This window comes from Variovorax sp. J22P240, from assembly GCF_030316855.1.
Taxonomy (GTDB): Bacteria; Pseudomonadota; Gammaproteobacteria; order Burkholderiales; family Burkholderiaceae_C; genus Variovorax.
The window spans coordinates 219,905-332,429 of the sequence record NZ_JASZYR010000005.1 but is presented as its reverse complement, the minus strand read 5'-3'; the positions used below and the strand labels follow the sequence as shown (position 1 = coordinate 332,429).

Genomic DNA, 112,525 nt, shown 5'->3' with positions numbered 1-112,525 from the left:
CGCCGGCATATTGAGGTAGCTCTGCGATGAAGGCGCGGGACCGATGCACACGGCCTCCTCCGCCAGCTTGACGTATTTCGCCTCGCGGTCGGCCTCGGAATAGACCATCACGGCCTTGATGCCGAGCTCACTGCAAGCGCGCTGAATTCTTAAGGCAATCTCACCACGATTGGCGACCAGTATCTTCTTGAACATGGTCACTCGATGATGAACAGCGGCTGTCCGTATTCGACCGCCTGGCCGTTCTCGGCGAGGATCTGTGTGACGGTGCCGGACTTGTCGGCCTCGATTTCGTTGAGGATCTTCATCGCCTCGATGATGCACACGGTGTCGCCTTCCTTGACCTGGCTGCCAATCTCGGCGAATGCAGGGGCCCCAGGGCTGGACGAGCGATAGAAGGTGCCCACCATGGGCGACTTGATGGCATGGCCGGTGGAAGCAGCTTCGGCCGGCGCGGCCGCAGGGGCCCCGGCAGCGGCAGGAGCCGGTGCGATGGCAGGGCCTGTGGCTGGCGTCGCCACCGCCTGGACATACTGGACCGGTGCGGCCACGCCACCCTTGACGATGCGGACCTTGCCTTCGGCTTCAGTGATTTCCAGCTCGGAGATGTTCGATTCAGACACCAAGTCGATCAGTGTCTTGAGCTTGCGTAGATCCATGGGACTCCAGCGTATGCCGGTTATTAGAAGGTAACTCGCCTGAAGATCGGCTTATTTCGGCGTTTCAACGCCAACTGCGCGATTTGTGGGGCTGGATTCTAGCCGTGAACTATGCCCGCCGCCACGACTGCAGGTCGCCGGCGTCAAGCTTGCCCATTTTACGCGCCGCCACGGAACCGCCTCCGTCGATGAACAGCGTGAAGGGCAAGCCGCCTGCAGTATTGCCGAGTTGCTTGACGAGTTCGGTGCCTTGCATGCCTGCCAAGCCGATGGGATAACTCACTGGCGTCTTGGCCAGAAACTTCCGCACCGCACTGGGCTGATCGATGGCCAACCCGACGACTTGCCAACCGTTGGCAGCATTTTCACGGAAGAAGGCGTCGATCATCGGCATCTCTTCCACACAAGGCGGGCACCATGTGGCCCAGAAGTTGATGATCAGCGGCCTGCCACGCAAGGCATTGAACGCGACCTCGCCGCCCTCTGGGCGCTCAAAGCGCTGCGACCAGAACCCCTCGACGAGGCGCCCACCCCCCCCTTGCGGAGCGCGGCTTCGCCAAAAGGCGCCGCCCGCCCCGGCCAGCGCCGCGACTCCGGCGACGCTAGCGTAAAGCCAGGCACGACGCGTTGACCTGATAGTCATCCACTGTCCTTTTCGATCAGCCGCCGGAGTGCGGCCAGATTGCCTCTCGGCACACGACCCTGAGCGTCGTGCTTGAGCGCTCCCCTCAGATCGTCCAGGTCATAGACCAACAGGTGCACGCCGATTTCCTCGCCCAGCGCACGGCTAGTCGCATGCACGCTCAACGCCTCAACCTGCTCGCCGTGAAAACCGGTGACCATGCGCGGCTCATAGTCCACGTGGTGGTCGATGAGCGCGATTTCGGCCGACTTCGAGTCGTCGCAGAAGAGCTGGATATAGATATCTGACAAGCGCGTGGCCGTGCCATGCCACACCGCACCCCCCACATGGGGCCGGAACTGCGCCATCCGCTCCATCCATTCCAGCGCCAGTACGCGCAGTGCGTGCAGTTCCTTGGGCTGGGTATCGGCGCAATAAAGCTGGACGTAGTCGCGGACCTCAGCCTCGACCTCGTCGTTGTTCGGCAGTGCGGTACGCACGGGCAGGCCCAGGTCGCGCAGCGCTCGGCGCTTCGCGGGCCCGTACTCCAGGCCTTCCTCGACGACGAGGCGGGCCGCAGCGGCGGCGATTTCCTGCTTGGACATGTCCATCGGTTCATTTTGCCCGCAGTACGCCCCTCGCAAAAGGCCGGATCACTTGCGTCCCTAGAATCGCCGGATGCACATTCACATTCTCGGCATCTGCGGGACTTTCATGGGCGGCGTCGCGGCACTGGCGCGCGAAGCCGGCCACCGGGTCACTGGCTGCGACGCCGGCGTCTACCCGCCGATGAGCGATCAGCTGAGGGCGCTCGGCATCGACCTGATCGAAGGTTTCGACGCCGATCAGTTGGCCTTGAAGCCGGATGTCTTCGTGGTCGGCAACGTGGTGTCACGGGTCCGGCTGGCCGATGGCACGCCCAAGTTTCCGTTGATGGAAGCCATCCTCGATGCGGGCGCAAGCTACACCAGCGGTCCGCAGTGGCTGGCCGAGCACGTACTGCGGGGCCGCCACGTGCTGGCCGTGGCCGGCACGCACGGCAAGACGACCACGACATCCATGCTGGCCTGGATCCTGGAGCGTGCAGGATTGGCGCCCGGATTCCTGGTGGGCGGCGTGCCATTGGATTTCGGCGTCTCGGCCCGTCTGGGGCGCGGCACGAGCGCCCCCTCGGGGGGCAGCGACGACACGATGTGCCGGAGCGTGAGGGCGACATTCGTGATCGAAGCCGACGAATACGACACGGCCTTCTTCGACAAGCGCAGCAAGTTCGTTCATTACGGGCCGCGCACCGCGATCTTGAACAACCTGGAGTTCGACCACGCGGACATCTTCGATGATCTGGCGGCGATCGAGCGGCAATTCCATCACCTCGTGCGTACCGTGCCGGGCACGGGGCGCGTGGTCGTCAATGCCACGGAAGACAGCCTGCAGCGCGTGCTGGCGCAGGGCTGCTGGAGCGAACTCGCCCGTTTCGGTGCCGGTGGCGAGTGGCAGGCACGGGGCTCGCACGACACCTTCGACGTGCTTCGCCACGGCGAGCGCGTCGGCCGGGTCGAATGGGCGCTTTCCGGCTTGCACAACCAGATGAACGCGCTCGCTGCGATCGCGGCGGCCGAGCATGTGGGCGTCGCGCCCGCCGCTGCGGCCGACGCGCTCGGCAGCTTCCGCAACGTGCGCCGTCGCATGGAACTGCGCGGAACGGTGAACCGCGAGCAAGGCGCGATCAGCGTCTATGACGATTTCGCGCACCACCCGACCGCAATCCGCACGACGCTCGACGGCCTGCGGCAGAAGCTCGATGCCGAAGACAGGAAAAGTGAGCGCATCCTTGCGGCCTTCGAGCCGCGCAGCAATACGATGAAGCTGGGCACCATGACGGCGCAGTTGCCCTGGAGCCTGGAGGCGGCCGACCTTTCGTTTTGTCACAGCGGCGGGCTGGACTGGGACGCCTCGGCCGCGCTCGCACCGATGGGCGCGCGCGCTCGAGTCGCAGGCAACATCGAAACGCTGGTCGCCCAGATCATTGCAGCCACGCGGCCCGGAGATCACATCGTCTGCATGAGCAACGGTGGTTTCGGCGGCGTGCACGAAAGGCTCCTTTCCGCGCTGAACGCGACAAAATGAGCCCCATGCGCGCGAAGCAACTCATCGAGACCCTTCAATTGCAGCCCCATCCCGAGGGCGGATGGTTCCGTGAGATGTTTCGCTCTTCCAAGCAGGTGATGCCCGCCGACGGCCGACCGGCGCGCGATGCGCTCACCACCATCTACTTCCTGCTGGAAGCGCACCAGCATTCGCGCTGGCACCGGGTGCAGTCCGACGAGGTGTGGATTCATCTCGAAGGCGCCCCGCTTGCGCTCTGGATCAGCGATGCGGCACTTCGCACCGCGCCGGCCCATGTGCGGCTGGGGCCGGTCGATGTGCACGGCATGCGACCCCAGCACACGGTGCCGGCCGGCCAATGGCAGGCGGCCCGTCCCATCGTTGTGCCACAGGCGCCCGACGACTACACGCTGATGAGCTGCACCGTCGGCCCCGGCTTCGACTTCAACGACTTCTCGTTCATGAGGCCCGACGGCGACGAAGCCGGACTGCTGCGCCACCACTGGCCCGATCTCGCCACGCTGATCTGACCAGCGCCGCGCAGTGGTTCAGCCACGGCGCTGCTTGACGGCCTGCGACAGCACGTCCAGCACCTGTGTCGAATCGTCCCAGCCCAGGCAGGCGTCGGTGATGCTCTTGCCGTATTCGAGGCCGGCGATCGGGTCCTTGCCGGGCGTGAACTTCTGGGCGCCGGCCGTCAGGTGGCTTTCGACCATCAGCCCGAACACGCTGCGGCTGCCGCCCGCGATCTGCGAGGCGATGTCCTTGGCCACATCGATCTGCTTCTGGTGCTGCTTGCTGCTGTTCGCGTGGCTGCAGTCGACCATGAGAGTCTGCGGCAGCTTGGCGGCTTCCAGGTCCTTGCAGGCGGCCGCGACGCTGGCCGCGTCGTAGTTGGGCGCCTTGCCGCCGCGCAGGATCACGTGGCAGTCCTTGTTGCCGTTGGTCTGCACGATCGCGACCTGGCCGTTCTTGTGCACCGAGAGGAAGTGATGCCCGCGCGCGGCCGCCTGGATGGCGTCGGTCGCAATGCGGATGTTGCCGTCCGTGCCGTTCTTGAAGCCGATCGGTGCTGACAGGCCCGAGGCCAGCTCGCGATGCACCTGGCTTTCCGTGGTGCGTGCGCCGATCGCGCCCCAGGAGATCAGATCGCCGATGTATTGCGGCGAGATCACGTCGAGGAACTCGCTGCCTGCCGGAAGGCCCATCCGGTTGATGTCGATGAGCAATTGGCGCGCGATGCGCAGTCCCTCGTCGATGCGGAAGCTCTCGTCGAGGTACGGGTCGTTGATCAGCCCTTTCCAACCCACCGTGGTGCGCGGCTTCTCGAAGTACACGCGCATCACGATTTCCAGCGTGCCGGCGTACTTCTCGCGCTCGGCTTTCAGGCGCCGGGCGTATTCGAGTGCCGCGGCCGGGTCATGGATGGAGCACGGGCCCATCACGACCAGCAGCCGATCGTCCTTGCCATGCATGATGTTGTGGATTGACCGGCGGGTGCCGGTGATCAGCGACTCCACCGGCGTGCCCCGGATCGGGAAGAAGCGAATCAGATGTTCGGGAGGAGGCAACACAGTGATGTCCTTGATGCGTTCGTCGTCGGTTCGGCTGGTCTTTTCGACGTTCGCATACCAGGTGTCGCTGGCCGGGGCGGCTTTCGTGCTCATGTGTCGGTCCTTTTCGGGTGTCTTGATTTCGTGAGGCAATAAAAAAACCGCCGGGGCTTTTGGCACCGGCGGTTTTGGGAGGTTCTGCTGTCTGCTGCTTTTATGCGCGCGCCTCTCGTCCGCCGGAAACCGGGAACCAAAAGTAGGCAAAGTAATAAGCGCGTGCGGCGGACATAAGTCGCGAATGTAGCACAGGAGAGGCTCAGGCAGTGCCACCGACGGTGAGGCCGTCGATTCGCAGAGTTGGCTGGCCGACGCCTACCGGCACGCTCTGGCCTTCCTTGCCGCAGGTGCCGACGCCCGAATCGAGCGCCATGTCGTTGCCGATCATCGTGACGCGCGTGAGCGCATCCGGACCATTTCCCACGAGCGTGGCGCCCTTCACCGGATACTGGATCTTGCCGTTCTCGACCCAATAGGCCTCGCTCGCCGAGAACACGAACTTGCCGCTCGTGATGTCGACCTGGCCGCCGCCGAAGTTGGTGGCGTAGAGGCCCTTCTTGATACTTGCCACGATTTCTTGCGGCACGCGGTCCCCGCCCAGCATGTAGGTGTTGGTCATGCGCGGCATCGGCGCGTGGGCATAGCTTTCGCGCCGGCCGTTGCCGGTCGCCTTGGTCTTCATGAGCCGCGCATTGAGCGAATCCTGTATGTAGCCCTTCAGGATGCCGTCCTCGATGAGCACGTTGCGCTGCGTCGCGTTGCCTTCGTCGTCGACGTTGAGCGAGCCGCGGCGATCCGCGATGGTCCCGTCGTCGAGCACCGTCACGCCCTTGGCAGCCACTCGTTCACCGATGCGGCCCGAGAACGCGCTCGAGCCCTTGCGGTTGAAGTCGCCTTCGAGCCCGTGGCCGATGGCTTCATGCAACAGGATGCCAGGCCAGCCCGGGCCGAGCACGACCGTCATTTCGCCGGCAGGGGCCGGGCGCGAATCCAGGTTGACGAGTGCCGACTTGACAGCCTGGTCCACGTATTCGGCGATGTGCTCGTCGTCGAAGTAGGCGAGCCCGAAGCGCCCGCCGCCACCGCCCGAACCCACCTCGCGGCGACCGTTCTGCTCGGCGATCACGGTGACCGACAAGCGCACCAGCGGCCGCACGTCGGCGGCCAGCGTGCCATCGGCGCGCGCGACCAGCACCACGTCGTATTCGCTCGCGAGGCCGGCCATGACTTGCGCAACCCGCGGATCACGGGAGCGGGCGAGCTTTTCGACCTTTTCGAGAAGTTGGACCTTCGCCGTGCTGTCGAGCGTGGAGATCGGGTCGACTGCGCCGTAGAGCGAGCGGCTGGATGCGATCCGGCGTGCCGGCGCCTTGACCCGCGCCGTGCGTCCCGCGGCAGAAATAGTGCGGACCGTGCGCGCGGCGTCTAGCAGCGAGGCCTCGGAAATGTCGTCCGAGTATGCGAACGCCGTCTTTTCACCGCTGACCGCCCGCACACCAACGCCCTGGTCGATGCTGAAGCTGCCTGTCTTGACGATGCCCTCTTCCAGGCTCCAGCCCTCGCTGCGCGTGTACTGGAAATAGAGGTCGGCGTCGTCCACCTTGTGCGCGGTGATCTCGGCGAGCGCACGCGAGAGGTGCGTTTCGTCAAGACCGAAGGGCGTGAGCAGAAGTTGCTGCGCCGTGGCGAGGCGCTCGATGGTGGGTTCGCGGGAGATCATCGAGGCATTCTAGGAGGGGAATGCCGCAAGCTGTCAGCTCTGCATCAATCGCTTGGCGCGAGATATGGACATCAGAATGCCCAGCCCCAATCCCAGCGTGACCATCGCGGTGCCGCCATAGCTGATGAAGGGCAGCGGCACCCCCACCACCGGCAGGATGCCGCTCACCATGCCCATGTTCACGAAGGCATAGGTGAAGAAGATCATGGTGACCGCCCCGGCCAGCAGGCGCGAGAACAGCGTCGGCGCATCCAGCGCGATCGCGAGGCCGCGGAAGATCAGGAAGATGAAGGCCGCGATCAGGGCCAGATTGCCGGCCAGGCCGAACTCTTCGGAGTAGGCCGCGAAGATGAAGTCGGTGGTGCGCTCGGGAATGAATTCCAGGTGCGTCTGCGTGCCCTGCATGAAGCCCTTGCCGCCGACGCCGCCGGAGCCGATGGCGATCATCCCCTGGATGATGTGGAATCCCTTGCCGAGCGGATCCTTGGTCGGGTCCAGCAGCGTGCAGACACGCTGCTTCTGGTAGTCATGCAGGATCCGCCAGTCGAATCCGTCCGCACACAGCTGGGATTCGAAGCTCACGATGAGCGTCACCGCCACGATGCCGATCAGCACCGGCGGCACGATCAGCTTCCACGACAGTCCTGCAAAGAAAATCACGGAAAGTCCCGTGGCCAGCACGAGCAGCGCGGTGCCTAGGTCGGGCTGCTTCATGATCAGGCCGACGGGCACGGCCAGCAGGACCGTGGCGACCACGAAATCCAGCGCGCGCAGCTGGCCTTCGCGCCGCTGGAACCACCACGCCAGCATCAGCGGCATCGCGATCTTGAGGATTTCGCTGGGCTGAATGACCACGCCCACGTTGATCCAGCGCTGGGCGCCCTTCTTGGTGATGCCGAAGAGCGCCACGGCTACCAGCAGACCCACGCCCACCGTGTAGATCGGGACTGCAAAAAACATCAGGCGCTGCGGCGGCACCTGGGCGACCACGAACATGATGAAGCCGGCCAGGAGCATGTTGCGGCCATGGTCCATGAAACGCGTGCCGTGGTCATAGCCCGACGAATACATCGTCATCATCCCGGCGAACGCCAGGAGCAGGACGGCAAAAGCGAGGAAGCCGTCGTAACCCTGGAACACGGGCAACAGGCGTCGCGCGAGCGAGGGTTGATGAAAAACGGCTGACATAGGGGAGCGAATATTGGGGAGCGAATTATCGCGCCCCGCGCACCCGGGAGAGGCTCCGAGGGCAATTTCGGCCGGAGTGCCCATAATGCGCGCCATGTCGCGAACCACCCACCTGCTCTACCTGCATGGCTTTCGCTCCTCGCCCCGCTCGACCAAGGCGTCGCTCATGGCCCAGCGCGTCGCCCGCGAGCACCCCAACCTGCGATGGTGGTGCCCCCAGCTGCCGCCATCCCCACGGGAGGCCATCGACCTCGTGATGCGGGGCATCGCCGACTGGCCGCGAAGTTCGATGGCCGTCGTCGGATCCTCCCTGGGCGGCTTCTATGCCACTTATGTCACCAGCACGACCCACTGCCGCGCGGTGCTGCTGAACCCCGCGGTCCACCCTGCCCGCGACCTGGTTCGCCAGATCGGCGACCAGACGCTCTGGCACAACCCCGCGGAGCATTTCCATTTCCGGCCCGAATACATCGGGGAGCTGCGCACGCTCGACGTTGGCCCGCTGGCGCGGCCCGACCAGGTCTTCGCCATCATCGCCAAGGGCGACGAAGTGCTCGACTGGCGTGAAATGACCGACCGCTATCCGGGAAGCCGGATCGAGCTGCTCGAAGGCAGCGACCACGCACTGTCGGATTTCGAAGAGCGCCACCTCGACGACGTGCTGGCCTTCATCGACCCCGTCTGAGGGTCTGCGAGCAGCCGGGATGCGCTGCAGCGCATGGGACAATCCGCGCCATGTTTGTATTGTTCGAAGAAGCCGGCAAGTACCTCGGTGGCCGCATCCTGTCGGAGGCCGAGGCCTCGGCGCAGGTCGAGCTCGAGACCGGCAAGCGCGTCAAGGTCAAAGGCGCCAACATCGTCCTGCGCTTCGAGAAGCCGGCCCCGCCCGAACTGCTGGCGGAAGCGCGCGCAATGGCGGCCACGGTCGATCTCGACCTGGCCTGGGAGTTCGCGCCCGAGGGTGAATTCAGCTTCGGCGAACTTGCCACCGAATATTTCCAGGCCCAGCCGAGTCTCGTGCAGCAGGCCGCGGCGCTGCTGGCGCTGTTCGAGGCGCCACATTACTTCCGCCGCGCCGGCAAGGGTCGCTTCAAGAAAGCGCCAGCCGAGATCGTCCAGCAGGCGCTGGCCGCCATCGAGAAGAAGAAGGCCGTGCAGGCGCAGATCGCCGAGTGGTCGACCCAACTGGCCGCCGGCGAGTGCCCGGCGCCGGTGCGCGAGCAGCTTTTCAAGATCCTCTTTCGGCCCGACAAGAACGCGCCGGAATACAAGGCCGTCGTCGAAGCCTCCCGCGCCACGCAGCGTGCGCCGCTCGACCTGCTGAAGCGTGCCGGCGCCATCGACTCGTCCTACCAGTTCCACTGGCGCCGCTTCCTGTTCGAGAACTTCCCGAAGGGCACCGGCTTTCCGACGCTCAGCGCCCCCGTCATCGCTGATGACCTGCCGCTGGCCGACGTGCAGGCCTTTTCCGTCGACGATTCGCAGACCACCGAAATCGACGATGCGTTGTCGGTTCGGGGCATCGGCACCGGGACGGTGGTCGTCGGCATCCACATCGCCGCCCCGGGTCTCGCGCTGGTGCCGGGCAGCCCGATCGACCAGGTGGCGCGTGCGCGCATGTCGACGGTCTACATGCCCGGCCACAAGATCACGATGCTGCCCGACCACGTGGTCGAGGCGTACACCCTGCAGGAAGGTCGCGACTGTCCGGCCGTCTCCATCTACGCGACCTTCGACGAAACCTCGCTCGCCCTGAAGGGCACCGAAACGAAACTCGAACGCGTGCCGATCGTCGCCAACCTGCGGCACGACCAGCTCGACAGCGTCGTCACGCAGGAGTGGCTCGAGGACGCATCGGTCAACGCCGACAGCACGCCGGAGGTCGCCCAGCGCGTGCGCGAACCGCTGTCCTTCCTGTTCCGGCTGGCGAAGCAACTGAAGGCGCAGCGCGAAGTGGTGCGCGGCAAGCCGGAGAGCTTCAACCGCCCCGACTACAACTTCCGACTCGTCGGCAATGATGGCGAGCCCACCGGCAACGAGCAAGTGCGGATCACCACCCGCCAGCGTGGCGCGCCGCTCGACCTGATCGTCTCCGAAGCGATGATCCTGGCGAACAGCAGCTGGGGCGGCTGGCTCGGCGAACTCGGCGTGCCCGGCCTCTACCGCAGCCAGGCCAGCCTCGCGCCGGGCATCAAGGTGCGGATGGGCACACGTGCCTTGCCGCACGCCGGCCTCGGCGTGAAGAGCTACGCGTGGAGCACTTCGCCCCTGCGTCGCTACACCGATCTCGTGAACCAGTGGCAGATCATCGCGGCGGCGCGCCACGGCAAGACCGCTGCGCTGGCGGCGCCGTTCAAGCCGAAGGATGCGGATTTGTTCTCGATCCTCTCGGGCTTCGATGCGGCCTACAGCACCTACAACGCGCACCAGGGCGGCATGGAGCGCTTCTGGACGCTCAAGTATTTGCAGCAGCAGGGCATCACCGAACTCGACGCGACCTTGGTCAAGGACGTGCCGAACGGCGCGCTGGTGCGGGCCGACACACTCCCGCTGGTGTTCCAGGTCACGGGGACACAAGGCCTGCTGCGAGGCGCGCGCGTGCGCGTCAAGCTTGGCGAGATCGACGAGATCGCGCTCGACGTGCACGGCACCGTGATCGAACGCCTCGATGCGGCGCCCACCGAAGCAACGCCAGAGGACGAAGCCGGCGAGGACGAGGAAGAAGTCGCCGGCCCGATCGCCATCGCCGTCGACCTCGCGGACAGCGAGGCTGCACCGGAGAACACACCGGTATGAGCCCTAGGGAGACCGCTCCATGAACCTGCGCGACTTCAGCACGCTGCAGATTGCGCTTGGCCTGTCGGTGGTCGCTCATGCGGCTTTGCTGACGGTGCGCTTCGTCGACCCGGAGTCCTTCAACCGCGTCTTCAAGGAGACGCCGCTGGAGGTCATTCTGGTCAACGCCAAGACCAACGAACGCCCCGACAAGGCGAAAGCCATCGCCCAGGCATCTCTGGCCGGCGGCGGCGATCTCGACAAGGGACGCGCCACCAGTCCGCTGCCGCCCTCCACCTTCACGGCCGTCGGCGACGCGATGGAAGAACAGCAGCGACAGGTCGAGGCGATGCAGCAGCAACAGATGCTGCTGCTGGCCCAGATCAAGCAGGAGCTCGCATCGATGCCGGTGCCCGACCCGCGCAGCCAGGGCAACCCGAGCGATTCCGCCGCGCGCGAGGAGAAGCGCCGCCAGCTCGTCAACCTGCTCGCCGAGATCGAGCGCCGCGTCAACGAAGAAAACGCCCGACCCAAGAAGCGCTACATCAGCCCGGCCACGCGCGAAGCGGCCTATGCGGCGTACGTCGATGCGCTGCGCCGGAAGATCGAGGTGCGCGGCACCGAGAACTTCCCCGAGGCCGCGGGCAAGAAGATGTACGGAGAGCTCACCATGATGGTGACCGTCAACCACGATGGCTCGATCCTCGCCACCGACGTCGTCGAAAGCTCGGGCAACCGATTGCTGGACCGGCGCGCGCAGGCGATCGTGCGCAGCGTCGGCAGCTTCGGCAAGTTCACCGATGCGATGCGCCGGCAGACTGACCAGATCGTGCTGCCCTCGCGCTTCAAGTTCACCCACGACGAGACGCTCGAGACGCAGCTTTCGTCCAGACAATGATCGAGACGCCATGGACCTGTACTGCGTGATGGGCAATCCGGTCGAGCACAGCCGCTCACCCTGGATTCATGCGCGCTTCGCCGAGCTGACCGGTCAGGCGCTGAGCTACGGTCGTCGCCTTGCGCCGATCGGCGGATTCGCCGATGCCGTGGCGGCGTTTCGCGCCGACCCATCGGGCACGGCGCGCGGCTGCAACGTCACTGTGCCCTTCAAGTTCGATGCGGCGGCGCTTGCGCAGCACCTGACGCCGCGCGCCACCCTCGCGCACGCCGTCAACGTGCTGAGCTTTCGCGGGGACGGCATCCACGGCGACAACAGCGACGGCATCGGGCTGGTCAACGACATCGCATTGCACGCGGGCGTGGCGATCAGGGGCAGCGAGCTGCTGCTGCTCGGCGCAGGCGGTGCCGCCGCGGGCGTACTCGGTCCCCTGCTGGAGGCCGGGCCGCGCCGCGTCGTGGTCGCCAACCGCACCCTCGCCAAGGCCATTGCGCTGGTTCAGCGCCACGCCGCACTCGCGCTGCAGCACCACGTCGCACTCGAAGCGCAGGAACTGCGCGCCGTGCCCGGCACCTTCGACGTGGTGGTCAATGCCACGGCGTCGAGCCTGGCTGGCGGCGAGGTGCCGGTCGACGGCAGCGTGCTGAAGCCCGGTGCACTTGCGATCGACATGATGTACGGCCCCGCGGCGGCCGGCTTCATGGCGTGGGCCGGCGCGCACGGCGCCCTGCCGCGCGACGGACTCGGCATGCTGGTCGAGCAAGCGGCCGAAGCCTTCGAGACCTGGCGCGGCGTCCGGCCGCCCACGGCCACGGTGCTGGCCGAGCTGCGCGCCATCGTCGACGCGAAGTGAAGCCCCTTCTTCGCTGGCTGGGCTGCCTGCTGATCGCGGCCTTCGCGCTCGAGCTCTTCTTCATCCTGCGGATCGCCGCGATGGCGGCCATCGATCCCGAATCCACTGCATTCCAGCGCTCCGAGGCATGGCAGGTCGCCGTCCATGGACGCAGCAACGGCGAGCGCGACTGGAAGCAGCAATGGGTCCCGTATGCGCAGATCTCCGACTCGCTCAAGCGCGCCGTGATCGCCAGCGAGGACGGCGAATTCATCTACCACCAGGGCGTGGAATGGGAAGCCATCGAGCGCGCCCGCCAGCGCAACGCCAAGGCCGAGGAAATCGCCGCCCGGCGCGCCGCCCAGATGCGCGCGCGGGGCAAGGAGCCACGCGCGCCCCAGCTGCGCGGCGGCTCGACCATCACCCAGCAACTGGCCAAGAACCTGCTGCTCTCCGGCGAACGCACGCTGCTTCGCAAAGGCCAGGAGCTGGTGCTCACCATGGCGCTCGAAGTGATGCTGAGCAAGCAGCGCATTCTGGAGATCTACCTCAACAATGTGGAATGGGGCGAAGGCATCTTCGGTGCCGAGGCAGCCGCCCAGCACTACTTCAGGAAGCCTGCTTCCCGGCTCACCGTCAGCGAGGCGGCACGGCTCGCCGTGATGCTGCCCAGTCCGAAATCCTTCGAACGCCGACTGGGCTCCAGCTATCTCGCCAGCCGGTCGGCCACGATCGTGGCGCGGATGCCAGCCGCCGAACTGCCTTAGCTCAACCTATCATCAGCTTCATGCTTGCCAAGTTCACGGGGTGGGGATTGCTGGCCTTGATCCGGTTGCTCACCGGCGCCCAGGCGCGGTGGTGGGGCTGCCCGCCCAAGGCCGAACAGCGGATCTACTTCGCCAATCACCAAAGCCATCTGGATCTCGTCATGATCTGGGCAGCCCTGCCCGAGGAACTGCGCGGCATCACGCGCCCGATCGCCGCGCGCGACTACTGGGCCAATACGCCCTTCAAGCGCTGGATCACGACTGAGGTCTTCAACGCGATCTACGTCGAGCGGGGTGGCGGTGCGCCGGTGGTGCCTCCCGCCCCGCCTGCGCAGCCACCTGCCGAGCGCATCGAACCGTCGTTCGACGACGTCCCGCCGCCGGACCCGGCGCCCGTCGAGCCATGGACGTCACAGGGCGAGCTGCCGCTGTCGCAGCCGGCCGCTGAGCCCGTAGCGGCCGCGACGCCCGGCAGCCTCGAAGCACTCGCGCCACTGCAGCCCCTGATCGAGGCCCTGCAAAGCGGCGACTCGATCATCATCTTTCCCGAAGGCACGCGCGGCCACACGGGCATGCCGCAGAAATTCAAGTCGGGCCTCTTCACGCTTGCGCAGATGTTCCCCGAAGCGGTGCTCGTGCCGGCCTGGATCGACAACGTCCAACGCGTCATGCCCAAGGGCGAAGTGGTGCCGGTGCCAATCCTCTGCTCGGTCACCTTCGGCGCGCCGATCCAGCTGGAAGAAGGTGAAGAGCGCCGTCCCTTTCTCGATCGGGCTCGCGAGGCGGTGGTTGCGCTGCGTGAGGTCTAGATGAACCAGTACCTCCGCAATCTTTCATCGACCCATCAGGTCGCCGCGCTCTTCTTCATCGTGTTCGGGCTGCTCTTCGTCGTGAGCACGGCGGTGTTCCTGCTGAGCTTGAGGGAACGTCGCAACCCGGTTCACGACGAGATCTGGCAGCGCGAGCTCCAACATTTCCGCTCGCTGCTGCGCACGACCTGGGTGATGGTGATCGTGTTCTGGGTCGGCTGGGCACTGGGCGAGAAGGTCGCGACGCTGCTCTTTGCGCTCATCTCCTTCTTCGCGCTGCGCGAGTTCATCACCCTGTCGCCGACGCGGCGCGGCGACCACCGCAGCCTGATCCTGGCCTTCTTCGTCGTGCTGCCGATCCAGTTCTGGCTGGTGGCGACCGCGCACTTCGACTTGTTCACTGTGTTCATCCCGGTGTACGTCTTCCTCGCGATTCCGGTCGTGAGTGCGCTGGCCGACGATCCGAGCCACTTCCTCGAGCGCAATGCCAAGCTGCAATGGGGAATCATGGTCTGCGTCTACGGCATGAGCCATGTGCCAGCGCTCCTGCTGCTGTCCTTTCCGGGCTACCAGGGCAAGAACGCGTTCCTTGTCTTTTATCTGGTGTTCGTGGTGCAGACGTGCATGCTGGTGCAGCACCTGGTGTCGCGCCGCAAGACCATGCCGGTGGAAGGCGCTCCGCTGCCGGAGCCGCCGAAAGGCTGGCTGGCCAAGGCTCGGTACCGGCTCTTCATGCAGCCGCCCTTTGCACCGAACGTGAGCCGCAGCTTCAACTGGACCAGCTGGGCGCTGGGCATGGCGATCGCGAGCGTGGTCGGCGCGCTTCTTTCCTTCATCACCCCGTTCAAGTATGGCCAGGCGCTCGCGATGTCACTGATCGCTTGCGCAGCGGGCTCGATGGGCCATCTCGTGATGAAGGCCCTCAAGCGCGACCGCGGCATCCCCAACTGGGGCCGGCGCGGTGTCGGCGTCACGGGCGCCAACGGCTTGCTGGACCGCGTCGATGCGCTCTGCTTCGCCGCGCCGGTCTTCTTCCACGCGGTGCGCTGGTACTTCGACGTGTGAGCCTCTGATGCGCATCCTCGGCATCGACCCCGGACTGCAGACCACCGGCTTCGGCGTGGTCGACATGGACGGCCATGCGCTGCGCTACGTCGCGAGCGGCACCATCAGCACCAAGCACCTGGCACGCGGCGAACTTCCTGCGCGTCTCAAGGTGCTCTTCGACGGCATCGGCGAGATTGCCGAGCGCTACAAGCCCGATGCGGCGGCAGTGGAGATCGTGTTCGTCAACGTCAATCCGCAATCCACGCTGCTGCTGGGCCAGGCGCGCGGTGCCTGCATCACCGCGCTGGTCACCAGCAACCTCACGGTGGCCGAATACACGGCCCTGCAGATGAAGCAGGCCGTCGCGGGCCATGGAGGCGCCGCCAAGGCGCAGGTGCAGGAGATGGTCAAGCGGCTTCTCCAACTCCCCGGCGTGCCCGGCAGCGATGCGGCCGATGCACTGGGCATCGCGATCACGCATGCGCACGTCGGAGCATCGATGGCGCGACTCGGGCAAGCCACGGCGCTTGGGCGGAGCACCAGCGGGATGTATCGACAGGGGCGGACGCGCTAGAACGCCCGCTCGGCAATGAGCACCGCGAAGAAGCCGAAGGCTGCAAGCAAGGTCCACTTGAGCACGATCCAGCCGAAGCGGCGGTACTTGAGCTGACCGGTGCCGGCATAGAACGCGAAAGACATCCCGGCCACGAGCAGCAGCAGCAGGATGGCCCAGCGGAAGATCAGCATCGGATGGAGGGGCCGGGCTACCAGGCGCGGGCGACTTCGGCGAAGCCGACCGGTGCGCGCTTCTCATCGTCGAAGGTCACGATCTCGTGGGCGTCGTCGTGCGCGAGCAGTTCGCGCAGCAGCTTGTTGTTGAGCGCATGGCCCGAGCGGAAGGCGCTATAGGCGGCCAGGAGCGGCTGCCCGATGACGTAGAGGTCGCCCATCGCGTCCAGGATCTTGTGCTTGACGAACTCGTCGTCGTAGCGCAACCCGCCCGCATTGAGCACCTTGGTGTCGTCCATCACGATCGCGTTGTCGAGCCCGCCCCCGAGCGCCAGTCCCCTCGACCGCATGTACTCGACTTCCTTGGTGAAGCCGAAGGTGCGTGCGCGCGCGATGTCGCGGCTGTAGGAGCCGCTGCCGAGGTCGAACTCGACCCGTTGGCCGGTCGAGTTGACGACGCGATGGTCGAAATCGATCTCGAAGCTGAGCTTGAAGCCATGGTACGGGTCGAGCCGTGCCCACTTGGCATCGGCGCCCTCTCCCTCGCGTACCTCGACCGGCCGGGTGACGCGGATGAAGCGGCGAGGCGCGCTCTGGAGTTCGATGCCCGCGCTTTGCAGCAGGAACACGAAGGACGAGGCGGAGCCGTCGAGGATTGGCACCTCGTCGGCCGTGATGTCGATCTGCAGATTGTCGATGCCGAGGCCTGCGCAGGCCGACATCAGATGCTCGACGGTCTGCACCTTGGCGCCGCCCGACGACACGGTCGAGGCGAGCCGGGTGTCGGTGACGGCCTCGGCCGTCATCGGGATCTCGACCGGTTCGGGCAGGTCCACACGGCGGAACACGATGCCGTGGTTCACCGGCGCCGGCCGGAGCGTGAGTTCCACGCGCTGCCCGCTGTGCAGGCCGACGCCTACCGCACGGGTAATGGATTTGAGGGTTCTTTGTGGAAGCACGGGCGAGATTTTAGAAGCGCGAGGCGTCCGGCGCACCGTCCGCCTCGCTATGTCCGCAATAGCCTCCACCGGGAACCCGTCAGTCGGCTTGGCGACGGAGGAAGGCCGGGATCTCGAAATCGTCCATGCCGCCCGACGACAGCGCGTCCACCTTGGCCGCGGCCATGGTGCGATTGGTGCGCCACACGCTGGGCACGGCCATGCCGTCGTAGTTGGGCTGGCTGCTTGCATGCCCATGTCCGCTGCCGAGCGTCGGGACGTTGAAAGGGATGTTGTCGGTGCCGGTGCGGATGACTTCGAGCGTCGGTGCCTGACGGCGTGCATCCTGGCGCGACAGGCCGGTCGCGACCACGGTGACGCGCATCTCGTCGCCGAGGTTGTCGTCGTAGGCGGCGCCGTAGATCACGTGCGCATCAGGCGAGGCGTAGGCCCGGATCGTGTTCATCGCGAGCTTGGATTCGCTCAGCTTGAGCGAGGACTTCGACGCGGTCACGAGCACCAGCACGCCCTTGGCGCCCGATAGGTCGATGCCTTCGAGCAGCGGGCAGGCCACGGCCTGCTCGGCGGCGATGCGCGCGCGGTCCGGGCCGCTGGCGGCGGCCGTGCCCATCATGGCCTTGCCGGGTTCACCCATCACGGTGCGCACGTCTTCGAAGTCGACGTTCACGCCGCCGTACTCGTTGATGATCTCCGAGATGCCGCCCACGGCGTTCTTGAGCACGTCGTTGGCATGCGCGAAGGCTTCGTCCTGAGTGACGTCCTCGCCGAGCACGTCGAGCAGCTTCTCGTTGAGCACGACGATCAGCGAATCGACGTTGGCTTCGAGTTCGGCCAGGCCGGCATCGGCATTGGTCATGCGGCGGCCGCCTTCCCAATCGAAGGGCTTGGTCACCACGCCGACCGTGAGGATGCCCATTTCCTTGGCGACGCGCGCGATCACCGGCGCAGCGCCGGTGCCCGTGCCGCCGCCCATGCCGGCCGTGATGAACAGCATGTGCGCGCCGGCGATCGACTCGCGGATGTCGTCGATCGCCGCCTCTGCGGCGTCGCGGCCCTTCTCGGGCTTGCTGCCGGCGCCCAGCCCGTTGGTGCCGAGCTGGATGGTCTTGTGCGCATTGCTGCGCGACAGGGCCTGCGCATCGGTGTTGGCGCAGACGAACTGCACGCCCTGCACGCCACGCTCCATCATGTGGGCGACCGCGTTCCCGCCACCGCCGCCGACGCCGATCACCTTGATCTGCGTACCTTGGTTGAACTCTTCGATCTCGATCATTTCGATAGCCATTTTTCTGACTCCTTGAATTTGCAGTTGCCGTTTGATTGCGAATGAATTTGTTGTTGGAACCGAGAACGCTTATGGCGGTGGACCTGTTCGTCGCCATCGCTCGTTGAAATGACGCGGCGGCCCGGCACGGGCCAGCCAAAGGGGAAAAGCATTCATCGCAGCGCCCCCATTCCAGAAACGCCATGGATCCGGCTCCGCCGGTCCGCCGGCGTTGCCCCCTGCAAGGGGGTGGGCGGCCACACGCAGTGGGCAAGCCTGGGGGTCATCAAAAGTTCCCCACGATGAAGTCCTTGAAGCGGCCAAAAGCCGTCTTCACGGAACCGTTCTTTTGTGCAACCTTGAAGCCGCGCAGGCGTGCGTAGCGCGCTTCCTCGAGCAGGCCCATCACGGTCGCGGCGCGCGGCTGGGCGACCATGTCCGACAGCGCACTCGAATACTTCGGGATGCCGCGACGCACGGGCTTCAGGAAGATGTCTTCGCCCAACTCGACCATCCCGGGCATCACCGCGCTGCCGCCGGTGAGCACCACGCCCGAAGAGAGCACTTCTTCATAGCCCGACTCGCGGATCACCTGCTGGACGAGCGAGAAGATCTCCTCGATGCGCGGCTCGATCACGCCGGCCAGCGCCTGCTTGCTCAGCATGCGCGGGCCGCGGTCGCCGAGGCCCGGCACTTCGACCTGCGTGTCAGGATCGGCCAGCAGCTGCTTCGCATAGCCGTTCTCGACCTTGATGTCTTCGGCGTCCTTGGTCGGCGTGCGCAGCGCCATTGCGATGTCGCTGGTGATCAGGTCCCCGGCGATCGGGATCACGGCCGTGTGTCGGATCGCGCCGTTGGTGAAGATCGCGACGTCCGTCGTGCCGGCACCGATATCGACCAGCACCACGCCGAGCTCTCGCTCGTCCTCGGTCAGCACGGCCTGGCTGGAAGCCAGCGGATTCAGCATCAGCTGGTCGACCTCGAGCCCGCAGCGGCGCACACACTTGATGATGTTCTCGGCCGCGCTCTGCGCGCCGGTGACGATGTGCACCTTCGCTTCCAGGCGCATGCCGCTCATGCCGATCGGCTCCTTCACGTCCTGGCCGTCGATCACGAATTCCTGCGGCTCGACCAGCAGCAAGCGCTGGTCGCTGGAGATGTTGATCGCGCGCGCCGTCTCGACCACGCGGGCTACATCGGCTGGCGTGACTTCCCTGTCCTTGACCGCGACCATGCCGCTCGAATTGATGCCACGGATGTGGCTGCCGGTGATACCGGTGTAGACACGGCTGATCTTGCAGTCGGCCATCAGCTCGGCTTCCTTGAGCGCCTGCTGGATGCTCTGCACCGTGGCGTCGATGTTCACCACCACGCCGCGCTTGAGCCCGTTGCTCGGGGCGATGCCGAGACCGGCCAGTTTGAGCTCGCCGTTGGACTGCACCTCGGCTACCACCGCCATCACCTTGGCGGTGCCGATGTCGAGGCCGACAACGAGATCTTTGTACTCTTTGGACATGAATCTTCCTCTAATCGCTATTTCTTCTTGGGGTCGGGAACGACCGTGGTGACGCCGCGCAGCCGCAGCGCGTAACCCTCGTTGTGCCGCAAGTCGGCACCCTCGACCGCCGCAACCGTGCGCCCGTACTGGCTCGCCACCGGCGTCACGGTCCGCAGAAAACGCTGCGTGCGGGCGGCGACCTCGTCGCCCTGCCCGCGCCCCAGTTCGATGACGGCCCCCGAATCGAGCACCGCCCGCCAACTGCCGCGGCTCGACAGGCTCAACTCTTCGATCGACAGGTCGTAGGGCTGGAACAGCGGCGCGAGCACCCGGTACATGCCCAGCACCTGGCCCGCCTGTTCGGTCGGTCCGTCGAGGTGAGGGAGACGGTCGTCCACCTCCGCCACATTGGCCTCGAAGACTTCGCCGAAGCCGTTGATGAGCTTCGAGCCGGCTTCGTCGCCCCAATGCGCGACAGGCACATGCTCGGTCAGCGTGGCACGCAACTTGTTCGGGAACTCGCGGCGCACGACCGCCTTGCGCACCCAGGGCACCGTCTCGAAGGCGGTGCGCGCGCGCGCCAGGTCGACCGTGAAGAAGTTGCCCGCCAGCTGCGGTGCGACATTGGCGCGCAGCGTGACGACGTTGTTGTGCGTGACCTCGCCGTCCACCTTGATGCCGGCAAGCGGGAAGAAAGGCTGGCGCAGCACCCACCATGCACCCGCAGCCAGCAGGGTGAGCGCGAACAGCGCGAACACCAGTGTCGCGGTCACGTTCATCAGCTTGACGTCGAAGGGCACGGGGATGCTGTCGCTCACGGGCTGGCCTCTTTCAGTCCAGAGCCGGAATCCAGCGTCGCGGTGGCGAGCACGCGCAGGCACAGGTCCTCGTAGCCGATGCCTGCCGCGCGCGCCGACATGGGCACCAGCGAGTGCGAGGTCATGCCCGGCGATGTGTTCATCTCCAGCAGGAAAGGCTTGCGGTCGCTGGCGCGGATCATCAGATCGGCGCGCCCCCAGCCGCGGCAACCGAGCTGGTGGTAGGCCGCCAGCGTGATGCGCCTGATCTCATGCTCCTCGTCGGCCGGCAGGCCGCTCGGGCAGTGGTACTTCACGTCGTCGGTGAAGTACTTGTTCTGGTAGTCATAGGCGCCTTCGGGTGCGGCGATGCGCACCACCGGCAGCGCGACGGCGTCCAGGCCGCTGCCCAGCACGGCACAGGTGACTTCCTCGCCCTCGATGAATTCCTCGCAGAGCACATCGGCGTCGTAGCGGATCGCGAGCGAGACGGCGTCCTGCATCTGCGAGTACCCGACCACCTTCGTCACGCCAATGGATGAGCCCTCGCGCGGCGGCTTCACGATCAGCGGCAGGCCCAGCACGTCGGGGACGGCGTTGATCTGCTCGCGGCTTTGCTGGTCGAAGGCCAGCCGCACATAGCGCGGGGTCGGCAAGCCGTCGGCGTGCCAGATGCGCTTGGTCATGACCTTGTCCATCGCCACGCTCGACGCCATCACGCCGGATCCGGTGTACGGAATGCCGAGCAGTTCGAGCGCGCCCTGCACCGTGCCATCTTCGCCATGGCGGCCGTGCAGCACGACGAAGCAGCGCGCGAAGCCCTCGCGCTTGAGTTCGCTCAGCTCACGCTCTGCCGGGTCGAAGGCATGCGCGTCGACGCCGCGCGATCGCAACGCCTCGAGCACGCCCGTGCCGGACATGATGGAGATCTCGCGTTCGGCCGAACTGCCGCCAAAAAGGACGGCGACCTTGCCGAAGCCCTTGGGATCCACAAGGCTCACAGCGCCCTCCCTTCGCCCGTCGGGCGCTCTGATTTCGGAGGCACCGTGGCGCCACCCAGTTCAACCACTTTCGCGGGCACGGCGCCGATCGAACCCGCGCCCATGCAGATCACGACGTCACCCTCGCGCGCGTTGTCCAGGATCGCCTGAGGCATCGCGGCGATTTCGTCGACGAACACGGGCTCGACCTTGCCCGCCACGCGCAGGGCGCGCGCCAGCGAGCGGCCGTCCGCCGCCACGATCGGCGCTTCGCCGGCCGCGTAGACCTCGCCCAGCAGCACCGCATCGGCCTGCCCGATGACCTTCACGAAGTCCTCGAAGCAGTCCCGCGTGCGCGTGAAGCGGTGCGGCTGGAAGGCCAGCATCAGGCGCCGGCCCGGGAAGGCACCGCGCGCGGCGGCGATCGTCGCCGCCATCTCGACTGGATGGTGGCCATAGTCGTCGATCAGCGTGAAGCTGCCCGCGTCGTGCGACGGGACTTCGCCATAGCGCTGGAAGCGCCGGCCCACGCCCTTGAAGTCGGCGAGGCCGTGCTGCACCGCCTCATCGGGCACACCGAGCTCGACCGCCACCGCGATCACCGACAGCGCATTGCGCACGTTGTGCTCGCCGGGCAGGTTCAGCACGATGTCCAGGTCCGGCAACGTCACGCCGTTGCGGCGCTGCGCGGTGAAGTGCATCTGCGAACCCACTGCGCGCACATTGACCGCGCGCACCTGGGCGTCCTCGCCGAAGCCGTAGCTCGTCACCGGGCACGACACTTCCGTGACGATCTCGCGCACGGCAGGATCGTCGGTGCACAGGATCGCGACGCCGTAGAAGGGCATGCGATGCAGGAAGTCGACGAAGGCCTTCTTGAGTTTCGCGAAATCGTGCCCGTAGGTCTCCATGTGGTCGGCGTCGATGTTCGTGACCACCGCCATCACGGGCAGCAGGTTCAGGAACGATGCGTCCGACTCGTCGGCCTCGACCACGATGTAGTCGCCGCTGCCGAGTTGCGCATTGGCGCCCGCGCTGTTGAGCCGGCCGCCGATCACGAAGGTCGGATCGAGCCCGGCGGCCGCGAGCACGCTCGCGACCAGGCTCGTCGTCGTGGTCTTGCCGTGAGTGCCGGCAATGGCGATGCCCTGCTTCAGCCGCATCAGCTCGGCCAGCATCAACGCACGCGGCACCACGGGGATGCGCTTCTCGCGCGCGGCAACCACTTCAGGGTTGTCGGCCTGCACGGCGGTCGAGGTGACGACCGCGTCCGCGCCGGCGATGTTTGTCGCGTCATGGCCTACGCAGGTCGTGATGCCGAGGCCGGCGAGGCGCCGCAGCGTCGCGCTGTCGGAAAGGTCCGAGCCCGAGATCTTGTAGCCAAGGTTGAGCAGCACTTCGGCGATGCCGCTCATGCCCGATCCTCCGACGCCGACGAAATGGATGTGACGAATCGCGTGCTTCATTTGGCAAGCTCCTCGCAGGCGCGGACGACGATGTCGACCGCTTGGGTTTTCTGCATCGTCTTGGCCTTCACGGCGCGTTCAATGAGCGCTTCGCGCCCGGTCTTCTTTAGCAAATCGGCCAGCAATTGAGGTGTGAGTTCGGTTTGTTGAACGAGCCAGCCGCCGCCCGCGTCGACAAGAAAGCGGGCGTTGGTGGTCTGGTGATCGTCCACAGCGGATGGGAAAGGCACGAACAGCGCTGCTGCGCCGACGGCCGCGATTTCGGTGACGGTGCTTGCGCCGGCGCGCGCGACGATCAGGTCGGCATCGGCGTAAGCGCGAGCGGTATCCTCGATGAAGGGCGTCAATTCGCCTTCGACGCCCGCGGCCGCATAGTTGGCCCGGAGTTCGTCGATCTGCTTGGCGCCGCTCTGGTGCGTGACACGGGGGCGTTGTGCCGGCGCGATCAGGGCCAGCGCCTTCGGCACCACGGCATTGAGCGCCTTCGCACCGAGACTACCGCCGACCACGAGCAATTGCAGCGGACCCGTGCGGTTCGCAAAACGCGTCGCCGGGTCGGGCTGCGAAGTGAACGCTGCGCGCAGCGGATTGCCGACCCATTGCGCTTTCTTGAGCACATTGGGGAACGCGGTGAAGACCCGGTCGGCCACGCTCGCGAGCACCTTGTTGGCAAGCCCGGCCACCGAGTTCTGCTCGTGCAGCACCAGCGGCTTGCCGAGCAGCACGCTCATCATGCCGCCCGGAAAGGTGATGTAGCCGCCCAGGCCGACCACCACGTCCGGCCGCACGCGGCGCACGACGCCGATGCTCTGCCAGAAGGCGCGCAGCAGGCGCATGGGCAGCAGCGCCAGCGTGATCGGCCCCTTGCCCCGCACGCCGCCGAACTGCACCGGCTCGAAGGCGAAGCCGCGCGGCGGCACGAGTTGATGTTCCATGCTGCCGGGCGCACCCAGCCAATGCACGCGCCAGCCGCGCTCGCGCAGAGCCTCGGCCACGGCGAGACCCGGGAAGATGTGCCCTCCGGTGCCGCCGGCCATGACGAGCGCGGTCCGCGTCATACCCTGCCCCCACGCATCAGCACACGGTTTTCGTAGTCGATGCGCAGCACGACGGCCAGCGCCACCACGTTCATCAGGATGGCCGAGCCGCCGAAGCTCATCAGTGGCAAGGTCAAGCCCTTGGTCGGCAGCGCGCCGAGGTTCACGCCCATGTTGATGAAGGTCTGGAAGCCGATCCAGATGCCGACACCCTGCGCCACCAGGCCGGAGAACACACGGTCGAGCGCGATGGCCTGGCGGCCGATGTGCATGACCCGCCGCGTGAGCCAGAGAAACAGGCCGATCGCGAGCAGCACGCCGACCAAGCCGAATTCCTCGCCGATCACGGCGAGCAGGAAGTCGGTGTGCGCTTCGGGCAGCCAGTGGAGCTTTTCGACGCTGCCGCCGAGGCCGACGCCGAAGACTTCGCCGCGCCCGATCGCGATCAGCGAATGCGACAGCTGATAGCCCTTGCCGAGCGCGTGCTCCTCGCTCCAAGGGTCGAGGTACGCGAAGATCCGTTCGCGGCGCCACGGGCTCGTCGCCACGATGGTGCCGAAGGCGATGACCACCAGCGTGGCGATCACGAAGAACATGCGGGCGTTGACGCCGCCCAGGAAGAGGATGCCCATCGCGATGACCGCGATCACCATGAAGGCGCCCATGTCGGGCTCGGCCATCACCAGCATGCCGACCACCACGACCGCAACGCCCATCGGCAGCACGGCGCGGAAGAAGCGCTCCTTGATCTCCATCTTGCGCACCATGTAGCTGGCGGCATAGAAGATCATTGCGAGCTTGGCCAGCTCCGAGGGCTGGAAGCGCATGAAGCCGAGCGGCAGCCAGCGGCGCGCGCCATTGACGTTGATGCCAATGTGCGGAATGAGCACTGCCATCAGAAGCAGCAGCGACACCACGAAGAGCCACGGCGCCGCGCGCTCCCAGGTCTTCATCGGCACCTGGAAGGTCAGCAGGCCCGCCACGAAGGCGATCGCGAGCGAAGCCGCGTGCCGCGTAAGGAAGAAGGTGGGGCTGTAACCGGCGCGCGCGAACCGCGGGTTGTCGGGCAGGGCGATGGATGCCGAATACACCATCACCAGCCCCCATGCCAGGAGCGCGAGCGTGACCCAGACCAGGGCTTGGTCGAAGCCGAGCACGCGGACGGGCACCGCCTTGGTCTGCGTCATGCCGGCGTTGCCCAGGCGCACCGGCAGATGCATGGGCAGTGCGTCGATGCCGCTCTTGGCGCGGCTGAACCAGCCGCTGAAGCGGCCGGTCTTGTTCGGCGTTGCGGCTGCCGTCGTGGTCATGCCGCCTCCCCCGTGTCGTCGCCACGCGGCGTTTCGGCAAGCGCCTCGACGGCCTCGCAGAAGACGGCGGCGCGGTGGGCGTAGTCCTTGAACATGTCGAAGCTCGCGCAGGCCGGCGAAAGCAGCACGGCATCGCCGGGATGCGCGCGGCCGGCAGCCATGATCACGGCTTCGGACAAGGACGCGGCGGACTGCATCGAGATGCCGGTGGACGCGAGCGCGGCCTCGATCAGCGGCGCATCGCGGCCGATGAGAACGACGGCACGCGCGTACTCGCGAACCGGCGCGGCCAGCGGCGCGAAGTCCTGGCCCTTGCCCTCGCCGCCGAGGATCACGACGACCTTGCGTTCCTCGCCGAGCCCAACCAGCGCCGCGACCGTCGCGCCGACGTTGGTGCCCTTGCTGTCGTCGAAGTACTCGACTTCGTCCACGATGGCTACCGGCTCGACCCGGTGCGGCTCGCCGCGGTACTCGCGCAGACCATAGAGCATCGGTGCAAGCTGGCAGCCGGCCGCCGTTGCGAGCGCCAGCGACGCCAGCGCGTTGAGCGCGTTGTGGCGGCCGCGGATGCGCAAGGCATTGGCGGGCATCAGGCGCTGGAAGTAGATCTCTTCTTCTTCGGCGGCAGCGCCGCGCTTGCGCTTCTGCGTCTCGTCGGCTTCCAGCGCCCGGACCAGCCAGGCCATGCCGTGGAGTCGCTCGATGCCATAGTCGCCGGGGCGCTTCGGCATGTCGGCGCCGAAGGTGATCACGGTACGCGCAACCTGGCCCTTGGGCAGCTTGACGGGCGCGGGCCGCATGGCCATGACTGCTTCGTCGTCGCGATTGAGCAGCATCGTGCCCTTCTTGCCGAAGACGCGTGCCTTGGCCGCCGCGTAGGCTGCCATGTCGCCGTGCCAGTCGAGGTGGTCTTGCGACAGGTTCAGCACCGTGGCCGCCGTCGGCTCGAAGCCTTCGACACCGTCGAGCTGGAAGCTGGACAACTCCAGCACCCAGACGTCCGGCAGTGTCTCGGCGTCCATGCGGGCCGACAGCGTGTCGAGCAAGGTGGGGCCGATGTTGCCGGCGACCGCGACCGTCTTGCCGGCGCGCTCCACCAGCTGGCCCGTGAGCGCGGTGACCGTGGTCTTGCCATTGGTGCCGGTGACTGCCAGCACCGCCGGGGTGTAGCCCTTTGGCTCCGGCGGCGGGATGATGACTTCAGGGAGCGGCGCGAAGGAATCGTCGTCCTCGTCGGGCGTTGTGGCGGGCTCTGCAGGCTCTGCGGCTTCGGCGGCATCCTGGACCGGGGTTTCCGATTCTTCCGCCGGCAACGCCTCGGCCGGTGCCTCGACGGCATCGACGGTCTCAGGCACCTCCGCAACTTCGACAATGCGCAAGTCCGCGAGCGCGCGTGCAAACAGATCCAGTTCGCCTCCCACCGGCAGGCCCACCGCCTTGGCCGCGTTGACCACGACAGCCACCGATTCCGGAGATAGCCCCGGCGAGCGGTACACGGCGCGAATCGGCGTGCCTTCCACCATCGCGGCCGAGAACGGCCCGCCGACGAACACCGCATCGGGCAACTCGTCGCGCAGCGTTGCCAGTTGCGGCGGCGCTTCGCGCGTATCGGCCACAGTGACCTTCGCGCCATGGCGCATGCACCAGCGCGCCATCGCCAGCCCGGACGCACCGAGGCCCAGGATGAGAACGTGGAGGTCTTCGAGGTGCCGCATCGTCTTAACGCAGCTTCAGGGTGGAAAGGCCCACGAGGCACAACAGCATCGTGATGATCCAGAAGCGCACCACGACCTGCGTCTCGCGCCAGCCGCTCTTTTCGAAGTGGTGGTGCAGCGGTGCCATCTTGAGCACGCGCCGTCCTTCGCCGAAGCGCTTCTTGGTGTACTTGAAGTACGTGACCTGCGCCATCACCGAGATCGCCTCGACCACGAAGATGCCACCCATCACGAAGAACACGATCTCCTGCCGCACGATGACGGCGATGGTGCCGAGCGCGCCGCCGAGCGCGAGCGCGCCCACGTCGCCCATGAACACCTGCGCCGGATGCGTGTTGAACCACAGGAACGCGAGTCCCGCGCCAGCCATGGCCGAGCAGAACACCAGCAGTTCGCCCGACCCCGGGATGTGCGGGAAGAGCAGGTAGCGCGAATACACCGCGCTGCCCGTGACGTACGCGAACACGCCGAGGGCGGAACCAACCATCACGACCGGCATGATCGCCAGGCCGTCCAAGCCGTCGGTGAGGTTCACCGCATTGCTCGCGCCGACGATCACCAGATAGGTCAGGATCACGAAGCCGATGCCGCCCAGCGGGTAGCTCACTTCCTTGAAGAAGGGCACCAGCAGGTTGATCTTCGGCGGAAAGTCCAGGTCGAAGCCCGAGCGGACCCAGGTGAAGAACAGTTCGAGCACGCGCCAGTTGGAGCTCTCGGAGATGCTGAAGAGCAGGTAGAAGCCCGCCACCAGCCCGACCACCGACTGCCAGAAATACTTCTCGCGCGAACGCATCCCCTCCGGATCCTTGCGCACCACCTTGCGCCAGTCATCGACCCAACCGATCGCGCCGAAGCCCAGCGTGACCCACAGGACGATCCAGACGAAGCGATTCGACAGGTCGAACCACAGCAGGGTCGAGAAGGCGATCGAGAACAGCACGAGCACGCCACCCATGGTCGGTGTTCCGCTCTTGGTCAGGTGGGTCTCCATGCCGTAGCTGCGTACCTGCTGGCCGATCTTGAGCGCCGTGAGGCGACTGATCACATAAGGGCCGGCGGCCAGGCCGAGCAGCAGCGCAGTCAGCGCCGCCATCAGCGCACGGAAGGTGAGGTATTGAAAGACGCGCAGGAAACCGAACTCCGGCGAGACCGTCTGCAGCCATTGGGCGAGGGTCATCAGCATGATGTGAACGGGCGCGGCTCATGCGGCATGACCGGCCTCCTTGTCTTGTTGTTGTGAGGCAGCGGCAATGGCCTGGACCACGCGCTCCATCTGCATGAAGCGCGATCCCTTCACCAGCACGCTCGCAGTGCCCGGCAATTGCGCGAGCACGGCCGCATTGAGAGAGTCGATGTCGTCGAAGTGGCGGGCGTCGGCGTCGCTCGCGCCCGCGAAGGCGGCGATGCTGTGCACCGATTCCTTGCCGAGTGCGAAGACGGTCTCGATGCCACGCTCGCGCGCCCACGCACCGACTTCGGCATGGAACTGCGGGCCCTGGTCACCGACTTCGCCCATGTCGCCGAGCACCAGAACGCGCGGGCCCGGCAGGCTGGCGAGCACGTCGACGGCGGCGCGCATCGAATCAGGGTTCGCGTTGTAGGTGTCGTCGACCAGGGTGATCGTGCGCTCGCCGGCAAAGCGGAGTTCAGTGGCCTTGGAACGCCCCTTGACCGGCTCGAACGCAGCGAGACCCTCGGCGATCTTGTCGAGCGATACGCCGCTCGCCAGCGAACAGGCGATCGCCGCCAGTGCATTGACCACGTTGTGGCGGCCGGCGATGCGCAGCGTGCTGCGCACCTCGCCCAGGGGCGTGCGGGCCTCGAACTGCCAAGCGCCGTGCTGCCAGTCGGCGGCCACCAGCGCGATGTCGGCGTCCTCATGCTCGCCGAAGGTCAGGCAGCGGCGGGTCGCGCCTTCGTGCGCGATCTCGTTCCACAGCGGTGTGAATTCGTCGCCGTACGGGAACACCGCGGTGCCCTCGGTTGGCAGGGCGGCGAAGATGGACGCGTTCTCGCGCGCGACGGCCTCGACCGTGGCCATGAATTCCTGGTGTTCACGCTGTGCGTTGTTGACCAGCGCGATATTGGGCCGCGAGATCGCGGCCAGCCGCGCGATCTCGCCCGGATGGTTCATGCCCAGCTCGACCACCGAACGCTGGTGGCGCGGGCGCAGGCGCAGCAGGGTCAGCGGCACGCCGATCTCGTTGTTGAAGTTGCCCGCCGTCGCAAGAGCGCCTTCGCCACAGGCCGTGCGCAGGATCGACGCGATCATCTGCGTCACGGTGGTCTTGCCGTTGCTGCCGGTAACGGCAATCAAGGGCAGTTCGAACTGGGAGCGCCAGCCGGACGCCAGCGCGCCGAGTGCGGCCAGGGTATCCGGCACCTCGAGTCCGGCGAGCCCGGCGGCTTCGAGCCCACGATGGGCAATGGCCGCCACCGCGCCGTGCGAGCGCGCGTCGGCCAGGAAGTCGTTGGCATCGAAACGTTCGCCCTTCAGCGCGACGAACAGGTCGCCAGCCGCGAGGGTGCGCGTGTCGGTGTGCACGCGGAGGATCGGCGTGGCGGCATCGCCGACGAGGCGCGCCCCGGGGATCCACGCCTGGGCCTGGCCGAGGGTCATCATGGGCACGGGTGCATCGGTCATACCGCGCTCCTCCGTGTCAGTGCATCGATCGCATGAGTGCGATCGGAGAAGGCGATGCGTTCGCCCGCGATTTCCTGCCACGCCTCGTGGCCCCGCCCTGCGAGCAGCACCACGTCTTCGGGCCGGGCCTGGGCCAGCGTGTCGGCAATCGCCTTCGCGCGATCGGGCTCGACCTGGGCGGCCTCGGGCCGTGCCAGGCCCAGCAAGATCTGGCTGATGATCGCTGCGGGCTTCTCGCTGCGCGGGTTGTCGCTGGTGACAACCACGCGGTCGGCCTGAGCTTCCGCCACCGCGGCCATCATGGGACGCTTGGCGTTGTCGCGATCGCCCCCGCAACCGAATATGCACCACAGCGCACCACCGCGCTGCTTCGTCAGTGGCCGCAGACCGGCGAGCGCCTTGTCGAGCGCGTCCGGTGTGTGGGCGTAGTCGACGACGGCCAACGGGTGGCCGGGCACGCTCAGGCGCTCCATGCGGCCCGGCACGCTGTCGAGCCCTGTGCACGCTTGCACGGCCTCTTCGAGCGACAGGCCGAGCGCGCGCAGGGTGCCGAGCACGCCCAGCAGATTCGCGACGTTGTATTGGCCGATCAATTGCGTCGACAGATGCTGCGTCGCCGCGCCCTGCTCCACCACGGAGAAGTGGAGGCCTTGCGCGTCGTAGCCGACGTCCTCGGCCCTCAGCCGCGCCGGGGCGCCTTCGGCCGACACGGTCCAGATATCGAGTGCCCCGACACCGGTCTCGACGAGATTGCCGACGAGTGAGGCGCCGTGCAAATCGTCGATGTTGACGACGGCCGCGCGCAGGCCTGGCCAGCGGAAAAGTTCAGCCTTGGCTTGCCAGTAGGCGTCCATGCTGCCGTGATAGTCCAGATGATCCTGCGTGAAATTGGTGAACACCGCAACGGCGATGCGCGTGCCGTCGAGCCGGCGCTCCACGATGCCGATGGACGAGGCCTCGATGGCGCAGGCGCGGAACCGGCGGTCCGCGAAGCCGCGCAGCTCGCGCTGCAGCAGCACCGGGTCGGGCGTGGTCAAGCCGGTGTAGGTGAGTTCAGGCGGAACGCCGACGCCCAATGTGCCAACGACGGCGCACGGCGTATCGACCGAATGTGCCGCCGACGACGACAAGGCTTGTGCCAGCCACCACGCGGTGGAAGTCTTGCCGTTGGTACCAGTGACGGCCAGGACGTCGAGCTGCGTCGACGGCATGTCGTAATAGGCTGCGGCGATCGGTCCGGTTGCGGCCTTCAGGCCGGGGTAAGTGGCGATGGCCTCACCCTCGAAACCGAATGCTGCGCAGCCCTCTTCCTCGACCAGGCAAGCCACCGCGCCTTGCGCCAGCGCGGCTGCCACATAGCGCCGGCCGTCCGTCGCGGCGCCGGGCCAGGCGATGAAACCATCGCCCGCAGCCACCGCGCGGCTGTCGGCGTGCAGCACGCCGCGCACGCGGGACCGGAGCCAGCGTGCGGCTTCGTCGGGGCTGCGAAGCGTCATCGTCATCAGAAGCTCTCTTCCACACCCTTGGTCACGACCAGGGGTTTGACCGCGAGGTCGGGCGGTACGTTCATCATGCGCAGCGTCTGTTGCACGACTTCGCTGAAGACGGGCGCTGCGACGAGGCCGCCGAAATACTGGCCGTTGCTCGGCTCGTCGATCATGACCGCCACGATGATGCGCGGCTTGTCGATCGGCGCCATGCCCGTGAACCAGGAGCGGTATTGCTTGCTGGCGTAGCCCCTGCCGACCTGCTTGTGGGCCGTCCCGGACTTGCCGCCCACCGAGTAGCCGATGGTCTGCGCGAGCGGGCCGGTGCCGCCCGGGCCGGCCGCCATCTGCAGCATCTTGCGCACCGCCAGCGCGTTCTGCGCGGAAAAGACCTTTACGCCAACCGCCGGCTCGCTGCTCTTGAGAATGGTCGCCGCGATGACGTCGCCATCGTGCGCGAATGCCGTGTACGAATGCGCCATCTGGAACAGCGACGCCGACAGGCCGTAGCCGTAGGCCATCGTCGCCTGCTCGACCGGCTTCCAGGACTTCCACGGACGCAGGCGGCCCGTGACCGCACCCGGAAACTGGATCTGCGGCTTCTGTCCGTAGCCCAGCGCCGTGTAGGTGTCCCACATCTCGTGAGGCGTCATCTTCTGGGCGATCTTCAGCGCGCCGATGTTGCTCGACTTCTGGATCACGCCCTCGACGGTCAGCGACCCGTAGTTGTGGGTGTCGCTGATGGTGAAGCCGCCCAGGCTGTAGCGGCCCGGCGCGGTATCGATCACGGTCTGCGGCTTGATCCGGCCGGCTTCGAGCGCCATTCCAACGGTGATCGGCTTCATCGTCGAGCCAGGCTCGAAGACGTCGGTCATCGCCCGGTTGCGAAGCTGCTCGCCGGTGAGGTTCTGGCGCTTGTCGGGCACGTAGCTCGGGTAGTTGGCCAGCGCCAACACCTCGCCCGTGATCGTGTCGAGCACGACCACGCTGCCGGCCTTGGCCTTGTGCATCGTCACGGCGTCGCGCAGCTTCTGGTAGGCGAAGAACTGCACCTTGCTGTCGACGCTGAGTTGGATGTCCTTGCCGTCCACCGGCGGCACCTGCTCGCCCACGCCCTCGACGACGCGTCCGAGCCGGTCCTTGATCACTCGGCGCGAACCGGCCTTGCCCGCCAAGTCCTTGTTGAAGGCGAGTTCGATGCCTTCCTGGCCGTTGTCCTCGACATTGGTGAAGCCCACCACGTGCGCGGCCGCCTCGCCCTCGGGGTACTGGCGCTTGTATTCCTTGCGCTGGTAGATGCCCTTGATGTTGAGCGCGGCGATCTGCTTGGCGATGGGTTCGTCGACCTGGCGCTTGATCCAGACGAAGGTCTTGTCCTCGTCTTCCAGCTTCTTGTCGAAATCCTTCTGCGGCATGCCGAGCAGCTTCGCGACCTGCCTGAGCTTGGCCTTGACTTCGGGATCGTCGCGCTCGACGTCCTCCGGGATCGCCCAGATGCTGGGCGCGACGACGCTCGAAGCCAGCAGCAGGCCGTTGCGGTCGAGGATGCGGCCGCGATTGGCCGGCAGTTCCAGCGTGCGGGTGAAGCGAACTTCCCCCTGGCGCTGGAAGAAGGCATTGCCGATCACCTGCACGTACGCCGCGCGTGCGGCCAGCACACCGAAGCCGAGCGCGATGCCGGCGACGATGAACTTGCTGCGCCAGACCGGCGTCTTGCTCGCGAGCAAGGGGCTGGTCGTGTACTGGACGCTGCGGCTGCGGCGAGGCATTTAATGAGCCCCCTTCGTCGAAGCCGTGCGCGGTGCCGGCGCCGTCGGCGCCGGTGCGGCGACCGCCGGAATCACGGTGCCGTCCTGCCGCACGTACTGCGTGATGGCCGGCGTGGTCGTGCGCATCTTGAGCTGCTCCTTGGCCAGCTTCTCGACGCGCAGGGGCGTGGCCTGCGCGCGCTTCTCGACCTGTAGCCGATCCTGGTCCAGCTCGAGGCGACGAGCCTCCAGCTCGATGCGGTGCAGTTCGGTATAGAGCTGGCGCGACATGTACTGCGTATGGACGAGAAAAATCGCCGAGGCCAGCACGGCGATCAGAAGAAGCAGGTTGAGTCGAGTCATGTCAACTCTCCGCCGTGCGCTCGGCCACGCGCAGGATCGCGCTGCGTGAGCGCGGATTGCCGTCGACTTCGGCCTGCGAAGGCTTGATGCGCCCCAGGGCACGCAGTTTCATCGCTTTCGGCACGGCAAAAGGCGCGCGGCGGTCGTAGACCTCGCGCGAATGCCTGGCGATGAACTGCTTCACGATGCGATCTTCCAGCGAGTGGAAGCTGATCACCGCGAGCCGGCCTTGGGGTTGCAACACGGCAAGACTCGCTTCTAGCGCCTGTTGCAGCTCTTCAAGCTCGGCGTTGATGAAAATCCGAAGAGCCTGAAATGTGCGCGTTGCAGGGTTCTGGCCCGGCTCGCGGGTTTTGACCGTGCCAGCCACGAGCTCGGCCAGCTCGGTGGTGGTTGAAACTGGGCCCCGTTCTTGTCGGCGAGCAACAATCGCCTTTGCAATCTGAACAGCAAACCGTTCTTCGCCATAGTCACGAATCACCTCCGCAATCTGCTGTGTTTCGGCCGTTGCCAGCCACTCGGCCACGCTCTCGCCGCGCGTGGTGTCCATGCGCATATCGAGCGGGCCGTCGAAACGAAAAGAAAAACCCCGTGCGGGGTTGTCGATCTGGGGAGAGCTGACACCGAGGTCCATCAGAAGACCTGACACACTCGCTGGCGGTAATTCCCCCAGGTCCTTGAATCCCTGGTGGCGGATGGAAAAACGCGCATCTTCGATGCGCGCTGCTTCGGCCACCGCTTCCGCGTCCTTGTCGAACGCAATCAGCCGGCCCGACGGCCCTAGCCTTTCCAGGATCGCGCGGCTGTGGCCGCCACGCCCGAAGGTCGCATCCACGTAGGTGCCGGTGACGTCCGAACCTTCCGGAAAGAGGGCGTCCACCGCTTCGTTCAACAAGACGGTCGTATGAATCCATGGCTGTTCCACGTTGGGCCTCAGAACGAAAAGTCCTGGAACACGTCAGGCATTTCGCCTTGGGTGGCTTCTCCTTCCTTGGCCTCGTAGGTGGCCTTGTCCCAGAGCTCGAAGTGGTTGCCCATGCCGAGCAGGAGCGCATCGCGGGTGATGCCTGTGGCAGCGCGCAGCTCGGGCGACACGAGCACGCGGCCGGTGCCGTCCATTTCGACATCCATGGCATTGCCGAGAAAGACGCGCTTCCACCACTGTGCCGACATCGGAAGTGCCGCGATGCGCTCGCGAAACTTTTCCCACTCGGGGCGCGGGAACACCATCAGGCAGCCGTGGGGATGCTTGGTGATCGTGAGCTGGCCGGCCGCGGTCGCGCTCAAGACGTCACGATGCCGGGTCGGCACGGAAAGCCGACCCTTTGCATCCAGACTGAGCGATGAAGCGCCTTGAAACACGAACACGAGACCCCGGTGTTGGGAGGCGTCGCGCGCCCGAAAGAGGCACTGCTCGACACTTTTTCCCACTTAACTGCACTTTTTTGCACTGTAGCAGGAAACGCCTACTGCGCAATGGAAGGCTGTGGGAATTTTTTGTAATGGAATCAATGACTTAGCGGTGTTTTTGCAACCGCCAAAAACCGAATCCCGTTGCAAATGAAGCACTTAGCTCACGCAGTGAATGTGTTGCGTGAAGCACCGGTAAGCAAGGGCCTACATCAGAGGATGAATCTGGAAAGGTCTTCGTCGTGACTTAGTGCCGCCAGCCGTGCGTCGACATAGGCCGCATCGATGTGCACGGCTTGGCCGCCAAGTTTGGTGGCGCCGAAGCTCACTTCGTCGAGCAGGCGCTCCATGACCGTCGACAACCGGCGCGCGCCGATGTTTTCGGTGCGCTCGTTGACGTCGAAAGCGATGCTCGCGAGCCGTGTGATGCCTTCCGGCGTGAACTCCAGCGTCACGCCCTCCGTGGCGAGCAGCGCCTGGTACTGCTTGACCAGCGATGCCTGCGTCTGCGTGAGGATGCTTTCGAAATCGGCGACCGACAGCGATTGCAGTTCCACCCGGATCGGAAAGCGCCCTTGCAGTTCGGGAATCAGGTCGCTCGGCTTGCTCAGGTGGAACGCGCCGCTCGCGATGAAGAGGATGTGATCGGTGCGGACCACGCCGTACTTCGTGCTCACTGCCGTGCCCTCGACCAGCGGTAGAAGGTCGCGCTGGACGCCCTGGCGCGACACGTCGGCGCCCTGCGCCTCGCTGCGCGTGGCGACCTTGTCGATCTCGTCGATGAAGACGATGCCGTTTTGCTCGGCGTTGTGGATGGCCTGGGCGCGGATCTCGTCCTCGTTGACCAGCTTGGCGGCCTCCTCATCGATCAGCAGGCGCATCGCCTCGGCGATCTTGAGCTTGCGCGTCTTGCGCTTGCCCTGCCCGAGCTGGCCGAACATGCCGCGCAGTTGCTCGGTCATTTCCTCCATGCCGGCCGGCCCCATGATCTCGAGCGGCGTGCGCGCGTCGGCGAGATCGATCTCGATCTCCTTGTCGTCGAGTTCGTGCTGGCGCAACTTCTTGCGGAAGGCCTGCCGCGTGGCATTGCTGCCGTCTGCGACCGTGCCATCGACCGTACGGGCCGGCGGCAGCAGCACGTCGAGGATGCGCTCCTCGGCGCCGTCCTCGGCCCGCATTCGGACCTTGGCGCTTTCGGCCTCGCGCGTCTGCTTGACTGCAATCTCGGCCAGGTCGCGAACGATCGAATCGACGTCCTTGCCGACATAGCCCACTTCGGTGAACTTGGTCGCCTCGACCTTGATGAAGGGTGCGTCGGCTAGGCGCGCCAGCCGGCGCGCGATCTCGGTCTTGCCCACGCCGGTGGGGCCGATCATGAGGATGTTCTTGGGCGTGATCTCTGAACGCAGCTTTTCCTCGACCTGCTGGCGGCGCCAGCGATTGCGCAGCGCGATGGCCACGGCGCGCTTGGCGTCAGGCTGGCCGACGATGTGGCGATCGAGCTCGGAGACGATTTCCTGGGGGGTCATGGACATGGGTTCACTCGATCCGTCTCACAGGCTTTCGACTGTGTGGTGCATGTTGGTGTAGATGCAGAGTTCGCCCGCGATTTCCAGCGCCTTCTTGACGATCTGGTCGGCGGGCATCTCCGTGTGGTCGACCAGCGCCTTGGCCGCAGCCTGCGCGTAGGCGCCGCCAGAGCCGATCGCGATGATGCCGTTCTCCGGCTCCAGCACGTCACCGTTGCCGGTGATGATCAGCGACGTGGTCGCATCGGCGACGGCCAGCATGGCTTCGAGGCGGCGCAGGACGCGGTCGGTGCGCCAGTCTTTCGTGAGTTCGATGGCGGCGCGGGCCAGGTGCCCCTGGTGCTTCTCGAGCTTGGCCTCGAAGCGCTCGAACAGCGTGAATGCGTCGGCCGTTGCGCCAGCAAAGCCGGCGAGGACCTTGCCGTGATAGAGGCGGCGCACCTTGCGCGCACTGCCCTTGATGACGATGTTGCCCAGCGTGACCTGGCCGTCGCCGCCGATGGCCACCTGGTCGGCACCTGCAGCGGTCTTGCGGCGCACGCTGATGATGGTGGTTCCGTGAAATTGTTCCATGGAACATTATCTCGCCCCCAGGCTTGCCCACTTCGTGTGGCCGCCCACCCCCTGACCGGGGGCAATACCGGCGGACCGGCGAAGCCGGTTCCGCGGTATTTCTGGATGGGGATTCCGAGGGGCGCAAGGGCGTCGCCGGTGGAGTCGGCTGCCCCCAAAGAAGGGCCGAGCCTGGGCGCTACTCTTTGATTTTGACAGTGGCGTGGTCGGCGATACCGATCACGTTGAAGAAGGCGGCGATCAGGCGGTGGGCGTCGACGAACTGGAGCTCGTGGCCGCGCGCGTGGTGGGCGCTGGCCCAGTTCAGGAGCGAGCCTCCGGCGGCGAAATCGACGCGGACGAGCGCCGAGCAGGAGATCGTCGGCGTCGATTCGCCGGTCAGTTCCTCGTCGAGACGCTGCCAGGTCGACAGCGATTCGCCGATCAGATCGCCTGCGAGCACGGACTGGCCGGCGCCAACGAGGGGCGCCGGTTCGGGTTCGTCGTGGCTGGCCGCTAGCGAGAAGCTCGGGGCCACTGGCTTGATGGCGCCCGGGATGTCGAGCGCGGCATAGTCGCCCTTGGGATCTTCCCAGGGAGGCGGCGACACCTCATAGGTGATGCAGTAATTAAGCGCCAGGAGTTCGAACTCATCAGCCCGGTGCATCACGCGCAAGGCCGCCATGTGCAATTGCCACCAGACGGCATCGACGCTGCGGTCGTTGGCCGGCGTGGCTTCGGCGAGCACGAGCAGCAACTGGTCTGCTGCCGCAAAGCGCAGTTGGACGGTCGAATCCGCCCAGTGCGTGAACAGGGCACGCAGCGGACCCGCGGCGTCACCCTCGATGGATCGGAGGACGCTCCAGTCGAGCTTCCAGGAAGGGCCGGCGGCGCCGAGCGCGCGCGTGAGGCCCATCAACCCTTCGCGGGTGAGGCGCGAAGGGCTCGACCAGTCGGCGTCGCCGGCCGCCTGAGGGGCGACGGGCCTGGCCTGGGCCGCGGCCGACGCACGGGCGGTGTTCGCCAAGGCGCGGAACGAAATCCATTCGGGCGCAGCGCGCTTCATGCGCTGCGCATAGCGCGTGCTGGTGGCGACGAACTTCTCGTCGTCGCCGGTCGCGCGGTACAGGTCGAGCAAGGTGCGCCACGTGTCGTCGTGATCGTTCGTCGGACTGTCCGGCGCGAGCGCCTGAAGCAGAATGGCTTCGGCACCGGCGTCATCGCCATGGGCAAAGCGGATCGACGCTTCCTCGATGCAGCCGTCGTGTGCGGGCAGCTGAACCTGCTGTCCAGGGGCGGTGCCCTGCGGCACGCCGGGCACGGTGTCGGCGTAGGCGCGTGCGTGCTGCGCGGCCATGTGCCCGCCCTCGGCCGGAGCGCCCTCGGCGTCCGACTCGCTGCGGGGGCCGCGCGCCTTCCACCATTGCTGCGACATCTGCTCTTCGATCTCGTCGATCTTCTTGAGCGTGAGCGCCCGCCCCTCGGTCTTGCCGGAGGTGCTGCTGACATTGAAGGAGGATGGCGTCGCGGCGGGACCACCCGCCGCCTCGCGCTGCCGAAGCTTGCGCAGCATGTCGAACTCTCGGCGGCGCACGAAATCATTGCGCTGCCGACGCTCGATCATCTCCTTGAGCATTTCACGGCTGTAGCCGTTTTCGAGGGTCGACGAGTCATCGGCGTCGAGCTCGGACCAATCCTTGAGCGGATTGCGCACGAACTTCGCCACTTTGGACAGCAAGCGACCGGTTTCTTCCTTGGCCATGCTCAGTGTCTCCCTTCGGCCCTTGTCATCGGTGCCGAAATCAATCCCCGAACATTTTCTGTTTCAGTTCGCGGCGCTGCTGGGCCTCCAGCGACAGCGTGGCGGTCGGGCGGGCCAGCAGGCGGCCGACGCCGATGGGCTCGCCGGTTTCGTCGCAGTAGCCGTAGTCGCCGGCGTCGATGCGCTGGATCGACTGCTCGATCTTCTTCAGGAGCTTGCGTTCGCGGTCGCGCGTGCGCAGTTCGAGCGCGTGCTCTTCCTCGATGGTGGCGCGGTCGGCAGGATCGGGCACGACCACGGTGTCTTCACGCAGATGCTCGGTCGTCTCGCCGGCGTTCTCGAGGATGCCGCGCTTGAGTTCCTGCAGCTTCAGGCGGAAGTACGCCATCTGCTTTTCGTTCATGTACTCCGAATCCGGCATCGCGATCACTTCGGCGTCGGTCAGCTCTTCGGCCGATTTGGCCTTCCAGTTGTTGGCGAGCTTCGGGTCTTTCTTGACCGCGACCGGTGGCGGAGGCACCAGCGCGGTCGAAGTGATCTGCACGAAGCTGGATTTGGCCGCGGTGGAAGCCACCGATTGCGGCATGGACGGCACGGTCAACTGCGACAGCCGCGACACGCGCCCGCCGCGTGCGGGTGCAGGCGCGGTGGTGCTGGCGGTCGTGGGAGGTGTCGCCGTGGTGGAAGAAGAGGCGGCAGCCGTTTTTTTCATGGGAGTCGATGGTGCAGGTGGCGCGGCCTGGGGGCCGGCCGGTTTGGATGACGGGGCACTCGCATTCGCCGCTTTGGCCTTGCTTGTGGCAGGGGCCTTCGACGGCGCAGCGGGCTTGGCGGCGGAAACCTTCTTTGCCGCGGGCACAGCCTGCTTGGCAACCGACGTCTTCTTGACGGCCGGTTTCGGCGCGGGCTTGGCTTTGGCGGCAGGCTTCTTCACAGTGACTGGCTCCTTCGACGATCTCGAACGCACATTCAATGGGTGTCTTCCCCATGGAATCCACGTCGCCTGTCGGTCTCGCGGAGCCCATGTTGTCAGGGTGCTCGCCGATGGCGAACCCCGGGGTTATACCCCCGAAATCAGCCCAGGAACGCACTCAGTCCTATGCTGGAAGTCACACTTCGTCCCAAAGAAGAACGGGGCATGCCTCCGCAACAGGCGCGCGATTGTATAGAGAACTCAGGCCGCTCGGGGAATCAGACGAGACACTGGTCGAGACCCTGTTCCAGGATCTCGCGCGGCAGGTCGATGCCGATGAATACCATGCGGCTGTTGCGCTTTTCGTCGGGGCCCCAAGCGGGGCCGAGGTCGCTGCCCATGAGCTGGTGCACGCCCTGGAAAATCACCTTGCGTTCGGTGCCTTGCATGTGCAGGACGCCCTTGTAGCGCAGCATGCGCGGACCGTAGATATTCACGATCGCGCCCAGGAAATCCTCCAGGCGGGCCGGGTCGAAAGCACGGTCGGAGCGGTAGACGAAGCTCTTGACGTCATCGTCATGGTGATGGTGGTGGCCATGGCCTTCGTGCGCGTGCGAGGGGTGGTCGCAATCTTCTCCATGCACGTGATCATGGTCGTGCTCGTCTTCTTCCTTGAGGAAGTCCGGATCGATGTCGAGCTTGGCATTGAGGTTGAAGCCACGCAGGTCGAACACATCCTTCAGCGGGACTTCGCCGAAATGCACCTTCTGTTGCGGCGCGCGCGGATTCATGTGCTTCAACCGATGGATCAGCGCTTCGGTTTCGTCGGCCGCGACCAGGTCGCTCTTGCTGATGAAGATCTGATCGGCAAAGCCGACCTGGCGACGCGCTTCCTGGCGGTCGTTGAGTTGCTGGGGGGCATGCTTGGCATCCACCAGCGTGAGGATCGAGTCCAGCAGATAGCTCTCGGCGATCTCGTCGTCCATGAAAAAGGTCTGCGCCACGGGGCCCGGATCGGCCAGGCCGGTGGTCTCGATCACGACGCGATCGAAATCGAGCAGGCCCTTGCGCTTCTTGGCCGCCAGCAATTGCAGCGCCTCGCGCAGGTCCTCACGGATCGTGCAACAGATGCAACCGTTGCTCATCTGGACGATCTGCTCCTTCGACTCGGTGACGAGGATGTCGGTGTCGATGTTTTCCTCGCCGAATTCGTTCTCGATCACCGCGATCTTCTGGCCGTGCGCCTCGCTCAGGATGCGCTTGAGCAGGGTCGTCTTGCCGGAGCCGAGGAAGCCGGTGAGGATGGTGGCGGGAATAAGGGCCATGGAGTGCTCCGGAGATCAGGATTCGGGGAAAGGCGGAAAGTTTAGCGACGGCGCCGCGGCCACGCTTCGGCAAGGTCAAACGCTATTTGCGCACCACGACGAGGCCTTTCAAGTACTCGCCCTCGGGAAACTCGATGGTCATGGGATGGTCGGGCGCCGCTCCGAGGCGCTCGGTGATGTAGCCGTCGACGCCGGCGTCGATGCCCGCGGAGGCCACGATCTTGTGGAACAGGTCGGCGCCGATGCCGCCGGAGCACGAGAAAGTGAGCAGATGCCCACCTGGCGCCAGCAGCTTGAACGCCTGCCGGTTGAGGTCCTTGTAGGCTCGCGCGGCGCGCTCGGCATGCGCCACCGTCGGAGCGAACTTCGGCGGATCGAGCACGATGGCGTCGAAAGTGCGGCCCTCCTCGACGAAACGGCGCAGTGTGGCATTGACGTCGGCATCGAGAAACTCCGTGCAGGCGCCCTCGAAGCCGTTGAGCGCCACATGGGCACGGGCCCGCTCCAGCGCAGGCAGCGATGAATCGATGGAAATCAGTTCCGCGCCTTCGACCGCGCCCGCCGCCTTCAGGCCGGCCAGTGCGGCGACGGTGAAACCGCCCGTGTAGCAGAAGCAATTCAGCACACGCCGGAATCTGCGATGCGTCGCCAGTTCGGCGAATCGCTGGCGGCTGTCGCGCTGGTCGAGGTAGAAGCCGGTCTTGTGGCCCGTAGCGACGTCGAGCGTCAGCCGCCAATCGTGCTCCCGGATGGTAATTTCGGTCGGCCCGCTACCACGCAGCCAGCCCGTCACGGGTTTCAGCCCTTCGCGCTCCCGGCCGCTTGCATCAGACCGCTCATAGAGCTTCTCGAGCCCCGTCGCGGCCAGCAGCGCATCGGCCAGCACCAGCTTCCAGCGCTCGACGCCCGCCGAGAGGAACTGCGCCACCAGCGTGTCCCCATAGCGATCGACGATCAGGCCCGGCAGACCATCGGCCTCGCCGTGGATCAGGCGCACGCCGTCGCTCTGCAGATCGAACACGCTCCGCGCGTCCACCGCACTAGCCACCCGCGCCGCGAGGAATGCCGCATCGATGCGATGTTTTTCATCGAAGCTCCACGCCCGGGCGCGGATCTTGGAGTGCGGGCTGAAGGCGGCCCAGGCGAGAAACTGGCCTTCGCCCGACTCGACACGTACCGTCTCGCCTGCATCGCCGCCGCCCTTCGCAATTGCGGATTCGAAAATCCATGGGTGGCGCCGCAACAGCGAGCGTTCCTTGCCGGACCGGAGGCGAATCAGCTTCATGAGTTCCTGCTCTTGTTCTTGCGGAGGGTCTCGCCCATCGGCGGGGCCTCGTCGCGCGCCTGAGCGCGCGGATGCGCGGCGTCATAGGCCTTGGCGAGATGCTGGAAATCCAGCCGCGTGTAGACCTGCGTGGTCGAGATGTTGGCGTGGCCCAGCAGTTCCTGCACGGCGCGCAAGTCGCTGCTGGACTGCAACAGGTGGCTCGCGAACGAATGACGCAGCATGTGCGGATGCACGGGCGCGTTCAGGCCGGCCTTGAGGCTGCGGCGGCGCAACTGGGTCCACACCGAATGCGCCGAGAAGCGCGTGCCGTTGCGGCCGATGAAAAGCGCCGCCGCGCTCTCCGGCTCGCGCAAGCGCGCGGCGCCGAGCGCCGGACAGTCGTCCCGCACGGCGAGCCATGCGCGCAAGGCCTCGGCCGCCTTCGCACCCAGCGGCACGATGCGGCGCTTGCTGCCTTTGCCCAGCACATTGGCCTCGCCGGATTCCAGGTCGACCCAGCCGCGTGCCGTCGTACTGGCACGCGCGTCCAGCCCCGTCAGCTCGCCGACACGCAGCCCGCAGCCGTAAAGCAGTTCGACGATCGCGCGATCCCGTGCCTCGGTCCAGGGATCGGCCTCGGTGTCGCGAAGATCGGCAAGCTGCACCGCCTCGTCGACCGCCAGCGCCTTCGGCAGCGGCCGGCCGGCCTTGGGAGCGTGGACGTCCTGCACCGGATTCGCGACCACCAGCCCCTCATTGCCAAGCCAGCGGTAGAAGCTGCGCCAGCAAGACAGCACCAGCGCAATGCCGCGCGACTCCCGTCCCGCGCTGTGCAACTGCGCCATCCAGCGGCGAACGTGCGCGGTCTGCACCTTGTCGAGCGCCACCCCTGCCGACGCCGCCTTCTCCGCCAGCGTCGTCAAATGAATCGAATAAAGCTCGACCGTGCGCGCCGCAAGCCGCCGCTCCACCCGAACGTGTTCCAGATACCGGTCAATCAGCTCCAAACTCACGCACCCTCTCCTTCCAGAAGTACCGCGGATCCGGCTGCGCCGGTCCGCCGTATTGCCCCCGGCGAGGGGGGTGGCGGCCACCCAAAGTGGGCAAGCCTGGGGGCGCGCTAAAAGTATCCATTGGCGGCATTGTTCGCGATTGCCAGAGGCTCGCGCAATGCGCCCTTGAAGGCCATGCCCCAACGCCGCCAGCACGAGGTCGGAGCGGCAGCGTACTGAACGTCGAAAGCCCGATCGAACCCTGAGGCGCGCGCCAACCGCTCGGCACGCCACAGGTGATAAGGCTCAGTCACGATGATCACGCTCTTCACCCCCGCGGCCTTCAGCACGGCGCGCGACATCGAGAGGTTCTCGCGCGTGGAGGATGACACCGGCTCCAGGAGCAGGGGGCCCCTGTAGCCCGACACGCGCGCGTGTCGCTCCATCACCTCGGCTTCGATTCGGCCGTCTTCCGTGTCGATGCCACCGCTCAGCACCAGGCCGCGCACGCGGCCCGCGTTCGCCAGTGCAATGCCGGCGTCGACGCGGCCGGTCAGGCAGGGGTTGGGCTTGCCGTCGCGGTACGCCCGGTTGCCCAGGATCAGCGCCGCATCGGCAACACGTTGCGGCGGATGATCGAGAAGGCGCAGCCCATGTCGCCAGATCACGACGTGGATCGCCGCGTAGCCCAGCAGCAGGACCAGCAATGCGCCGATCAGCGAGCGCTGGACCGTGGGGCTCAAGACCGCAGCCGAGACAGAGCGCCCGAGGCGAGTTCGGCGATGCGCTCGAGGAAGTCGGTGCCCATCTCGGGGTTGAAGCGCTGGGCGTCGGGCGACGCGAGCACCAGGAGGCCGAAAGCCGGCGCATCGGGTTCCTGCCGGAGCGGGATCAGCGCGATCGACACCGCGGCATGCGGCTCGGCCAGCCATTTGGCCGCCTCGAAGCCGGCGTTCAGGCCGCAGTAGGGAGCCGTCAACGAAGTTGCGAGGGCCTTCACGTCGTCGCTGACCCATTGGGCGTAGGACTCGTCCAGATAGGTGCTGTCGCAGTCCCAGATCTTGATCGCCGTCTGCGGCACCATGAACAGAGACTGCAACTGGGAGGCAACCTGGGTCGGCAGCGCGCGCGGATCGCGCGTGGTCAACAGCCCGCGCGTCCACCGCTGCAGGCGGTCGGCCGTGACCACGTTCTCCGTGCCGTGACGCACCATGTCCATCACGCGGTGCTCCAATGCCTTGATCTTCTCGCGCAGCATCTCGGCCTGGCGCTCCTGCAGGCTCACGGCACGGTTGCCGTGCGGGCTGGTCAGCTGCACCTGCGCCAGCAACTGCGCGTGGCGCTCGAAAAAGTCCGGCGTGTTCGACAGGTAGTTGGCGATATCGTCTTCGGTGATGGGATTCATGGCGTTCTGGTTGTAATGATTCATGGCTGGTCCGGCACCTCGATGTCGCCTTCGAACACGGTGACGGCGGGGCCGGTCATCAGCACCGGCGCGCCGTCGCCGGCCCATTCGATGGTGAGGAGACCGCCGCGCGTCTGGACGTCGACCCGCGGATCGAGCAGGCCCAAGCGGATGCCCGCGACCACAGCCGCGCAGGCGCCCGTGCCGCAGGCGAGCGTTTCGCCGGCGCCGCGCTCGAACACACGCAGGCGCACGTGCGACCGGTCGACGACCTGCATGAAGCCGGCGTTGACCCGCTGCGGAAAGCGCGGATGGTGCTCGATGAGCGGGCCCTGGGTTTCGACCGGCGCGGTGTCGACGTCGTCGACGATCTGCACCGCGTGCGGATTGCCCATCGACAGGACGGCCACCGAAACGATGGCAGTGCCGGCGCGGGTGCCCATGGCCAGGTGCCACTTCTCCCACGCGCCTTCGGGTTGAGGATCGAGTCCGGCGGTGTCGAAGGGCACGCGGGCGGGATCGAAGATCGGCGCACCCATGTCGACCGTCACGCGGCCGTCGGCGCCCATGCGCGGCTCGATCACGCCGGAGAGCGTCTGCACGCGCACCGCATCCTTGCCCGTCAGGCCCCGTTCGCGCACGAAGCGCATGAAGCAGCGCGCGCCGTTGCCGCACTGCTCGACCTCGCCGCCGTCGGCGTTGTGGATCACGTATTGGAAATCGATGCCGTCGCCCGGCGAGCGCCGGACGGTGAGGATCTGGTCGGCGCCCACGCCGAAATGGCGGTCGGCCAGGAAGCGATATTGCGCCGTGTCCAGGCCGAGCGTGCCGCGGGTTTCGTCCAGCACGACGAAGTCGTTGCCGGCGCCTTGCATCTTGGTGAAGCGGATTCGCATCGCGGGATTATCCGCTGCGCTCAGCGTGCCGGCTCGCTGCGACACGGACTACCGGGTCAGCCCTTCCAGACCTGCGTAGCTGCGTGGATCGCCAGGCCGACCAAACCGCCGACCAACGTCCCGTTCACCCGGATGAACTGCAAGTCCCTCCCGATGTTGAGTTCAAGCTCGCGGGTCATCTCGTCCGCATTCCATTCCGCGACCCGCTCGACGATGTAGCGGCGGATGTCTTCGCGGTAGCGTTCGATCGCGCGCGGCGCGGCGTCGACGATCTGCTCGTTGATCCAGCGTCGCATCGCGTCGTCCGCCCGCAGCCGCGCTCCCATCGCGCCGGCCATTCCGACGATGCGCTGGCGAATGCTCGAATCGGTCTTCGCCAGATCGTCGTGCAGCCACGCGAGCACCTCGCTCCAGAGACCATGCAGGTAGTCACCGAGCGCTGGGTGCGCCTGCAGGTCCGCGCGGATGGCCTCGCCACGTCGCTGGAACTCCGGGTCGGTCTTGAGGCGCTCGATGAAACCCGCCATGAAGGTATCGAATCGCAGCCGCAGCGGATGCCCGGGCTCGGCCGCCATCTCGCCGATGGTCCGCGCCACCGCGGCCACGATCTTGCGGGTCGCGAGCTTGGCGGCGACCTGGTCCAGCCCCACATAGCGCAAAGCCTTGACCTCGCGGGCGATCGCCTCGGTGATGCGCTCCTGCACCTCCTCGCCCTCGACCACGGCGGCGACCTGCACCAGCACGTCGTCCAGCAAGGCCTGGTGCCGGCCGCCCGCCGTCAGGGCATCGAGAGCCTGGCCGGCGAGGCGTGACACATCGACCTGCGCCAGCCCCGCAGTGGCCATGCGCCCCAGGAAGGCGCGGACTCGCGTGTCGTCGAAAGCGGTCAGCCCATAGCGAACCGCGGCCACCAGATGCTCGCCGAGTTTCTCCGCGCGGTCGGGCCGCGAGAGCCAGTCCGCGAGCCTGGAAGCCGGATCGACCTGCTCCAGTTTGGCCAGCACCTGCGGCGTGCTCAGGAAGTTGTTGCAGATGAAGCCGGCGAGCTTGGCGCCGATGCGATCCTTGTTGGCCGGGATGATCGCCGTGTGCGGAATCGGCAGCCCGAGCGGATGCCGGAACAGCGCCACGACGGCAAACCAGTCGGCAATTGCGCCGACCATGGCCGCTTCCGCGAAGGCGGCGACGTAGCCCCAACCGGAATGCCTCGGTTCGAGCGCCGTCGCCACCGCGTACAGCAGCGCGGCAGCGCACAGCAGGCCGAGTGCAACCCTTTTCAGCGGATCTCCCGGGTCGTCGCCAAGCCTTGAAGGAATTCCTCGCAGCGCGCCAGTTGCGCGAGCGTCACGTATTCGTCCGGTTGGTGCGCCTGCGTGATGCTCCCGGGGCCGCACACCACGGTCGGGATGCCGGCATTCTTGAAGAGACCCGCCTCGGTGCCAAACGCGACCAGCGTGGTGCGCGATTCCCCGGACAGGCGCTGCGCGAGCCGTGTCACGGGCTCGTTCTCGGAACTCAGGAAGCTCGGAATCTCGCAGATGGTCTCGAAGCTGAAGCCGGCATCGGGCGCGACCTTCTTCATCGCGGTTTCCGTGCGGCTCGCATAGCTCGTGATCTCCTTCTGCATCTGCCCGGCATCGGCCGTGGGCAGGTTGCGGAATTCGTAGCGGAACTCGGCGTCGCGGGGCACCACGTTGTCTGCGATGCCCCCGTGGAACTGGCCCACGCTCGCCGTGCTGAAAGGCACGTCGAATCCTGCGTAGCGTGGCTCGTCGCGCTCGAAGCCCTCCGCCATGTCGCGCAGCTTGCCGACCACGCGCGCCGCCATCTCGATCGCATTGACCGACTGCGGCGTGAGCGACGAATGCGCCTCCTTGCCGCGCACGCAGCACTTGTAGCGGTAGACGCCCTTGTGCGCGATGGCCGGCACCATGAGGGTCGGCTCGCCGATGATGCAGGCCAGCGGCTTGATGCCCTGGTCCTTCATGTCGGCGATCAGTTCGCGCACGCCGAAGCAGCCGACTTCCTCGTCGTAGCTGAAGGCGAAATGCACCGCGAAGGGCGAATCGCTTTCGATGAAGCGCTCCGCATTGGCCAGTGCGAGCGCGATGAAGCTCTTCATGTCGGCCGAACCCCGCCCGTAGAGCCTCGGCTCGACATGGGCGATATCCGCATCGGCGTCGTCCTGCGGCCAGTCCTGCACGATGGCCGACAGCGGATCGACGCTCCACTCCTGCCCGTCCCAGGGCACCGTATCGGTGTGGCCCGAGACAATGACGCCGGCCTTCTTGCCGGCACCCAGCGTGGCGAAGAGATTGGCCTTGGTCTTGTCGGCGTTGTAGGTGAGCCGGCTGCGCACGCCGAGCCCGGCCAGGTGGTCGCGCGCGAAGTCGATCAGCTCCAGGTTGCTGTTGGCGCTCACGGTGTTCATTCGCACGAGCGTCTGGGCGAGTTCGAGGCTGCGGGGGGAAAGCACATGTGACATGCGGGTCATTGTCCCGGAAGTCCGCGACGCCGCGCCAGGGCGGCCGAAGTGTCGAGCCGGCAGGGCACGATCTTTGCGGGCGCTCACCGCAAAGCCTAGACTCTTGCCCATGAAACTCATCGATTCCCTCGTCACCCAGGCGGCCGGCATCGCCGCAGTTCGACGCGATCTGCACGCCCATCCTGAACTCTGCTTCCATGAAGTCCGCACCGCCGACGTGGTGGCGGCCAAACTCACGGAATGGGGCATCCCGATCCACCGCGGGCTCGGCACCACCGGCGTCGTCGGCATCGTCAAGAACGGCACCAGCGGCCGCGCGGTCGGGCTGCGCGCCGACATGGATGCGCTGCCGGTGACCGAACTCAACACCTTCGCGCACGCGAGCAAGCACCCCGGCAAGATGCACGCCTGCGGCCATGACGGCCACACGGCCATGCTGCTCGCGGCAGCGCAGCATCTGGCGAAGCACCGCAACTTCGACGGCACGGTCTACCTGATCTTCCAACCCGCCGAAGAAGGCGGAGGCGGCGCGCGCGAGATGGTCAAGGAAGGGCTGTTCGAACAGTTCCCGATGGACGCCGTCTTCGGCATGCACAACTGGCCCGGCATGAAGGCAGGCCAGTTCGCGGTCAGCCCCGGTCCGGCCATGGCGTCGAGCAACGAATTCACCATCACGATCCGCGGCAAGGGCGGCCATGCTGCGCTGCCGCACACGGGCATCGATCCGGTGCCCGTGGCATGCGAAATGGTGCAGGCCTTCCAGACCATCATCACGCGCAACAAGAAGCCGACCGATGCCGGCGTGATTTCGGTCACGATGATCCACGCGGGCGAGGCCAACAACGTGATCCCCGACAGCTGCGAGCTCAAGGGAACGGTACGCACCTTCACACTCGAAGTGCTCGATCTGATCGAGGCGCGCATGAAGAAGATCGCCGAGCACGTGAGCGCCGCACACGACGCGGAGTGCGACTTCCACTTCCACCGCAACTACCCGCCGACCATCAACACCGCCGACGAAGCGAACTTCGCGCGCCGCGTGATGGCCGGCATCGTCGGCGAGGACAACGTGCTGGTGCAGGAGCCCGCCATGACTGCCGAGGACTTCGCCTTCATGCTGCTCGCCAAGCCGGGCGCCTATGCCTTCATCGGCAACGGCGACGGCAGCCACCGCGACGTGCACCACGGCGGTGGGCCGTGCATGCTGCACAACGCGAGCTACGACTTCAACGACGACCTGATCCCGCTGGGCGCGACCTGCTGGGTGCAGCTGGCCGAGCAGTTCCTCAACACGCCGAAAAGCTCGACAGGCCTGGAAGGGGCCGCCGCATGATCGCCGTCAGCGAAGCTTTCTCGTCCCGCTACGTGCTGGCGCGGCAGCAGTTTCTGCAGGCCTGTGCGAGCGCCGGCCTCGGAGTTCGCTCGCATGCTCATCCCCTGAAGGGACGCGATGGCGAGGAGCTGGCGATGGACGTCGCGCTGGACGGCAAACCCGATGCCGAGCGCCTTCTGATCGTGACCAGTGCCTGCCATGGCGTCGAAGGCTATTGCGGCAGCGGCGTGCAGATCTTCGCGCTGCACGATGACGAATGGCGCGGGAAAGCGCGCGACCAGGGTGTGGCGGTCCTGTATGTGCACGCGCTGAATCCGCACGGCTTTTCGCATGGACGGCGGGTAACGCACGAGAACGTCGACCTCAACCGCAACTTCTTCGATTTCGACGAGCCCTTGCCCGTCAACGAGCCGTACGCCAGCCTGCATGCGCTGCTGCTGCCCGCCGACTGGCCGCCCACCTCGGAGAACCAGGTAGCGATCGCCGCGTGGATCGACCAGCACGGCGCGGCCGCCTTCCAGGCGGCCGTGACCCGAGGCCAATACCAGTTCTCGAATGGACTCTTCTTCGGCGGCAACGCGCCAACGTGGAGCAACAAGACCTTTCGCGACGTCCTGCGCACCCATGCGCAATCGGCGCGCCAACTCGCGTGGATCGACCTGCACACGGGCCTGGGTCCGAACGGGATCGGGGAGCGCATCTTTTCGTGCAAGGACGACAAGGCCGCCTACGCGCGCGCCAACGCGTGGTGGGGCTCGCCGGCCGCACCCGTCACGTCGATCTACGACGGCTCGTCCACTTCCGCATTCCTCACCGGCCTGATGTTCAACGCGGTGTACGAAGAATGCCCGCGGGCCGAGTACACCGGCATCGCACTGGAATACGGGACCGTGCCCGTCATGGAGGTGATGGGCGCGCTGCGCGCGGATCACTGGCTGCATCAGCACCCCGAGGCGCCGGCGGAACTGGCGGCGTCGATTCGCGCAACGATGCTGGAGGCGTTCTACACGGACTCCGATGCCTGGCGCGGACAGATCATCAGCCAGGCCCGGCAAGCGATGTTCCAGGCGGCGGACGGCCTGGCCGCAACGGCCTGATCCGATCAGCCGGGCAGCATGCGCTCCTCGGCAATCACGAGCAGGCCGTCCATGATGAGGCTGTCCACGAGTTCGAAGTCGCCATTCATGCTCGGCGCCATCTTCCATCCCGCCCCGCCCGTCATGTAGCAGGCCGGCTCGGCGCCGCAATGCGCGCGCACGTGCTGCACCATGCGCTCGACTGCGCCCGCGATCGCATAGGTGCCGCCGCTGGTCAGGGCATCGCTGGTGTTGGTCGGGAACTCCCTCACATCGCCAGTCGGCACGTGCAGGCCGGCAGTTCCGGACTCGAGGGCGCGCAGCATGATCCCGTGGCCCGGCAGGATCAGCCCGCCGAGAAACTTTCCGTGGGTGTCGACAGCCTCCACGGTGACCGCCGTGCCGATCATCACAACGACCATCGGCCGCGCAGGTCCTTGCGAGAGCATGCGGTGGCGCGCTCCGATCATCGCGACCCACCGGTCGGCCCCGAGGCGCGTCGGATGGTCGTAGCCGTTGACGATGCCGGCTTCCGCCACGCTGGACACCACCCATCGCGGCGAGCAGTCGAAGCGCTCGACCACCTGCTCTTCAGCGCGGCGCCGCACGGCATCGCCCGCCACCACGCAGCCGAGCATCGACGTCGGCGCGGGCAGGTCGGCCCAGGAGCCTTCGGCGAGCCGCTCGATGTGGTCGAGGAACTCGGCCCCGTGCGCGACCAAGGCGGCACCGGGCCGCGCCGCATCGTAGAGGGACCACTTGAGACGGGTGTTACCGATGTCGATCGCGAGGAATGCCATGCGCGGCATTATTGCGAGTTGTGCTTACGGTCGCTTGCACATGCGCCTGCTGCCTCGCCTGGACCGTCATTTTCCGCGGTTAAAGTGGCCCTTCCAATCATTCAAGGAGTAACCATGGGTTTGCTAAGTTTCATCAAGGAAGCGGGCGAAAAACTGTTCGGCGGTTCCACCGCGCACGCAGCGGAACCCGATGCGAACAAGGTGGCCGCAGACGCCATCAAGACGTACATCGAGACCCAGAATCTCGGCCTCACGAACCTGGCGGTGGCCTACGTCGCAACCAGCGGCGTGGTCACGCTGTCCGGCAACGCGCCTTCGCAGGAAGCTAGCGAGAAAGCCTCGCTCGCGGCAGGCAACGTTGCCAACGTCACGCAAGTCGACAACAACCTCGAGGCACCTGCAGCCGATCCGGCGCAGTACCACGACGTGGTGCGCGGCGACACGCTCTCGGCGATTTCCAAAAAGTACTACGGCGACGCCAACAAGTACAACGCGATCTTCGAGGCCAACAAGCCGATGCTGAGTCATCCGGACAAGATCTATCCGGGCCAGAAGCTCCGCATCCCCAAGCTTTAGCTCGCCCCCAGGCTGCGCGCACTTCGTGTCGCTTCGCCTACCCCCTGCCGGGGGCAACACCTGCGGCCCGGCAAAGTCGGTTCCGCGGTGTTTCTGGAAAGGTACGGCGCGCGGTCTTTTAGTTTTGCTTCCAGGGGAGGCCGCGGAGGCGCCAGCCGCCTTTGTGGCCGCGATGGCCTTGTTCGTCGGCGTCGCCTTCGAAGCCTTCCAGGATGTTGTAGGCCTCGATGCCCAGCTCGGTGGCGCGCTTGGCGGCGGCGATCGAGCGTACGCCGCTGCGACAGAGGAGCACCGCCTTCTTTCCTGACGGCACCGCAGTGCGCAGGCCTTCGTCGAAGCCGAGGTTGAAGACCATGCCGGGCCATTGCTTCCAGGCCAGGCCGACGGCGCCTGGAACGTAGCCGACCCACTCGCGCTCTGCATCACTGCGCACGTCGACCAGCACGGCGTCGCCGCTCTTCAGCCACTGAGCTGCCTGCTCGGGCGTCACGTCGCCGGCATAGCCTGCGGCGGGCTTCACGCCGAATCTGTCTCCGGTGGGTGCGTTCGCCTGAATCGGCGCGCTCGTATCCGGCTGGGTCATGATGCTTTCGTCCTTGCATGTTCTAGGGTTACTGCGGATGGCGGGCCTCGCTTTCACTCTGGAGAGGCCGGCCGATGAGGTCAATTTTTCTCCAGTTCGTGAAAACCCTCTTTGTCACGAATGTTTACGTATCAAAGATGGCAGTCTGGATTGTCCAGACCCACCAACGGAGACACGCAATGACCGAGAAACAACCGACCCGTCGACGCAGTCTGCTGAAAGGAGCGGCCGTGGCGGCCGGCGCGATGTCCGCGCCGATGGTCAGCATGGCACAGACCACTTCGCTGCGATTCCAGAGTACCTGGCCGGCGAAGGACATCTTCCACGAGTACGCCAACGACTTCGCCAAGAAGGTGAACGACATGGCGGGCGGCCGCCTGAAGATCGAGGTGCTGCCTTCCGGCGCGGTCGTGCCGGCATTCCAGTTGCTCGAAGCAGTGAACAAGGGCACGCTCGATGGCGGCCACGGTGTGGTGGCGTACCACTACGGCAAGAATTCCGCGCTAGCGCTCTGGGGCTCGGGCCCAGCCTATGGCATGGACCCGAACATGGTGCTCGCGTGGCACTACTACGGCGGCGGAAAGGCGCTGCTGGAGGAAATCTACAAGTCGATCAACATGGACGTGGTGTCGTACCTCTACGGTCCGATGCCGACGCAGCCGCTGGGCTGGTTCAAGAAGCCGATCGCCAAGGCCGAAGACCTGAAAGGCTTGAAGTACCGCACCGTCGGCCTCGCAGTCGACATCTTTACCGAGATGGGCGCTGCGGTGAACCCGCTGCCCGGCGGCGAGATCGTGCCCGCGCTCGATCGTGGCCTGATCGATGCAGCCGAGTTCAACAACGCGTCGAGCGACCGCGTGCTCGGCTTTCCCGATGTCGCGAAGAACTGCATGCTGCAGAGCTTCCACCAGAGCGGCGAGCAGTTCGAGATCCTTTTCAACAAGGGCAAGTACAGCGCGCTGCCGCAGGAGCTGCGCTCCATCATCGACTACTCGGTCCAGGCGGCCAGCGCCGACATGAGCTGGAAGGCCGTCGCGCGCAACACGCAAGACTACGTCGAGATGAAGAAGACCGGCGTCAAGTTCTACAAGACCCCCGACGCCATCCTGCGCGCCCAACTCGCAGCGTGGGACAAGACCATCGCCAAGAAGGCAGGCGAAAACCCGCTGTTCAAGAAGGTTCTCGAATCGCAGAAGGCTTTCGCGCAGCCCGCCGGGCAGTGGCAGAACGACTACATGGTCGATTTCAAGATGGCCTACAACCACTACTTCTCCGGGCAGGCGAAGAAGGCCTGATCTCCATCCAACCCAGTCGCACTCGCGGCGCCCGCCTTCCGGTCCCGGCCGGAAGGCATCTTTTTGCCTGTCGTACTTCGGGGCACCGATGACTACCCAACAGATATTGCATGCGGCCGACCGCCTGAGCACGTGGACCGGCAAGACCTTTGCGTGGCTCATCGTCGCCCTGATGCTGGTGGTATGCGCCGAGGTCTTCAAGCGCTATGCGCTCAACGCGCCGACAGCCTGGATCTACGACGTCAACAACATGATGTACGGCACGCTCTTCATGATGTGCGGCGCCTACACGCTCTCGCAGGACGGGCACGTGCGCGGCGACTTCCTTTACGGAAGCATGAAGCCACGCACCCAGGCCACGCTGGACCTGGTGCTCTACATCGCCTTCTTCCTCCCCGGCATCGGCGCCCTGACCTGGGCCGGCTGGGGCTACTACCAGGATTCGCTGGCCATGCACGAGCAGACCTTCAATGCCACGCCGCTACCGGTGTACCCCTTCAAGTTCGTCATACCGGTTGCGGGCGCCATCGTGATGCTGCAGGGCCTGGCCGAGATCCTGCGTTGCGTGGTGTGCCTGCGCACCGGCGAATGGACACCTCGCCTGAAGGACGCCGAGGAAATGGACGTGGTCGAACAGCAACTCGCCAGCAGCACCTTCGTGGACGAGGAGGCGCGGCGCGATGTCATCGAACGCGCCAAGGACGTGGATGAAGCGGCTCGCCACCGTGGAAGGGAATCGGTATGAGCCAAGCTGCCATGGGGCTCACGATGCTGGGGCTCATCGTCGTCGTGATCATGCTGGGCTTTCCCACGGCGTTCACGCTGATGGGCCTGGGCATGCTGTTCGGCTTCGCCGCCTTCTACGACCCGGCCGTGCCGTGGTTCGACAACCACGTCTTCGACCTGATGGTGCAACGCACCTTCGGCGCGATGACCAACGAGACGCTGCTGTCGATCCCGCTGTTCGTACTGATGGGCTACGTGATGGAGCGCGGCGCCCTGGTCGACAAGATGTTCCACAGCGTGCAGCTCGCCTTCCGCCGCGTGCCGGGGTCGCTCGCGGTGGCGACGCTGATCATCTGTACCTTCTGGGGCATCGCGAGCGGCCTGGTCGGCGCGGTGGTGGTGCTGATGGGCGTGATCGCGATGCGCCCGATGCTCAACGCAGGCTACGACACGCGGCTCGCGGCCGGCGTCATCACTGCCGGGGGCACGCTGGGCATCCTGATCCCGCCGTCGGTGATGATCATCGTGTACGCCGCGGTGGCCGGGCAGTCGGTCGTCAAGCTCTACGCGGCGGCGATGTTCCCGGGATTCTTCCTGGCCTTCCTGTACCTGATCTACGTGATCGGATGGGCGCTGATCCAGCCGAAGGTCGCGCCCAAGCTGCCGCCCGAAGCGCAGCGCGCGCCGATCTCGCCGCAGGTGGCACACATTGCCGCGAGCTATTCGCAACGGCTGTTGCCGGCGCTGGCCGCGGCGGTGCTTGCGCCGGCGCGAGCGATCAGCTCGGCGGCAGCGGGCGCGCGTGTCAGTTGGCTGATGCTGGTGCGCTATCTGACGGTAGCGCTTGTGCCGGTCCTGCTCGCAGCCGTGACGCTGGGCTCCATCTGGTGGTACGTCACGATCTATTCGCAGAAGGACAACACGCCCCCTGCGCCGGAGGTGACGCAGTCCCAGCCGGCGCCCCAGGAGAGCACCGGACTGGCGGAACCGCCCGGCACCAGCGACCTGCAGGCGCCGCCCGGAGCCGAAGGACTGGAGGAGCCCCCCGGCGCCGAAGGCTCGACGCCCAAGGGGGAACAAGGTCTCCAGGCCCTCGGCGAGCCAGTTGCCGCGCCGCATGCGGAGGCAGTGCCCCAGACCTTCTACATCGGCTTCTGGCTGACCTGCGCCTTCGTCCTTGCGCTGCTCGTCTGGTACTACGCGAAGATGGACGCCGAGCAGTTCGAGATCCTTCGCATGCTGGTGTCTTCGGTGATGCCGCTCGGCATCCTGACGCTGGTGGTGCTGGGCGTGATCCTGTTCGGCATCACGACGGCGACCGAATCGGCCGCGGTCGGCGCGGCGGGCGCGTTCCTCATGGCGTGGCAGGCGAAGACGCTCAACTTCCAACGCATCAAGGAAGCCGTGTTCCTGACGGCGAAGACGACAGCGATGGTGTGCTGGCTGTTCGTCGGCTCGGCGCTCTTCTCCGCGGTGTTCGCGCTGCTCGGCGGCCAACGCATCATCGAAGAATGGGTGATGGGCATGAACCTGACGCCGCTGCAGTTCCTGCTGCTGTCGCAGGCCATCATCTTCGTGCTCGGCTGGCCGCTGGAATGGACGGAGATCATCGTGATCTTCATTCCCATCTTCCTGCCGCTGCTAGCGCACTTCCAGATCGACCCGCTGCTCTTCGGCGTCCTGGTGTTCGTGAACCTGCAGGCGGCGTTCCTGTCGCCGCCGGTGGCGATGTCGGCCTTCTATCTGAAGGGGGTGTCACCGCCGCACGTGACGCTCAACCAGATCTTCGCGGGGATGATGCCGTACATGTTCATCGTGATCCTGTGCATGGTGTTCATGTACATCTGGCCGGGCCTGACGACGTGGCTGCCGAGATACCTGTACGGGGGCTAGAGGCTTTAGTCTAGAAATTACCATCCTATCGCCATCCAATGGGATGGTGATAGGATGGCGACATGCAGACAGCTCTTACCCCGGTCACCCCACGGACCAAACTCCCCGACGCCGAGAAGATCACGATCAATCTCGGCTACGTCGATCTCGGCCATATCGACCTGATGGTGGCCGAAGGCTTCTATTCGAACCGCACAGACTTCATCCGCACCGCCATCCGCAACCAGCTCACCACCCACGGCGATGCGCTGAAGCAGGTGGTGGCGCGGAAGATGCTCGTGCTGGGGCTGCAGCAGTTCGGCGTCGGCAATCTCGAAGCGGTCCGCCGCGCCGGCGAGAAGCTCGAGATTCGCGTGCTCGGGCTCGCCAGCATCTCGGCGGACGTGACGCCCGAACTCGCGCTCGAAACCATCGGATCCATCACCGTACTCGGCGCGCTGCATGCGAGCCCCGCCGTCAAGGCCGCATTGGCCGACCGGATCCATTGACCGGCTTTCCCCCTTTTTCCTCCAACCCAAGGCCCCATGAATCCCCTTTTCAAACGGCTGATGCGTCAGGCCACCCGTCTGACCAGCACCGGCAACCTGCGCGAAGCGACGCGCGCCATCCAGCGCGCGCTGGGCGGATTGGGTGCCTCGGAATCCACTGCCGGTCGTCCGGCCGACGCCGCGTCCCCATCGGCCCGCGCCGCCAACGAGGACACGCTGGTCGTCGACGTCGAGGCACGCTTGGTCGAAGCGGCTCCCTCGGTAGTCGAGGCGCCCGCCGTCCAAACGCCCTCACTCACACCCGCCACCGAGTCGGAGGAGGAGTGGATCGACGGCCTCTTCGCCCACCAGCACCGGTCCATTGCGTACAAGCTCTTCGTGCCCGCGAAGGGCACGGGCGAGCCGCGTCCGCTTCTGCTGATGCTGCACGGCTGCACCCAGCACCCGGAAGACTTCGCGGCCGGCACGCAGATGAACCAGCTGGCGCGCGAACACGGCTTTCTCGTGCTCTACCCTGCGCAGACGCAGCACGCCAACTCGTCGAAATGCTGGAACTGGTTCAAGCCCCAGCACCAGCAGCGCGAACGCGGCGAGCCGGCGTTGCTGGCCGCCCTCACGCATTCGGTCTTGGCCGCGCAGTCGGTCGACCCGGCCCGCGTCTATGTCGCCGGTCTCTCGGCCGGGGGCGCGATGGCGGACATCCTCGGGCGCACGCACCCGGACCTCTTCGCCGCGGTCGGCGTGCACTCGGGGTTGCCGACCGGCGCGGCAAGCGATCTGATGTCTGCGCTGTCCGCGATGAAAAGCGGCCACGCAAAGGGCGCAACGGCCGGCCGGATGCCCCCGACCATCGTCTTCCACGGCGATGCCGATTCCACGGTCCATCCGCGCAATGGCGAACAAGTGGTCGCGGCAGCGCTCGCCGGGCAGCCGGAAACCGCCGCCCCGGCCCCGCAGGAAGCCAGCGGCACATCGACGCAAGGCCGCACCTTCACCCGCCGCACCTACGCCAGCGCCGAAGGGCGCTCCGCGGTCGAGCATTGGGTACTGCATGGTGCCGGGCATGCCTGGGCCGGCGGGAGTTCGCAGGGATCCTTCACCGACCCTTCGGGACCGGATGCCAGCGCCGAAATGCTGCGCTTCTTTCTTGCGCACCCCCACGCCTCTCCCGCCACCGTGCAGTGAGGCCCACACCGGCACGCGCGCCGGACTTACACGCGGTTGCCTCCAGCACGAGATATTTCCTTTGCTTTGCAAAGCGGATGCCAGCGCGCAAGCCCGCTCGCGCGTTGATTCCGGAATGACGAAGGAATATCCATGAGACAACGCAGCACCTTGCTTCCAGGCCGCGTGGCCGCGTGGCTGCTGGGATTGGCATTGCTTCTGACAGGGTTTCAGGCTGCCGCGCAGCAGCAGGACCCGCCCGGAAGAGTCGGCCGGCTCAGTTTTCACCAGGGCGCGGTGAGCTTCTCGCCCGCCGGCGATGACAGCTGGTACGAAGTCGTGCCCAATCGCCCGCTGACCACCGGCGACCGACTCTGGACCGACCGCAATGCACGCGCCGAACTGCACGTTGGTTCGTCCGCGGTGCGGCTGGACGAGCAGACCAGCGTCACCTTGTCCGAAATCGACGACGACACCGCACGCATCACCGCCGAGCAGGGGAGCGTGCAAGTTCGCGTTCGCGACGACCTGGCCGGCCAGCGCTTCGAAGTCGATACGGGCAACCTCGCCGTGGTCATCGATGCGCCGGGCGACTACCGCATCGAAACGGACCCAACCGCGGGCACGACGCGGGTCGCCGTCGCCGCGGGGAATGTCACGCTGTACGGCGAAGGCGGCGAATCCATGCCGCTGGGCGCACACCAGCAGATCACGACCTCGGGCCGCAACCTCGCAGCCGCCAACGGCGCCCCCGTGCGCGCCAGCGGCGAATTCGATCGCTGGGTGGCCGAGCGCGACCGCATCGAAGACCAGTCGATTTCCGCGCGCTACGTCTCGCGCGATGTGGTCGGCTACCAGCAACTCGACGCCTACGGCGACTGGCAGAACGATCCCGACTACGGCAGCGTGTGGTACCCGCGCGGCGTGGACGCCGAATGGGCGCCCTACCGCGACGGCCAATGGGTCGACGTGGCGCCATGGGGCTGGACCTGGATCGACGCCGCGCCCTGGGGCTTTGCGCCCGCCCACTACGGCCGCTGGGCGCGCATCGGCCCGCGATGGGGCTGGGTGCCCGGCCGGCCGCATGGGCGTCCGATCTATTCGCCCGCGGTGGTGGGCTTCGTCGGCGGCTCCCCCGGCAGGAACCCGAACCTGATACCGGGCGGCCGCCATGGCGTCGGATGGTTCCCGCTCGCCCCGGGCGAAACCTGGCGGCCGGGTTACCACGCGAGCCAGAGGTACATCGACCAAGCCAACCGCGCGGCGGCCTACCAGCGACGGGGCGGCCGCAGCGGCTACGCGAACCCGCAGACGCCCGGCGCGGTCACGATCGTGCCCATCGACCTCTTCGGCCGAGGCCCCATCGCAAGACGTGATGTCGTGCGCGTCCCGCCCGACCGCCTCGTGAGCGTTCCGGTGGGCATGGGCGCCCCGATTCCGCTGCGGGGCGATCGACCGCACGGCGCATACGGCCGGCCCGCCACCATGCTCCCGCCGCCCGCATTCCAGGCACGGCAACAACAGCAGTTCCAGCAGGCGCGCCAGATGCAACAGGCGCAGCAGCAGCTCCAGCAAGCGCAGCGCCAACAGCAGGACGTGCAGCAGCGTGCCGCGGTGCAGGCCATCCAGGGCCAGCAAGCGCAGCAAGCCCAGCAGTTCCAGAACCTGCAACGGCAGCAGCAGGAAGTGCAACAGCGCGCCGCAGCGCAGGCCGTGCAAGCGCAGCAAATCCAGCAGGCCCAACGCCAGCAGCAGGAAGCGCAGCAGCGTGCCGCAGCCCAGGCGATCCAGGCCCAGCAAGCTCAGCAGTTCCAGCAGGCCCAGCGGCAACAGCAGGATATCCAGCAACGTGCCGCGGCGCAGGCGATGCAGGCTCAACAGGCGCAACAACTCCAACAGCAGGCGATGCGCCAGCAGCAGGAAGTCCAGCAGCGCGCCGCACAGGCCCAGGCGCAACAGGCGCAGCAGATGCAACTGCAACAGCAGCAGGCCCTGCGACAGCAACAGGAAATGCAGCAGCGTGCGGCCCAGGCTCAAATCCAGCAGATGCAGCAAGTCCAGCAGCAACAGGCCTTGCGCGCGCAGCAGCAGATACAGGCGCAGCATCAAATGCAGGCGGCGCAGCAGCAGATGCTGCAAGCTCAGCAGGCGCAACAGCAACAGGCCATTCGCCAGGCGCAAGAGGTACAGCAACGCGCGCTGCAAGCGCAGCAGCAGCAACGGCAGCAACGGTCGGGCATCCCCGGCCGGGATCCCAATCAGCAGCCCGACCGCCCGTAGCACCCGGCGCAGCGACTCCTTCGTCCGCCGGCTACAGTCGGCGCGAAGGAGTTCCCATGCGCACATTCGACTTCGACCTTTTCGTGATCGGCGGCGGAAGTGGCGGCGTGCGCGCGGCACGAATGGCCGCCCAGCGCGGCGCCCGCGTCGCGCTCGCCGAATGCGCCGAACTGGGTGGCACCTGCGTCAACGTCGGTTGCATTCCCAAGAAGCTCTACAGCTACGCGGCGGGCTATGCAGACTCCTTCGAGGAAGCCGCGGGGTTCGGCTGGCACGTCGGTGAATCGCGCTTCGACTGGGCGCGGCTCAAGGCCAACCGCGCGCGCGAGATCGCGCGGCTCAACGGTGTCTACCGCAGCCTGCTCGAAGGTGCGGGCGTCCACCTCATCCAGGGTTGGGCGCAACTGACGGATGCCCACGGCGTCCAGATCGGCGAAAAGCACTGCACCGCACAGCATGTGCTCGTGGCGACCGGCGGCATGCCCTTCGTGCCAGACATCGCCGGTCGCGAGCATGGGATCGTCTCCGACGCGATGTTCGATCTCGACCCGTTTCCGAAGCGGTTGCTGGTGGTCGGAGGTGGCTACATCGCCTGCGAGTTCGCGTCGATCTTCAATGGACTTGGCGCCCAGGTCACGCAGGTGCAGCGCAGCGCGCACCTGCTGAACGAGTTCGACGAGGATGTTCGCCAGTTCCTCGCCAGGGAGATGACGCGCACGGGCGTCGACATCCGCTTCAATGCCGAGATCAGCATGGTGACGCGCCTGGAGAGCGGCCTGTGCGCTCTGCTCTCGCGCGGCCAGCGGGTAGAGGCCGACACCATCCTCTTCGCGACCGGCCGCGTTCCCAATACGGCCGGCATGGGCCTCCAAGCCGCAGGTGTCGAGCTGGACGAGCGCGGCGGCGTGGTCGTCGACGCGCACTACCGCAGCTCGGTGCCGTCGATCCTCGCGGTGGGCGATGTGTCAACCCGCCAGCAACTCACGCCGGTGGCGCTGGCCGAGGCGATGGTGGTGGTCGACACCCTCTTCGGCAAGGGCAAGCGCCAGCTCGACTACGACTACACGCCGACCGCCGTGTTCACGCACCCGAACATCGGCACCTGCGGCTACACCGAAGCCGCCGCGCGCATGAAGTTCGGCAAGGTCACGATCTTCTCCAGCGAATTCCGCGCGCTGCGCCACACGCTGTCGGAGAGCAAGGAGCGCACGTTCATGAAGCTGATCGTCGACAAGGCGAGCGACCGTGTCGTCGGCCTGCACATGGTGGGCCCCGAAGCGGGCGAGATCGTGCAGGGCTTTGCCGTCGCGATGCGCTGCGGCGCGACCAAGGCGAACTTTGACAGCACCATCGGCATCCATCCCACCACCGCGGAAGAGCTTGTCACCATGCGAGAACCCATGCCCGGCTGAGTGAGCAAGCCTGGGGGTGAGCCACAATGCCCCATGCCTTACATGCCTGCTTTCATTGCGCCAGCCCGCTTTACCGATCCCGACGCTGCCCTGGAGCAGGTCCGACTCATCTACAACGGTGGCCTGCAGCACCTTCGCGAAGCGATGCAGCGCTTCGTCGCGGGCGAAAGCCTGCCGGGCCGCGTGCGGGCCTGCTACCCCTTCGTTCGGGTGCATACGCACACCGTGTCGCGGAGCACGCCGGTCGCCAACGCCGGGTTGAGCTATGGTTTCGTGTCGGGGCCGGGGCGCTACGAGACCACGCTGACGCGGCCCGACCTCTTTCTGCGCTACTACCGCGAGCAATTCAGGCTGCTGCTGGAGAACCACCGCGTCGAGCTGGAGATCGGCACCAGCACGCAGCCGATCCCGATTCATTTCTCCTTCGCCGAGAACGATCACATCGAAGGCACGATGTCCGCCGAGCGCCGCGCCCTGATGCGCGACGTGTTCGACCTGCCCGACCTCGGCGCGATGGACGACGGCATCGCCAACGGCACCTTCGAGGCCAAGCCGGGCGAGGCGCAGCCGCTGTCGCTCTTCACCGCGGCGCGGGTCGACTATTCGCTGCACCGCCTGCGCCACTACAGCGGAACCGCGCCCGAGTGGTTCCAGAACTTCGTGCTGTTCACCAACTACCAGTTCTACATCGACGAATTCGTGCGGCTCGGCCACGAGGCGATGACCGACGAGAAGAGCGAGTACATCGCCTTCATCGAGCCGGGCAACGTCGTCACCCGCCGGCGCGGGCTGTCTCCGGGTTCGAGCGAGCTGTACGGCGAGCTGCTCGACGGCACGCAGGGCACGCCGCCCGCCCGCCTGCCGCAGATGCCTGGCTATCACCTGGTGCGCGAGGACTGCACGGGCATCTCGATGGTCAACATCGGCGTCGGCCCGGCCAACGCCAAGACCATCACCGACCACGTCGCGGTGCTGCGGCCGCACGCGTGGATGATGCTCGGCCACTGCGCCGGCCTGCGCCAGGGGCAGCAGCTCGGCGACTACGTGCTGGCGCACGCCTATGTGCGCGAGGACCACGTGCTGGACGAGGAGCTGCCGCTGTGGGTGCCGATCCCGGCGCTCTCGGAGATCCAGCTCGCGCTCGAAAATGCGGTGGCCGAGGTCACCGGCACGCAGGGCACCGAACTCAAGAAGATCATGCGCACCGGCACGGTCGCCAGCACCGACAACCGCAACTGGGAACTGTTGCCCGGCAACCAGCCCCAGCGGCGATTCAGCCAGAGCCGCGCCGTCGCGCTCGACATGGAAAGCGCCACCATCGCCGCCAACGGCTTCCGCTTCCGCGTGCCCTACGGCACCTTGCTGTGCGTGAGCGACAAGCCGCTGCACGGCGAGATCAAGCTGCCCGGCATGGCCAATCAGTTCTATCGCGAGCGGGTCGAGCAGCATTTGCGCATCGGCATGGCCGCGATCGACATCCTGCGCCAGGAAGGCTCGAGCCGCCTCCACAGCCGCAAGCTCCGAAGCTTCGCCGAGGTAGCCTTCCAGTAGGAATCACCCCCAGGCTAGCCCACTTCGTGTGGCCGTCCACCCCCCTCTCCGGGGGCAATCCCTACGGCCCGGCTAAGCCGGTTCCGTGGGATTTCCCGGCTCAGCGTTTGCGTTGTCAGGGGGTGGAAAACATCTCGGGCATTTCGCGGTGGGCCTTGGGGGTGAGTGCCAGTGCGCGGCCGTCCAGGTCCTGGCGCACCCAGCCGCGGCGAATCGACAGTTGCAGCCATGCGGCGCCGAGCGCGCCGCCCAGGTGAGGGCGCCGTTCGCTCCAGTCGAGGCAGGCGCAGGCAAAGCGACGGCGGGTGTTGCGCGCATCCTCCACGTCGATGCCGAGGCTTTCGAGTGCGACGGCGCCTTCGGGGGTGAGTTCGTAGTCGCCTTCCGCAACCTCGTGCAGCCAGCCCTGCGCATGGAGACGGTCATGCAGCGCGACACCCGCCGTACCGGCCATGTGGTCGTAGCAGGTGCGCGCGCTGCGCAGTCGGCTCGGCGTGGTCGGGCGGAACTCGTTGCGCGGGGCGCCGGCGATCACCAGCAAGCCTTCGAGCGCGGCGGCGACCTCGCTGCCGGTGAGGCGGAAGTAGCGATGCTTGCCCTGCGCGACCGACTCGACGAGCCGCTGTTCCTTGAGCCGTGCCAGATGCGCGCTGGCCGTTGAAGCGGCAACCTCGGCGACCGCGGCCAGTTCTGTCGCAGTGCGGGCATGCCCGTCCAGCAGGCAGCACAGCATGCGGGCGCGTGCGGGTTCGGCGATGGCGCCGGCCAGGCGCGCGAGGTGGGTGTCGGCGGTGGATGCATCCATATTTCGATCGTAAACGAAGTGTGCTCGTTCGAAAAGCGCCAGACTGCGTGCATGAAACACATGGACCCACCGGCCGATGCGATCGCTGCCGTCACGCACTGCAATCCTTACCCGTGGTACGCCACGCTGCGCAGCGGTCCCGCGCTGGTCCTCGACGACCGCCTGCGGGCGTGGATCGCCAGCCGGGCTGACGTCGTTCGGGAAGTGCTCGCCAACGACGCACTGCGCGTTCGCCCCCCATCGGAGCCGGTGCCAGGCGCCATCGCCGGCACGCCGGCGGGCGAAGTGTTCGGGCGGCTGGTGCGCATGAACGACGGGGCGCCGCACGCGGCCCACAAGCCCAAATTGCAGCGGGCACTGGCCGGGTTGGATCTCCGCGCAGCGCACGCCGCGGCGCGCCAGGTCGCCGAGGGCATGCCGATTGATTCATTGTCCGACGCCTGCTTCGCGATGCCGGTGCGCGGCGTCGCTCACCTGCTCGGCTTCGCCACCGATGAACTGCGGAGCGTTTCCGAGTGGATGCGCGATTTCGTCGCCTGCCTGTCTCCGCTGTCAACGGCCGCCCAACTCGACGCCGCAAGTGAAGCCGCCGCCGCCCTGATGGCGCGCTTCGAGTCGTTGATCGCCACCCGGCCCGCACGCCACGGCACGCTGCTGGCGGCGGTTCAGGAACAGGCGCCGGCCGATCGCTCGCACGCCCTCATGGCGAACCTCGTCGGCCTGCTGTCGCAGACCTGCGAGGCCACGGCCGGCTTGCTGGGCAACAGCCTCGTCGCGCTGGCGCGCGAGCCCGGTCTGCGCCGAAGGATCGACTCGCGCTGGGAACTGCTGCCCTCGTTGGTCGAGGAAGTGGCCCGCCACGATCCTTCGATCCAGAACACGCGCCGCTTCGTCGCACAACCGACGACCGTCGCCGGCATCGAACTCGCGCCGGGCGAGGCGGTGCTGCTGGTGCTCGGCGCCGCCAACCGCGATCCGTCGCTCAATCCTGCACCGGCAACCTTCGAGCTGATGCGCGCAGAGCGTCGGACACTGGGCTTCGGCCACGGGGCGCATGCCTGCCCCGGCCAGGCGCTGGCAGCGACGGTCGCAGCGGCTGGGCTCGAAACGCTGCTCTCGCGCGGTCTCGATACCGATGCGCTGCAGGAACGAGGGTGGGGCTACCGTCCTTCTGTCAACGCCCGGATTCCCACGCTCCACTGATTTGATGCTCAAGCGGCCTTTGGCCACTGTCCTGTCGGAGCGAGGAACGGCGACAGATCCCCTCGGCCCCAACGGAGTGGCAGCGCAACCGGCATGAGGAGCGCAGACGCGACCTGCATGCGAAGCAACCGCTCCGCGCCGGCGAAGCCCGCGAGTTCGGGGCCGTCCCAGATCGTCTCGGCCGTCACGGCCAGCTGGAGCACATCGCCGGTCTCGAAGTCGATGAAGAGCAGGCCCGCCTTCGGATAGACGGCGATGTTGCCCAGCGTGTTGAAGAAGGAGTTGCCGACGAAATCCGGCACGGTCAGCGTCCCCTCGCCCGTCAGCTGGACAAAGCCTGACCGGCCGCCGCGGTGCGACACGTCGACGCCATGCGAGGCCGTCGCATCGCCGGCCGCAGGGTGGGCCGTGGCGATGAAGAAAGTGTCGGCCTTGGCCACGATCCGCCGAGCCGCCTCGTCCATGCGGTCGCTGCGGCGTGCGTTCGCAGCGGCATGCGCTCCGCCCACGAAGAGCGGCTCCCGTGTCTGGATGTACTTCGGGCAGTTGCCAAAGCTCTGCTGCACTTCGACCGAGAAGCCGCGTGCGTCGACCTGCTCCACCACGCCATTCATGCGGTTGCGGCGCCGCGTGTGCGGCTCGATGCCGAGGAGCCCGAGTGGCGCGCCGGACAACAGTGCCGATGACAATGGGTCCCCTGCGAGCGGACGCGCATCGATGCGCAGGTGATGCTCGTCGGGCGATTGCGCGAATCCGGGCGGCGCAGCGAGCACGCTCGCCCACGGCTGATGCGCCCGGTCGAGACTTCCCGCGATCAGGAAAGGCAGTTGCGCGAAGAAGGTGCGATGCTGCTCCGGCATGTAGTCCCGGATCACGCGCGGCCCGAGCGCATCCATGCGCTCACGCACCCCCGCGAGTGTTTGCATTGCACGCTCGCCCTCATGCCAGGGCGATGCGACGGCATCGATGGAGTTCATGCTGCCAACCCGATGCGTGACGGTGCCATCGGCACGAAGCCCGGCAATGCCTCGACGCGTGCCAGCCATTCGCGCACGTGGGGATAGGCTTCGAGCGACACATAGCCCTCCGGCGCATGGGCGACGTAGGTGTGGTTGGCGATGTCCGCCAGCGTCGCGGACGAGCCTGCGAGGAAGGGGCGCTCCGCCAGCTCGAGCTCCATCACGTGCAGGAGATCGTGGGCGCGCGCGATGACGTCGGTGGCATCCCTTGTCTGCCCGAACAACACGATGACGCGCGCCACCGACGGCCCTGCCGCGAGCGGTCCGGCCGCGACCGACAACCAGCGCTGCACACGGGCCGCGTCGACCGGATCGCGCGGATACCAGCGCGCCGGGTCGGCGGCATAGCGCTCGTTGAGGTAGACCAGGATGGCGTTCGAATCAGCCAATGTCGTGTCGCCGTCCTCGATGACCGGCACCTGTCCGAAGGCATTGCGCCGCAGGAATTCCGGGGTGCGATGTTCGCCCGCACGCAGATTGACCTCGATCGTCTCGAAGGGCAACCCGAGCAGCGAGAGAAACAACTTCACGCGGTGCGAGTGGCCGGAGATGGAAGCGCCGTAGACCTTGATGGGCTGGGCGGGACGAGTGGCTGGCATGTCGGGTTCTCCTGTTGCTGTGAGGTTGACGGTTCGATTCTGTTTTCTTCTCTCTTCCGAAGTAATGGCTACAGACGGAGTTGACTGTTGCGTTTTCCGGTTTAATCGCGCGATGGACCGTCTCAAAGCTATGCAGACCTTCGTGCAGATCGCCGACCAAGGCAACCTCACGAAAGCGGCCGACGCGCTCAACACCTCGCTTCCGGCGGTGGTGCGTTCGCTTGCCGCGCTCGAAGCCCATCTGGGCGTGCGGCTGTTCCACCGCACCACCCGGCGCATCTCCCTCACCGAGGAAGGCCGCAGCTACCTGCAAAGCGCGCGCGAGGTCCTGGCCGCCGCCGACGCGGCGGACCGTGCGCTTACCGTCGACGCAGCCGAACCCGCCGGGCAGCTCACCGTTACGGCGCCCGTGCTCTTCGGCCACATGTACGTGTCGCCTGCGATCGTTCGCTTTCTGCAGCGCTACGACAAGATGCGCTGCAGCGTGCTGCTGCACGACCGCAGCGTGAACCTGCTGGAGGAAGGCATCGATGTCGGTATCCGCATCAGCGCGCTGGAGGATTCGTCGCTGGTCGCCCAGCAGCTCGGAAGCATCCGGCGCGTGGTGGTCGCGAGCCCGGCCTATCTGCAACAGCACGGCACGCCCCGGCATCCACGCGAGTTGCTCGACGCCAATTGCGTGCGCATCCACCCAAGCAGCACGGTGCACTGGACCTTTCGCGACCATGGGCGGACGGTGGCCATCGCGGCGCGAGGCAACCTGGAGTTCAATCACATCGCGCCGGCCGTCGAGGCCTGTGCAGCGGGCATCGGCTTCGGCATGTTCTTCTCCTACCAGGTGCTGCCCTTGGTGAAGCAGGGCCGGTTGACGATCGTGCTGGACGAGTTCGAGCTTCCGCCACGACCCGTGAGCGTGATCTATCCGCACGCCCGGCTGCTGCCAGCGCGCACGCGCGCCTTCATCGACTGGATGAAGACTGAATTCGCAGGCCTCACCCTCTGACATTGAAACCCAGCCCATGCGCCACAATGCCGCGGTGCCGACTCCCCTCTTCCACGCCAGCCACCTGCACAAGCGCTACGGCACGACCACCGTGGTGGACGACTTGTCCTTCGAGATCGCGCCCGGCGAATGCCTGGGCGTGATCGGGCCCAACGGCGCCGGCAAGACGACCACCATCCGCATGTGCCTCGGGCTGACCACGCCCGACGGCGGCACGATCGAGGCGCTGGGCGGCCTCTCGATGCCGGAAGATGCACGCGCCATCAAGGCACAGCTCGGCGTGGTGAGCCAGTTCGACACGCTCGACCCTGACTTCAGCTGCGCGGAGAACCTGATGGTCTACGCCCGCTACTTCGGCATGCGCCGCGCCGAGATCGCGCCGCGCATTCCCCAACTGCTGGAATTTGCCGCGCTCTCGCACAAGGCCGACGCCAAGCCCGGAGAGCTTTCGGGCGGCATGCGGCGGCGCTTGTCGCTCGCACGCGCGCTCGTCAACGACCCGAAGCTGCTGATGCTCGACGAGCCCACCACCGGCCTCGACCCGCAGGCGAGGCATCTCATGTGGGAGCGGCTCCAGGTGTTGTTGCAGCAAGGCAAATCGATCCTGCTGACCACCCACTTCATGGACGAAGCCGAGCGCCTGTGTTCGCGCCTGCTGGTGCTCGACCACGGCCGCAAGATCGCCGAAGGACGGCCGCGCGACCTGATCGCCGAGCACCTGGAGCCTGATGTGGTCGAGCTGTATGGCAACGGTGCGCTCGAACTCGCGCAGTCGCCGCTGAAGGACTACGCAGCCCGCGTCGAGGTCAGCGGCGAGACGGTGTTCTTCTACACACAGGACGCGCGCGGCCTGATGACGGCGCTGGGCGACCGCAGCGGCTTGCGCACCTTCCATCGGCCGGCGAACCTGGAGGATCTGTTCCTCAAGCTGACGGGCCGGCAAATCCGAGAGGACGGTTGATTCGCATGTCGAGCCTGGCTTCTTCGTCCGCTCTTCCACCGACGCGCTCCGTCTGGCGCCCACCCGAACTCTCGATGCGCTGGTGGCCGGTGTTCCTGCGCAACCTGCTGGTGTGGCGCAAACTCGCCATCCCCAGCCTCATCGGCAACATTGCGGAGCCCCTGATCTGGCTGGTGGCCTTCGGCTACGGCATGGGCGCGCTGGTGGGCGAGGTGCAGGTCAATGGCACCCACATTCCCTACATCCTCTTTCTCGCCAGCGGCTCGGTCTGCATGAGCGCGATGAATGCGGCCTCGTTCGAGGCGCTGTATTCGGCCTTCTCGCGCATGCACGTACAGAAGACGTGGGACGGCATCATGAACGCGCCGGTCGGGCTCGACGACGTGGTGTTGGCCGAGATGCTCTGGGCCGGCTTCAAGGCAATCTTCACGACCACCGCGATCCTGTTCGTGATGCTCGGGCTGGGCATCAGCCACACCCCGAAGCTCTTCATCGCCTGGTTCGTGCTGGTGGGTGTGGGCATCACCTTCTCGTGCATTGCGTTGATCTTCAACGCACTGGCGAAGGGCTACGACTTCTTCACCTACTACTTCACGCTGTTCATGACGCCGATGATGTTCCTGTCGGGCGTGTTCTTTCCGCTGGAACAGTTGCCCGGCGTGGTGCGCACCGTTGCTGCTTGGCTGCCGCTGACCAACGCGGTGGCGCTGGTGCGGCCGCTCTTCATGGACCAATGGCCACTCGACTGGTGGCGGCATGCGCTGGTGCTGGTGGTCTACACGGTCGTCGCGTTCTGGATGGCATTGGGACTGACGCGAAGGCGCTTCCGGGCCTGACCGCGACGGGGGACTTTCACATCGAGGAGACAACATGAATCGGATCTTCGGCGGCGCCTTGCTGGCGTCGGCGTTCCTTCTCGGCGCCTGCACCACCACGGCGCCGCCCACACGGCCCAGCGCATGGACAGCGCCTGAGGCGATCGTGGCACCCTCCTCCTTCTCGGGCGTGCACGGCCTCGCGGTCGACCGGCAGGGCCGGCTTCTCGCGGGCTCCGTGGTCGGCAACAGCTTGTGGGAAGTCGACCGACAGACCGGCGCCGCACGCGTGCTGATCAAGAGCGTCGAAGGCCAGGCCGACGACATCGCGATCGGCCCCAAGGGCGAGCTGGCGTGGACCAACTACCTCATGGGCATGCTGCGCATGCGCGAGAGCGACAGCGCGCCGATGCGCGTGCTCGCCAAGGACCTGCCCGGCCTCAACTCGCTCGACTTCGACCGGCGCAACGGCAAGCTCTATGCCTCGCAGGTGTTCCTGGGCGACGCGCTGTGGGAGATCGACGTCGCGGGCCAGAAGCCGCCGCGCCTGATCAAGAAGGACATGGGCGGCTTCAACGGCTTCGAGGTCGGGCCCGACGGCATGCTCTACGGCCCGCTGTGGTTCAAGGGCCAGGTCGTGAAGATCGATCCGGCCAACGGCGCCATGACGGTGATCGCCGACGGCTTCAAGATCCCCGCCGCGGCCAATCTCGACGGCAAGGGCAACCTGTGGGTGGTTGATACCCGCAGCGGCGAATTGATCCGCGTCGACCTCGCGACAGGCCGCAAGACCGTCGCGAAGCAGCTCAAGCCATCGCTCGACAATCTCGCCATCGCGCCCGAGGGCACGATCTACGTGTCGAACATGGCCGACAACTCGGTCGAAGCCTTCAATCCCGCAACCGGCGACCTACGCCTGCTCACCGGCGGCAAGCTGGCCGTGCCGGCCGGCCTCAAGATCGACGGCGACGACCTCTGGGTGGCCGACATCTTCGGCTTCCGCCAGGTCGACGCCACGAGCGGCGCGGTGCGCGACATCTTCCGCATGCAGCGCGATCCTGACCTCGACTACCCGTCCGCGGTCGGCCTCTCGCCTACGCACTTCGCGCTGACGTCATGGTTCACGGGCACGGTCCAGCTGGTGGACCGGAAGACGCTCAAGACCACCGGCGTGCTGCACGGACTGAAGGCGCCAGTCGATGCCATTCCGATGCCCGACGGCAGCGTGATCTATGCCGAACTCGCGACCGGCAGCGTGAGCCGCGCCAGCGGCCCGAAGTTCGAGACCAAGGAAGTGATCGCGAGCGGCCTGGCCGGGCCGGTGCAGATGATCATGGGCAGGGACGGCGCGCTCTACGTGACCGAGGCCGCAGGCAAGCTGACGCGCATTCCGCTCGACGCGAGCGCGCCGCTGCGTGCCGTCGCCGAAGGACTGGCGATGCCCGAGGGCGTGGCGCAGACGCCATGGGGCACTTTCATCGTCGCGGAAAGCGCGGCGCGGCGGCTGGTCGAGATCGACATTGCGAACGGCACGCGGCGCACCGTCGCGGAGAACCTGCCGATCGGCCTCGAAGGCGGGCCGGGCATGCCGCCGCCCTACATGCCGACGGGCGTGGCGGTCGGCAAGGACGGCACGATCTACATGACGGCGGACCGCAACAACGCGCTGTACCGCATCCGGCCGCAGCGCTGAGGCCCGGCGGCCACGGGTCAACCCGGGGCGCTGCCGGCGTTGCAGTAAGCCGTCAGTGCGGTGACCAGATGCGCGAAGGTCGCGCGCACTCGTCGCATCCGCCGAAGGTCCTCGTGCATGGTGACCCAGGTTTCCAGCTCGTAGCAGAACTCCTTCGCCAGCACAGGCACCAGGGATGGATCACGCCGGGCGAGCGCCTTTTGGCAAATGCCGATTCCGAGCCCGGCGCGGATCGCGCCCAGTTGCGCGAGCTGGTTGTCGGTGCGGCAGCTGAACATCGCGCGCTTCAGGTCCAGGCCGAGGGCCCGCAGTGCGCGCAGGTCGGCGGTTTCGCGATCGGGTCCGATCAGGGCGAAGCGGTCGAGGTCGTCCAGCCTCGCCGGCGTGCCGTGCTTCTTCAGATACGCCGCCTTGGCGAAGAAGCCCAGTTCCACCACGCCTACACGCGTCGCGACGATCGAGGCCTGCGTCGGCCGCACCATGCGCACCGCGATGTCGGCTTCGTGTCGCAGCAAGTCCTCGTTGCGGTTGGTCAGGCTCAGCTCGAACACGAGGCCCGGCTGGGCATCGTGCAGGTCGGCCAGCACCGCAGGCAGCACCTCCGCGCCCATCACGTCGCTGGCGGTGATGCGAACCGTTCCTGACACCGCATGGATGTCCGCCGACGCAGCGCGCGCAAAGGCCTCGGCCGCGGCGGCCATGGTTTCGGCATGGGTGCCAAGCTCTCGCGCCGCGTCCGTCGGCGTCAGGCCGCTGGGCGATCGGGTGAAGAGCGCCACACCGATCGAGCGCTCCAGCGCCTCCAGGCGGCGGCGCACCGTCGGCTGGGCGATGTCGAGCGAGCGGGCCGCCGCCGACAGGCTGCCCTCGCGGAGGACGGCGAGAAAGGCGCGCTGGCTTTCCCAGTCCAGTGGATTGATGCTCATACATTTCATACTAGCTGACGGCAATCCTTTGCCAATTTTGTTTGCACCAGCCCGCCTCAAGAATTGGCCTTTCACGAAAGGAATGGCTCATGGAACGAGGTACGGCATTGGTGCTCGGCGCGACGGGCGGTATCGGCGGCGAAACGGCGGCGGCGCTGCTGCGGCGCGGCTGGCAGGTACGGGCGCTGGCGCGTGACCCGGCGAAGGCCGCAGCGCAATGGCCGGCGGGCGTGGCGCGCCCTGAATGGGTCGCGGGCGATGCGCTCGATGCCGCGAGCGTCATCGCCGCCGCGCGCGGCGTGTCGCTGATCGTCCATGCCGTCAACCCGCCCGGCTACCGCAACTGGAAGACGCTGGTGCTTCCGATGCTGGAGAGCACGATCCGCGCGGCGGAGGTCTGTGGTGCGCGCATCGTGCTACCCGGTACGGTCTACAACTACGGTCCCGACGCGTTCCCCGACGTCGTCGAAGGCTCGCCGCAGCATCCGCAAACGCGAAAGGGCGCGATCCGCGTGCAGATGGAGCAGCGCCTGCGCGAGGCCGCCGAGTGTGGCGTGCGCACGCTCATCGTGCGAGCCGGCGACTTCTTCGGGCCACGCGCCGGCAACAACTGGTTCGCGCAACTGGCGAAACCCGGCTAGTCGCTCGCTGCGACCACCGACCCGGGCCGGCGCGGCGTCGGGCATCAATGGGCCTACCTGCCGGACGTCGCGGAAACCATCGTCCAGCTCGTCGAACGCGAAAGCGCAATCGCGGCTTTCGACACCTTCCACATGGCCGGGCATTGGGATGCGGACGGCACGCAGATGCAGGCCGCGATTCGCCGCGCGAGCGGGCAACCCGAACTGCCAGTGCAACGATTTCCGTGGTGGCTGGTGACACTGGCGTCGCCTTTCGTGCCCCTGTTCCGCGAGCTGCACGAGATGCGCCATCTCTGGGAGCAGCCGGTGCGCCTGCGCAATGCGCGCCTCCTGTCGGTCCTCGGAAGCGAGCCGCATACGGCGCTGGACACCGCCGTGGCGACGACGCTGCACGGGCTCGGCTGCCTGCGCGACGCGGGGACGACCGGCGCCCTTCGCGGCAGCCTGTAGCCACTTCCCGCAAGCACGGCGGGCGCGGCCGGGCCTAGAGTCGGCGAAGCTGACAGAGGACCGACCGGAGACAAGGCATGCAGTACACGCACGAACACCTCGAGATCCAGAAGACGATGCGCCGCTTCATCGACGAGGAGATCAACCCCCATGTGGACGAATGGGAGGCCGCGGAGAGCTTCCCGGCGCACGATGTGTTCAGGAAGCTCGGCGCGCTCGGACTGCTGGGGCTCAACAAGCCGGAGACCTACGGAGGCGCCGGCCTCGACTACTCGTACGCGATGGCGCTGGCCGAGGCGCTGGGGCATGTGAGCTGCGGCGGCGTGCCGATGGCGATCGGCGTGCAGACCGACATGTGCACGCCCGCGCTCGCGCGCTTCGGCAGCGATGCGCTGCGCCGCGAATTCCTGGTGCCCGCCATCGCCGGCGAGACCGTGGGCTGCATCGGCGTGAGCGAGCCAGGCGCCGGCAGCGACGTCGCCGGCCTCAAGAGCCATGCGCGCAAGGACGGCGACGACTACCTCATCACCGGCCAGAAGATGTGGATCACCAACAGCCTGCAGGCGGACTGGATGTGCATGCTGGTCAATACTGGCGACGGTCCGGTGCATCGCAACAAGTCGCTGGTCATGGTGCCGATGGACAGCCCCGGTATCGAGAAGGCGAAGAAGATCCGCAAGATCGGCATGCATTCGAGCGACACCGGGCTCATCTACTTCGACAACGTGCGCGTGCCACAGCGCTTCCGCATCGGCGAGGAGGGCCAGGGCTTCGTCTACCAGATGCAGCAGTTCCAGGAAGAGCGCCTGTGGTGCGCCGCCAGTTCGCTGGTGCCGCTGGACGAATGCATTGCCGAGACCATCGAGTGGGCGCAGCAGCGCAAGCTCTTCGGCGGCACGCTGGCAGACCAGCAGTGGGTCCAGTTCAAGCTCGCCGAGCTCAAGACCGAGGTCGAGGCGCTGCGCGCCCTCACCTACCGCGCCTGCGACCTGCACGTGCAGGGCCAGGACGTGACCGAACTGGCGTCCATGGCGAAGCTCAAGACAGGCCGGCTCACGCGCGAAGTCGCCGACACCTGCCTCCAATTCTGGGGCGGCATGGGCTTCACGTGGGAGAACCGCGTCTCGCGCCTGTACCGCGACGGACGGCTGGCGTCGATCGGCGGTGGCGCCGACGAGGTGATGCTCGGCATCCTCGCGAAGACCATGGGCATTGCGAAGAAGCCGCCGCGGGAATGAGGGCGCTCAGCGCGCCGCGGCGCGCAGTTTGTCCTTCTTGCTCGGGCGCTTGCCCTTGATGCCGCCAGTGCCTGCCGGTGCGGGCACCGCGGTTTCCACGGGCTCGAAGCCCGCCACCCGCTCGCGCGGCACGTTGAGGCCCTGGCGCTTCTCGATGAGCCTGAAGTGCGCTTCCGAGGCCGCGCTGACGAAGCTCACGGCCAGTCCGCTTTCGCCCGCGCGGCCGGTGCGACCGATGCGGTGCACGTAGTCGACAGCCGAACGCGGCAGGTCGTAGTTCACCACCACGGGCAGTTGAGCGACGTCGATCCCGCGCGCGGCAAGATCAGTCGCGACGACCACCTGCACCCTGGAGGCCTTGAAGTCCGCAAGCACCTGTGTGCGCTTGCCCTGGCTGAGCAGGCCGTGGAAGGGCTCGGCCTCGATGCCGGCCTTGCGCAGCTTGTCGGCCACGATCTCCGAGGCGTGCTTGGTGGCGACGAACACCAGCACGCGGGTCCACGCGCTGTCCTTGACCAGTTGACGCAGCAGCTGGGTGCGCCGCTCGGCATCGACCTCGATCGCGCGCTGCAGGATCGCGGGCTCCTCCGCCGCTTCGGACTGCACTTCGACGCGCACCGGGTCCCTGAGCAGACCGTCCGCCAGCGACTGGATCGCCTGCGGGAACGTGGCGGAGAACATCAGGTTCTGCCGCTGCTTCGGCAGCAACGCCAGGATGCGCCCGAGTTCTTCCGCAAAGCCGAGATCGAAGAGGCGATCGGCCTCGTCCAGCACCAGCATCGACACGGTGGACAGCCGCAGAGCGCGATGATCGATCAGGTCCAGCAGCCGGCCGGGCGTGGCGATCATCACGTCGGCACCGCCGCGCAGCGCCATCATTTGCGGGTTGATGGAGACGCCGCCGAACGCGACGGCGATCTTCACCGGCACGGGCAGATGCTGCGCCAGGCCGCGCATCGACTCGCCCACCTGCGCAGCCAGCTCGCGCGTGGGCACGAGAATCAGCGCATGCAGGCGCCGCGGCGATTGGCGCGGCTCACGTGCCAGCCGCTGCAGCAGGGGCAGCGAAAATGCCGCCGTCTTGCCGGAACCGGTCTGGGCGGCGCCCAGCACGTCGCGCCCTTGCAGGATCGCCGGGATGGCTTCGAGCTGGATGGCCGTGGGCGCGACGTAGCCCTTGTCAGTGGCGGCGCGCACCAGGGCAGGATCGAGTCCCAGGGATTGGAATGGCATGAACAGGCGGGCCCGAATCGAGCCGATGAATGGAAAAAAGCGAGAGTCGCAGAGATGAAGGAGCATAGCCACCATGAACGCCGATGACCTCGAACGCCTGGTGTCCCTGGAGATGCCCTTTGGAAAATACAAGGGCCGGGTCATCGCCGACCTGCCCGGAAACTACCTGACCTGGTTCGCGCGCGAGGGTTTTCCCGCAGGAGAAATCGGCCGTTTGCTCGCCCTGATGCATGAAATCGACCACAACGGTCTCAAGGCGCTGCTGAATCCACTCAGAAATAGGGCCTGAACCGCGAATACGTCGCAAATACGGTTCACCCGGATACAAATAGGTTCAAAAATAAAAAGCATTTCACCCAAAAGTTCGATAGTGAAGGAAAATGCTGGGACGTCGCGGCCACATTGCTGCCCGCGCGTGATCCGGGTGATCGGTCAGTTTCGCGCCACAGCGCCTGTTTAGTTTGTTGTGATTCTGGGACTCCATCGCTTTGTCTGTTAGGTTTGATTAGGAGTCCCTCCATGGGCAAGAAACTTTACGTAGGCAACCTCGCCTACTCCATCCGCGACAACGATCTCGAACAGGCCTTCGGCCAGTACGGTTCGGTCGCCAGTGCCAAGGTCATGATGGAACGCGACAGCGGTCGCTCCAAGGGCTTCGGCTTTGTCGAAATGGGCACCGACGCGGAAGCGCTGGCCGCCATCGAAGGTCTGAATGGCCAAGCACTCGACGGCCGCAGCCTGACCGTCAATGAAGCCCGCCCGATGGAGCCCCGTTCGCCCGGCGGCTTCGGCGGCGGCGGCGGTGGCCGCAGCGGCGGCGGTGGTTACGGCGGTGGTGGTGGTGGCGGCGGCGGCGGCTACGGTGGCGGCAACCGCAGCGGCGGTGGCGGCTACGGCGGCGGCGGCGGTGGCCGCGGCGGCTACTAAGCCCTCGTCAGCACACACGGCAAAAAGGCTCCTTCGGGAGCCTTTTTCATTGGGGCGCCGCATCCCCGTACGTGGAAGTCCGTACAGCATCGGTCAGCGAACAGTCAGGCGCGGACGACGACCCTCGAAGGCTCATCAACGAGGGTCGAGACAATGCGTATCAAGAGTCAGGCTGACTTCTTTTCAGGAGTCATGTTCACAGCGGTGGGGGGCGCCTTTGCCATCGGCGCCACCACCTACAACATCGGCGACGGGGCCCGCATGGGGCCCGGCTACTTTCCGCTCATGCTGGGGATCCTGCTGGCGATCCTGGGCGCCGCGGTGATGTTTCAGTCACTGGTGGTCGAGACGGCCGATGGCGACCCGATCGGCAAGTGGGCCTGGAAGCCGCTGTTCTTCGTCATCGGCGCCAACCTGGCCTTCGGCGTGCTGCTCGGCGGCCTGCCCAGCATCGGCGTCCCGGCGATGGGCATGATCATCGCGATCTACGCGCTCACCATCATCTCCAGCCTCGCGGGCGAGCATTTCAAGCTGCGCGACGTGCTGGTTCTCTCGACCATCCTGGCAGCGGGCAGTTACGTGGCGTTCATCTGGGCGCTCAAGTTGCAGATCCAGGTCTGGCCCACCTTCATTTCGGGCTGAGGAGACCTTCATGGATCTGATTCACAACCTGGCGACCGGCTTCGGCGTCGCCTTCACACTCACCAACCTGCTGTACTGCCTGGTCGGCTGCATTCTGGGCACGCTGATCGGCGTGCTGCCGGGCATCGGGCCCGTCGCGACCATCGCGATGCTGCTGCCCGCCACCTATGCGCTGCCGCCCGTATCGGCGCTGATCATGTTGGCCGGCATCTACTACGGCGCGCAGTACGGCGGCTCCACCACCGCGATCCTGGTCAACCTGCCGGGGGAATCGTCCTCGGTGGTGACGTGCATCGACGGCTACCAGATGGCGCGGCAGGGCCGTGCGGGCCCCGCGCTGGCGGCTGCCGGCCTGGGCTCGTTCTTCGCGGGCTGCGTCGGTACGCTGATCTTGGCGGCTTTCGCACCGCCGCTGACCGAACTGGCCTTCAAGTTCGGCCCGGCCGAGTATTTTTCGCTGATGGTGCTGGGCCTGATCGGCGCCGTGGTGCTGGCCTCGGGCTCGCTGCTCAAGGCGGTCTCGATGATCGTGCTGGGCCTGCTGCTCGGCATCGTCGGCACCGATGTGAACTCGGGCGTCGCGCGATTCAGCTTCGACATTCCCGAACTCACCGACGGCATCGGCTTCGTGGTGATCGCCATGGGCGTGTTCGGCTACGGCGAAATCATCGGCAACCTCTCGCAGCCGGATGAAGAGCGCGAAGTGTTCACTTCCGAGGTGAAAGGCCTGTGGCCCACCAAGAACGACTTCAAGAACATGGCGCCTGCCGTGTTGCGCGGTACCACCCTGGGCTCCGCGCTCGGCATCCTGCCCGGCGGCGGCGCGCTGCTGGCTTCGTTCGCGGCCTACGCGCTGGAAAAGAAGATCCGCATGAAGCCCGGCGAAGTGGCCTTCGGCAAGGGCAACATCCGAGGCGTGGCATCGCCCGAGTCGGCCAACAACGCCGGTGCGCAGACCTCCTTCATCCCGCTGCTGACGCTGGGCATTCCGCCCAACGCGGTGATGGCGCTGATGGTGGGTGCGATGACCATCCACAACATCCAGCCCGGCCCGCAGGTGATGACCAGCAACCCCGAACTCTTCTGGGGCCTGATCGCCTCGATGTGGATCGGCAACGCGATGCTCATCATCCTGAACCTGCCACTGATCGGCATGTGGATCAAGCTGTTGACGGTGCCGTACAAGTTCCTGTTCCCGGCCATCGTGCTGTTTTGCGCGATCGGGGTGTACTCGACCAACAACAACACCTTCGACATCTGGATGGTCGCGGCCTTTGGCTTCGTCGGCTATCTCTTCATCAAGCTGCGAACCGAGCCTGCGCCACTGCTGCTGGGCTTCATCCTGGGGCCGATGATGGAAGAGAACCTGCGGCGTGCGCTGCTGCTGTCGCGCGGCACGTGGAGCGTGTTCGTGACGCGGCCGCTGTCGGCAGGGTTGCTGGTAGCGGCGTGCCTGCTGCTGGGCATCGTGCTGCTGCCCTCGATCAAAGCCAAACGCGAAGAGGCTTTCGTCGAGGACTGACGCCCACCGTGCAGGCCAAAGCAAGAAAAGCCGCCCGAGGGCGGCTTTCTTGTTCGCCAGGAATACCGCGGATCCGGCTCCGCCGGTCCGCAGGTATTGGGGGCGAACAACAGTCAGGGCGCGACGTAGTCGGACACCACCTTCCACTTGCCGTCCACGATCTGCGACAGCCGAGATTGCTCGTTGCCCAGCCGCTTCGTTGCAGTGAAGGTCATCTTCGGCGCGCCGAACATGTCTGGCTCGAACGTGCTGCTGTCCATGGCCTTGATGAAGCTATCCGTGTTCAGGTTGGGCCCAGCCTTGTTCGCCGCCTGGATGAAGCTCTGCACGATCATGTAGCCGTACACCGAGAACACCGTCGGGTCTTCATTGAACTTGGTCTTGTACTTGTTGGCCCAGAAGCGCAGCGGCTGCGACTGCTCGTCGGTGTACGGGTTCTGCACGGTCATGGTGGCGTAGATGCCATCCATCGGCTTGCCGCCGAGCTTGTGGATCAGGTCGGTGTAGGCCGCGCTCGAACCCAGGAAGGTCGGGTTAAAGCCCGTCTTGCGCGCTTCGCCGACTGTGCCGATGGTCTCGCGGATGATGGTGCCGAGCACCACGAGGTCGCAGTTGGCGGCCTTCATCTTCGCCACCTGCGATGAGAAGTCGGTTGCGCCGCGCTTGAAGGAGGTCTTCTCCGTGAGCTCCAGGCCCGCGGTCTTCAGACCCGCTTCTGCGCCGCGCTGCACCTCGAGGCCGAACTCGTCGTCCTGGTAGATCGTGCAGACCTTCTTGGCGCCCTTCTCCTTGATCATCTTGGGCAGCGCCAGGCGGATCTGGTCATAGTAGGTCGCTGCAAACGAGTACTTGAGCCGGTTGAGCGGCTCGTACATTTCGCGCGCGGCGGTGATCGGGAAGAAGTTGACGACGTTCTTCTCGAACTGCACCGGCATGGCCGCCATGTTCTGAGCCGTGCCGATGTGGCCTGCCATGATGAAGATCTTGTCCTGGTTGACCAGCTTCTGGGCCGCCAGGACTGCCTTCTTGGGGTCGTAGCCCGAGTCCTCCACGAAGAGCTTGAGCTTGCGACCGTTGACGCTGCCCTGCTCGTTGAGTTCGTCCACCGCCAGTTGCATGCCGTTGCGCGACTGCTTGCCGAAGCCCGCGAGCGGTCCGGAGAGATCCTGGATCGTGCCGATCCGGATCTCGTCCTTGCTCACGCCTTGTTGCTGCGCGCCGGCCAGCCCGGAAGCCAGCGCCAGGCCGCTCGCCGCGGCGAGGGGGATGAGTGACTTGATCTTCATAACCGCTGTCTCCTCTAGGTTGGAAAAAAATCAGGCATACATGGCCTCGATGCGCTCCGCGTACTTGGTCTGGACCAGCTTGCGCTTGAGCTTCATCGTGGGCGTGAGTTCTTCGTCCTCGGCGCTGAGCTGGGTTTCGAGCAGGAAGAACTTCTTGATCTGCTCGACGCGAGCGAACTTCGCGTTGACGCGGTCGACCTCGGCCTGGATCAGGTCCTGCACCTCCTGCGCGCGCGTCAGGCTCTGGTAGTTGCTGAACGGCACGTCGTGGTCCTGCGCGAATTTCTCGACGTTCTCCTGGTCGATCATGACGATCACCGTCAGGTAGGGCTTGGCATCGCCGATCACCACCGCGTCCGTGATGTAGGGGCTGAACTTGAGTTCGTTCTCCAGCTCGCTCGGGGTGATGTTCTTGCCGCCTGCCGTGATGATGATGTCCTTCATCCGGTCGGTAATGCGGAAATACCCGTCCTGGTCGACCGTGCCGACGTCACCGGTGTGCAGCCAGCCGTCGGCGTCGAGGGTCTCGGCGGTCTTCTCGGGCAGGTTGAGGTAGCCCATGAACACGTTGGTGCCGCGCACCAGGATCTCGCCGGTGGCCGGGTCGATGCGCACTTCGTTGTAGCCCGCGGCCGGTCCGATGGCACCAGGCTTGATGCGCGTCGCGGGCACTCCGGTGGAGGCGCCGCACGATTCGGTCATGCCCCAGACCTCCAGCATCGGCACGCCCAGCGCGAGATACCAGCGCACCAGATCGGGCGAGATGGGCGCGGCCCCGGTCACCAGAAAGCGCGCACGGTGGATGCCGATCAGCTTGCGCACGTTGTCCAGCGCGAGCCAGCGAGCAATGCGGAACTTGAAGCGCAGCATCCCGTCGACCGGCTCGCCAGCAAGCACGCGGTCGGCGATGACGGTGCCCACGCCGATGCTCCAGCCGTAGGCCGCTTGCTGCAACGCGCTCGCCTCCTTGAGCGCGATCATCACGCCCGAGTAGAACTTCTCCCACACGCGCGGCACGGCAGTGAAGACGGTGGGGGCGATTTCGCGCACGTTCTCCGGCACAGTCTCGGGGTTCTCGACGAAGTTGAGGACCGAGCCCGTGTACATCGAGAAATACTCGCCGCCCATGCGCTCGGCGATATGGCACAGCGGCAGGAAACACATGCGCTCGTCGTGCTCGTCCTGTGCGATCAGGGTGTTGTAGCCGCGCGCGGTGTAGATCAGCCCGCGATGGCTGTGCATCGCACCCTTGGGCTTGCCGGTGGTGCCGGAGGTGTAGACCAGGATGGCGAGGTCCTCGGGGCGGCAGCCGGCGACGCGCTGCTCCAGTTCGTGCGAATGGGTTTGCAGGTAGTCGCGGCCCATTGCGCGCAGCGCGTCGAGGCTCATCACATCGGTCTCGCGCAGGTCGCGCAGGCCTTCCATGTCGAACACGATGACCTTGCGCAGCAGCGGCAGGCTGCCGCGCACTTCGAGCGCCTTGTCGAGCTGCTCGTCGTCCTCGACGAAGAGCACGGTCGTGCGCGAGTCTTCGCACAGGTAATGCACCTGCGAAGCGGCATCGGTGGGATAGATGCCGTTGGACACGCCGCCGCAGCTGAGCACCGCAACGTCGGACAGCACCCATTCGACGACAGTGTTCGACAGGATGGAGGCGCACTCGCCGGGTGCAAAGCCGATGGCCATCAGGCCGCCGGCGATCTCGCGAACGGCGTCGGCAGTCTGCTGCCAGGTCCAGCTGCGCCAGATGCCAAGCTTCTTCTGGCGCATCCAGACCTTGTCGGCGCGCAGGCGGGCCGCGTTCCAGAACATGGCGGGAATGGTGTCGCCGGGGACCGCGATGTTCTGCCGGGGCTGGAGGTGGTCCAGGTCCCAGAGGCCGGCCGGTGCCTTTGTTCGCATGGCGTTGTTCTTCATCTCCAGGTCTTCTTCTTCTTCCAGCGCCGCTCGCCGCGCACGCCGTCGTCCTTGAGGCCGAGATAGAACTCCTTGATGTCTTCTTTCTCGCGCAGGCGATCGCAGGTGTCTTCCATGACGATGCGGCCGTTCTCGAGCACGTAGCCGTAGTCGGAGGCGTTGAGTGCCATGTTCGCGTTCTGTTCGACCAGCAGGATGGTGGTGCCGCGCTCGCGGTTGATGCGCACGACGATCTCGAAGATCTCCTTGGTGAGCTTGGGAGAGAGTCCGAGGCTGGGCTCGTCGAGCAGGATGAGATGCGGCGCGGCCATGATGGCGCGCGAGATGGCGAGCATCTGCTGTTGCCCGCCAGAGAGCAGGCCGGCGTCCTGCGTGGCGCGCTCTTTCAGAATGGGGAAGTAGGTGTAGACCGTCTCGATGTCGCGGGCCACGCCGTCGCGGTCCTTGCGGGTGTAGGCGCCCATCAGGAGGTTGTCCCGCACCGACAGCAACGGGAACACTTCGCGGCCTTCGGGAACATGGCTCAGGCCCTGCTGGACGATGAACGCTGGGTCCTTGGCGGTGATGTTCTGGCCCTGGAATTCGATGCTGCCTTTCCGGGGGTCGATGATTCCGGAGATCGTTTTAAGGATGGTGGTCTTGCCTGCGCCGTTGGAGCCCAGGACCGTGGCTATCTCTCCCGCGCGCACTTTGAGACTGACGCCTCGGATGGCCTTGATGGGGCCGTAGGCGCTTTCTACGTTGAGCAGTTGCAGGACGATGTCGCTCATGCGGCAGCCCTCCGCAAACTACTCACGTCATCCACAGTCCCCAGATAAGCCTCGATCACACGCGAATCCGACTGAACCTCTCGCGGTGTCCCGGTCGCCAGCGCCTCCCCCATGTTCATCGCCAACACGCGGTCAGACACCTTGGAAACAAGCGACATGTCGTGCTCCACCATCAGCACGGAGATGCCCAACTCATGCTGGATGTCCTGAATCCAGAACGCCATGTCCGCCGTCTCCTCGACGTTGAGCCCCGAGGATGGTTCATCGAGCAGCAACAGCTTCGGCTCTGTGCACAACGCACGCGCCAACTCGACCACCTTGCGCACGCCGTAAGGCAACCCCGCCACCATCGAATCGCGGTGATGCTGCAGGTCCAGCCGGTCGATCACCTGCTCCGCCTTCTCGCGGGCCTCGATCTCCGCGCGGCGCGTAGCAGGCGTGAAGAACACCTCGCTCCAGAAGCCCGTCTTGCGATGCGTATGCCGGCCGATCAACAGGTTGTGCAGCACCGTCGCGTGCTCGAACAACTCGATGTTCTGGAACGTTCGCGCAATGCCCAGCGCCGCAATCTCGTGCGGCGCCTGCTGCGTCAGCGCGATCGGCTTGTCCTCGCCGCGCCAGACGATGTCGCCCGTGGTCGGCGTGTAGATGCGGCTGATCAGGTTGAACACCGTCGTCTTGCCCGCACCGTTCGGGCCGATCAGCGTGAACACCTCGCCGCGCCGCACATCGAAGCTCACCTTGTTGACCGCAAGCACGCCACCGAAGCGCACGCTCAGGTCGTTGGCGGAGAGAAGAACGTCGCTGGAACTCATCTCAGGCGATCCGACTTGGTGAAGGACTTCTGGCGCTTGAACAGGCCCTTGCGATAGAACGGGAACAACTGAAGCCACGTGCGCACCTTGAGCCATCGCCCATAGAGCCCGAGCGGCTCGAACAACACGAACGCGATCAGTACCAGCCCATAGACCAGCCCCTGCAAGCCCGGCGCCTGCCCCACGACCGGAGGCAGCCAATCCTTCCCCAGCGCAATCAACTGCGGCATCGCGATCAGGAAGATTGCGCCGAGGAACGCGCCGTGCACCGAACCCAGCCCGCCGATCACCACCAGCAGCAGCAAATCGATCGACTGGAGAATGTTGAACTGATCCGGCGAAATGAAGCTCAGCTTGTGGGCATACAGCGCGCCGCCCAGGCCCGCGAGTGCCGCCGAGATCGCGAACGACATCGTCTTGTAGCGCGCCAGATGAATGCCCATGCTCTGCGCCGAAATCTCCGAATCGCGGATGGCGACGAAGGCGCGCCCGGTGGGCGAACGCAGGAGGTTCAGGATCGCCAGCGTGCAAAGCACCGCGACCAGCAGGCACACGAGGTAGAAGCTCTCGCTCGACCCCAAGTCGATCCCCAGCAGCTTGGGCGACTTCACGTGCAAGCCCGAGTTGCCGCCCGTCACGCTCTCCCAGCGCGCGAACACCTCCTCCACAATGAAGCCGAAGGCCAGCGTCGCGATGCCCAGGTAGATGCCCTTCACCCGCAAGGCCGGTAACGCGACCACCACACCTACCGCGGCCGACAACGCCGCAGCCGCCACCAGCGCCAGTGGGAATGGCACGCCCAAGTTGTTCAGCACCGCCTGCGTGTAGGCCCCAGTGCCCAGGAAGGCCGCATGCCCGATCGAGAACTGGCCCGTGAAGCCGGCCAGCAGCATCAGCCCGAGCCCGACGATGCCGTAGATCAGCACGAAGGTCAGTTGCGCGAGCCAGTACTCCGGCAGCGCCCACGGCGCCACGATCAGCGCCGCGCCGAGCAGGCTGTACCAGAAGACATGACCGCCGTGCTTGGCGAGGTCGATGTCCTGCGTGTAGCTGGTCTTGAAGGTATAGCGCATGTCAGTTTTCCGGCATGCCGTTGCGTGACCCGCAGCGCAGCAAGCCAAAGCAGCCAAGGCCAAGAACCCCGCGGAACCGGCTTTGCCGGGCCGCCGGGGTTGCCCCCGGAGAGGGGGTGGAGAGCGACACGAAGTGCGCGAGCCTGGGGGAGAGCTTCATCTCTAGACTTTTTTTCGCAGCTTCTCGCCGAAGAGGCCGTTGGGCTTCACCATCAGCATCACCAGCACCACGATGTAGGGGGCCGTGTCTTTGAAGCCGTCCGGCAGATAGAAGCCCGCGAAGGATTCGACGATGCCGATCACCAGCCCGCCGACGATCGCGCCCGGCAGGCTGCCGAACCCGCCCACGACCGCCGCAGGGAAGGCCTTGAGCCCGATAAAACCCATGTTCGCGTGCACGAAGGTGATCGGCGCCAGCAACATGCCGGCGATGGCCGCGACCGCCGCCGCCAGGCCCCACACCAGGCCGTTGAGCCGCTTCACCGGGATGCCCATGTAGTACGCAGCCAATTGGTTCTGCGACGAAGCCTGCATCGCGATGCCGAGCTTGCTGTAGCGGAACATCGCGAACAGCAGTCCGCACAGCACCGCCGTGGCCCCGATGATCGCCATCTGCTCGACGTTGACGACCAGCTCGCCCACCTTCCAGATCTGGTCCTTGTAAGGCACCGGCAGCGCATGCGTCTCGGTGCCGATGGCGGGGATCATCGTGATCAGGCCACGCGCCACGTAGCCGATGCCGATGGTCAGCATCACGATCGAGAACTGCGGCTGCCCGAGGATCGGCCGGATCACGACCAGTTCCAGCAGCACGCCGAAGGCGACCATGGCAGCGACTGCCAGCAATGCCGCCAGCCAGAACGGCAGGCCGAACAGCGTCATACCCGCGAAGGCGCAGAAGGCACCGAGCATCATCAGTTCGCCCTGCGCGAAGCTCACCGTCTCGGTGGCCTTGTAGATGAGCACGAACCCCAGTGCGATCAGGCCATAGATGCAGCCTTGCGCGATGCCAGAGAGCAGGAGCTGGAGGATTTGCAAAGGGGTCTCGTTCGGGTTTCGCGGTTTATAGCGGTGAGCACCACGCGTCGCGCAGAGGGTTGACCCGCATCCGGCGTGGCGCGGACATGCGCGTCATTGGTGCACCGCAAGCCGCCGCGAGCCGGCGAGGATGTCGCTGGGTCGCAGGCCGTAGACCTGGCGGATCGAATGGCTGAAGTGGGTCGAATCCGGATAGCCGGTGTCGAGCGCGATGTCGGTGAGGGTGGCGGTCTGCCGCACATGGCGCAGCAGGCTGCGTGCTCGCTTCCAGGCGCGGAAGGCGCGGAACGGCACGCCGGTTTCCTGCTTGAACAGATGCAGGAAGCGGGAGAAGGACAGCTTGACCGCCGCTGCGCATTCCTCGGCCGAGGTGGGTGCGGCCGGGTCGGCATTGATGCGGTCCACCACGGCGCGGATGCGCGCATCGAGCGCGCGCGGCGCCAGCGGATGGCCGAAGAAGAGCGTGTCGAAGTCGAAGCCGTCGAAGCTCTCCCGGCCGGAGGCTTCCAGCAGGCGTGCATGCGCGTCGCGAACGCGGCGGACGAACAGCGGCGCATCGACCGGCCCGCAGTGCTGGAGAAAGCCCGGCAGCAGCGCCGGGTCGACCGATTCCGATTCGACGAGGAGATTGAGGATCAGTCGATGATCGGTCGCGACCTGGTGCGGCACTTGGGGCGGCACCACCAGCAGTTCGCCACTCTGCCAGGCACTGCCTCCGATTCGGATGCGCAGCGGGGCGCCCGTCGGCGACACGTAGACACCATGCCCGCCGAGACTGCGTTCCGACGCCGCACCGAGAAGCCCTGCATAGAACACGCGCTGCGTCGTGATCCACATGAGGCGCTCGCCCTGGTTGCTGCGCGCCGCGTCTGTCGGTTGTCTGGTCACCAGGTTGCCCTTTCCTCCGCACTGCGACGATGGGCCCATGGCCGCCGTCGGTTCGAAGGATCGTAGCGGCGCAATCCGGCGTGGCGACGCCGTTTGCGCGAGGACTTACCCTAGGCGCGCGGCATCAGTGCGCGCCGCAGCTCGCCGGCGCACAGCCCGACGGCGGCGTTGGCCTCGTCGAGCAGCCGGCCCATGGTGATGAAGCCGTGGATCTGGCGCTCGAAGCAGACGTAGGTCGCGCGGTTGCCCGCTTCGGTCAACGCACGCGCGTAGTCGAGTCCCTCGTCGCGCAGCGGGTCGTAGCCGGCGGTCAGTACCAGTGCGGGCGGCAGGCCAGCGAGGTTCTTGTGCAACAGCGGCGACGCGCGCCAGTCGAGGTCGTGCGCCGCGTCGGTAATGTAGTGGTCATGGAAGTACGTGATCGTGTCGCTCGTCAGCACATAGCCCTGCCCGTTGGTCGTGTGCGACGGGTGCAGTCGGCGCATGTCGGTCGCGGGATAGATCAAGAGCTGGAAGGCGATCGGCAGGTCGCCGGCATCGCGCGCGTCCAGGGCGACCACGGCAGCGAGGTTGCCGCCCGCGCTGTCACCACCGACGGCCAGCCGGCTCGGGTCCACGCCGAGCGCGGCAGCTTCCTTGCGCACCCAGCGTGTGGCCGCGAGCACGTCGTCCACGGCCGCGGGGAAGCGATGCTCCGGGCCCATGCGGTAGTCCACCGCCACAACGGCGCAGCCCGAGAGATTGGAAAGCTCGCGGCACAGCGTGTCGTGCGTGTCCAGGTCGCCGATGGTCCAGCCGCCACCGTGGTAGTAGACGAGCACCGGCAGCACTTGCCCGGCGTCCGAGCCCAGCGGCCGGTAGAGCCGCATCGGGATGGCGCCATGCGGTCCTTCGGCGACCAGCTCGCGCACCTCTGCCACTTCGCCCGGGTCCGGCTGCGTGATGGCGCGCCGCTCGCGATAGAACTTGCGGGCGTCGGCATACGTGAGCGTGTGGGTCGGCGGCACGCCGCGCTGGACGAGAAGGTCAATGAAGGCCTGGGCTTGAGGATGCAGCATGGAACGCTCCGGGTGAGTGATGAGGGATCAGGGCTTGCGAGGCTTGACCCGCGACGCCGCTTCCTTGGCGTTGCGGCGCGCGGTGTCGATGTCGTCGGCATGCGCCAGCGCCACGCCCATGCGGCGCTTGACGAAGCTCTCCGGCTTGCCGAAGAGCCGCACGTCGGTGCCCGGCACCGCCAGCGCTTCCGCCACGCCGTCGAAGGCGATGCCGGTGGCGTCCACGCCGCCGTAAATGACGGCGCTGGCGCCCGGGCTCTTGAGCGCGGTGTCGACCGGCAGGCCGAGGATGGCGCGGGCATGGAGCTCGAACTCGTTCTGCCATTGCGTCGCCATGGTCACCATGCCGGTGTCGTGCGGTCGCGGGCTCACCTCGCTGAACCAGACCTGATCGCCCTTGACGAACAGTTCGACGCCAAAGAGGCCCTGGCCGCCGAGGTCCGCCGTCACGGCCTGCGCGATCTGCTGCGCCTTCTGGAGCGCGGCCGGCGCCATGGGATGCGGCTGCCAGCTCTCGACATAGTCGCCGCTGACCTGCACGTGGCCGATCGGGTCGCAAAAGTGCGTCTGCACCGCGCCGGCACCGTCGAGTGCGCGCACGGTCAGCAGCGTGATCTCGTAGTCGAAGTCGATGAAGCCTTCGACGATCACCCGGCCATGACTCACGCGGCCGCCGGCCATGGCGTAGTCCCACGCTTTTTGCACGTCGGCCGGGCCGTCGATCTTGCTCTGGCCCTTGCCGGAGCTGCTCATCACGGGCTTGACGATGCAGGGGTAGCCGATGCCCGCGTCGATCGCCGCCTGCAACTCGGCCAGCGAATCGCAAAACTTGTAGGGGCTGGTCGGCACGCCCAGTGTCTCGGCGGCGAGGCGGCGGATGCCTTCGCGGTCCATCGTCAAGCGCGCCGCACGAGCGGTCGGGATCACGCGCACCACGCCGGCATCTTCGAGTTGCTGCAGCATGGGCGTGGCGATGGCCTCGATCTCGGGGACGACGAGGTGCGGCTTCTCGGCCTCGATCAGCGCCTGGAGTTGCGCGGGGTCGCTCATCGTGATGGTGCGCGCGTGGTGCGCCACCTGCTGGCCGGGGGCGTTCTCGTATCGGTCGACGGCGATGGTCTCCACGCCCAGGCGCTGGAGTGCGATCAGCACTTCCTTGCCGAGCTCGCCGGAGCCCAGCAGCATCACGCGGGTGGCTGAGGGAGAAAGGGGGGTGCCGAGGGTGGTCATGGTGCGGGTCCGTGGCTGGGGAATCTGAACGCGGCACTTTAAATCACCCGCGTTGTCACACGCGGCAACGGTGCCTATCGGCCGCTGTTTCACAATGACGGGCACGGATCGCCGCGGCAGCGGCGTCTTCCCTCCCCTTTCATTTTCAGTTCAAGGAGCATTTCTCATGGCTATCCAGACGGTCGGCATCATCGGTGCGGGAACGATGGGCAACGGCATCGCACAGGCTTGCGCCGTGGCGGGCGTGAATGTCGTCATGGTCGACATCGCGCAAGCGGCGGTCGACAAGGGCATCGCCACGGTGGCGGGCAGCCTCGACAGGCTCATCAAGAAGGAGAAGCTCACGACCGCCCAGAAGGACGCGGCGCTCGCGCTCATCAAGGGCTCGACCCACTACGACGACCTGAAGGCCGCGCAACTGGTCATCGAGGCCGCCACCGAGAACCACGAACTCAAGCTCAAGATCCTCAAGCAAGTGGACGCGATCCTCGCACCGGAAGTGATCGTCGCGTCGAACACCTCGTCGATCTCGATCACCCAGCTCGCGGCCGCCACCTCGCGCGCCGACCGGTTCATCGGCATGCACTTCTTCAACCCCGTGCCGATGATGGCGCTGGTCGAGATCATCCGCGGCTACCTCACCAGCGATGCGACGCACGACGCGGTGAAGGAACTCGCAGTGAAGCTGGGCAAGTCGCCGATCACCGTGAAGAACGCGCCGGGCTTCGTGGTCAACCGCATCCTGGTGCCGATGATCAACGAGGCCTTCTTCGTGCTGGCCGAGGGCCTCGCGACGGCGGAGGACATCGACGCCGGAATGAAGCTCGGCTGCAACCAGCCGATCGGCCCGCTGGCGCTCGCCGACATGATCGGGCTCGACGTCTGCCTGGCCGTGATGGAGGTGTACCTGGAGCAGTTCGGCGATTCCAAGTACCGCCCCTGCCCTCTGCTCAAGGAGATGGTCGCGGCGGGCCAGCTCGGGCGCAAGACCGGCCGCGGCGTGTACACGTACTGACCACGGAGCCGCGATGACTGCCACGCCCACCACCCCGCCACCCGAGGGCTGCATCGACACGCAGGCGCTCGACCATGTGCTGCTGATCGGCATCAACCGCCCGGCCAAGCGCAATGGCTGGACGCCAGCCATGTTCAAGCAGCTCGCCGAGGCCTACACGCGGCTCGACGACGACCCGGCGCTGCGCGTCGGCGTGCTGCATGCCTTCGGCGATCACTTCACGGCGGGGCTCGACCTGCCCGCAGTGGCCGAGTTCATGAAGCGCGGCGAGAAGGCGATTCCCCAAGGGCTCGTCGAGCCGCACGATTTCGGCCTGCCCGGCTACCGTCGCCGCACCAAGCCGATGGTGGTCGCGGTCAAGGGGATCTGCTTTACGGTGGGCATCGAACTCATGCTCGGCGCGGACATCGTGGTCGCCGCCGACAACTGCCGCTTCTCGCAGATGGAAGTCCAGCGCGGGATCATGGCCACGGGCGGCGCCACGCTGCGCATGGCCGAGCGCGCGGGACTGGGCAACGCCATGCTGCACCTGCTGACGGCCGACGAATTCGACAGCGCAGAAGCCTTCCGCCTGAACTTCGTGCAGAAGGTCGTGCCGGCCGGGCAGGAACTCGACGAAGCCTTGCGCATTGCGCAACGCATCGCTGCGCAGGCGCCGTTGGCGGTAGTTGCGACCCGCCTCAACGTGATGAAAGCGATCGAACACGGCCCGCTTGCGGCGGTGGAGGAATTCATCCCCGTGCAGCAGCGTCTTGCCAACAGCGAGGATGCGGCCGAAGGCGTGCGCTCCTTCGTCGAGCGGCGGCCTGCTCGCTTCAGCGGTCGTTGACAATCCGAGGCGCGGCGGCAACGCCGCATCCGGAACATCCGGCTACAAACTAAATTGCACACAATTTAATTGCCAGCTATACTTCAGGTCATGCGCAACCCAGCCCCTTCCGCCATTTCTGTCGACGAGATGCTGCAGTTGGACAACCAGCTCTGTTTCGCGGTGTATTCGGCATCGCTGGCCATGACCAAGCGGTACAAGCCGCTACTCGACAAACTCCAGCTCACTTATCCGCAATACCTCGTGATGCTGGTGCTGTGGGAACGCGACGGCCTCATGGTGTCCGAGCTGGGCGAGCGGCTGTTCCTCGATTCGGGCACGCTGACGCCACTGCTGAAGCGGCTGGAAGCCAATGGCCTGGTCGCCCGCATCCGCGATGTCGGCGACGAGCGCCGCGTGCACGTCAGCCTCACCGCCGCCGGCCGCAAGCTCAAGGCGCGCGCCGCCAGCGTTCCGGCCTGCCTGTTGGCCGCATCGCAATGCTCCGTGGACGAGCTGATGGCCCTCACGCAGCAAGTGCAGATCCTGCGGGACCGCGTCAGGGCCGCCTAGATTTTCTCTACCGCTTCGATCCATCGAAGCACCCTTGCTCTCCAACCAACCGAAGGAACCACCATGGTCAAGAAACTCGACAAAGTGCTCTACACCGCGCAAGCCCACACCATCGGCGGCCGCGACGGCGCCGGCAAGACCAGCGACGGCTCGCTGGACGTCAAGCTCAGCTCGCCCGGGTCCGGCAAGCCGGGCACCAACCCCGAGCAACTGTTTGCAGTCGGCTATTCGGCCTGCTTCATCGGCGCGATGAGGGCCGTGGCGCCCAAGATCAATGTCAAGGTGCCTGAGGACGTCGCCATCGACGCCAGCGTTTCGCTCGGCCCGATCGACGCCGGCGCCGCCTACGGCATCGCCGTCAAGCTCGCGATCACCCTGCCGGGGCTCGACGACGCGCAGAAGAAGCTGCTGGTCGAAGCGGCTCACCAGGTGTGCCCCTACTCGAACGCCACGCGCGGCAACGTCGAGGTCGAACTCTCGATCGCCTGATCGCGGTCCGCAGGGCTCGATCAAGGCCCGGCAGGCGTCGCCTACGCGACGAGCTGCCGGGCCTTTTTCATGCAATCGACGCAAGCCTGCGCTATGGTCATCCGCGTCATCGCAGCGCACAGGACGCACAAGGAGAAACCATGAGCACGACCGACCTGCTGATCCGCAAGGACGACCTTTCTTCCACTCGCTTGCGCACTTCCGAGGACCAACGGCTCGCCGACGGACAGATCCGGGTACGCATCGACAGCTTCGCGCTCACTTCCAACAACATCACCTACGCCGCCTTCGGCGACGCGATGAACTACTGGCAGTTCTTCCCGACCGGCGAAGAGGGCTGGGGCACGATCCCGGTGTGGGGCTTCGGGGCGGTGGTTCACTCGCTGCACCCCGGCGTTGCCGTCGGCGAACGACTCTACGGCTACTTCCCCATGGCCTCCTCCGCCGTGCTGACGCCCGAGCGCCTGTCGCCCGAGCGCTTCACCGATGGCGCCGCCCATCGCGCTGCGTTGCCAGCCGTCTACAACCAGTACTTCCGCTGCCGATCCGACCCGCTCTACACCACGGACACCGAAGACATCCAGGCGCTGTTGCGGCCGCTGTTCATCACCTCTTGGCTGATCGACGACTTCCTCGAAGACAACGACTTCTTCGGCGCGCGCCCCGGCGCGATGCTGCTGTCGAGCGCTTCGAGCAAGACGGCCTACGGCACCGCCTTCCAGCTGGCGCAGCGCGAGGGCATCGAAGTGATCGGCCTCACGTCGGCCGCCAACAAGGCCTTCTGCGAAAGCCTGGGCTGCTACAGCCGCGTGCTCGCCTACGAGGAACTCGGCCAACTCCCGGCCGACAAGCCCTGCGTGTACGTGGACTTCGCCGGCAACGGCGCGCTGCGCCGCGCGATCCATACTCGCTTCACGAACCTCAAGCACAGCGCCTCGATCGGCGGCACGCACGTCGACCAGCTGGCCGCCAGCGGCTCGGGCAAAGACCTGCCCGGCCCGCGCGCGACGCTGTTCTTCGCGCCGGCCCAGATCAAGAAGCGCACCTCCGAATGGGGTGCCGAGGCTTTCGGGCAGCGCATGGTGCAAGCCTGGCACGCCTTCATCGCGCGCGTGACCGATGCCAAGGCGCCGTGGCTGCGCGCCGAACACCACGACGGCGGCGCAGAAGTGCAGGTTGCGTATGCAGAGGTGCTGTCAGGACGCGGCGACCCGCGCGTCGGATACGTGTTGTCACTTTCCGCGCCGCCTTCACGGTAGGCGCCCGGCCCTGGCCGTGGCGGTCCCCCGATCCTCACCGCATCACCTTGTCCGCCTCCAGCTTGATGGCATCCTGCCCCAATGCCACATCGGCCACCGAACCGGTCAAGTCACCCGGCTGCGGCGCTGCCTGACCCGACCGTGTCACGCGCACCTCGACCGTCACCACGTCGAAGCGCGAGATCGGGAAGTCCGGCGACATCGCCAGGGTGTCGTCGAGCACGAACTTCGCAGGCAGATCCTTGACTTGCAGGCGCAGCACCGCGACCGGCATGCGCCCGGTGGCAGCGGACTTGGCCAGCACGAACACGGTGTCTTGCGGTGCAGTCTTTTCCTGCAATGCCGCGGCGATCGACACGGTGCCGCCGACGCGCTTGCCCGCCACTTCGACGCGCGGCGCTGCCGACCGTTTCGCCGCGTCCAGTTCAGCGAGATTGGCGCCGATCCTCTGGGCCGCCTCGGAGTCCGGCGGCAGCAAGGCCAGCACATGCTCCCACCGTTGCCGGGCCTGCGCGAGGTCACCGCGCTTGAAAGCGGCCATGCCGGCCAGCGCGAGCGCCTTCGGATGGTCGGCATCGATGGCCAGCGCGGCATCGATGGCGGCCTGCGCCGGCCCGCCCAGGTCGCCGTCGCGGGCCGATGCCAGCGCGTCCGCGTAATCGGCCAGCAACTGAGGCTGGTTCGGCGCCAGCGCCATCGCCCTCTGGTAGGCGACCGCCGCATCGTCGTAGCGTTGCAGGTACTCGTAGGAGCGTGCCAGCACGATCCAGCCTTCCACATCGTCGGGCTGGGTGCGCAGCCGCGCGGCCAGGCGGCCGACCATGGCCTCGACCTCGCCGCCCTCGCCCTCATGGGAGCCCGAGCGCTCGGCCGCCAGCATCTGGCTCGCGGCAGCCATCGGATTGCCGACCTGCAGATACACCAGCAGCGCCGCGGCAGGCAGCCCGACGCTCAGGATGCCTGCGACGCCCCACCCCATCCACGGCCGGAACGCGAGCCCGACGCGCGGTGCCGATGGCGATGCCTCGTGGAGCACTTGCCGCTGCAGTTCGTCGATGGCCTGCGCGCGGTCATGCGCGCTCAGCGCATGAGACTCGAAGTCCCTCTCGATCCGGGCCAGTTGTTCCGCATGAAGCCTGCGCACGGCATCGCGCTGCGCCAGCGGGCGCGTTGTCGATGCCCTGAGCAGCGGCGGAACGACGAAGAGCAGCGCCAGCACCAGCAGCGCGACGGCGACCAGCCACAGGACCGTCACGGTGCGTCCCCTTTCAGGAGCGCGTCCGCTCTTTCGCGTTCGGCCGGCGTCAGCGGCGCGGGCTCCGAGCGGCCGTGCCGGCTCACCACGCGCCACAGCGCGGCGAAGCCCACCGCAAGCAGCACGAAGGGCCCCAGCCACAGCAGCCAGGTCGACGGCATGAAGGGCGGGTCATAGCGCACGAAGGCGCCGTAGCGTTCCTCGAAATAGTCCCTGATCTGCTGCTCGCTGCGGCCCTGGCCGAGCTGCTCCCGGATCTGCTGGCGCATGTCGGCGGCCAGCGGCGCGTTCGATTCGGCCAAGGTCTGGTTCTGGCACACCATGCAGCGAAGGCTGGCCGAGAGTCGCGCCTCCCTGTCCTCGATCGCACCGGCCGCGTTCGCGCCGTGCATCGATGCCCAGAGCAGGAGAAGGCAGGCAAATCGGCTCATTGCAGGCTCCGCACGATCGGCAGCAGGCGTTCGCGCCAGAGTTCGGCGCTGATCGGACCCGCATGCTTGTAACGAATGCGGCCAGCGCCATCGATCACGAAGGTCTCGGGCACTCCGTACACGCCGTAGTCGATGCCGACGCGACCGTCACTGTCGACCGCCGACCCGCGATAGGGATTGCCCCAGCGCTGCAGCCAGGTGCGCGCCGCGTCGCTCTTGTCCTTGTAGTTGAGTCCGTAGAGCACCACGCCGTCCTTGCCGGCGAGTTCCATCAGCACCGGCAGCTCGTCGCGGCAGGGCGCGCACCATGAGGCCCACACGTTCAGCAGCCAGACCTGCCCGCGCAGGCCATCGACTTTCAGCCTTTGCTGGGGGTCATGCAGCAGCGGCAGGTCGATGGCGGGCGCCGGCTTGTCGATCAACGCCGAAGGCAGCAGCTTCGGGTCGCGACGCAAGCCCACCGCCAGCAGGATCGCCAGCACGATGAAGATCGCGAAAGGCAGCTTGAATCGCATCAGGCGCCCTCCTGCGGCCGCAACGCGGCCGCGGCGCCACTGGTCGCTGCGGCCTTGCGCGCGGCCAGGCCGAGGCGGTAGCGGCGATCGGTCGCCGCGAGCAAGCCCCCGAAGGCCATCAGCAGGCAGCCAGCCCAGATCCACGCCATGAAGGGCTTGACGTGGAGGCGCATCGTCCACGCGGCGTCGCCGGCCGGCTCACCCAGCGCGACGAAGAGATCGCGCGTGAGGCCGACGTCGATGGCGGCCTGGCTCAAGGGCATTTGCTGGGCGCGGTAGACGCGCTTCTCTGGATGCAGCGTCGCCACCGAGTGGCCGTGGCGTGTGACCTGCACCGTGGCGCGCTGCGCGTCGTAGTTCGGCCCGCTCGCCGGCGCGATGCCTTCGAAACGAAACGCGAAGCCCGCCACCGCAACCTGCTCGCCCAGGTTCAGCTTGAGTTCCTGCCGGCTCTCGAAGCCGTTGGCCATCGTCGCGCCGAAGATGAAGACGCCGATGCCCGCATGCGCGGCCAGCATGCCGTACCAGCCACGCGGCTGGCGGCGCGCGCGTTCGAGCCACCCGCCGGACGCGCCACGCAACCGCTGCCAGGCGTGCGCCACGGCGCTGGCCACGGCCCAGGCCGCCAGCAGAAGCGCAAAGGTCGACATCGCCGGCCAGCCCCGCTGACCGGCCGGCAGCGTGAAGGGCAACAACAGCGCGGCCACGCAACTGGCAGCGAGGGCCCAACGCAGGCGCCGCGCCAGTTCGGGCAGCGGCGCGTGCTTCCAGCGCGCAATCGGCCCCACCCCCATGAGAAAGATCGCCGGCACCATGATCGGCACGAACACCGCCTCGAAGTACGGCGGCCCGACGGAGATCTTCTGGCCCGTCAGCACGTCGAGCGCCAACGGATAGAGCGTGCCGATGAGCACCGACATCGCCGCGACCGTCAGCACCACGTTGTTGGACAGCAGCAGCGACTCGCGCGACAGCAGGCCGAAGCGCCCGCCCAGGCCGATGCGCGGCGCGCGCCCGCCGAAGAGCAGCAGCGAACCGCCCACCACCGCGACCATGAAGGCCAGGATGAAGAGCCCGCGCCCCGGATCGACCGCGAAGGCATGCACCGAGGTCAGCACGCCGGAGCGCACGAGGAATGTCCCCAGCAGGCTCAGCGAGAAGGTGCAGATGGCGAGCAGCACGGTCCAGCTGCGAAAGGCATGACGCTGCTCGGTCACCGCCAGCGAATGGATCAGCGCCGTGCCCACGAGCCAGGGCATGAAGGAGGCGTTCTCCACCGGGTCCCAGAACCACCAGCCGCCCCAGCCGAGAACGTAGTAGGCCCATGCGCTGCCCATCAGGATGCCCAGGGTCAGGAACATCCAGGCGGCCACGGTCCAGGGGCGCGACCAGCGCGCCCACGCTGCGTTGAGTTCGCCCGACAGCAGCGCCGCGATGGCAAAGGCAAAGGCGACCGAGAACCCGACGTAGCCCATGTAGAGGACCGGCGGATGCACCACCATGCCCGGATCCTGCAGCAGCGGGTTCAGGTCGCGCCCCACCAGCGCGGGCGGCATCAGGCGAGCGAAGGGATTCGAGAGGAACAGCAGGAACAGGAGGAAACCCACGCTGAGCCACCCCATCACCGCGAGCACGCGCGCCACGTAGGCCTCGGGCAGTTGCCGGCTGAACAGCGCCACCGCCACGGTCCACGCGCTGAGCAGGCACAGCCACAACAGCATCGAGCCTTCGTGCCCGCCCCACACGGCTGCAAACCGGTAGGCGGCGGGCAGGTCGGCATGCGAGTTGGACGCCACGTAGAGCACGGAGAAGTCGTTGTCCAGGAAGCTCCACGCCAGGCAGGCGAAGGCGATGGCCGCGAAGATGAATTGGCCGAGCGCCGCCGGGCGCGCCAGCCGGATCCAGCCGGTCACGCCCCAGTGCGCGCCCGCCAGCGGCAGGCTGCCCTGCACCACCGCCACGAGCAAGGCGAGTACCAGGCTGAAGACGCCGATCTCCGGGATCACTGCGGGGCCTCCAGCGTCGGCGCCGTGTGGGCCTGGCGCGCCTGCTCCAGGGCCGCGGCGGCTTCGGGCGGCATGTAGTTCTCGTCATGCTTGGCCAGCACCTGAGTCGCCTCGAAGGAGCCGTCGGGCAGCAATCGGCCTGCCACCACCACGCCCTTGCCTTCGCGGAACAGGTCCGGCAACAGGCCACGGTAGCTCACCGGCACACGCTGTGCCATGTCGGTCACGACAAAGCGGACCGTCAGGCCGTCATGGCCCCGCTGCACCGAGCCGGTCTCCACCAGTCCGCCGATGCGGAAGGCGCCATTGCGCGGCGCGGCACTGGCCGCGACCTGGCTCGGGCTGAAGAAGAAGACCAGGTTCGAGCGCAGCGCGTTCAGCACCAGCAGCGCGGCGAGCCCGAACGCCAGCAGCCCGGAGCCGATGATCGCCAAACGCCGAGTTCTAGGCTTCATCGTGCGGCTCCGGCGGCGGCAACAGGCGGGATTGCGTGTGACTGCGGCGCAAGAGCGTCCAAACCTCGGCGGCGATCAGCGCCGCAGCGACACCGTAGGCCGCGAGGATGTACAGGATCGCGTCGCTGCTGCTCATCGCCGCCTCGCCAAGTTGTCGCGCTCCGCGATCAGGCAGCGCACGCGCACCAGCGCCACCGCCACCGAATAGGCCCAGCAGGCGCCCGCCATCAGCAGCATGCCCACGAGCATGGTGTGCGCCATCGCGGGCGCGGCCGTGAAGCTGATCGATGCGCCCTGGTGCAGGGTGTTCCACCACTGCACCGAGAAATAGATGATGGGCACGTTGACCACGCCGGCCAGCAACACGATCGCGCCGCCGCGATCCGCGCGGCGCGGATCGTCGATGGCCGACACCAGGCCCAGATAGCCCAGGTAGAGAAAGAGCAGGATCAGCTCGGAGGTCAGCCGCGCATCCCACACCCACCAGGTGCCCCAGGTCGGCTTGCCCCACACCGCGCCAGTCCACAGCGCGATGACGGTGAACAGCGCGCCCGTGGGCGCCAGCGCCCGCGCCATCAGCGCCGAAAGCCGCGTGTGGAAGGCGAGCCCCATCGCGGCATGGAAGGCCGCCACGAGATAGATGAACATCGACATCCACGCCGCCGGCACGTGGATGAAGATGATGCGGTAGACCTCGCCCTGCTGGTGATCGGTGGGCGCCACGAGGAAGCCGACCACCAGACCCGCCACCGCCAGCGCGACGGCCAGGGCCGCGAACCACGGCACGACGCGGCCGGCCCAGCCATGGAACACCGTGGGCGATGCCAGTTGCCGCCACTGCCCGCGCCGATCGGTTGGGGTCGACGTCAGCGCGTGAGGGTCGATGCGTCGAAGCGAGTCCATGGCGCCGCTCATTCCACCGCCAGGCGCAAGGCCGCGCCCACTGCCCAGGGACACAGGCATGCCGCCACCAGCAGGCAGGCGCCGAGGAGCGACAGGTGCGGGTTCACCGGCAGCCCCTGGTTGCTTGCCACCACCGCGCCGCTGCCGAAGATCAACACCGGCACGCACAGCGGCAGCACGATCAGCGCCAGCAGCACATTCCCGCGCAGGCCGAGTGTGAGCGCGGCACCGAGCGCGCCCAGCAGCACCAGCGTCGGCGTGCCCAGCAGCAGCGACAGCAGCAGCACGCCAATCGCCTGCGCCGGCAGCCCGAACTGCAGCCCCATCAGCGGCGCGACGGCCACCAGCGGCAGGCAGGTGATGAGCCAATGCGCCGCGACCTTGGCGTAGACGATGCCTGTGAGCGAACGTGGCGACAGCAGCAACTGTTCGAGCGCGCCGTCCTCCAGGTCGGGCAGAAAAAGCCGATGCAGCGAGATCATCACCGCGAGCAGCGCCGCGACCCACACGACGCCGGGACCGATGGCCGCCAGCAGCGCCGCATCGGGCCCGACGGCCAGGGGGAAGACACTGCCCACGACGATGAAGAACAGCAGCGCGCTGAGCGCGTCCATCGGCCGGCGCGACGCCGTGCGGACCTCACGGCCGATGATCGGTAGGGCGGCAGTCAGCATCGCTCAGCCTGTTCATGTCCAGCGTGCGCGCGCAAGGGCCGTCATGGCCGATGTCGCGATGGGTCGTTACCACGGCCATGCCGCCGCGGCGGACGTGATCGGCCAGGTAAGCATCGAAGCTCTCTTCGCCTTCGGCGTCCAGGCCCGCACAGGGCTCGTCGAGCAGCCACAACGGTCGTTGGCTCAGGAGCACGCGCGCCAGGCTCAGTCGACGCTGCTGGCCCTGCGAGAGATGGCGCAGCCGCTCATCCTCGCGTTCCGCGAGCTGCAGCTTCTGCAGCACGTCGCGGCACGCCGCATCGCCGCTCGCGCTGCCGGCGACGTGCAGCGAGAAGCGCAGGTTCTCGAGCACCGTGAGTTCGCCGCTCATGCCGCCTGCGTGTCCCATGTAGGCCACCTCCCTGGCGAAGCCGGCGTCATGTGCGCCGACGCGCCGGCTGCGCCAGTGCACGTCGCCCCCGGTCGGTTGCAACAGGCCGCACAGCAAGCGCAGCAGGCTGCTCTTGCCGCTGCCGTTCGATCCGCGCACCTGCACCACGTCGCCGGGGGCGGCGTCGAATGTGACGCCGGCGAACACGCGCCGTCCACCGCGCGCGCATGCCAGGTCGCGAACGCAAAGACCGTCGTGCAAGACCTCAGCCACCCGCTTTGGCGCCGCCCGGCGCCCCGCCGGCGGGCGCCATTGCTTCGTCGCCTTCCTTGGGAACGACCTGTCCCGGCGTGTCGGTCGGCGCCTGGCCCGGCGGGATGTGGGGCAGCCTGTGGGCGATGCCCTTGTGGCAGTCGATGCAGGTCTTCTCCTTGTTCGCCAGGAAGGTCATGTGCATGTTCTGCGCACGCACGCTCTGGCGCGTGAAATCCATGTATTCGTAGTTGTGGCAATTGCGGCATTCGAGCGAGTCGTTGGCCTTGAAGCGTGCCCACTCGTTCTGGGCCAGCCGAAGACGTTCCGCCCGAAACTTCTCCTGCGTCGAGATGCTGCCGAAAATCTTGCCCCACACCTCCTTGGAGGCCTGCATCTTGCGCGCCATCTTGTCGGTCCAGTTGTGCGGGACATGGCAATCGGAACAGATAGCGCGCACGCCGGAGCGATTGGTGTAGTGGATGGTGGGCTTGAGTTCGGCGAACACGTTGTCGCGCATCTCGTGGCATCCGGTGCAGAACTTCTCGGTGTTGGTGAATTCCATTGCCGTGTTGAAGGCGCCCCAGAAGATGATGCCGCCGATGAAGCCGCCCAGCGTCAGGAACCCAAGGCTGAAATGCACGCTCGGCCTGCGGATGATGGCCCAGTAGCGCTTCAGGAGGTTCATCATGGTGTGGCGTCCCCGCTGCTACTTCTTGTTGGCCTGAGCGGCCTCGGCGGCCCGCTTCGCGACCGTGTCCGCATTCTCGAAGTCGTTGCCCACCAGCGGCTGGACCGGATCCTGCGCCACGTGGCACTGCATGCAGAAATACCTCCGCGTCGAGATCTGCGGCAGGACCTTGCCGCTGCGGTCGATGTAGTGCGTGGGGCTCACGGGAATCGCCTGCGAGAAATCCGTGCGGGTGCGCGCATGGCAGTCGAGGCACTTGTTGAAGTTCTTGTCGATCTGGTAGCCGTCGACGCGGTGCGGGATGGTCGGCGGCTGCATGTCGTAGTTGCGCGGGCGCCGCACGTCATCGTTGATTGCGTTGCCTAGGCGCGGCGGGTCCGTGGGGTCGGGCACCGGCACCGGGCCGCGTGCCGGGTCCAACAGGCCGCCCGACTGGGCCCACGCGAAGGCAGCCAGCAGGCCGAGCAGCGGGAGAAGCTTGCGGGGGGTCATGCCGGTGTCTCTGGATGGCTCAGACCCTGACGATCTTCACCGCGCACTTCTTGAAGTCCGTCTGATAGGAGATGGGGTCGGTCGCATCCAGCGTGACCTTGTTGATCAATTGGCTCGCATCGAACCACGGCACGAACACCAGTCCGCGCGGCGGCTTGTTGCGGCCCCGTGTCTCCACCCGCGTGCGCATGCTTCCGCGCCGCGAGCTGATCTCCACCTCGATGCCGCGCCGCACGCCCAGGGCCCGCGCGTCTTCCGGATGCATGTAGCACACGGCGTTGGGCACGGCCTTGTGAAGCTCGGGCACACGGCGCGTCATCGAACCCGAGTGCCAGTGCTCCAGCACGCGGCCGGTCGACAGCCAGAATGGAAACTCCTTGTCGGGCGCCTCCGGCGGCGGCTCGTAGGGCAGCGCGAAGATCAGCGCCTTGCCATCCGGGTGGCCATAGAACTGGAATCCGGTGCCGGCCTTGACGTACGGGTCCGAGCCTTCGCGATAGCGCCACAAGGTTTCCTTGCCGTTCACCACGGGCCAGCGCAATCCGCGGACCTGGTGATAAGTCTCGAAGGGCGCGAGGTCGTGGCCATGGCCGCGCCCGAAAGTGGCGTACTCCTCGAACAGGCCCTTCTGCACGTAGAAGCCGAAGGCCTTCGCCTCGTCGTTGTCGTAGCCGGCTTCGATCATCGAGTTCGGGAACTTGTCGACCTGCCCGTTGCGGAAGAGCACCTCGAACAAGGTCTTGCCCCGGAGCTCTGGCTTCTTGGCAATCAGGTCTTCGGGCCACACTTCCTCGACCTTGAAGCGCTTCGAGAACTCCATCAGCTGCCAGAGGTCGGACCGCGCCTCGCCGGGCGCGCTGACCAGCTGGTGCCAGAACTGCGTGCGGCGCTCGGCATTGCCGTAGGCGCCTTCCTTCTCGACCCACATCGCCGCCGGCAGGATCAGGTCGGCGCTCAGCGCGGTGACGGTCGGGTACACATCCGACACCACGATGAAGTTGTCGGGGTTGCGGTAGCCCGGGTAGCCTTCCTCCTTCAGGTTGGCGGCGGCCTGCATGTTGTTGTTGACCATCACCCAGTAGGCGTTGAGCTTGCCGTCCTTCAGCATGCGGTTCTGCAGCACCGCATGGAAGCCGGGCTTGTCAGGGATGGTGCCTTCGGGCAGCTTCCAGATGTGCTCCGCCTCGGCCCGGTGCTTCGGATTGGTCACCACCATGTCGGCCGGCAACCGGTGGGAGAAGGTGCCAACCTCGCGCGCGGTGCCACAGGCCGATGGCTGGCCGGTCAGCGAGAAGGGGCTGTTGCCGGGCGTTGCGATCTTGCCGGTGAGCAGATGGATGTTGTAGACCATGTTGTTGCACCACACACCGCGGGTGTGCTGGTTGAACCCCATGGTCCAGAAGGACATCACCTTGACCTTCGGGTCGGCGTACATCTCGGCCAGCGCCTGCAGGCGGTTGCGCGGCACGCCACTGAGCCTGGCGGTGTAGTCGAGGTCGTAGGTGGAGACGAACTTCGCGAACTCGTCGAAGGTCATCGGCTTCGAGCCGCCCGCATCGCCGGCGTTCTTGGCAGCCTTCTGCAGCGGATGCTCCGGCCGCAGTCCATAGCCGATATCGGCGTTGCCCAGCCGGAACGAGGTGTGCTTGTCGACGAAATCGCGGTTCACACGGTTCGTCGTGATGATGTGGTGGGCGATGTAGTTCAGGATCGCCAGGTCGGTTTGCGGCGTGAACGTGAGCTCGATGTCCGCCAGCTCGTAGGAGCGGTGTTCGAAGGTCGAAAGCACCGCCACCTGGACGTTGCGCCCGCTCAGCCGCCGGTCGGTCACGCGGGTCCACAGAATGGGATGCATCTCAGCCATGTTCGCGCCCCACAGCACGAAGGCATCGGCCGCCTCGATGTCGTCGTAGACGCCCATGGGCTCGTCAGCCCCGAAAGTCCGCATGAACCCCACGGCCGCCGACGCCATGCAGTGCCGCGCGTTGGGGTCGAGATTGTTCGAGCGAAAGCCGGCCTTCATGAGCTTGAGCCCGGCATAGCCCTCCCAGATGGTCCATTGGCCCGAACCGAACATGCCCACCGCTGTCGGTCCCTTTTCCTTGAGCACCCGCTTGAACTGCGCGGCCATGACATCGAAGGCCTGGTCCCACGAGACGCGTGTGAACTCGCCGTCCTTCGCGTACTGGCCGTTCTTCATGCGCAGCAAGGGCGTCAGCAGGCGATCGTCCCCATACATGATCTTGGACAGAAAGTAGCCCTTGACGCAGTTGAGGCCGCGATTGACCTCCGCCTCGGGATCGCCGTGCGTGGCGACCACGCGGTTGTCCTTGACGGCCACCGTCACGCCGCAGCCCGTGCCGCAGAAGCGGCATGGCGCCTTGGACCACTTGAGGCCGGCAGCGTCGGGAGCGACCGCCTGCGCAATCCCCGTCAGCGGAATGCCGGCCACAGCGCCCGCGGTGGCCGCTGCCGTTTGGCGGATGAAGTCCCTCCTGTCAATGGGCATCGGGGATCTCCTCGTTCATCGCTTCCACGGTGTCCGCGTACTGGTACACCAGCGCGGCGGAAAGGACACCTTCGGTGCGCTGGATCGCATTCACCCGGGAAAGCATCTCGTCGGCGCTGTCGGCATCCAGCGTGACGACCAGCTTGCCGTTGGGCGAGCTGCCGAACACCCGTGCGCCGGGCATCAGGGCGATGGCGTCCTCGACACGCTGCAGGCGCTTCGGGGTGGCATGCACGACCAGACTGCTGATGTGTACTTCCTCGGACACTTTGGCTTCCTTCTTGAAAGGTGGCTGATGTGCTGCGCGGGATGTAGCGTCAGCCTCGACTGCCGGGTGGCCCCGCAAGGAGAAGCTGATACATCCAGACAAGAAAGCCGTAGCCCGCGACGATGATGCCCGCGAGCACCGGCGCCATGACCACGGAAAGGAACAGGAAGCTGCGCAGTTCCTGTGCCTTCGTGAAAGGGCCATTCGGTTGTTCCACAGGTCTCCTCCATGGTGGGCTGCGCAAGAATGCCGGGCCAGGAACCGAGAAAGTCGAATTCATTCTTCTCCGAAGCCCTGGCAGTGTCAATTTGCCCAAAGGTGCAACGGCCAGCGCCGACAATGTCGCCGTGGCCCCTTCAACTACCCCTCCTCCCGATGCGGCTTCGGCCGGTCATCCCTACGAAACCCTGACGCCCGACGTCGTGCTCGATGCGCTCGCAACGCTCGGCCTGCACGGCGACGGCCGGTTGACCGCGCTGAACTCCTACGAGAATCGCGTCTACCAGGTCTACCTGGAAGACCGCAGCGCAGTGGTCGTCAAGTTCTACCGGCCCGGGCGCTGGTCCGATGAAGACATCCTCGAGGAACACGGCTTCTCGCTCGAGCTCGCCGCCGCCGAAGTGCCTGCGGTGGCGCCGATCGCGGTCGATGGCGAGACGTTGCACCGCCATGGCGGCTTCGCATTCAGCGTGAGTCCCTACCGTGGCGGACGCGCGCCGGAGCTGGACGATTTCGAGGTGCTCGAATGGGTCGGGCGCTTTCTCGCGCGCATCCACGCGGTCGGGGCACGAAAGCCCTTCGCATCGCGGCCGGCGCTGGACCTGCAGACCTTCGGCATCGCATCGCGCGACTGGCTGCTGGGCCACGACATGGTGCCGCTCGACGTGCAGCGCGAATGGGAAACAGCCTGCAACGCCGCCTTCGAGAAGATCTCGACCACTGCGCTCGGCACCAACTCGCAGGCTGCGGACCCGGCCCTGAAGAAGCTGCGACTGCACGGCGACGTGCATCCCGGCAACATCCTCTGGACGCCGACCGACCGGCCCGACGGCGGCCCGCACTTCGTCGATCTCGACGACACACGCACCGGCTTCGCCGTGCAGGATCTCTGGATGCTGCTGTCCGGCGACCGCGCGCAGCGCACCACCCAATTGAGCGGGCTGCTCGACGGCTACGAACAGTTCCGCGACTTCGACCGGCGCGAGCTCGCACTGATCGAGCCGCTGCGCACCCTGCGCCTCATCCACTACAGCGCATGGCTGGCGCGGCGCTGGGAAGACCCGATCTTTCCGATCAACTTCCCGTGGTTCGGATCGAGCGACTACTGGAAGGGGCAGATCCAGATGCTGCAGGACCAGTGCGAGTCGATGGAAGAAGAGCCCCTCTACGCCTAGGCCGCCGCGGACGGGTCGACCTGCATCGCACGCAGGAAGCCCTGCACCACGGCATTCTCCGGCCCGTCGCGCCACACGCAGAACGCTTCGGACCGCGCGACCTCTTCCTCCAGCGGCCTGAACACCGCGCCACGCAGCGCCGTGTGCCGCATTGCGCTCGGCACCAGCGCCACGCCCATGCCCTGCGAGACCAGCGACACCACCGACAGCCAGTGCCGCACCTCGTGGCGGACCTCGGGCCGGAAGCCGGCCTGCGCGCAGATGGACAGGATGCGCTCGTGATAGTCAGGCGAAACGCTGCGCGAGAACAGGACGAAGGGCTCGTCGCGCAGGCTCGCGGTGGACACCGTGCGCCGCCGCGCCAGCCGGTGATCGACCGGGAGACAGGCCACGAAAGGTTCCGACACCAGCAGCACGTGCCGCAGCTCCGCCGGCATGCGGCTGGTGTGCACGAAGCCGAGATCCAGCCGGTCGTGCAGCAACTCGACGATCTGCTCCCCCGAATTGAGCTCGACCATCGTGACCCGAACCGCCGGGTGCTTCGCCTGGAACTTGCGCAGCGCCGGCGGCAGTCCGCGGTAGAGCATCGCGCCGACGAAGCCGATGCGCAGCCGCCCGGCCGAGCCCAGTGACACGTCACGCGCCTGCAGCGCGGCCTCCTCGGCCTGACGCAGCAAGACGGTGGCCGAGGCCTGCAACGCTTCGCCGGCCGGCGTGAGGCGCACCTCCTTGCTGTTGCGGTCGAACAGGCGCGCGCCCACGGCCTCTTCCAGCTGCCGGATCGCGACGCTCAGCGGAGGCTGGGAGATCGCGAGCCGTCGCGCCGCGCGGCCGAAGTGAAGCTCTTTCGCCAGCACGACGAAATAGCGCAGATGTCGAAGTTCCATTCGTTCCATGCGGCGCAGTTTTTCACAATAGGCAAATCAGATCAATCGAGACCAATCTGATATTGGACAGAAATCGTCGAACGCTCAAAGATGACGGCCCAAGGAGACAGGCCATGAGCACCCGCACCGCAGCACCGACCGGAAACACCACCGCCCACCCCGTGCCCGACCGCCACGGGCAGAACCTCTTCACCACCGACACCGAGCTGCACAAGCTGCTCGCGCTGTACCTCCCGCCCGAGTTGCTGCAGCACATGCAGCCACACTTCGAGCGGCTCGGCGCGCTGGCCGGCGGCCGGCTCGACGAGCTGGCGCAAGTGGCGGACCACAACCCGCCCACCCTGCAGCTGCGCACGCGCACCGGCATCGACGACCAGAAGGTCATCAAGCATGCGGCCTACGTCGAGATGGAGCGCCTGGCGCTGAGCGAGTTCGGTCTGGCCGCGATGTCGCACCGCGAAGAGACGCTGGGCTGGAAAGGCAAGATGCCGCCGCTGGTCAAGTACGTGCTGACCTATCTCTTCGTGCAGGCCGAGTTCGGGCTGTGCTGCCCGGTCTCGATGACCGATTCGCTGGCCCGCACGCTCAAGAAGTTCGGCAGCCCTGAACTGGTCGAGCGCTTCCTCCCGCGCTTCCAGTCGCTGGACTTCGACACGCTGGCGCAGGGCGCGATGTTCATGACCGAGCAGGCCGCCGGCTCCGACATTGCCGCGACCGTCACGCGCGCCTGGCAGGACGAAGCCGGGCAGTGGCGCCTGAGCGGCGACAAGTGGTTCTGCTCCAACCCCGACGCCGATTTCGCGATGGTGCTCGCACGTGCCGACGACGCGCCGGCCGGCATGAAGGGCGTGTCGCTGTTCCTGCTGCCGAAGCGGCTCGACGATGGCAGCGCCAACCACTACCGGATCCTGCGTCTCAAGGACAAGATGGGCACGCGTTCGATGGCCAGCGGCGAGATCCGCCTCGAAGGCGCGGTGGCCTACCTGGTCGGCGAGGCGGGCCGGGGCTTCCAGCAGATGGCAGACATGGTCAACAACTCGCGCCTGTCGAACGGCGTGCGCGCCGCCGGCCTGATGCGCCGTGCCGTGGCGGAGGCCGAATACATCGCGAGCGAACGCCGCGCCTTCGGCAAGCGCCTCGCGGACATGCCGCTGATGCAGCGACAGCTGACCAAGCTGCGGCTGCCGGCCGAGCAAGCGCGCACGATGGTGTTCCAGACCGCGCTGGCGCTCGCGCGCTCCGACGGCGGCGACAAGACCGCCTACCCCCTGCTGCGCATCCTCACGCCGCTGATCAAGTTCCGCGCCTGCCGCGACGCCCGCAAGGTGACGGGCGATGCGATGGAAGTGCGCGGCGGTTGCGGCTACATCGAGGAATGGGCCGATCCGCGACTGGTGCGCGATGCGCATCTGGGCTCGATCTGGGAAGGCACCAGCAACATCGTCGCGCTCGACGTGCTGCGCGCCGTCAAGCGGGAGAACTCGCTGCCCGCGCTGCAGGACCATTTCTCCATGCTGCTGGACCAGACCGTGGTGGCGCCGGCATTCGCTGCCGCACTGCGCGATGCGCTGGTGCGCGCAGCCGCGCTGGCCGACCGCGCTTCGCAAGACGGCGGCGAGCCGATGGCACGCCAGGCCGCGTCGGCGCTGTATCACACCTGCAGTGCGATCGCGATGGCCTGGGAAGGTTCGCGCGCCGGCTCGGCGCAGCGCATCCAGTGGGCGCAGCTGGTGCTGCTGCATCGCGTGCTGCCGCGCGATCCGCTGAACGCGGACGGCGTGCCCGAGTCCTGGAACACCGACATCGCTGCGGCGCCGGCCAAGGTGGCCGTGGTGGCCTGAAGCCCGGCGGATCCATCACAAGAGACACACATCAAGGAGACAACCATGAAACTGCTCAAGACCTTTGCCCTTGCCGCCTGCGTCGCGGCCATGCCTGCGCTGCCCGTCGTGTCGACGGCCCACGCGCAGACGTTCCCGACCAAGCCGGTGACGCTGGTCGTGCCGTTTCCGCCGGGCGGCCCCACCGACGCGATGGCGCGCACGCTCGCGGCCGAGATCAAGGACCACCTGGGCCAGCCCATGATCGTGGAGAACCGCGCCGGCGCCGGCGGCAACATCGGCGCCGACTACGTGGCGCGCGCCGAGGCCGACGGCCACACGCTGCTGTTCGGTACCTCCGGACCGCTGGCGATCAACGCCAGTCTCTATCGCAAGATCAACTACGACCCGGTGAAGAGCTTCACGCCGGTGATCCAGATCGGCCACCTGCCCAACATCCTGGTCGTGAACCCCGCCGTGCCGGCGAAGGATGTGCGCGAGCTCATCGCCTATGCCAAGGCCCACCCGGGCAAGCTGAGCTACGCGTCGTCGGGCAACGGCGCCTCCTCGCACCTGGCGGGCGTGCTCTTCAACGGCATCGCCGGCACCGACCTGCAGCACGTCCCGTACAAGGGCACCGGCCCGGCGCTCAACGACTTGCTGGGCGGCCAGGTGTCGATGAGCTTCACGGACGTGCTGACCGCGCTGCCGTACGTCAAGGCAGGCAAGCTGCGCGCGCTCGGCATCGCCACGGCCCAGCGCTCGCAGGCACTGCCCGACCTCCCGACGCTGGCCGAGCAGGGCGTCACGGGCTACGACGTCAGCGTGTTCTTCGGCATCGTGGCACCGGCTGGCACGCCGCCGGCCACGGTCGCGAAGCTCAACAAGGCCTTCGCGGACGCGCTCGCCACGCCCAAGGTCAAGCAGTTGTTCGCCTCGCAGGGCCTGGAGCCGGCGCCTTCGAGCACGCCCGAACAGCTGGGCAAGTACATCGGAGCGCAGGTGACGAAATGGTCATCCGTCGTCAAGCAGTCCGGCGCGCAGCTGGACTGAACAAGCTCGTAGAAAGATCATCATGACCCCGACTGCCAAGACCGGCGCACTGGCCGGCATCCGCGTGCTCGACATCTCGCGCATCCTCGGCGGCCCCTACTGCGGCCAGATCCTCGGCGACCACGGCGCCGACGTGCTCAAGGTCGAGCCGCCGCAGGGCGACGACACACGCACCTGGGGGCCACCCTTCAAGGAAGGTGTGGCCTCCTACTACCACGGGCTCAACCGCAACAAGCGCACCATGGCGCTCGACCTCGGAAGCGCCGAGGGGCGCGACGCGCTGCTGAAACTGGTGGCCGAGGCGGACGTGCTGATCGAGAACTTCAAGACCGGCACCATGGAGCGGTGGGGCATCGGCTACGACGAACTCTCAAGCCGCTTTCCGCGCCTGATCTGGTGCCGCGTCTCGGGCTTCGGCGCCGATGGCCCGCTCGGCGCCCTGCCAGGCTACGACGCCGCCGTGCAGGCGATGACCGGGATCATGAGCATCAACGGCGAGGCCGATGGCGGCCCATTGCGCGTGGGCTTGCCGGTGGTCGACATGGTCACCGGCCTCAACGCGACGATCGGCGTGCTGCTCGCGCTGCAGGAGCGCACGCGCAGCGGCCAGGGCCAGTTCATCGAGGCGGCGCTGTACGACAGCGGCCTTTCACTGCTGCACCCGCATGCGGCGAACTGGTTCATGGATGGCGCGATGCCCCGGCGCACCGGCAATGCGCATCCCAATATCTACCCCTACGACGCACTCGCGACCCGCACGGACCCCATCTTCGTCGCGGTTGGCAACGACCGGCAGTTCGCCAGCTTCTGTGCCTGCATCGGACTGCCGGCGCTCGCGGACGATCCGCTCTACCGCACCGCCGGCGCGCGCTCGATTCACCGCGAAGGGCTCAAGCAGCGGCTCGAAGCCGCACTGGCGGACTTCGATGGCCGCACGCTGGTCGAGACGCTGATGGCTGCCGGCGTACCCGCCGCGCCAGTGCTGTCGGTGGACGCGGCGCTGGAGCATCCGCACACGGCCCACCGCGGCATGGTGGTCGAGCTGGAGGGCGGTTATCGCGGCGTGGCATCGCCTATCAAGCTCAGCCGCACGCCGGCGAGCTACCGCCATGTGCCGCTGACGCCGGGCGATCGCTTCGTCGACTCCGACGCCTCCTGATCGCGCCCGCGCGCCGCCGACGGCCTATGAACCGGCCGCCGCGGCCCCCCGCGATCTCAGCAGGCGGCGCAGCAAGGGCACCACCCAGACCAGCACCGAGACAACGGCCAAGGAGGCAGCGATCGGCCGCGTCACGAAGCTCATCAGGTTGCCGTCGGACTTGATCATGGAGGTGATGAAGTTCTCCTCCAGCATGCCGCCGAGCACCACACCGAGGATGGCCGGCGCGATGGGGAACCCGTTTTCCTCGAGCAGGTAGGCCACCACCCCCGCCGCGAGCATGACGCCGACGTCGAACAGCGAATTGTTGATGGCGAAGGTGCCGACGATGCAGAACAGCAGGATCAGCGGCATCAGCACATTGCGCGGCACGCGAAGAATGCGCTTGGCCACCTTGATGCACAGGATGCCCAGCGGAATCATGATGATGTTCGCGATGACGAACAGCATGAACACCGCATAGATGTTCTGCGGATTGGTGGTGAACAGCGTCGGTCCGGGATTCAGGTTCTTCATGTAGAGCACACCGATCACGATGGCCGTGATCGAGTCGCCCGGAATGCCGAACACGAGCGCCGGAATCCAGGCGCCGGCCAGGGCGCTGTTGTTCGCAGAGCCGGATTCGACGATGCCCTCGACGTGGCCGGTGCCGAACTTCTCCGGCTCTTTCGAGAACTTCTTGCTCATCGCGTACGACATCCATGCCGCGATGTCGGCGCCCGCGCCCGGCAACGCGCCCACCAGCGTGCCGAGCGAGCTGCCACGCAGGATCTGCACGGGGTACTTCTTCGCCAGCGCCCACTGGCCCTTCAGCACGCTCCCCACCTTCTCGACCGCCAGTTCGGCGGGCGGCAGGGTGTCGACCGCGTACCGGATGACCTCCGAGATCGCGAACATGCCGATCATCATCGGGATCATCCCGATGCCGCCCGTCATCTCGGTGTTGCCGAAGGTGAAGCGCGGAAAGCCCGCCGGGTTGCCGAGTCCTACGCAGGCGACGAGCAGGCCCAGCATCAGTGTCACAACGCCCTTGAGCGGCCGGTCGGAAGAGATGAACACCGCGCAGGTGAGCCCCAGCAGCACCAGCCAGAAGTACTCGAAGGAACTGAAGTGAAGCGCGAAGTCGGCCAACGCCGGCGACGCGAGGATCAGCACCGCGGTGCCGAAGAGCCCGCCAACCGCCGAGAACACCAGTCCGGCGCCGAGCGCGACTTCGGCCTGGCCTTTGCGCGTCATCGCAAAGGCTTCGTCGGTGTAGGCGGCCGAGGCCGGGGTGCCGGGAATGCGCAGCAGGCAGCCCGGGATGTCGCCCGAGAAGATTGCCATCGCGGTCGCAGTCACCATCGCAGCGATGGCCGGGATCGGCGCCATGAAGAAGGTGATCGGCACGAGCAGCGCCACCGCCATGGTGGCCGACAGGCCCGGCACGGCACCGACGAAGAGCCCGTACAGCGAGGCGATCACCATCACCATGAGGGTGTAAGGCTCGAACACCATCGAGAACGCCTGCGCGAGTGCGGCTGACATCGGCGGCTACCAGGCGTAAGGGGTAAGCACACCCCAGGGAAGAGGGACGCGCAACAGCTTGTAGAACGCGAAATGGATGGCGAGCGATGCAATCAACGCGATCAGCACCGAGCGGCCGGGCGACACGCGCAGGGCCCACATCAGCGCGGCCAGCACGATGGTGGACGTGATGAGGAAGCCGAGCTTTTCCGAGGCCAGGATGTAGAAGACGACGCCGGCGATCACCGTGCAGAACGCCAGCACGTGGCTGGGCGAGCGCATCCAGGGCCCGGCCTGGACCCAGGGCACCGACGCCCGATCGCGCCAGCCACGCACCAGCAGGATGGCGCCGCAGACGCACAGCACGACGGCGATGAGCCCCGGAAAAAGCGAAGGGCCGACCTGCTGGCCTGGGATCTTGGGGTAACCCTGCACGACCGCCAGGACGGCGATGCCGAGTACCAGCAGCAGGAGGCCGAAGACAGCGTCGTTGAGTTTCATCGCCGAGCGCCCGGCGCCTTGCGTTGCCGCTTCACTTCGCGATGCCGACGGCCTTCATCGTCGCGCCCAGTTCGGCGTCCGACTTGGCCATGAACTTGCCGAAATCCTCTGGGCCTGCGTAGGTCACACCGAAGCCCCGGGACGCCATGAAGTCGGTGTAGTCCTTGCTGGCCGCGACCTTCTTCACCGCCGCACTCAACTTGTCGCGGACGTCGTTGGGGATTCCCTTGGGCGCGACGATGCCGCGCCACGCGGCCATCGTCCAGTCACTGCCGACGGCGGACTTGAGCGTCGGTATGTTGGGGTACAGCGCGGACGGCTTGTCACTCATGATGACAAGGCTCTTGACCTTGCCGGCATCGATCAGCGAGCGCGCCTCCGGCAGCGAGACCGGCGCGATGTCGACGCCGCCCGCCACCATGTCCTGCAGGCCCGGCGCGGCGCCGTTGCTGGGCACCCAGGGCACGGCCGCCGGATCGATCTTCTGGTCGCGCAGCAGGCCGGCGATGGCGAGATGCCAGATGCCGCCCTGCCCCGTACCCGACGCCTTCATCTTGCCGGGGCTGGCCTTGATCGCTGCGAGGAGCTCGGTGATGCTCTTGTAGGGCGCATCGGCGCGCACCTGGACGCCGGCCGGATCGGCGTTGACGAGGCCGATGGGCGTATAGGACGCGCCGGTCAGCTCGGTCAGCCCCTGCCAATGCATCATGCCGATCTCGACCGTGGCAAGGCCGATGGTGTAGCC

The 112,525-nt window shown here is 66.6% G+C and carries 110 protein-coding genes and 1 pseudogene (2 of these 111 cut by a window edge); 41 read left to right on the top strand and 70 right to left on the bottom strand.

Features of this window, described 5'->3' with window-relative positions:
- The 4 genes from accC to QTI24_RS16460 form a co-directional block, all read right to left on the bottom strand.
- On the bottom strand, positions 1 to 195 hold the beginning of the coding sequence (accC, locus tag QTI24_RS16475) for an acetyl-CoA carboxylase biotin carboxylase subunit (protein WP_286601824.1). It extends 1,155 nt beyond the left edge of the window; the window shows 195 of its 1,350 coding nt (coding positions 1–195); the start codon lies at positions 193 to 195; its stop codon lies beyond the left edge, outside the window.
- Positions 196 to 197: 2 nt separating this feature from the next.
- On the bottom strand, positions 198 to 659 hold the full coding sequence (accB, locus tag QTI24_RS16470) for an acetyl-CoA carboxylase biotin carboxyl carrier protein (protein ID WP_286601823.1): 462 nt from the start codon (positions 657 to 659) through the stop codon (positions 198 to 200).
- 109 nt (positions 660 to 768) lie between these two features.
- Complete coding sequence (locus tag QTI24_RS16465; RefSeq protein WP_286601821.1) at positions 769 to 1,302, bottom strand: TlpA family protein disulfide reductase; 534 nt, start codon at positions 1,300 to 1,302, stop codon at positions 769 to 771.
- On the bottom strand, positions 1,299 to 1,892 hold the full coding sequence (locus QTI24_RS16460; RefSeq protein WP_286601820.1) for a hypothetical protein: 594 nt from the start codon (positions 1,890 to 1,892) through the stop codon (positions 1,299 to 1,301). Before QTI24_RS16460 ends, QTI24_RS16465 begins: the two co-directional genes overlap by 4 nt.
- 67 nt (positions 1,893 to 1,959) lie before the next feature.
- Here QTI24_RS16460 and mpl point away from each other — a divergent pair, with 67 nt between their 5' ends.
- Both mpl and QTI24_RS16450 read left to right on the top strand, forming a co-directional pair.
- The gene (mpl, locus tag QTI24_RS16455) at positions 1,960 to 3,408 is read left to right on the top strand and encodes a UDP-N-acetylmuramate:L-alanyl-gamma-D-glutamyl-meso-diaminopimelate ligase (protein ID WP_286601818.1); all 1,449 of its coding nucleotides are present in this window, start codon (positions 1,960 to 1,962) and stop codon (positions 3,406 to 3,408) included.
- The gene (locus tag QTI24_RS16450) at positions 3,405 to 3,917 is read left to right on the top strand and encodes a cupin domain-containing protein (RefSeq protein ID WP_286601817.1); all 513 of its coding nucleotides are present in this window, start codon (positions 3,405 to 3,407) and stop codon (positions 3,915 to 3,917) included. Before mpl ends, QTI24_RS16450 begins: the two co-directional genes overlap by 4 nt.
- Positions 3,918 to 3,935: 18 nt before the next feature.
- Here the strand turns inward: QTI24_RS16450 and QTI24_RS16445 are convergent, their stop codons facing one another.
- From QTI24_RS16445 to rodA, 3 genes are all read right to left on the bottom strand, one after another.
- A complete protein-coding gene (locus QTI24_RS16445; RefSeq protein ID WP_286601816.1) occupies positions 3,936 to 5,054 on the bottom strand; it encodes a 3-deoxy-7-phosphoheptulonate synthase in 1,119 nt (372 codons plus the stop codon).
- A 202-nt stretch (positions 5,055 to 5,256) separates the two neighbouring features.
- Positions 5,257 to 6,717: a metalloprotease TldD gene (tldD, locus tag QTI24_RS16440; protein ID WP_286601814.1), complete on the bottom strand. Its 1,461-nt coding sequence runs from the start codon at positions 6,715 to 6,717 to the stop codon at positions 5,257 to 5,259.
- Positions 6,718 to 6,750: 33 nt separating this feature from the next.
- On the bottom strand, positions 6,751 to 7,905 hold the full coding sequence (rodA, locus tag QTI24_RS16435; RefSeq protein WP_286601812.1) for a rod shape-determining protein RodA: 1,155 nt from the start codon (positions 7,903 to 7,905) through the stop codon (positions 6,751 to 6,753).
- 94 nt (positions 7,906 to 7,999) lie between these two features.
- Here rodA and QTI24_RS16430 point away from each other — a divergent pair, with 94 nt between their 5' ends.
- From QTI24_RS16430 to ruvC, 8 genes are read left to right on the top strand one after another with little or no spacing between them, the layout of a single operon-like run.
- Positions 8,000 to 8,590, top strand: coding sequence for a YqiA/YcfP family alpha/beta fold hydrolase (locus QTI24_RS16430; protein ID WP_286601810.1), 591 nt, complete (start codon positions 8,000 to 8,002; stop codon positions 8,588 to 8,590).
- Between the two features lie 50 nt (positions 8,591 to 8,640).
- Positions 8,641 to 10,701 (top strand): ribonuclease catalytic domain-containing protein, encoded by a 2,061-nt coding sequence (locus QTI24_RS16425; protein WP_286601808.1) that lies wholly within the window; start codon positions 8,641 to 8,643, stop codon positions 10,699 to 10,701.
- Between the two features lie 19 nt (positions 10,702 to 10,720).
- Positions 10,721 to 11,578, top strand: a complete 858-nt coding sequence (locus QTI24_RS16420) for an energy transducer TonB (protein ID WP_286601807.1) — start codon at positions 10,721 to 10,723, stop codon at positions 11,576 to 11,578.
- 10 nt (positions 11,579 to 11,588) lie between these two features.
- A complete protein-coding gene (gene aroE, locus QTI24_RS16415) occupies positions 11,589 to 12,431 on the top strand; it encodes a shikimate dehydrogenase (protein WP_286601805.1) in 843 nt (280 codons plus the stop codon).
- On the top strand, positions 12,428 to 13,177 hold the full coding sequence (locus QTI24_RS16410; protein ID WP_286601804.1) for a transglycosylase domain-containing protein: 750 nt from the start codon (positions 12,428 to 12,430) through the stop codon (positions 13,175 to 13,177). Before aroE ends, QTI24_RS16410 begins: the two co-directional genes overlap by 4 nt.
- A gap of 20 nt (positions 13,178 to 13,197) precedes the next feature.
- The gene (locus QTI24_RS16405; protein ID WP_286601803.1) at positions 13,198 to 13,986 is read left to right on the top strand and encodes a lysophospholipid acyltransferase family protein; all 789 of its coding nucleotides are present in this window, start codon (positions 13,198 to 13,200) and stop codon (positions 13,984 to 13,986) included.
- The gene (locus tag QTI24_RS16400; protein ID WP_286601802.1) at positions 13,987 to 15,051 is read left to right on the top strand and encodes a phosphatidate cytidylyltransferase; all 1,065 of its coding nucleotides are present in this window, start codon (positions 13,987 to 13,989) and stop codon (positions 15,049 to 15,051) included.
- Between the two features lie 7 nt (positions 15,052 to 15,058).
- Positions 15,059 to 15,607, top strand: a complete 549-nt coding sequence (ruvC, locus tag QTI24_RS16395) for a crossover junction endodeoxyribonuclease RuvC (RefSeq protein WP_286601801.1) — start codon at positions 15,059 to 15,061, stop codon at positions 15,605 to 15,607.
- Here ruvC and QTI24_RS16390 read toward each other — a convergent pair.
- The 29 genes from QTI24_RS16390 to argE all read right to left on the bottom strand — a co-directional run bounded on the left by QTI24_RS16390 (position 15,604) and on the right by argE (position 47,566).
- Positions 15,604 to 15,780 (bottom strand): hypothetical protein, encoded by a 177-nt coding sequence (locus QTI24_RS16390; RefSeq protein WP_286601799.1) that lies wholly within the window; start codon positions 15,778 to 15,780, stop codon positions 15,604 to 15,606. The genes ruvC and QTI24_RS16390 overlap by 4 nt on opposite strands.
- A 17-nt stretch (positions 15,781 to 15,797) precedes the next feature.
- On the bottom strand, positions 15,798 to 16,721 hold the full coding sequence (gene lpxC / locus QTI24_RS16385) for a UDP-3-O-acyl-N-acetylglucosamine deacetylase (RefSeq protein WP_286601798.1): 924 nt from the start codon (positions 16,719 to 16,721) through the stop codon (positions 15,798 to 15,800).
- Positions 16,722 to 16,800: 79 nt separating this feature from the next.
- Positions 16,801 to 18,006, bottom strand: a complete 1,206-nt coding sequence (gene ftsZ / locus QTI24_RS16380) for a cell division protein FtsZ (protein WP_286601797.1) — start codon at positions 18,004 to 18,006, stop codon at positions 16,801 to 16,803.
- A 265-nt stretch (positions 18,007 to 18,271) separates the two neighbouring features.
- Positions 18,272 to 19,501, bottom strand: a complete 1,230-nt coding sequence (ftsA, locus tag QTI24_RS16375; protein WP_286567997.1) for a cell division protein FtsA — start codon at positions 19,499 to 19,501, stop codon at positions 18,272 to 18,274.
- Positions 19,502 to 19,518: 17 nt separating this feature from the next.
- Positions 19,519 to 20,301, bottom strand: coding sequence for a cell division protein FtsQ/DivIB (locus QTI24_RS16370; protein WP_286601796.1), 783 nt, complete (start codon positions 20,299 to 20,301; stop codon positions 19,519 to 19,521).
- Positions 20,298 to 21,281 (bottom strand): D-alanine--D-alanine ligase, encoded by a 984-nt coding sequence (locus QTI24_RS16365; RefSeq protein WP_286601795.1) that lies wholly within the window; start codon positions 21,279 to 21,281, stop codon positions 20,298 to 20,300. Before QTI24_RS16365 ends, QTI24_RS16370 begins: the two co-directional genes overlap by 4 nt.
- Positions 21,278 to 22,726 carry a UDP-N-acetylmuramate--L-alanine ligase gene (murC, locus tag QTI24_RS16360; RefSeq protein ID WP_286601793.1) on the bottom strand — a complete coding sequence of 483 codons (1,449 nt, stop codon included), beginning with the start codon at positions 22,724 to 22,726 and terminating at the stop codon, positions 21,278 to 21,280. The genes QTI24_RS16365 and murC overlap by 4 nt, the downstream gene beginning before the upstream one ends.
- On the bottom strand, positions 22,723 to 23,784 hold the full coding sequence (murG, locus tag QTI24_RS16355; protein ID WP_286601791.1) for an undecaprenyldiphospho-muramoylpentapeptide beta-N-acetylglucosaminyltransferase: 1,062 nt from the start codon (positions 23,782 to 23,784) through the stop codon (positions 22,723 to 22,725). Before murG ends, murC begins: the two co-directional genes overlap by 4 nt.
- Positions 23,781 to 25,073 carry a putative lipid II flippase FtsW gene (gene ftsW / locus QTI24_RS16350; RefSeq protein ID WP_286601788.1) on the bottom strand — a complete coding sequence of 431 codons (1,293 nt, stop codon included), beginning with the start codon at positions 25,071 to 25,073 and terminating at the stop codon, positions 23,781 to 23,783. Before ftsW ends, murG begins: the two co-directional genes overlap by 4 nt.
- Entirely contained in the window at positions 25,070 to 26,788 is a 1,719-nt protein-coding gene (gene murD, locus QTI24_RS16345) for a UDP-N-acetylmuramoyl-L-alanine--D-glutamate ligase (RefSeq protein WP_286601787.1), read from the bottom strand. The genes ftsW and murD overlap by 4 nt, the downstream gene beginning before the upstream one ends.
- Positions 26,789 to 26,792: 4 nt before the next feature.
- A complete protein-coding gene (mraY, locus tag QTI24_RS16340; RefSeq protein ID WP_286601786.1) occupies positions 26,793 to 27,971 on the bottom strand; it encodes a phospho-N-acetylmuramoyl-pentapeptide-transferase in 1,179 nt (392 codons plus the stop codon).
- 18 nt (positions 27,972 to 27,989) lie between these two features.
- Positions 27,990 to 29,432 carry a UDP-N-acetylmuramoyl-tripeptide--D-alanyl-D-alanine ligase gene (locus tag QTI24_RS16335; protein ID WP_286601784.1) on the bottom strand — a complete coding sequence of 481 codons (1,443 nt, stop codon included), beginning with the start codon at positions 29,430 to 29,432 and terminating at the stop codon, positions 27,990 to 27,992.
- Positions 29,429 to 30,934 (bottom strand): UDP-N-acetylmuramoyl-L-alanyl-D-glutamate--2,6-diaminopimelate ligase, encoded by a 1,506-nt coding sequence (locus QTI24_RS16330; protein WP_286601782.1) that lies wholly within the window; start codon positions 30,932 to 30,934, stop codon positions 29,429 to 29,431. Before QTI24_RS16330 ends, QTI24_RS16335 begins: the two co-directional genes overlap by 4 nt.
- Positions 30,934 to 32,688: a peptidoglycan D,D-transpeptidase FtsI family protein gene (locus QTI24_RS16325; RefSeq protein ID WP_286601780.1), complete on the bottom strand. Its 1,755-nt coding sequence runs from the start codon at positions 32,686 to 32,688 to the stop codon at positions 30,934 to 30,936. Before QTI24_RS16325 ends, QTI24_RS16330 begins: the two co-directional genes overlap by 1 nt.
- Positions 32,689 to 33,030, bottom strand: coding sequence for a cell division protein FtsL (gene ftsL / locus QTI24_RS16320; RefSeq protein WP_286601778.1), 342 nt, complete (start codon positions 33,028 to 33,030; stop codon positions 32,689 to 32,691).
- Between the two features lies 1 nt (position 33,031).
- Positions 33,032 to 33,955: a 16S rRNA (cytosine(1402)-N(4))-methyltransferase RsmH gene (rsmH, locus tag QTI24_RS16315; protein WP_286601776.1), complete on the bottom strand. Its 924-nt coding sequence runs from the start codon at positions 33,953 to 33,955 to the stop codon at positions 33,032 to 33,034.
- An 8-nt stretch (positions 33,956 to 33,963) separates the two neighbouring features.
- Positions 33,964 to 34,392, bottom strand: coding sequence for a division/cell wall cluster transcriptional repressor MraZ (gene mraZ, locus QTI24_RS16310; RefSeq protein ID WP_286601950.1), 429 nt, complete (start codon positions 34,390 to 34,392; stop codon positions 33,964 to 33,966).
- A gap of 260 nt (positions 34,393 to 34,652) precedes the next feature.
- Positions 34,653 to 35,975 carry an ATP-dependent protease ATPase subunit HslU gene (gene hslU, locus QTI24_RS16305; RefSeq protein ID WP_286601774.1) on the bottom strand — a complete coding sequence of 441 codons (1,323 nt, stop codon included), beginning with the start codon at positions 35,973 to 35,975 and terminating at the stop codon, positions 34,653 to 34,655.
- Positions 35,976 to 35,993: 18 nt separating this feature from the next.
- Positions 35,994 to 36,542: an ATP-dependent protease subunit HslV gene (gene hslV / locus QTI24_RS16300; RefSeq protein WP_286601772.1), complete on the bottom strand. Its 549-nt coding sequence runs from the start codon at positions 36,540 to 36,542 to the stop codon at positions 35,994 to 35,996.
- 178 nt (positions 36,543 to 36,720) lie between these two features.
- Positions 36,721 to 38,283 carry an STAS domain-containing protein gene (locus tag QTI24_RS16295; protein ID WP_286601770.1) on the bottom strand — a complete coding sequence of 521 codons (1,563 nt, stop codon included), beginning with the start codon at positions 38,281 to 38,283 and terminating at the stop codon, positions 36,721 to 36,723.
- Between the two features lie 40 nt (positions 38,284 to 38,323).
- The gene (dksA, locus tag QTI24_RS16290) at positions 38,324 to 38,995 is read right to left on the bottom strand and encodes an RNA polymerase-binding protein DksA (RefSeq protein WP_503011266.1); all 672 of its coding nucleotides are present in this window, start codon (positions 38,993 to 38,995) and stop codon (positions 38,324 to 38,326) included.
- Positions 38,996 to 39,474: 479 nt separating this feature from the next.
- Positions 39,475 to 40,521, bottom strand: coding sequence for a CobW family GTP-binding protein (locus QTI24_RS16285; RefSeq protein WP_286601769.1), 1,047 nt, complete (start codon positions 40,519 to 40,521; stop codon positions 39,475 to 39,477).
- 82 nt (positions 40,522 to 40,603) lie between these two features.
- Complete coding sequence (locus tag QTI24_RS16280) at positions 40,604 to 41,806, bottom strand: class I SAM-dependent rRNA methyltransferase (protein ID WP_286601768.1); 1,203 nt, start codon at positions 41,804 to 41,806, stop codon at positions 40,604 to 40,606.
- Entirely contained in the window at positions 41,803 to 42,795 is a 993-nt protein-coding gene (locus QTI24_RS16275) for a tyrosine recombinase XerC (protein ID WP_286601948.1), read from the bottom strand. The genes QTI24_RS16280 and QTI24_RS16275 overlap by 4 nt, the downstream gene beginning before the upstream one ends.
- A gap of 113 nt (positions 42,796 to 42,908) precedes the next feature.
- Complete coding sequence (locus QTI24_RS16270; protein ID WP_286601767.1) at positions 42,909 to 43,523, bottom strand: YdcF family protein; 615 nt, start codon at positions 43,521 to 43,523, stop codon at positions 42,909 to 42,911.
- Positions 43,520 to 44,209 carry a DUF484 family protein gene (locus QTI24_RS16265; protein ID WP_286601765.1) on the bottom strand — a complete coding sequence of 230 codons (690 nt, stop codon included), beginning with the start codon at positions 44,207 to 44,209 and terminating at the stop codon, positions 43,520 to 43,522. The genes QTI24_RS16270 and QTI24_RS16265 overlap by 4 nt, the downstream gene beginning before the upstream one ends.
- On the bottom strand, positions 44,206 to 45,081 hold the full coding sequence (dapF, locus tag QTI24_RS16260; protein ID WP_286601763.1) for a diaminopimelate epimerase: 876 nt from the start codon (positions 45,079 to 45,081) through the stop codon (positions 44,206 to 44,208). Before dapF ends, QTI24_RS16265 begins: the two co-directional genes overlap by 4 nt.
- Positions 45,082 to 45,137: 56 nt before the next feature.
- The gene (locus tag QTI24_RS16255) at positions 45,138 to 46,244 is read right to left on the bottom strand and encodes a DUF445 domain-containing protein (RefSeq protein ID WP_286601761.1); all 1,107 of its coding nucleotides are present in this window, start codon (positions 46,242 to 46,244) and stop codon (positions 45,138 to 45,140) included.
- Positions 46,245 to 46,357: 113 nt separating this feature from the next.
- Positions 46,358 to 47,566: an acetylornithine deacetylase gene (gene argE, locus QTI24_RS16250; protein ID WP_286601947.1), complete on the bottom strand. Its 1,209-nt coding sequence runs from the start codon at positions 47,564 to 47,566 to the stop codon at positions 46,358 to 46,360.
- A gap of 109 nt (positions 47,567 to 47,675) precedes the next feature.
- On the opposite strand from argE, the gene QTI24_RS16245 reads away from it, so the two are divergent.
- Both QTI24_RS16245 and QTI24_RS16240 read left to right on the top strand, forming a co-directional pair.
- A complete protein-coding gene (locus tag QTI24_RS16245; RefSeq protein WP_286601760.1) occupies positions 47,676 to 48,899 on the top strand; it encodes a M20 aminoacylase family protein in 1,224 nt (407 codons plus the stop codon).
- On the top strand, positions 48,896 to 49,996 hold the full coding sequence (locus QTI24_RS16240) for a M14 family metallopeptidase (RefSeq protein ID WP_286601759.1): 1,101 nt from the start codon (positions 48,896 to 48,898) through the stop codon (positions 49,994 to 49,996). Before QTI24_RS16245 ends, QTI24_RS16240 begins: the two co-directional genes overlap by 4 nt.
- A gap of 5 nt (positions 49,997 to 50,001) precedes the next feature.
- Here the strand turns inward: QTI24_RS16240 and QTI24_RS16235 are convergent, their stop codons facing one another.
- Complete coding sequence (locus QTI24_RS16235) at positions 50,002 to 50,775, bottom strand: type III pantothenate kinase (RefSeq protein ID WP_286601757.1); 774 nt, start codon at positions 50,773 to 50,775, stop codon at positions 50,002 to 50,004.
- A 114-nt stretch (positions 50,776 to 50,889) separates the two neighbouring features.
- Here QTI24_RS16235 and lysM point away from each other — a divergent pair, with 114 nt between their 5' ends.
- Complete coding sequence (gene lysM / locus QTI24_RS16230; protein WP_286601756.1) at positions 50,890 to 51,351, top strand: peptidoglycan-binding protein LysM; 462 nt, start codon at positions 50,890 to 50,892, stop codon at positions 51,349 to 51,351.
- A 118-nt stretch (positions 51,352 to 51,469) separates the two neighbouring features.
- On the opposite strand, the gene QTI24_RS16225 is transcribed toward lysM, so the two are convergent.
- The gene (locus tag QTI24_RS16225; protein ID WP_503011271.1) at positions 51,470 to 51,907 is read right to left on the bottom strand and encodes a rhodanese-like domain-containing protein; all 438 of its coding nucleotides are present in this window, start codon (positions 51,905 to 51,907) and stop codon (positions 51,470 to 51,472) included.
- A 206-nt stretch (positions 51,908 to 52,113) separates the two neighbouring features.
- Here QTI24_RS16225 and QTI24_RS16220 point away from each other — a divergent pair, with 206 nt between their 5' ends.
- The 8 genes from QTI24_RS16220 (at position 52,114) to QTI24_RS16185 (ending at position 62,743) form a co-directional block, all read left to right on the top strand.
- The gene (locus QTI24_RS16220; protein ID WP_286601754.1) at positions 52,114 to 53,229 is read left to right on the top strand and encodes a TRAP transporter substrate-binding protein; all 1,116 of its coding nucleotides are present in this window, start codon (positions 52,114 to 52,116) and stop codon (positions 53,227 to 53,229) included.
- An 88-nt stretch (positions 53,230 to 53,317) separates the two neighbouring features.
- Positions 53,318 to 53,974 carry a TRAP transporter small permease subunit gene (locus QTI24_RS16215; protein ID WP_286601752.1) on the top strand — a complete coding sequence of 219 codons (657 nt, stop codon included), beginning with the start codon at positions 53,318 to 53,320 and terminating at the stop codon, positions 53,972 to 53,974.
- Complete coding sequence (locus tag QTI24_RS16210) at positions 53,971 to 55,848, top strand: TRAP transporter large permease (RefSeq protein WP_286601751.1); 1,878 nt, start codon at positions 53,971 to 53,973, stop codon at positions 55,846 to 55,848. The genes QTI24_RS16215 and QTI24_RS16210 overlap by 4 nt, the downstream gene beginning before the upstream one ends.
- Positions 55,849 to 55,910: 62 nt before the next feature.
- Positions 55,911 to 56,336: a ribbon-helix-helix domain-containing protein gene (locus QTI24_RS16205; RefSeq protein ID WP_286601750.1), complete on the top strand. Its 426-nt coding sequence runs from the start codon at positions 55,911 to 55,913 to the stop codon at positions 56,334 to 56,336.
- A gap of 36 nt (positions 56,337 to 56,372) precedes the next feature.
- Positions 56,373 to 57,521, top strand: a complete 1,149-nt coding sequence (locus QTI24_RS16200; protein ID WP_286601748.1) for an extracellular catalytic domain type 1 short-chain-length polyhydroxyalkanoate depolymerase — start codon at positions 56,373 to 56,375, stop codon at positions 57,519 to 57,521.
- Between the two features lie 132 nt (positions 57,522 to 57,653).
- Entirely contained in the window at positions 57,654 to 59,780 is a 2,127-nt protein-coding gene (locus tag QTI24_RS16195; protein ID WP_286601747.1) for a DUF6600 domain-containing protein, read from the top strand.
- A gap of 56 nt (positions 59,781 to 59,836) precedes the next feature.
- A complete protein-coding gene (gene gorA, locus QTI24_RS16190) occupies positions 59,837 to 61,192 on the top strand; it encodes a glutathione-disulfide reductase (RefSeq protein WP_286601746.1) in 1,356 nt (451 codons plus the stop codon).
- A gap of 33 nt (positions 61,193 to 61,225) precedes the next feature.
- Positions 61,226 to 62,743, top strand: coding sequence for an AMP nucleosidase (locus tag QTI24_RS16185; protein ID WP_286601745.1), 1,518 nt, complete (start codon positions 61,226 to 61,228; stop codon positions 62,741 to 62,743).
- A 115-nt stretch (positions 62,744 to 62,858) separates the two neighbouring features.
- On the opposite strand, the gene QTI24_RS16180 is transcribed toward QTI24_RS16185, so the two are convergent.
- Positions 62,859 to 63,548 carry an ArsR/SmtB family transcription factor gene (locus QTI24_RS16180; protein WP_286601744.1) on the bottom strand — a complete coding sequence of 230 codons (690 nt, stop codon included), beginning with the start codon at positions 63,546 to 63,548 and terminating at the stop codon, positions 62,859 to 62,861.
- Between the two features lie 51 nt (positions 63,549 to 63,599).
- Here QTI24_RS16180 and QTI24_RS16175 point away from each other — a divergent pair, with 51 nt between their 5' ends.
- Positions 63,600 to 64,751 (top strand): cytochrome P450, encoded by a 1,152-nt coding sequence (locus tag QTI24_RS16175; RefSeq protein ID WP_286601743.1) that lies wholly within the window; start codon positions 63,600 to 63,602, stop codon positions 64,749 to 64,751.
- Between the two features lie 8 nt (positions 64,752 to 64,759).
- Here the strand turns inward: QTI24_RS16175 and QTI24_RS16170 are convergent, their stop codons facing one another.
- Both QTI24_RS16170 and QTI24_RS16165 read right to left on the bottom strand, forming a co-directional pair.
- Complete coding sequence (locus QTI24_RS16170) at positions 64,760 to 65,728, bottom strand: pyridoxamine 5'-phosphate oxidase family protein (protein ID WP_286601741.1); 969 nt, start codon at positions 65,726 to 65,728, stop codon at positions 64,760 to 64,762.
- Complete coding sequence (locus QTI24_RS16165) at positions 65,725 to 66,369, bottom strand: glutathione S-transferase family protein (protein ID WP_286601739.1); 645 nt, start codon at positions 66,367 to 66,369, stop codon at positions 65,725 to 65,727. Before QTI24_RS16165 ends, QTI24_RS16170 begins: the two co-directional genes overlap by 4 nt.
- Before the next feature lie 112 nt (positions 66,370 to 66,481).
- Between QTI24_RS16165 and QTI24_RS16160 the strand changes: the two genes are divergently transcribed.
- Genes QTI24_RS16160 through QTI24_RS16145 form a run of 4 tightly spaced genes read left to right on the top strand, consistent with a single transcriptional unit; the run spans position 66,482 to position 70,841 of the window.
- Positions 66,482 to 67,372, top strand: a complete 891-nt coding sequence (locus QTI24_RS16160; RefSeq protein ID WP_286601737.1) for a LysR family transcriptional regulator — start codon at positions 66,482 to 66,484, stop codon at positions 67,370 to 67,372.
- A 16-nt stretch (positions 67,373 to 67,388) separates the two neighbouring features.
- Entirely contained in the window at positions 67,389 to 68,333 is a 945-nt protein-coding gene (locus QTI24_RS16155; protein ID WP_286601736.1) for an ATP-binding cassette domain-containing protein, read from the top strand.
- A 5-nt stretch (positions 68,334 to 68,338) separates the two neighbouring features.
- A complete protein-coding gene (locus QTI24_RS16150) occupies positions 68,339 to 69,169 on the top strand; it encodes an ABC transporter permease (RefSeq protein ID WP_286601735.1) in 831 nt (276 codons plus the stop codon).
- 34 nt (positions 69,170 to 69,203) lie between these two features.
- Positions 69,204 to 70,841 (top strand): hypothetical protein, encoded by a 1,638-nt coding sequence (locus tag QTI24_RS16145; RefSeq protein WP_286601733.1) that lies wholly within the window; start codon positions 69,204 to 69,206, stop codon positions 70,839 to 70,841.
- 17 nt (positions 70,842 to 70,858) lie between these two features.
- On the opposite strand, the gene QTI24_RS16140 is transcribed toward QTI24_RS16145, so the two are convergent.
- On the bottom strand, positions 70,859 to 71,767 hold the full coding sequence (locus QTI24_RS16140; RefSeq protein WP_286601732.1) for a LysR family transcriptional regulator: 909 nt from the start codon (positions 71,765 to 71,767) through the stop codon (positions 70,859 to 70,861).
- Between the two features lie 89 nt (positions 71,768 to 71,856).
- Here QTI24_RS16140 and QTI24_RS16135 point away from each other — a divergent pair.
- Positions 71,857 to 72,858: pseudogene (locus QTI24_RS16135) on the top strand (NAD-dependent epimerase/dehydratase family protein).
- A 77-nt stretch (positions 72,859 to 72,935) separates the two neighbouring features.
- Positions 72,936 to 74,096, top strand: a complete 1,161-nt coding sequence (locus tag QTI24_RS16130) for an acyl-CoA dehydrogenase family protein (RefSeq protein ID WP_286601730.1) — start codon at positions 72,936 to 72,938, stop codon at positions 74,094 to 74,096.
- Between the two features lie 6 nt (positions 74,097 to 74,102).
- On the opposite strand, the gene QTI24_RS16125 is transcribed toward QTI24_RS16130, so the two are convergent.
- Positions 74,103 to 75,329, bottom strand: a complete 1,227-nt coding sequence (locus tag QTI24_RS16125) for a DEAD/DEAH box helicase (RefSeq protein ID WP_286601729.1) — start codon at positions 75,327 to 75,329, stop codon at positions 74,103 to 74,105.
- Positions 75,330 to 75,402: 73 nt separating this feature from the next.
- On the opposite strand from QTI24_RS16125, the gene QTI24_RS16120 reads away from it, so the two are divergent.
- The 4 genes from QTI24_RS16120 to QTI24_RS16105 all read left to right on the top strand — a co-directional run bounded on the left by QTI24_RS16120 (position 75,403) and on the right by QTI24_RS16105 (position 78,420).
- Complete coding sequence (locus QTI24_RS16120) at positions 75,403 to 75,618, top strand: DUF3820 family protein (RefSeq protein WP_286601728.1); 216 nt, start codon at positions 75,403 to 75,405, stop codon at positions 75,616 to 75,618.
- Between the two features lie 230 nt (positions 75,619 to 75,848).
- On the top strand, positions 75,849 to 76,256 hold the full coding sequence (gene rbp, locus QTI24_RS16115) for an RNA-binding regulator (RefSeq protein ID WP_286601727.1): 408 nt from the start codon (positions 75,849 to 75,851) through the stop codon (positions 76,254 to 76,256).
- Between the two features lie 153 nt (positions 76,257 to 76,409).
- Positions 76,410 to 76,898 carry a tripartite tricarboxylate transporter TctB family protein gene (locus QTI24_RS16110; RefSeq protein ID WP_286601726.1) on the top strand — a complete coding sequence of 163 codons (489 nt, stop codon included), beginning with the start codon at positions 76,410 to 76,412 and terminating at the stop codon, positions 76,896 to 76,898.
- A 10-nt stretch (positions 76,899 to 76,908) separates the two neighbouring features.
- Entirely contained in the window at positions 76,909 to 78,420 is a 1,512-nt protein-coding gene (locus tag QTI24_RS16105; protein WP_286601725.1) for a tripartite tricarboxylate transporter permease, read from the top strand.
- Between the two features lie 113 nt (positions 78,421 to 78,533).
- Here the strand turns inward: QTI24_RS16105 and QTI24_RS16100 are convergent, their stop codons facing one another.
- The 9 genes from QTI24_RS16100 to purT form a co-directional block, all read right to left on the bottom strand.
- Positions 78,534 to 79,706 carry an ABC transporter substrate-binding protein gene (locus QTI24_RS16100; protein WP_286601724.1) on the bottom strand — a complete coding sequence of 391 codons (1,173 nt, stop codon included), beginning with the start codon at positions 79,704 to 79,706 and terminating at the stop codon, positions 78,534 to 78,536.
- Between the two features lie 30 nt (positions 79,707 to 79,736).
- Positions 79,737 to 81,623 (bottom strand): AMP-dependent synthetase/ligase, encoded by a 1,887-nt coding sequence (locus QTI24_RS16095; protein WP_286601723.1) that lies wholly within the window; start codon positions 81,621 to 81,623, stop codon positions 79,737 to 79,739.
- Complete coding sequence (locus tag QTI24_RS16090) at positions 81,620 to 82,393, bottom strand: ABC transporter ATP-binding protein (RefSeq protein WP_286601722.1); 774 nt, start codon at positions 82,391 to 82,393, stop codon at positions 81,620 to 81,622. The genes QTI24_RS16095 and QTI24_RS16090 overlap by 4 nt, the downstream gene beginning before the upstream one ends.
- Positions 82,390 to 83,208 (bottom strand): ABC transporter ATP-binding protein, encoded by an 819-nt coding sequence (locus QTI24_RS16085; protein ID WP_286601720.1) that lies wholly within the window; start codon positions 83,206 to 83,208, stop codon positions 82,390 to 82,392. The genes QTI24_RS16090 and QTI24_RS16085 overlap by 4 nt, the downstream gene beginning before the upstream one ends.
- Positions 83,205 to 84,281, bottom strand: a complete 1,077-nt coding sequence (locus tag QTI24_RS16080; RefSeq protein WP_286601718.1) for a branched-chain amino acid ABC transporter permease — start codon at positions 84,279 to 84,281, stop codon at positions 83,205 to 83,207. Before QTI24_RS16080 ends, QTI24_RS16085 begins: the two co-directional genes overlap by 4 nt.
- 162 nt (positions 84,282 to 84,443) lie before the next feature.
- Complete coding sequence (locus QTI24_RS16075; protein ID WP_286601717.1) at positions 84,444 to 85,319, bottom strand: branched-chain amino acid ABC transporter permease; 876 nt, start codon at positions 85,317 to 85,319, stop codon at positions 84,444 to 84,446.
- 93 nt (positions 85,320 to 85,412) lie between these two features.
- Positions 85,413 to 86,156, bottom strand: a complete 744-nt coding sequence (locus tag QTI24_RS16070; RefSeq protein ID WP_503011270.1) for an AraC family transcriptional regulator — start codon at positions 86,154 to 86,156, stop codon at positions 85,413 to 85,415.
- A gap of 161 nt (positions 86,157 to 86,317) precedes the next feature.
- Positions 86,318 to 87,265, bottom strand: a complete 948-nt coding sequence (lipP1, locus tag QTI24_RS16065; protein ID WP_286601714.1) for a LipP1 family hormone-sensitive lipase — start codon at positions 87,263 to 87,265, stop codon at positions 86,318 to 86,320.
- Between the two features lie 27 nt (positions 87,266 to 87,292).
- Positions 87,293 to 88,495 carry a formate-dependent phosphoribosylglycinamide formyltransferase gene (purT, locus tag QTI24_RS16060; protein WP_286601713.1) on the bottom strand — a complete coding sequence of 401 codons (1,203 nt, stop codon included), beginning with the start codon at positions 88,493 to 88,495 and terminating at the stop codon, positions 87,293 to 87,295.
- Between the two features lie 166 nt (positions 88,496 to 88,661).
- On the opposite strand from purT, the gene QTI24_RS16055 reads away from it, so the two are divergent.
- The 5 genes from QTI24_RS16055 to QTI24_RS16035 all read left to right on the top strand — a co-directional run bounded on the left by QTI24_RS16055 (position 88,662) and on the right by QTI24_RS16035 (position 92,639).
- The gene (locus QTI24_RS16055; RefSeq protein WP_286601711.1) at positions 88,662 to 89,510 is read left to right on the top strand and encodes a 3-hydroxybutyryl-CoA dehydrogenase; all 849 of its coding nucleotides are present in this window, start codon (positions 88,662 to 88,664) and stop codon (positions 89,508 to 89,510) included.
- Between the two features lie 13 nt (positions 89,511 to 89,523).
- Entirely contained in the window at positions 89,524 to 90,339 is an 816-nt protein-coding gene (locus tag QTI24_RS16050; protein ID WP_286601710.1) for a crotonase/enoyl-CoA hydratase family protein, read from the top strand.
- 90 nt (positions 90,340 to 90,429) lie between these two features.
- Positions 90,430 to 90,891 (top strand): MarR family winged helix-turn-helix transcriptional regulator, encoded by a 462-nt coding sequence (locus QTI24_RS16045; protein WP_286601709.1) that lies wholly within the window; start codon positions 90,430 to 90,432, stop codon positions 90,889 to 90,891.
- 63 nt (positions 90,892 to 90,954) lie between these two features.
- A complete protein-coding gene (locus QTI24_RS16040) occupies positions 90,955 to 91,380 on the top strand; it encodes an organic hydroperoxide resistance protein (RefSeq protein ID WP_286601707.1) in 426 nt (141 codons plus the stop codon).
- 140 nt (positions 91,381 to 91,520) lie between these two features.
- A complete protein-coding gene (locus QTI24_RS16035; RefSeq protein ID WP_286601705.1) occupies positions 91,521 to 92,639 on the top strand; it encodes a DUF2855 family protein in 1,119 nt (372 codons plus the stop codon).
- A gap of 34 nt (positions 92,640 to 92,673) precedes the next feature.
- Here QTI24_RS16035 and ccmI read toward each other — a convergent pair whose 3' ends face one another.
- The 14 genes from ccmI to napE are packed head-to-tail and all read right to left on the bottom strand — an operon-like array spanning position 92,674 to position 103,677.
- Complete coding sequence (ccmI, locus tag QTI24_RS16030) at positions 92,674 to 93,894, bottom strand: c-type cytochrome biogenesis protein CcmI (protein ID WP_286601704.1); 1,221 nt, start codon at positions 93,892 to 93,894, stop codon at positions 92,674 to 92,676.
- Positions 93,891 to 94,325 carry a cytochrome c-type biogenesis protein gene (locus tag QTI24_RS16025; protein WP_286601703.1) on the bottom strand — a complete coding sequence of 145 codons (435 nt, stop codon included), beginning with the start codon at positions 94,323 to 94,325 and terminating at the stop codon, positions 93,891 to 93,893. The genes ccmI and QTI24_RS16025 overlap by 4 nt, the downstream gene beginning before the upstream one ends.
- Positions 94,322 to 94,843, bottom strand: a complete 522-nt coding sequence (locus QTI24_RS16020) for a DsbE family thiol:disulfide interchange protein (protein WP_286601946.1) — start codon at positions 94,841 to 94,843, stop codon at positions 94,322 to 94,324. Before QTI24_RS16020 ends, QTI24_RS16025 begins: the two co-directional genes overlap by 4 nt.
- Entirely contained in the window at positions 94,840 to 96,846 is a 2,007-nt protein-coding gene (locus tag QTI24_RS16015) for a heme lyase CcmF/NrfE family subunit (RefSeq protein WP_286601702.1), read from the bottom strand. The genes QTI24_RS16020 and QTI24_RS16015 overlap by 4 nt, the downstream gene beginning before the upstream one ends.
- Positions 96,843 to 97,301 carry a cytochrome c maturation protein CcmE gene (ccmE, locus tag QTI24_RS16010; RefSeq protein ID WP_286601701.1) on the bottom strand — a complete coding sequence of 153 codons (459 nt, stop codon included), beginning with the start codon at positions 97,299 to 97,301 and terminating at the stop codon, positions 96,843 to 96,845. Before ccmE ends, QTI24_RS16015 begins: the two co-directional genes overlap by 4 nt.
- Positions 97,291 to 97,437, bottom strand: a complete 147-nt coding sequence (locus QTI24_RS16005; RefSeq protein WP_286601699.1) for a hypothetical protein — start codon at positions 97,435 to 97,437, stop codon at positions 97,291 to 97,293. Before QTI24_RS16005 ends, ccmE begins: the two co-directional genes overlap by 11 nt.
- A complete protein-coding gene (gene ccmC / locus QTI24_RS16000; RefSeq protein WP_286601698.1) occupies positions 97,434 to 98,204 on the bottom strand; it encodes a heme ABC transporter permease CcmC in 771 nt (256 codons plus the stop codon). Before ccmC ends, QTI24_RS16005 begins: the two co-directional genes overlap by 4 nt.
- A gap of 8 nt (positions 98,205 to 98,212) precedes the next feature.
- A complete protein-coding gene (gene ccmB, locus QTI24_RS15995) occupies positions 98,213 to 98,878 on the bottom strand; it encodes a heme exporter protein CcmB (RefSeq protein ID WP_503011264.1) in 666 nt (221 codons plus the stop codon).
- Positions 98,844 to 99,509, bottom strand: coding sequence for a cytochrome c biogenesis heme-transporting ATPase CcmA (gene ccmA / locus QTI24_RS15990; protein WP_286601697.1), 666 nt, complete (start codon positions 99,507 to 99,509; stop codon positions 98,844 to 98,846). Before ccmA ends, ccmB begins: the two co-directional genes overlap by 35 nt.
- A 4-nt stretch (positions 99,510 to 99,513) precedes the next feature.
- The gene (locus QTI24_RS15985; protein WP_286601696.1) at positions 99,514 to 100,191 is read right to left on the bottom strand and encodes a cytochrome c3 family protein; all 678 of its coding nucleotides are present in this window, start codon (positions 100,189 to 100,191) and stop codon (positions 99,514 to 99,516) included.
- Between the two features lie 18 nt (positions 100,192 to 100,209).
- Entirely contained in the window at positions 100,210 to 100,683 is a 474-nt protein-coding gene (locus QTI24_RS15980; protein WP_286601695.1) for a nitrate reductase cytochrome c-type subunit, read from the bottom strand.
- Positions 100,684 to 100,702: 19 nt separating this feature from the next.
- Complete coding sequence (napA, locus tag QTI24_RS15975; protein ID WP_286601694.1) at positions 100,703 to 103,192, bottom strand: periplasmic nitrate reductase subunit alpha; 2,490 nt, start codon at positions 103,190 to 103,192, stop codon at positions 100,703 to 100,705.
- Positions 103,182 to 103,460: a chaperone NapD gene (locus QTI24_RS15970; protein WP_286601693.1), complete on the bottom strand. Its 279-nt coding sequence runs from the start codon at positions 103,458 to 103,460 to the stop codon at positions 103,182 to 103,184. The genes napA and QTI24_RS15970 overlap by 11 nt, the downstream gene beginning before the upstream one ends.
- Positions 103,461 to 103,509: 49 nt before the next feature.
- A complete protein-coding gene (gene napE / locus QTI24_RS15965; protein WP_286569757.1) occupies positions 103,510 to 103,677 on the bottom strand; it encodes a periplasmic nitrate reductase, NapE protein in 168 nt (55 codons plus the stop codon).
- A 130-nt stretch (positions 103,678 to 103,807) separates the two neighbouring features.
- On the opposite strand from napE, the gene QTI24_RS15960 reads away from it, so the two are divergent.
- On the top strand, positions 103,808 to 104,854 hold the full coding sequence (locus tag QTI24_RS15960; RefSeq protein WP_286601692.1) for a serine/threonine protein kinase: 1,047 nt from the start codon (positions 103,808 to 103,810) through the stop codon (positions 104,852 to 104,854).
- Here QTI24_RS15960 and QTI24_RS15955 read toward each other — a convergent pair.
- The gene (locus QTI24_RS15955) at positions 104,851 to 105,741 is read right to left on the bottom strand and encodes a LysR family transcriptional regulator (RefSeq protein WP_286601690.1); all 891 of its coding nucleotides are present in this window, start codon (positions 105,739 to 105,741) and stop codon (positions 104,851 to 104,853) included. The two genes, QTI24_RS15960 and QTI24_RS15955, sit on opposite strands and share 4 nt — an antisense overlap.
- A gap of 113 nt (positions 105,742 to 105,854) precedes the next feature.
- On the opposite strand from QTI24_RS15955, the gene QTI24_RS15950 reads away from it, so the two are divergent.
- From QTI24_RS15950 to QTI24_RS15940, 3 genes are read left to right on the top strand one after another with little or no spacing between them, the layout of a single operon-like run.
- Entirely contained in the window at positions 105,855 to 107,582 is a 1,728-nt protein-coding gene (locus QTI24_RS15950) for an acyl-CoA dehydrogenase family protein (RefSeq protein ID WP_286601689.1), read from the top strand.
- A gap of 45 nt (positions 107,583 to 107,627) precedes the next feature.
- Positions 107,628 to 108,614: a Bug family tripartite tricarboxylate transporter substrate binding protein gene (locus tag QTI24_RS15945; protein WP_286601688.1), complete on the top strand. Its 987-nt coding sequence runs from the start codon at positions 107,628 to 107,630 to the stop codon at positions 108,612 to 108,614.
- A 22-nt stretch (positions 108,615 to 108,636) separates the two neighbouring features.
- Positions 108,637 to 109,773 (top strand): CaiB/BaiF CoA transferase family protein, encoded by a 1,137-nt coding sequence (locus QTI24_RS15940; protein ID WP_286601687.1) that lies wholly within the window; start codon positions 108,637 to 108,639, stop codon positions 109,771 to 109,773.
- Positions 109,774 to 109,797: 24 nt separating this feature from the next.
- On the opposite strand, the gene QTI24_RS15935 is transcribed toward QTI24_RS15940, so the two are convergent.
- The 3 genes in view from QTI24_RS15935 to QTI24_RS15925 are tightly spaced (at most 31 nt apart) and all read right to left on the bottom strand, a layout consistent with a single transcriptional unit that may run on beyond the window.
- Entirely contained in the window at positions 109,798 to 111,300 is a 1,503-nt protein-coding gene (locus tag QTI24_RS15935; RefSeq protein WP_286601686.1) for a tripartite tricarboxylate transporter permease, read from the bottom strand.
- A gap of 6 nt (positions 111,301 to 111,306) precedes the next feature.
- Complete coding sequence (locus QTI24_RS15930; RefSeq protein ID WP_286601685.1) at positions 111,307 to 111,780, bottom strand: tripartite tricarboxylate transporter TctB family protein; 474 nt, start codon at positions 111,778 to 111,780, stop codon at positions 111,307 to 111,309.
- Positions 111,781 to 111,811: 31 nt separating this feature from the next.
- Positions 111,812 to 112,525 carry the 3' portion of a tripartite tricarboxylate transporter substrate binding protein gene (locus QTI24_RS15925; RefSeq protein WP_286601684.1) on the bottom strand. 279 nt of this gene lie beyond the right edge of the window, so the window shows 714 of its 993 coding nt (coding positions 280–993); the start codon falls outside the window, past its right edge; its stop codon occupies positions 111,812 to 111,814.

Coding starts and splice junctions, on each gene's coding strand:
- QTI24_RS15930 (WP_286601685.1), bottom strand. CDS start 111,780: ATGAAACTCAACGACGCTGTCTTCGGCCTCCTGCTGCTGGTACTCGGC.
- murD (WP_286601787.1), bottom strand. CDS start 26,788: ATGCGGCACCTCGAAGACCTCCACGTTCTCATCCTGGGCCTCGGTGCG.
- QTI24_RS16100 (WP_286601724.1), bottom strand. CDS start 79,706: ATGAAGATCAAGTCACTCATCCCCCTCGCCGCGGCGAGCGGCCTGGCG.
- QTI24_RS16200 (WP_286601748.1), top strand. CDS start 56,373: ATGAATCCCCTTTTCAAACGGCTGATGCGTCAGGCCACCCGTCTGACC.
- QTI24_RS16465 (WP_286601821.1), bottom strand. CDS start 1,302: ATGACTATCAGGTCAACGCGTCGTGCCTGGCTTTACGCTAGCGTCGCC.
- QTI24_RS16035 (WP_286601705.1), top strand. CDS start 91,521: ATGAGCACGACCGACCTGCTGATCCGCAAGGACGACCTTTCTTCCACT.
- argE (WP_286601947.1), bottom strand. CDS start 47,566: ATGTCACATGTGCTTTCCCCCCGCAGCCTCGAACTCGCCCAGACGCTC.
- QTI24_RS16420 (WP_286601807.1), top strand. CDS start 10,721: ATGAACCTGCGCGACTTCAGCACGCTGCAGATTGCGCTTGGCCTGTCG.
- QTI24_RS15945 (WP_286601688.1), top strand. CDS start 107,628: ATGAAACTGCTCAAGACCTTTGCCCTTGCCGCCTGCGTCGCGGCCATG.
- QTI24_RS16155 (WP_286601736.1), top strand. CDS start 67,389: ATGCGCCACAATGCCGCGGTGCCGACTCCCCTCTTCCACGCCAGCCAC.
- QTI24_RS16285 (WP_286601769.1), bottom strand. CDS start 40,521: ATGGCCCTTATTCCCGCCACCATCCTCACCGGCTTCCTCGGCTCCGGC.
- napA (WP_286601694.1), bottom strand. CDS start 103,192: ATGCCCATTGACAGGAGGGACTTCATCCGCCAAACGGCAGCGGCCACC.
- QTI24_RS16040 (WP_286601707.1), top strand. CDS start 90,955: ATGGTCAAGAAACTCGACAAAGTGCTCTACACCGCGCAAGCCCACACC.
- QTI24_RS16335 (WP_286601784.1), bottom strand. CDS start 29,432: ATGACCGATGCACCCGTGCCCATGATGACCCTCGGCCAGGCCCAGGCG.
- murC (WP_286601793.1), bottom strand. CDS start 22,726: ATGAAGCACGCGATTCGTCACATCCATTTCGTCGGCGTCGGAGGATCG.
- QTI24_RS16025 (WP_286601703.1), bottom strand. CDS start 94,325: ATGAGCCGATTTGCCTGCCTTCTCCTGCTCTGGGCATCGATGCACGGC.
- QTI24_RS16240 (WP_286601759.1), top strand. CDS start 48,896: ATGATCGCCGTCAGCGAAGCTTTCTCGTCCCGCTACGTGCTGGCGCGG.
- QTI24_RS16085 (WP_286601720.1), bottom strand. CDS start 83,208: ATGAGTTCCAGCGACGTTCTTCTCTCCGCCAACGACCTGAGCGTGCGC.
- rbp (WP_286601727.1), top strand. CDS start 75,849: ATGGGCAAGAAACTTTACGTAGGCAACCTCGCCTACTCCATCCGCGAC.
- ftsL (WP_286601778.1), bottom strand. CDS start 33,030: ATGACTCGACTCAACCTGCTTCTTCTGATCGCCGTGCTGGCCTCGGCG.
- QTI24_RS16175 (WP_286601743.1), top strand. CDS start 63,600: ATGAAACACATGGACCCACCGGCCGATGCGATCGCTGCCGTCACGCAC.
- accB (WP_286601823.1), bottom strand. CDS start 659: ATGGATCTACGCAAGCTCAAGACACTGATCGACTTGGTGTCTGAATCG.
- QTI24_RS16185 (WP_286601745.1), top strand. CDS start 61,226: ATGCCTTACATGCCTGCTTTCATTGCGCCAGCCCGCTTTACCGATCCC.
- QTI24_RS16150 (WP_286601735.1), top strand. CDS start 68,339: ATGTCGAGCCTGGCTTCTTCGTCCGCTCTTCCACCGACGCGCTCCGTC.
- QTI24_RS16165 (WP_286601739.1), bottom strand. CDS start 66,369: ATGCCAGCCACTCGTCCCGCCCAGCCCATCAAGGTCTACGGCGCTTCC.
- QTI24_RS16130 (WP_286601730.1), top strand. CDS start 72,936: ATGCAGTACACGCACGAACACCTCGAGATCCAGAAGACGATGCGCCGC.
- QTI24_RS16430 (WP_286601810.1), top strand. CDS start 8,000: ATGTCGCGAACCACCCACCTGCTCTACCTGCATGGCTTTCGCTCCTCG.
- QTI24_RS16160 (WP_286601737.1), top strand. CDS start 66,482: ATGGACCGTCTCAAAGCTATGCAGACCTTCGTGCAGATCGCCGACCAA.
- QTI24_RS16390 (WP_286601799.1), bottom strand. CDS start 15,780: ATGCTGATCTTCCGCTGGGCCATCCTGCTGCTGCTGCTCGTGGCCGGG.
- QTI24_RS16140 (WP_286601732.1), bottom strand. CDS start 71,767: ATGAGCATCAATCCACTGGACTGGGAAAGCCAGCGCGCCTTTCTCGCC.
- QTI24_RS16070 (WP_503011270.1), bottom strand. CDS start 86,156: ATGTGGATCACGACGCAGCGCGTGTTCTATGCAGGGCTTCTCGGTGCG.
- QTI24_RS16400 (WP_286601802.1), top strand. CDS start 13,987: ATGAACCAGTACCTCCGCAATCTTTCATCGACCCATCAGGTCGCCGCG.
- QTI24_RS16215 (WP_286601752.1), top strand. CDS start 53,318: ATGACTACCCAACAGATATTGCATGCGGCCGACCGCCTGAGCACGTGG.
- QTI24_RS16265 (WP_286601765.1), bottom strand. CDS start 44,209: ATGAATCATTACAACCAGAACGCCATGAATCCCATCACCGAAGACGAT.
- QTI24_RS16045 (WP_286601709.1), top strand. CDS start 90,430: ATGCGCAACCCAGCCCCTTCCGCCATTTCTGTCGACGAGATGCTGCAG.
- QTI24_RS16145 (WP_286601733.1), top strand. CDS start 69,204: ATGAATCGGATCTTCGGCGGCGCCTTGCTGGCGTCGGCGTTCCTTCTC.
- QTI24_RS16110 (WP_286601726.1), top strand. CDS start 76,410: ATGCGTATCAAGAGTCAGGCTGACTTCTTTTCAGGAGTCATGTTCACA.
- QTI24_RS15980 (WP_286601695.1), bottom strand. CDS start 100,683: ATGACCCCCCGCAAGCTTCTCCCGCTGCTCGGCCTGCTGGCTGCCTTC.
- QTI24_RS16405 (WP_286601803.1), top strand. CDS start 13,198: ATGCTTGCCAAGTTCACGGGGTGGGGATTGCTGGCCTTGATCCGGTTG.
- aroE (WP_286601805.1), top strand. CDS start 11,589: ATGGACCTGTACTGCGTGATGGGCAATCCGGTCGAGCACAGCCGCTCA.
- tldD (WP_286601814.1), bottom strand. CDS start 6,717: ATGATCTCCCGCGAACCCACCATCGAGCGCCTCGCCACGGCGCAGCAA.
- QTI24_RS16460 (WP_286601820.1), bottom strand. CDS start 1,892: ATGGACATGTCCAAGCAGGAAATCGCCGCCGCTGCGGCCCGCCTCGTC.
- dksA (WP_503011266.1), bottom strand. CDS start 38,995: ATGAAAAAAACGGCTGCCGCCTCTTCTTCCACCACGGCGACACCTCCC.
- QTI24_RS16050 (WP_286601710.1), top strand. CDS start 89,524: ATGACTGCCACGCCCACCACCCCGCCACCCGAGGGCTGCATCGACACG.
- lipP1 (WP_286601714.1), bottom strand. CDS start 87,265: ATGCTGCATCCTCAAGCCCAGGCCTTCATTGACCTTCTCGTCCAGCGC.
- ccmC (WP_286601698.1), bottom strand. CDS start 98,204: ATGGACTCGCTTCGACGCATCGACCCTCACGCGCTGACGTCGACCCCA.
- QTI24_RS16330 (WP_286601782.1), bottom strand. CDS start 30,934: ATGACGATGACGCTTCGCAGCCCCGACGAAGCCGCACGCTGGCTCCGG.
- QTI24_RS15950 (WP_286601689.1), top strand. CDS start 105,855: ATGAGCACCCGCACCGCAGCACCGACCGGAAACACCACCGCCCACCCC.
- QTI24_RS16080 (WP_286601718.1), bottom strand. CDS start 84,281: ATGCGCTATACCTTCAAGACCAGCTACACGCAGGACATCGACCTCGCC.
- QTI24_RS15935 (WP_286601686.1), bottom strand. CDS start 111,300: ATGTCAGCCGCACTCGCGCAGGCGTTCTCGATGGTGTTCGAGCCTTAC.
- ruvC (WP_286601801.1), top strand. CDS start 15,059: ATGCGCATCCTCGGCATCGACCCCGGACTGCAGACCACCGGCTTCGGC.
- QTI24_RS16235 (WP_286601757.1), bottom strand. CDS start 50,775: ATGGCATTCCTCGCGATCGACATCGGTAACACCCGTCTCAAGTGGTCC.
- QTI24_RS16445 (WP_286601816.1), bottom strand. CDS start 5,054: ATGAGCACGAAAGCCGCCCCGGCCAGCGACACCTGGTATGCGAACGTC.
- QTI24_RS16095 (WP_286601723.1), bottom strand. CDS start 81,623: ATGAAGAACAACGCCATGCGAACAAAGGCACCGGCCGGCCTCTGGGAC.
- QTI24_RS16325 (WP_286601780.1), bottom strand. CDS start 32,688: ATGCCTCGCCGCAGCCGCAGCGTCCAGTACACGACCAGCCCCTTGCTC.
- QTI24_RS16255 (WP_286601761.1), bottom strand. CDS start 46,244: ATGGTCGGCGCAATTGCCGACTGGTTTGCCGTCGTGGCGCTGTTCCGG.
- QTI24_RS16090 (WP_286601722.1), bottom strand. CDS start 82,393: ATGAGCGACATCGTCCTGCAACTGCTCAACGTAGAAAGCGCCTACGGC.
- ftsA (WP_286567997.1), bottom strand. CDS start 19,501: ATGTCCAAAGAGTACAAAGATCTCGTTGTCGGCCTCGACATCGGCACC.
- QTI24_RS16280 (WP_286601768.1), bottom strand. CDS start 41,806: ATGAAGCTGATTCGCCTCCGGTCCGGCAAGGAACGCTCGCTGTTGCGG.
- QTI24_RS16210 (WP_286601751.1), top strand. CDS start 53,971: ATGAGCCAAGCTGCCATGGGGCTCACGATGCTGGGGCTCATCGTCGTC.
- QTI24_RS16220 (WP_286601754.1), top strand. CDS start 52,114: ATGACCGAGAAACAACCGACCCGTCGACGCAGTCTGCTGAAAGGAGCG.
- mraY (WP_286601786.1), bottom strand. CDS start 27,971: ATGCTGATGACCCTCGCCCAATGGCTGCAGACGGTCTCGCCGGAGTTC.
- QTI24_RS16125 (WP_286601729.1), bottom strand. CDS start 75,329: ATGCCATTCCAATCCCTGGGACTCGATCCTGCCCTGGTGCGCGCCGCC.
- QTI24_RS16105 (WP_286601725.1), top strand. CDS start 76,909: ATGGATCTGATTCACAACCTGGCGACCGGCTTCGGCGTCGCCTTCACA.
- QTI24_RS16425 (WP_286601808.1), top strand. CDS start 8,641: ATGTTTGTATTGTTCGAAGAAGCCGGCAAGTACCTCGGTGGCCGCATC.
- hslV (WP_286601772.1), bottom strand. CDS start 36,542: ATGGAACAATTTCACGGAACCACCATCATCAGCGTGCGCCGCAAGACC.
- ccmB (WP_503011264.1), bottom strand. CDS start 98,878: ATGCTGACTGCCGCCCTACCGATCATCGGCCGTGAGGTCCGCACGGCG.
- QTI24_RS16295 (WP_286601770.1), bottom strand. CDS start 38,283: ATGGCCAAGGAAGAAACCGGTCGCTTGCTGTCCAAAGTGGCGAAGTTC.
- mpl (WP_286601818.1), top strand. CDS start 1,960: ATGCACATTCACATTCTCGGCATCTGCGGGACTTTCATGGGCGGCGTC.
- gorA (WP_286601746.1), top strand. CDS start 59,837: ATGCGCACATTCGACTTCGACCTTTTCGTGATCGGCGGCGGAAGTGGC.
- ccmE (WP_286601701.1), bottom strand. CDS start 97,301: ATGAAGCCTAGAACTCGGCGTTTGGCGATCATCGGCTCCGGGCTGCTG.
- purT (WP_286601713.1), bottom strand. CDS start 88,495: ATGACCACCCTCGGCACCCCCCTTTCTCCCTCAGCCACCCGCGTGATG.
- QTI24_RS15940 (WP_286601687.1), top strand. CDS start 108,637: ATGACCCCGACTGCCAAGACCGGCGCACTGGCCGGCATCCGCGTGCTC.
- QTI24_RS16170 (WP_286601741.1), bottom strand. CDS start 65,728: ATGAACTCCATCGATGCCGTCGCATCGCCCTGGCATGAGGGCGAGCGT.
- QTI24_RS16120 (WP_286601728.1), top strand. CDS start 75,403: ATGAACGCCGATGACCTCGAACGCCTGGTGTCCCTGGAGATGCCCTTT.
- rodA (WP_286601812.1), bottom strand. CDS start 7,905: ATGTCAGCCGTTTTTCATCAACCCTCGCTCGCGCGACGCCTGTTGCCC.
- QTI24_RS15955 (WP_286601690.1), bottom strand. CDS start 105,741: ATGGAACTTCGACATCTGCGCTATTTCGTCGTGCTGGCGAAAGAGCTT.
- QTI24_RS16055 (WP_286601711.1), top strand. CDS start 88,662: ATGGCTATCCAGACGGTCGGCATCATCGGTGCGGGAACGATGGGCAAC.
- ftsW (WP_286601788.1), bottom strand. CDS start 25,073: ATGACCACGACGGCAGCCGCAACGCCGAACAAGACCGGCCGCTTCAGC.
- QTI24_RS16450 (WP_286601817.1), top strand. CDS start 3,405: ATGAGCCCCATGCGCGCGAAGCAACTCATCGAGACCCTTCAATTGCAG.
- hslU (WP_286601774.1), bottom strand. CDS start 35,975: ATGTCCATGACCCCCCAGGAAATCGTCTCCGAGCTCGATCGCCACATC.
- ftsZ (WP_286601797.1), bottom strand. CDS start 18,006: ATGGCTATCGAAATGATCGAGATCGAAGAGTTCAACCAAGGTACGCAG.
- QTI24_RS16180 (WP_286601744.1), bottom strand. CDS start 63,548: ATGGATGCATCCACCGCCGACACCCACCTCGCGCGCCTGGCCGGCGCC.
- QTI24_RS16005 (WP_286601699.1), bottom strand. CDS start 97,437: ATGAGCAGCAGCGACGCGATCCTGTACATCCTCGCGGCCTACGGTGTC.
- QTI24_RS16205 (WP_286601750.1), top strand. CDS start 55,911: ATGCAGACAGCTCTTACCCCGGTCACCCCACGGACCAAACTCCCCGAC.
- lysM (WP_286601756.1), top strand. CDS start 50,890: ATGGGTTTGCTAAGTTTCATCAAGGAAGCGGGCGAAAAACTGTTCGGC.
- murG (WP_286601791.1), bottom strand. CDS start 23,784: ATGACGCGGACCGCGCTCGTCATGGCCGGCGGCACCGGAGGGCACATC.
- QTI24_RS15985 (WP_286601696.1), bottom strand. CDS start 100,191: ATGATGAACCTCCTGAAGCGCTACTGGGCCATCATCCGCAGGCCGAGC.
- dapF (WP_286601763.1), bottom strand. CDS start 45,081: ATGCGAATCCGCTTCACCAAGATGCAAGGCGCCGGCAACGACTTCGTC.
- QTI24_RS16195 (WP_286601747.1), top strand. CDS start 57,654: ATGAGACAACGCAGCACCTTGCTTCCAGGCCGCGTGGCCGCGTGGCTG.
- QTI24_RS16245 (WP_286601760.1), top strand. CDS start 47,676: ATGAAACTCATCGATTCCCTCGTCACCCAGGCGGCCGGCATCGCCGCA.